We start from the raw sequence: 113,896 nt of genomic DNA, 5'->3' as shown, positions 1-113,896 counted from the left end.
AATATTCAAGAAAAGTTTTGTGAGTAAAAGAATTCTCAACGTAAATAGACCTATTTTGAGCGAATTCTAAAAACTCTGTGGCTGCCTCTTTTGCAGAAAAGTCGTCTTCGATTTCGCATACGTGCTTAATATACCTTGTCATGTGTTGGAGGACGCTGTCATAGGTAATAGCTTTCTTGCTGTCTTTCTCCGTATATTGCCAGTACGCAATAGATGAGAAGGCTGAAAGCTTATTCGCCACTTTTAGTTTAATGTCAAGACTCTTTTCTTTCTCATCCCGTACCTGAACGAGTGTGTTGGTACAGCTCTCATAGATATCCAGTTTTGAGGCCGGTATTTCGAGCGAGTTTCGGTACACAAGCAGTATTAAAGTTAGCAACAATGGGTTGGTCTTTAATTCATCTTCAACTCCTGCCAACTTATCAAGGCATCCCTCAATCTCTTTCTGCTTAACAGTTGGATCTGGTTCTTCTAGATCGTACCAGTTCGAGACATACTCAGAAATTTGACCAGAGTCAAAGTGAAGCAACTCAACTACATCAAAATTATAATCTTTGAAGTTTACTTCCTGGTACGATTCAAAGCGACTAGTGATAACGCCTTGGCATAATGGATACATTTTTAAAAAGTTGGCTATGTCGTTTCTTACCTCTAGCCTATCTTTAACGCTTAGGACCTCATCTAATCCATCAAAAACAAAGATTGTTTCGTATGTCTCAAATAGATGATGTAGAGCGGAACCGCTAACGTAGTTGATTTGGCAACTGCTATCTAGAAAATGAGAGAGGTATGAAAGTATTCCGTATGAATGAGAAGATTTCTGCTTCTGATATTTGCTAAGTTCTATCCTAAAAGGTATACGGTTAAAAATAGAGGCGTTATCAAACGCTTCTTTATCTCGCATTAATAATTTACACAGGAGAAATTTAGAAAATGATGACTTTCCAGCACCTGGTATTCCAAGAACGACGAAGTTATTGGTATTTCTAAATAATCCTCGCAGAGGTATTGAGTCATCTTCTTTAACAGCTGTTGCTACCGGTGAACGAAACGCGAAATATTTGTGAAGCACTTCGTAGAAATACCTTCTGTGCAATGAAGTATCGAATTCCTCTACCAGATAGATGTTTCGCGACGTGGACTTCACTTTGAATCTCGGTCGCACAAATAGTCGATCTAGAGGTACCTCTCTCGGTTTATTGACTATGGACAATCCGAAAAAATTGATCTTGGAGTAATTGTTAATGGTTGCATCTCTGTAGTTTTCCATAAAACCTGAAACATTCAAATTTTTACCTGCAAGTATTGATTCAAAAACCTTTGAGTCAATCACTGCCTTTGTATCAAAGAACAACGAAATTACTTCAGCATTTCCTTGTACAAGCGCAGTAATGTCAATCGGAATCATTTTATCTATTTTTATCGATTTTAAAACACTGTACAAATCATCCTTGAGCGATTTAAAGTCTTTTGTAAAGGATGCATATTCTGCTATCAACTGCTGTGCCACCCCATCGATATCCTCATTGAATACGGCAGTATTGAAGGCGTCCATCAAATCAAGTGTCGGTTTTGTTAGTCCATGAGCGGCGGCTAGCACATAGGTAAAACTTGTGGATGAAATTTCTATACTTTTATGGGCAACATGCAAACAAAATTTAATTATCTCTTTTAAAAAAGTAGTTTTATCTATATTAGTCTTATATTTTTTGCATTGAATGACACCCACTGCTTTTCCATCTTTCGATATGATAATATCTCGTCCTTTGTCACCGCTTCCTCGCATAAGGGTGCATGTGTCATATTCTACACCACATATAGATTTTACTTGTGATCCCCTAAGAGAAAGATAGATCAGGATTTCAAAGTCTTCGTCTGATAACAAAGAATATGGATAATCTCTTTCTAATGTATATGTCTTTACCTTGTTGGATGATGCGATTCTGTTAATATCATTGTCGATTTCATTCTGGGTGATATTTATCATAAATAGATCTCCTGCTGATGTAATAATAAATTAGATTGTTTCGTCAATGACCACTAAGCATTGCACAGGGAGCCGGGAGGATGATGTGACGTCGTTGAGTAATGATGGCTCGGAAGTCAAGCTTCCCTCCATATCCACCCCTGCCTGCCTTTACCGCGTCTGGTGTACTGGAAGCTTTTCTTCATCACGATATGGCGGGGATCATCGGCACTCCAGATTTGGGAACGGCGAGGGAGACGCCCATAATTTGCGTGTTACTGGGAAGGGGCAGATCCGGTATTGGCTGGCAGGTTGAGTCTTTAATTAGACTGGTAACGACTTTATTGCCTATGTAAGGACTTTATTGTTGATGTAGCGACTTTATTGTCTCCGGACAGCTGCAACGCTACAGCGGCATCCCCAATCTGCGCATCTTTTCCACCAGGGTGGTCCTGTTCAGGTTCAGCATTGCAGCGGCGCGGGCTTTTACGCCGTGGGCTAGTTGCAGGGCTTCGGCGATCATTTTTCTTTCGATGTCGTTGATCGTCTTTACCATATCGATGCCGCTCGGGGTCACACTGGTGGGGGAGGCGTCGCGCTCGGTGTAGATCTTTACGATGTTGGAGGGGAGGTCCTTCAAGGTGATGACGTCGCCTTCGGTGAGGGCGACGATGCGCTCGACGATGTTTTCCAGCTCGCGCACGTTGCCGTACCACGGGTAAAATTCCAGCGCCTCCAGCGCCTCCTTTTCGAGATGCATGAGGGGGCGCTGCATCGACTGGCAGTTCTTCTGCAGGAAGTGCCTCGTGAGGGGGAGGATGTCTTCTGTCCGCTCGCGCAGGGGGGGGATCAAAAGCGGTATCACGTTCAGCCGGTAGAAGAGGTCCTCGCGGAAATTCCCCCGCTTTACCTCGTCCTCCAGGTTCACGTTGGTGGCGGAGACGACGCGCACGTCGAGCTTTATCTGGCGGTTCGAGCCTACGCGCTCTACTTCCTGCTCCTGCAGTACCCGCAACAGTTTCGTCTGCAGGTGCATGGGGAGCGTCCCTATCTCGTCCAGAAATATCGTCCCCTGGTTCGCTGCCTCGAATTTCCCGACCTTCTCCCTGATGGCGCCTGTGAAGGACCCCTTGGTGTGGCCAAAGAGCTCGCTCTCCAGGAGGTTTTCCGGAATGGCGGAGCAGTTCACCGCGATAAAGGGGCGGTCCTTGCGCGGGCCGTTGAAGTGGATCGCCTTTGCCACCAGCTCTTTTCCGGTCCCCGACTCGCCGAGGATGAGGACGGTGGAGTCGGTCTTTATGATCTTCTTCATGCGGGAGAAGAGCTGCTGCATCGGCTGGGAGTGCCCGATGATGTTGTCGAACTCGTACCGCTCCCTGAGCTGCTCCTTCAGGTAGACGTTCTCCAGGAACATCACGTTCTTCTCGACCGCCTTGTCGATGATGATGCGCAGCTCGTCTATGTTCAGGGGCTTCGTGATGTAGTCGAAGGCGCCTTCCTTCATCGCCTTCACGGCGGTCTCGGCGGACGCGTGCCCTGTGATGAGGATAACTTCGGTGGCGGGGGAATCGGCCTTCACGGTGGTGAGGATCTCGAGGCCGCTCTTGTCGGGGAGGAAAAGGTCGCTGATCACGATGTCGAAGCGCTCTTCCTTCAGGCACTTCAGCGCTTCTTCGCCGCTGCCGCACCCCTTGATCGAGAACCCGCTCCCTTTCAGGAGGGCGAGGAGCGCCTCACGGCTTCCTTCTTCGTCTTCTATCAGTAGTATCCGTGTCTGCTTCATTGGGACCCTTCCATGTTAGAGATTTCTTGATAGCACGTACAGCCCCGTTTTGCAAGGCGGCAATTGACAGCGAAGCCGCATGGATTATACTTTCGCGTCATCATACGCGGCCGGTTTCTCATTGGAAGGAGGCGCAAATGGACGTTCTCGGAGCTTTCCCCTTTCTGCTGGTTCTCGTCGTCCTCGTCGCCGTGGGGGCGAATGCCATCCGCATCCTCGCTGAATACGAGAGGGGGGTCCTCTTTCGCCTCGGCCGGGTGAAGAAGGTGCGGGGCCCGGGGCTCGTCATCATCATCCCCGGGATCGATCGCCTCGTGCGGGTGTCGCTGAGGGTCGTGGCGATGGATGTCCCACCGCAGGACGTGATCACCCACGACAACGTCACCGTGAAGGTTTCCGCCGTCATCTATTTCCGCGTGGTCGACGCGGTGCGCGCGGTCGTGGAGGTGGAGAACTATCTCTACGCCACGAGCCAGCTCTCCCAGACGACGCTGCGCAGCGTGCTGGGGCAGGTCGACCTGGACGAGCTCCTGGCCAACCGCGAGAAGATCAACCGCGAGCTGCAGGAGATCCTCGACCGTCAGACCGAGCCGTGGGGGGTGAAGGTGACAATCGTGGAGGTGAAAAATATAGACCTGCCGCAGGAGATGCAGCGGGCGATCGCGCGGCAGGCGGAGGCGGAGCGCGAGCGGCGCGCGAAGGTCATCCACGCGGAAGGGGAGTTGCAGGCATCGGAGAAGCTCGCCCAGGCGGCGCAGGTCATGACTGCGGAGCCGATGTCGCTGCAGCTTCGCTACCTGCAGACACTTACGGAGATCGCAGCGGAAAAGAATTCCACCACCATTTTCCCGGTTCCCATCGACCTGATAAAGATGTTTATGGATACGCATGAAAGGAAGCAGACAGAGAAGGATAAAATTGTGTCATAGCTGGCGAGGTAGCAGCAAATAGCGCTCCCTTTTCACTATCAGTTGAATGTATAATCAGTGCAACAGCTCATTTGAGAGCAGGCACCCACCATGTAATGAAGGGGGCATCGTATGATCAGCAACACCATGCAGCAGGCATTGAACAGACAGCTCAACAACGAGCTGTACTCAGCGTATCTCTATCTCTCCATGAGTTCCTATGCAGGCTCTCTCGGCCTGAAAGGCTTCGCCAACTGGTTCATGGTGCAGTACCAGGAAGAGACGGTGCACGCCATGAAGTTTTACAACTACATAAACAGCCGCGGCGAGCACGTGGAGCTCGCCCCGATCGCGGGACCGCCTACGGAGTTCAGTACCGCGCTCGACATGTTCGAGCAGACGCTGAAGCACGAGCAGTTCATCACCTCCTCCATCAACGACCTCATCGACCTGGCGCTCCGGGAGAAGGACCACGCGAGCCACATCTTCCTGCAGTGGTTCGTCACCGAGCAGGTGGAGGAAGAGGAGAATGATCGCGACATCATCGGGAAGCTGAAGCTCATCGGTGACAACGGGCAGGGGCTCCTCATGCTCGACGCAGAGCTCGGCGCGAGGGTCTTTACACCGCCGCCGGCGGGGGGGACGCCGTAAAGGGTGTCCGCCGCAAGGGGTGGTAAGTGAGCGCGCTGACGGATCCCCCCTCTTGCTCTCCGGGATGTGCCAGTAAAGGCAAATCCCCCCTGTCCCCCCTTCGCAAAGGGGGGAACGTAAGGGCGTCGGTTACTCCCTGTAGGGCACATCAATCCCACGTTTCCAGGAATTCCTCTACCGGATGTCTCGTGCGGCAGTTCGTTGAAACATACTACGGCTTCCTTGGCATTCACGGATGAACGTAAAGGCGGCCCTCCCGGGAGGGTCGCCTTCCTCATCCGGACATAAATAATCTCCTCCCGCCTCCGTCATCCTTTTCCTTACACGCTCCGCCAATTCGCCCTTTCTCCGGCCCAGACGCCGGCATCAGCTGCGAAAGTGCCCGAAAATTCGAGGCTCTTTTCGGGTCTGCCTGTTGCAAGCTCCGCCTCCTATGTTAGATTCAAGGAGGTTGGAATGTATTAATGTGTCCGGTCCGGAGGGATTCCGAGGGCGACACACCTTTTCCCGGCAGCTGCACCAGCCCGGCGAGCGAGGTGGGAATGGAACCGTTGCAATACGACATCCGCGGCATGAAACTCCTTTACGTGGAAGATGAAGGGGAAGCCCGGAGGCTGGTTTGTAACATGTTCGCCATGAACTACCCGAACCTGGAGGTCGACAGCGCGGAAAACGGCGCCGAAGGAATGGAGATTTTCCGGCAGAAACGGCCGGAAGTGGTCATGACCGACATCAATATGCCGGTGATGGACGGGATCAAGATGGCGAGGGAGATGAAGGCCATCGCACCCGAGACGATCATCGTCGCAGTCACCGCACACACCGACACACCCTACCTCCTGAACGCCATCGAAATCGGCATCTACCACTATGTTCTAAAACCTATAAATTACGACCAGCTCTTCGCCGTCACCGATAAGATCTTCGAACAGATTCTCCTGAAGAGGCTGGTGCGGGAGCAGGAGGAGCGGATCCGCAGGAGCGAGGAGCAGCTCTCCGAGGCGCAGCGCCTCACGCACCTTGGCAGCTGGGAGGAGGACCTCCAGCGCGGCGAGATAAGCTGGTCCGACGAGCTATACCGCATCTGCGGCCTGGAGCCGCGCCAGCCGCCGGCGGAGCCTGGGACCTTTCTCGAGCGTGTCCTCCCGGAGGACCGGGAGAGCGTGGAGCGGGTCCTCAGCTCTGCGCGGCAGGAGGGACGCTCCGCACTCATCGCCTTCCGCATAGTGCGCCCCGACGGCTCGCTGCGGATCGTGCACGGTCAGGGGGAGACCGTCTACGATCCTTCCGGCACACCGATCTCCCTCATCTTCGTCTGTCACGACGTCACCGAGTTTCGCGGGGCGCAGGACGCCTTGCGCGCTTCCGAGGAGCGCTTCGCGAAGATCTTCCAGGCCACCCCGGCCCTTATCGCCATCAGCACCATGAACGATTCCGCCTACGTGGAGGTGAACGAGACCTTCCTGCGCACGCTCGAATACGACCGCGAGGAGGTCATCGGCCGCTCCGTCCTGGAGCTCGGCATCTGGGCCGCCGCCTCCGACTTTACCCGGCTGCAGCAGCAGGTGAAGGATTCGGGGCAGTTGCGCGACTGCGAGGTGCGGCTGCGCAGCAGCAGCGGGCGGTTCGTGGAGGCCACCCTCTCGGCGGAAGTGATAGAGATCAACGGCAAGGAGTTTCTCCTCACCCTCTTCAACGACATCACGGAGCGCCGCCGGATGGAGGAGGAGCGCAGCCGACTCGCCGCCATCGTGGAGGCATCGGACGATGCGATCTTCGGGATGGACCGGGACGGTATGATCCGGAGCTGGAACGCGGGGGCGCAGAAGACCTTCGGCTACAGCATCGAGGAGGCGGTCGGCCGCGATGCTGCGATGCTCGCGCATCCGGAGCGGCGGGAGGAGCTCATCGCCCTCTTCGGGCAGGTCTTCCAGGGGGAGAGGGTCTCGCAGTTCGATTCCCTGGCGCAGCACAAGGAGGGGAGGTCGCTCAACGTCTCCCTGACGGTGAGCCCGATGGTGGAAGGGGGGGAAATAGTCGGCGCCTCCGCGGTCGTGCGCGACGTGACGAGGCAAAGCGAGCTCGAGCAGACCATAAAGTACCAGGCGTACCACGACGCTCTCACCGAGCTCCCGAACCGCCAGCTCTTCATGGACTTCCTCGCCCTGGAGCTCGCGCAGGCGCGGCGCAATGGCAAGAGCCTCGCGCTCCTCTTCCTCGATCTCGACCGTTTCAAGCACGTGAACGACACCCTCGGGCACGCGGTGGGGGACGAGCTCCTGAGGGAGGTGGCGCGCCGCATCAGGGGGTGCATCCGCGTCTCCGACACGGTGGCCCGCATCGGCGGGGACGAGTTCAACGTCCTCATGCCGGACCTCACCCAGACCGACGACGTGGGGATCGTGGTGCGGAAGATCCTCGGGGTCTTCGAGGCTCCCTTCCTCCTGGCTGACAAGGAGCTGCACGTCACCACGAGCATCGGGGTGAGCATGTACCCGGATGACGGCGGCGAGCTCGACGAGCTCATGAGGAAGGCGGACAGCGCCATGTACCACGCGAAGGAAAAGCCGGGGAACGCCTGCCAGTTCTTCAACGAGGAGCTCAATACCCGCACCATCAAGCGCCAGGCTATGGAGGGGCTGCTGCGCCAGGCGGTGGAGCGCGGCGAGATGCAGCTCGTTTTCCAGCCGCAGGTGAGCGCGCAGACGAGGGCGCTGGTCGGCGCCGAGGTCCTACTGCGCTGGTGCCACCCGCACGAGGGGGTGCTCCTCCCCTCCCAGTTCCTGACGGTCGCGGAGGAGACCGGGATGATCGTCCCGATCGGCGAGTGGGTGATCCGCAGCGCCTGCGAGCAGATGAAGAAGTGGCAGGAGCTGGGGCTCAACATCGTCCTCACCGTGAACCTCTCCAAGAAGCAGTTCTCCCAGCCGAACCTCCTGGAGATGATGGGGCGGGTCCTGAAGGAGACCGGGCTCGATCCGCGCTACTTCGGGGTGGAGGTCTCGGAGGGGACGATAATGGAGGACATCGACTTTTCCATGCAGCACCTGAGGGGGCTCGCCCAGATGGGGGTGAATGTCTCCCTTGACGACTTCGGCAGCGGCTCCTCGTCGCTGCAGTGGATCAAGCAGCTCCCGATCCGCAGCCTGCGCATCGACAAGAGCTTCATCCGGGGGATCCTGAGCGACCCCTTCGACCTCGCGGTGGTAAACGCGTTGATCTCCATGTCCCACGACCTGAAGATGCTCGTCACCGCCGAAGGGGTGGAATCGGAAGAGCAGCTTCTTCTGGTCAGCAAGAACGGCTGCGACGAAGTGCAGGGTTTCCTCATCAGCGAGCCGCTCCCCTCCTCAGAGTTCGAAAAGCTCGCCACCTACCACTGATTCCCCCGAAAGAGATCGACACCCCTCCCGAAACCGCACGGCGCGCCCCTTTATGCAAACTTCGGGGTTTTCTTACCCCACGGAATATGGTAAGAATTACGTCAGCTGTAGACCACCGGTTTATCCTCTAGGGAAGGGAAGGAGTCGAGCATGTCTAAAAAGAAGCAAACCGAGACGGCGGCGCTGGTCGCCTTTTTAGCCGGGGCCGCGGTAGCCGCGGGGGCTGCGCTCCTGTTCACACCGAAAAGCGGGAAGGAAGTGCGGGAAAAACTGGGGGAAGCGACCGATGGGGCGATCGAGAAGCTGAAGCTTTGTGTGGCGGGAGCAAGCTACAAGGTGAAGGGGACCGCCAACGGCGACTCCCTGGACTACGACGGCGGCGACGCCTGGATCTAGCTGATAGCGGGGAGGGGGCTACAGCCCCTTCTCGCGTTGCACCTCCTCAAGGAATTTCCTTATCGCCGGCCCGCTCGGCATCGCCAGCACCCGGTCGGCAATGTCCCGTGCCTCCTCATAACTTATGCGGCGGATCGCCTCCTTCACCTGCGGGATGGAGGGGGCGGAGAGGCTCAAGGCCCTGATGCCGAGCCCGAGAAGGAGGAGTGCGTTCACCGGCTCGCACGCCATCTCCCCGCACACCGTCACCTCTTTTCCCGCGGCCGACGCGGCATCCGAAACTCGCTTTATGGAGTGGAGCACCGCGGGGTGGTACGGGTCGTACCAGCGCTTCATCCGCACGTTGTTCCGGTCGCAGGCGAGCGTGTACTGGATGAGGTCGTTCGTGCCGATGGAGAAGTAGTCGACCTCCTTTGCCAGGAGCTCCACGATCTGCACCGCGGCGGGGAGCTCGATCATGATCCCTATCTGCAACCCCCCGTCAAATGCCTTCCCCTGCGCCGCCAGCTCCTCCTGCACCTCCTTCATTATCCTCTTGATGCTCTGCACCTCGTCCCAGGCGCTCACCAGCGGGAACATGACCCGGCACTTCCCGTAGGGGGAAGCAAGGAGTATCCCGGCGAGCTGCTCGCGGAAGATGTCCTCCCGGTCGAGCGATACCCTGATGGAGCGCCACCCCATGAAGGGGTTTTCCTCCCGCGGCTGCGGAAAGTAGCTGAGCTCCTTGTCCCCGCCGATGTCCAGGGTGCGTATGGAGACCGGCAGCTCCGGGAACCCTTCCAGGATCTTCCGGTAGATGAGGTACTGTTCCTGGCGCCCCGGGAAGGCCTTCCGGGTCATGAAGGGGAACTCGGTGCGGTAGAGCCCCACCCCTTCCGCGCCGTTGGCGCGGGCGACGGGGATGTCGTTCAGAAGGCCGATGTTGGCGTACAGCGCCACCCGGCAGCCGTCGGTCGTCTCTGCAGGCAGGTCGCGCATTCCCTCGAGGGCGCGCTGCTTCTGGCTGAACTCACGCTGCAGACGGTCGTACTCCACCCGGATCCTCTGCTCTGGGTTTATATACACGCACCCGGAGGTGCCGTCCACGATGAGCTCGCTGCGCGCCCCGACCCCCTTCATGATCCCCTCCACTCCGAAGACGGTGGGGATGCCGAGGGAGCGGGCCATGATGGCCGCGTGGGAGTTCAGGTTCCCGCGCTCGGTGACGATGCCGAGGATCTTCCGGTGGTCCATGATGGCGAGGTCGGAGGGGAAAAGCTCCGCTGCCACGAGGACCCGGTTCTCCTTCAGCTTGTCCTGCTTCTTTTCGTGCCCGTTCAGGGCGTCGGTGATGCGCCTGCCGATGTCTTCCATGTCGGCGCTGCGCTCCTTCAGGTACGGGTCCTCCATCCTCGAGAAGGCGGCGACGTACTGGGCGACGACCTCCGAGACCGCGCGCAGGGCGCCGTACTCCTCCTCTATGAGAGAGGTCACCTTCCCGATGAAGCCGCGGTCCTCCAGGATCATGAGGTGGCTGTGGAAGATGGCGGCGTCCTCCTTGGAGAGTATCTCCGCCATGCGCCGCTCCATGTAGATCGTCTGTACCCGCGCCTTCTCGAGGGCGAGCTGGAAGCGCTTCAGCTCCTCCCCTTTCGGGCGCACCCGCTCCAGCACCGGGACCTCGTCCGCGCCGCGGTTTACCACCGTGATCTTCCCGCAGCAAAAGCCGGGGGAGATGGCGTGCCCCTTCAGGACCGTCTGGAAGGTCTTTCCGTCAACGTGCCCCGCGCCTTCGGGGAGCTTCAGGCGGGCGAGTTCGGAGGCGAAGAAGGCGCGCTCCTCCTCCTTCTTGCGCACCGAGTCGAGGAGCTTTGCGTTCACAACGACAGACGAGATCTGCCAAGCGATGGTGCTGGCGGCGCTGATCTCTTCCTTGCTGAAGGTGCGCGCCTCCTTCGTCTGGACGACGAGCACCCCCACCGCCGCCTTTCTGTCGAAGAGGGGGACGCCGAGGAAGGAGAGGACTTTCTCCTCTTTTGCCTCGGGGAAATATTTGTAGCGGGGGTGCAGCGGGGCGTTGTCGATGGCGACGACCCCGCGCTGCTCGATGGCAAGCCCCGTGAGACCCTCGGAGATCTTCATGGTGATGCCGCGGGCGCCGCGGGAGAGGCCGCGGGTGGCGTGGAGCCGGAGGGTCTCGCCGTCCTCGTCGAGGAGGTAGATGGAGCAGACGTCGGAGCGCAGCCGTTTCGCCACCAGGGTGACGATGTTGTCCAGCGTCTCCTGCAGGTCGTGGGAGTGAAGGATGAGGGCGCTTATGTCCTCTATCGTCCGCAGCCCCAGCGTTTCCCCGCCGTCTTGTCCCATTTCCCCACCTCGCTCCCTGAATTTTCCACAGTATAGTGAAGCTCTGCCGAATGTGAAACAATTTATTGGGACCGGCACGCTCTCCTGTTGTCAACGCGGCGCATTCTCTGGTATAGTTGCCGCCGAGATAGCCAGGAACGGCGCTTTTGGAGGGGATATGGGAATGAGTTTCGATGAGGCACTGGCGCAGGGGATCGCGCAACTTGAAGAGGGCGCGTACGCCAAGGCCGCCGAGGCTTTCAGAAAATGCCTGGAGATAGAGCCGGAGAACCCGGAGGGGTACTTCTACCTGGGGGAGGCACTCGCCGAAAACGGCAAGACCGACGAGGCGATCGAGGTCCTGAAGAAGGGGCTGACCCGCGCCCCGGAGGACGTGGAGGGGCTCACGGCGCTTGGGGACATCTATTTCGAGGCTGGGAAACACAAGGACGCCCTTGCCTGCTACCGCAAGGTCACGGAGCTGAAACCGCAGGAGTGCGACGGCTACGTCAGCATGGGGCTCGTGTACAACGCGCTGGAGCGGGTCGACGACGCGCTGAGGTCGTTCGAGCAGGCTCTCTCGCTCGACCCGGGGAACGTCTTCGCCCTGAACGCCCTCGGGGACCTGTACTATGGCCTCGGGGAAAACGAGAAGGCGATTGCCGCGTACCAGAAGGGGATCGAGCTCGACCCGGCGGATGCCACGGCACGCTTCAACCTCGGCGAGCTGTACTACGACATGGACGACCTGGAGGCTGCCGAGCGGGAGACGCTGGAGGCGGTGCGGCTCGATCCGGACTTCACCATGAGCTACCTCACCCTCGGCAACATCTGCATCGACGAGGAGCGGATCGGAGAGGCGATCGCCTACTTCGAGATGTACCTGAAAAAGGAGCGCTCCCCGCAGGCCGCCGAGATGATCTCGGAGGTGAAGGCGGTGGTGGAAGGGTTGAAGGAGGAGATGCGCGGCTAGAGCCGCTCCATCTCTTTATCACAGGTATAGAAGCGCCCCGGCGGCATGTCCCGTCGGGGCGCTTTTGCGTTGAGATGAAGAGGCACCGTGACAAATGGACGTGTTCATTCGTGAGTCAGGCGTCCCCTCCCTTTCAAGGGGAGGGACAGGGTGGGGATGGGGTTGAGGGATGGTGAGCGTCGACCCCATCCCCCTCCTGTCCTCCCCCTTGAAAGGGGAGGGACGCGCTGCCGACGGCTCAGCTTTCATCTGTCTCGTCCCCCGCAACCAGGCATTTGTGCTGAGATGGTGGGACGGAGTCGTTCCTGCCGCGTCATTCTTCATTTCTCCCGATTACCTTTTCATCCGGCGCCTTTGCGGTATGCTTGCTCAGGTAAAAAAACCTTTAATGGGGGGTGCAACCATGTCGGAACAGGAAAAAGAGAACAAAGACAACAAGGTCATGGTGGGAGCGCTCATGCTCCTGGCCGGCGGGATACTCGGGGCGAGTGTGGCTCTTCTGTACGCGCCGCAAAGCGGTGAGAAGACCCGCAGGGGTATCACCCGCGGTGCAAAGAAGGCGCGGCGCCGCACGGAGCAGGCCGTCGACGACTTCTCCCAGAACCTGAGCGAGGTGGTGGAGATGGTGGGGGAACGCGCCTCCGAGATTCTGGAGAAAGGGCGGGACATGGGGTACAAGGCGAAGAAGGAGCTCCTGAAGGCGATGGAAGAAGGGGAGGCACGCCTCCAGAAGGAGAGGGCGCGGCTGTCGAAGATGCTCTAGCCCCCCCGTCAGGGTGCGTGCAGTGCGATGTCGCCGTACCAGGCGGTCGCGTCGCACTGGGTGTCGTCCGTATCGGTCATGATGGCCACCCCCCCGATCTGGGGGGGCTCTTCACCAAAGATCCTCTTGTAGTCCTCGTAGACGTTCCTCTCCTCGCTTACCCAGGTTCCCGCCTTCTCGTCGCCGCTTTCCACCGCCACGATCACCGAGTTCGCGGTGTAGGGACTTTTCGCCTCCGAACCCTTCGGCATCTTCCCCGCCCACACATAGTTGATGGCGCGCATCCTCCAGAAGAAGGTGCGCGGGAAGATGACGTACACCCGGGCGGCGAAGTCGTCACCTTTCTTCAGGCGGATGTCCTCACCCTTCAGCGTCTGCTCGATCTTCCAGCTCCAGGTAAGGCGCGGGTACTTCTTCGGGTCGGCGGCGAGCTTCTTCACGAGGCCGGAGCCTGCTTTTGCTGCGTGCGCGACGAGGGCCGCATTCTCCAGGAGGTAGGTGGTGTGCCCCTTGTGCACCTTCTCGGTCCAGCCGGTAAGGTCGCCGGCGCTGAAGCGGGCGACCGGGATCTCCTGCGGGGGGGCGAGAAGCGCGGCGGAAAGGAGTGCGGCTGCGAGGGTGTGAGTCATGGGGACCTCTGCTGGAAGCGGGATCGGTGTGGCGTTCTTTCGGGAGGGGGCCCCGGCGCGGGCGCGCCGGGGCGTCGTCGTTTACAGGGTGCGGCCGGTCAGTTTTTCCAGCGCCTCCAGGTACTTCTCGGAGGTCTTGCGCACGATCTCCTCCGGGAGGGGGGGGGCCGGCGCGGTCTTGTTCCAGTCCAGCGTCTCCAGGTAGTCGCGCAGGAACTGCTTGTCAAACGACGGCTGCGGCCCGCCCGGCTGGTAGCTCTCCTTCGGCCAGAAGCGGCTGGAGTCGGGGGTGAGGCACTCGTCGATGATGATGAGCTCCCCCTCGAAGATGCCGTACTCGAACTTCGTGTCGGCGATGATGATACCCTTGCCGTCCGCGATCTCACGCGCCCTGCTGTAGATCGCCAGAGTCACGTCCTTCACCTTCTGGGAGATTTCCGCCCCGCACAGCTCGCTCATCTGCTCAAAGGAGATGTTCTCGTCGTGGGAGCCGAGCTCCGCCTTCGTGGAGGGGGTAAAGAGCGGTTCCGGGAGGCGGTCCGACTCCTTCAGCCCCGCAGGCAGCGGGATGCCGCAGATCGAGCCGGTCTTCTGGTAGTCCTTCCACCCGGAGCCGGAGAGGTAGCCGCGCACGATGCACTCCGCCGCCAGCGGCTTTGCCTTCTTCACCAGCATGGAGCGGCCGGCGAGCGTCTCTGCGTACGGCTGGCACTCGGCGGGGAAGTCGGCGACGTCGGTGGAGATGATGTGGTTTTTGATGATCCCTTCCATCTGGCGGAACCACCAGGCGGAGATCTGGGTCAGCACGTACCCCTTGTGCGGGATCCCCTCGTTCATGATGACGTCAAAGGCGGAGATCCTGTCGGTGGTGACGATGAGAAGCGCCTCCCCCAGATCGTAGATGTCGCGCACTTTCCCCCGCGCTGCAAGCTTGAGCCCCGGAAAGTCGGTGGTGAGCACCGGCATGGTCATGGTCTTTTCTCCTTCAGTTGAAAAAGGTGCCTGGAAAATGAAAGGTGAAGGGAATGGTACCCCTTCACCTTTGAAAGTTTACAACGTCTGCCTGTCTCGCGCGAGCCGGAGCTACTCTGCGACGATCGCCGGGTTGATCTGGATCTTCGCCTTCGCCCTCAGCTCCTTCAGCCACTTCTCCACTGCCTCCTGCTGCTTCTTCGGGAGGAGTTCCTTCTTGAGGGCCTCCTTCTTCACCGGGAAGTCGGTGGTGGGGGCCTCGACCCTCCCCTTGAGCTTCACCGCAAACCAGCGATCGCCGATCTTGTACGGCTCCTTCGCTGCCGGGGCGGCGGCGGTCAGGCTGAAGGCCTCTTCCATCAGTGCGGGGGAGGTGCCGATCTGCGGTATGGCGCCGGTCGCGGCGTAGCCGAAGTTTCCGGTTTCCTTGGCGCCTGCTACGTTACCCTTGGCAAAGGCGGCGGCAGCCTCCTGCGCTTTCTTCTGGGCGAGCTCCGCGGCTTTCGCGTCGGTCGCCTTCTTCGCTACAGCGTCCCGGATCTGTGCCAGGGGCGGGACCGCGGGGGGGCGCTTCTCCAGCACCTTTACGAGGTAGATCCCCTTCGGCGTCTCCACCGGACCGCCGAGATCCCCCTGCTTCAGCATGAAGGCGCGCTTCACGACGTCGGCCTCGCCGGCGAGAGCCGGGGGGGGCGCCTGCGCGGTGAAAAGCGCGGTCTTCTCCACGGTGGAGCCGAGCGCTGCCGCGGCAGCGGCAATGTCGGCGTTCCCCTTGAACTTGTTCACCGTGTCAGCTGCCTTCTCGTACGCCTCTTTCGCCGCCTTCTGCTTCTGGGCGTCTGCCTTTACCTGCTCCTTCACCTCGGCGTAGGGGAGGATGCCACCCTTGCCCTGGTAGCGGTCGATGTTCTTCTGGTAGAAGGTCTGCGCCTCCTCCTCGGTGACAGCGGCGCCAGAGGCCACTTTCGCCGGGGAGACGACGGTATAGGAGATGGAGACCTCTTCCGGGGTCTTGAACTCCGCCTCGTGCGACTGGAGGTAGCTGTTCAGCTCCTGGTCGGAAAGCTTCACCTCGCCCCTGACGTCGGCGGGGGAGAAGGAGACGTACTGCAGGTCCACCTTGTCGTTCTGCTTCTTGTACGCCTGCAGGAGCTCCTGGTCGGTGAGCTTCGCGGACTCCTTTATCTTGTCGCGGGTCTTGTTGACGAGGATCTCCTCCTCCGTCGCATCCTCGAAGGCGCGCGGAGTGAGGCGGTTTGCTTTCAGCGTCTGCTTGTACAGCTCGAAGTTGAAGGCGCCGTCCTTCTGGAAGGCCGGGATCCCCTCGATGGCCGCCTGGATCTCCTTCTTGTTGACCTTGATCCCCATGTCGTCCGCGGCCTCGCGGACCAGCTCGTTATCAATGAGGGAGTCGATGGTGAGCTTTTTGATCCCCATCTGCTTTTCCATCTCGGGGGTCAGGGAGCGGCCGTATAGCTGCTCGTAGATCCCCCTGGTGCGGTAGTAGCTCCGCTGGAAGCTCTCGAGGCTGATCTTCGTGCCGTTTACCTTTGCTGCGTAATCGGACGGTCCGGTCCCCTTGTCACCCCTGCCCCAGACGAGAAAGATGGTGCCGATGAAGGAGAGGACGATCACCCCGAAGACGACTTTTATCAGTATGGACTGTTTGTACTTCCTCATTATCCCGAGCATGCAGTTTCGACTCCTTTAACCGGTCAGATTTAATGCAATCCTTCAAAAAGAATAGTGGGCGATACTAATATAAGTGAATTGCAAAAGCAACAATAGAATGAGCGGGAAACCGTCTCCGACGGGGGGTTGCGGGGTTTTCTCGCTTGCAAGGGATAACCCTTTTTGCTATCGTGACATGTTTTGAAGGAACAGATTCTCCAGGTAGCGCGAGCCCACCAGAAGGAGCTACGAATGATAAAGATTTTTGACGCCATTTTCGGCATGTTTTCCAACGATCTCGCCATTGACCTCGGCACAGCCAATACGCTGGTGTACCTGAAGGGGAAGGGGATCGTGGTGCGCGAGCCTTCCGTTGTCGCCGTGCAAAAGACGCAAAACGGCCAGCAGAAGGTTCTCGCCGTGGGGATGGAGGCGAAGAAGATGCTCGGGCGCACCCCCGGCAGCATCACCGCTATCCGCCCCATGAAGGATGGCGTCATCGCCGACTTCGACATCACCGAAGAGATGCTGCGCTATTTCATCCACAAGGTACACAACAGAAAGACGCTGGTGCGCCCCCGCATCGTCATCTGCGTCCCCTCCGGGATCACCCAGGTGGAGAAGAGGGCGGTGAAGGAGTCGGCGGAGAGCGCCGGCGCCCGCGAGGTCTACCTGATCGAGGAGCCGATGGCCGCGGCGATCGGCGCCGGCCTCCCCATCACCGAGGCGAGCGGCAACATGATCGTCGATATCGGCGGCGGCACGACGGAGGTCGCCTGCATTTCGCTTGCCGGGATCGTGTACACAAAGAGCGTGCGCGTCGGCGGCGACAAGATGGACGAGGCGATCGTCCAGTACATAAAGAGAAAGTACAACCTCCTGATCGGCGACCGCATGGCGGAGCTCATCAAGATCGAGATCGGCGAGGCGTACCCCTCCCCCGACGTCCTCACCATGGAGGTGAAGGGGCGCGACCTCGTCTCCGGCATCCCGAAGACGACCGAGATCGACTCCACCGAGATCCGCGACGCCCTCTCCGAGCCGGTCACCGCCATCGTGGACGCCGTGCGCAACTGCCTGGAGCGCACCCCCCCCGAGCTCGCGGCTGACCTCGTCGACAAGGGGATCGTCCTTGCCGGCGGCGGCGCACTCCTGCGCAACCTCGACATCCTCCTGCGCGAGGAGACCGGGCTTCCGGTCGTCACCGCCGAGGACCCCCTTTCCTGCGTCGTTCTCGGCTCCGGAAAGGTGCTCGACGAACTCGCGCTCTTGCGCAACGTGGCGATCAGCTCCTAGTCCCGGATGCGGAGGGGGGCGCCACTCCCCCCTTCCGCGTCCCGCCCCTTGCCCCCCTCCGGCAGCGGCACCTCCGGCTCCATGCCGCAACCATCCGGAAACCGGCGGCGCCCGCTCATTACGAGATCCCGCGTGACATCTGCGACGATTGACATCGTGGTGCCGATCTGGAATCGGCCCAATGAGACACGCAACTGCCTGGTCAACCTGATCAGCTACACCCCCGGTGCCCGCATCGTCATGGTGGACTCCGGGAGCGACCGGGAGACGGAGCGGATCCTGCAGGAGCTCGCCGATTCCCTCGAGGAGAACGCGCTTCTTCTGCACGACGACCACAACATCGGCTTCGTGCGGAGCGCAAACCGCGGGCTCGCCCACTGCGAGGCACCGTACCTCGCGCTCGTTCGCAGCGGGTCGCTCGTCCCTCCGGGGTGGTTCGAGCCGCTTCTCGCCTTTGCGGAGGCGCACCCGGATGCAGGGATACTGGTGCCGAGCCTGTCGAATCAGCGCGCCGAGCTCCCCCGGGAGCCGCTGGAGATGGAATCCGGCTCCTTCTGCGCCATGGTGATCACCCGGGAGGCGTATCTTGCCTGCCAAGGGTTCGACGAAGGGATGGATGACGGCTCCTGGTGTCTGAAGGATTACACCCGGCGCGCCTGCGCTGCGGGCTTTTTCACCTATGCCGTCCCCTCGCCGCAGGTGCTGTGCGAGGAGGAGGTGCGGCTCGGCTCGCAGAAAAGGCGCGACGAGGCGCTGCAGCGCTCCATCTCCCTCTTTACCGAACGGTGGGGGACCGGCCGGAGCTACTGTGTCCACCTCCCGGACGGGACCGACGCGACACTCCTGCGGCACAAGCTGGAGGTGCTCCTGAAGGGGGCACGGCACGGGGACCGCTACTGGGTCCTCCTGCCGAAGGCGCTGTACCACGGTGCGAAAGGGGGAGGGCTCTTCCTGCACGAGAACATCCGGCTGGTGCCGCTCCCCCGCTTCTGCACGATCGCGCGGCAGGGGCGGGTGTACCGGGAGATCGTGGCAGCCTGCCCCGGGATCGTGTCGGTGGCCGCCGTCGACGGGATACCCTTCCCGTGGGGGGATCCGTATCTCCCCTTCACGGAGCTGGCGGAGCGGATACGGGCCGGTTACCCGGAGACATAACTAGATTTTTGCAATGGAGCACTACAAGAGGTGGAGGCGGGAATGACAGAGGAGATCGTAGCGCAGCTAACGGAGCAGAGAAAGCTCGTGGAGCGGGTGGAGCAGGAGCTTGCTCCCGCAGTCGCCGCCGTAGTCGATCTGCTGGTGGAGGCGTTCCGCAGGGGGAAGAAGCTCCTGGTGATGGGAAACGGTGGGTCCGCCGCCGACGCCCAGCACTTCGCCGCCGAGATCGTCGGCCGCTTCAAGCTGGAGCGCCGCGGCCTGCCGGCCATTGCCCTTACCACCGACACCTCCATCCTCACCGCCATCGGCAACGATTACGGCTTTGACCGCATCTTCTCCCGCCAGGTGGAGGCTCTTGCCGAGGAGGGGGACGTCGTCTTCGGGATCTCCACCAGCGGCAACTCCGTCAACGTCGGCCTCGCTTTCGAGGAGGCGAAGGAGCGCGGCTGCCGCACCGTCGCCTTTCTCGGGCGCGACGGCGGGTCGCTGAAAGGGGTCGCCGAACTTCCGGTCGTGGTACCGAGCAACAACACCCCACGCATCCAGGAAACCCACATCACCCTCATTCATATCATCTGCGATCTGGTGGAGCGCACCCTCTTCGCCCCGCCGGCCTGACGTATCGCCACATAAGGCACCTTGCAGCTGAAAAAGCTAAAATTCAAGACCTGACCCCGGGGTCAGGTCTTGAATCTTGGTGTTTTTGCAGTGCTGCCGCCGCAAGAAATAGAGCAGGGGAGATCATGGGGAAGCACAGGGCGGTGTTCCTGGACAGGGACGGCACCATTAACATCGAGCGGGAGTATCTGAGCCGGGTGGAGGACTTCCAGCTGGTGCCGGGTGTCCCTCTCGCGCTGAAACGGCTGCAGGAGGCGGGGTTTCTCCTCGTGGTGGTGACGAATCAGTCGGGGATCGGACGCGGCTTCTACACGGAGGGGGATCTGGAGCGCCTGCACCAGCACATGGTGCATGAACTGGAGAGCTACGGCGCGAAGATCTCGGCGTGCTACTTCTGCCCGCACCACCCGGAGCACGGCACCGGTGCATACCGCACGGAGTGCGACTGCAGGAAGCCCCTGCCCGGGATGCTTCTGCAGGCCTCCCGCGACCTGGACATCGACCTTCCCCGCTCCTACATGGTCGGCGACAAGGTAGCAGACGTCGAGGCGGGGCTGAAGGCCGGCTGCGCTCCGATGCTCGTCCTGACCGGCTATGGGGAGAAGGAGGTGGCGAAGCTTCCTGAGGGGGTCCCGGTCTATCAGGACCTTCTGGCCGCCGCCGACGCGATACTCGCGGCGGAAGGGGTGTAGTAGCGAGACCTTACTCTTCCTCGTCCTCTTCGGTAAAGTCGAGATGGCGGGGGTGCTTGCAGAGGCAGCCGTAGGCGAAGGACATCCCGTACTTGCACTCCTCCTCGCCGTTCAGGCAGTGGGACACCAGCGGCTCTTTCTTGAGCCAGCTCGCCTCTATCTTCCCGGTCCTGCACTTTCTTACGTCGGGCTCTTCCTCATTGGGGGGTATGGCCTCATGCATGTCTCTCTCCCGATCGGTGATTGTGAAAGAGTCAGCTGCCATCTCTGGGCGGGACGTGCCAATGCACCACTCCTCATGCCATTTCAACTATTCATCACCCGAAGTCTCTTCCTCTTCCCTCTTTTCCGTATCCTCTGCCTTCCCGGGCGTCTCAGGAGCGTCGTCTTCCCCGAAGCGGTACTCGTACCCTTCCGCCTTGTGCTGCTCTCCCCTGCAGACCGGAAGCGCCATGGCGCCGGTCGCAAGAGGAACGCACCGGCCTTCGGTCGGGGCTTTTGGCGGCGCGACACTCATGAGGTCGTCGTCGGCGCTGCGGACGGTGTGCGATTTTTTTTGCGCCATGCCTGCCTCCAAAGATTTGGCACTCGCTAATTCTACCGGTCCGCTCAGGCAATGCAAGTTGCTGAATGATGAAAGGAATGGGGTGAGCCTATATCTCCCGCACGGTCCCCGCCTCACCCTCCTGCTGCAGCGCCTCCAGTTCATCCTCAAGTGTCCCGATCAGTTCCCCCAACTGATCCAGGAAGCCGGCAGGGGCCGCCGGGAGTGCGCGCAGAGCAGCCTCCAGACGCTTCGCTGCCGATAGTCCCGCCTTTACCGGGGCTCGCGGATCCGGCTCGTCGCGCAGCGCCGACACTTCCTTGAACTTCTTCAGCACGGTAGGGTGGCTGCGCTCCTCCTCGAGGACGCTCTTTCTGAGCTCCCCGTACTCCTCATCGGAGAACCCCTTTTCCTCCTTTGCCTGGCGCAGGAGATCGACGGAGCGGTAATCCGGGAGAGGCTTCAGCGGCTGCTCCGTGCGAAGGGCGTGCGGCTCCTCCTTCTCCATGAAACGATACGCCATGGTGAGCTTCTCGGCGGTTCCCCTCTTGATGCGTATCTCCTGGACGCAGTATTCCTCGAAGCTCGAGTACCCCCACTCGCGGAAGCGGCCGCCTGCGCTTACCTCGAGGAGCTTCTCCCCCAGTTCCACCCACGAAGACTTGAAGCGCTTCGCCTTGTCCAGCACGTCGTAGCGGTCGCTCCCGGGCTGGAGCTGCGCCATGATATGGTCTATATGCCGCTCACCTGTCGATTTCGGCGTGTCCGTCATAGGTCACCTTTTTCCTTGTGCAGTCTGGCTTCTCCGGCGTCGCGACGCTCCGTGCACTTACTTTTCCTCTTCTTCCCGAAAAGGGTAGAATGGGGGAGTACGAGGCATGGAGCGCGACGCGTAAAGGAGAAGGAAGTTATCAGAACGGGCGGCCGTTTTGAAGTCTTTTTCCTTTGGTTTGGGAATGGTTCGCGATATTATCTCACGCGCTTCGCGTGCCGCCGGCACCGAACTAGTAGCGCACAGGAGGAGAGATGGAACAGCGTCTGACAGATATGGAAATCCTCATAATGCACCATGAGCGCACCATAGAGCAGTTGCATGAAGTCGTGGCACAGCAGCAGGGGCGTATAGATCGCCTGAGCGCCGAGCTCAGGTTCATCAAGGAGCAGCTCAAGGGGCTTGTGTTCTCGCAGAACAGGACACCGGCCGAAGAGGAGCCGCCTCCGCATTATTGACCTCGCCGCGGCTGAGGGCCTCCAAGCGGCAGCTGCAGGGCATGCTGAACAGGAGGAGGCTGCAGCCGCGTGAAGAGGGGATCGATGGTTCCACCCTCCAGCGACGGGGGGCAGGTTCGGCAGGTAGTGAACTTGGAGATGAGGAGCGGACATGGCAGTTGCGCCGGGGCGGTATCGCCACTACAAGGGGAATTACTACGAGGTGATAGGGACGGCGCGGCACAGCGAGACGGAGGAGCCGTTCGTGGTGTACCGCCCTCTGTACGGTGAGGGCGCGCTCTGGATCCGGCCGGAGGCGATGTTTTGCGAGACGGTTCTTTTCGAGGGGAAGGAAATCCCCCGCTTTTCACTCTGCACGGCGGACTGAATGATCAAGGTGTGCCGCAGGCGAGCCGGACCCCTTTCTCTCGTCTCCTCGGCATCTTCTTCGGTCCCTCCTTCATATCCGCGATACCGCAGATCTTCAACACCACACAATCCAGGAACTTGGAGGTGGAGATCAGCCACCAGGGGGCGTCCTGCTCGGAAGGGTGCTGTCCGAGATGGGTCGGAATGCCGGTGACCCCTTTGCCGGTACGGTGCGTGTGGCTGACGCAGCGTTTTATCTCGCAGCCGGCGCATTGCGGCCCCTCGCCGCAGCCGTTATCCTCTTCCTGCTTCTCGCACCCAAAAACCTTTCCGCATTCCACCCCTTCAATCTGTGCGAGTTCCTTTTGCAGCAGTGCGCACGCGAGTCGATTCGCCGTCATGACGACCCCTTCGCCGCTCACCAGTGCCACCGGTGAATCTATCTGGTCGACATACTCCTTCAGTAACCATGGGGAATCCTTCAGTACCCTGCTGGCGCACGGGAGGCAGATGCCGTACGATGTTCCCCCCTTGCAACCAGCCCGCGACGCTTTCAGCTTGTTCCCGCACCAGGCGCAGACCAGTATCATGATGTACCTCGCGTAAGTTCATCCCCCGCCGAAGCCTCGGCGACCGCCGGACCGTTCACAGCTACGAGCCTATAGGAAGCGGAATCCGTATCGGTCCCGCTGACTTACGCACCTCCTTCCCCGGTCATCTCTCCGTCCCAATCCTCCTCCGACTTGCTCCGCCACACTCTCAAGCGAAGCCCTCGAATGTCTCTGAATGATGGATCTCTGTACTTATGTGAGGGCAATTATAGCACTGCCGCAGAAAATGGCTACGTACCTCCTCTTTTTTCTCTCAGTCGCTTATGCCAATGACAGTTGAAGCAGAACTTTTGCCAGTGCGATATGTGAAATAAATCTAATCTGACAAGCTTAATTTTTACTCAGAGTGCTCTTGCACGCTGCTGATTGGATGATACAGTGAGACGGTTCAAAATAGCAGGTGAAATACTTTTTTACCTTTCCTGTGGTGTAAGGCCGCTGGATGTGTGGAAACGATTGATATACCGTTCCAAAACATAACATCTGCTCCACTATGGAACACTTTCGCCGTTCCTTTTCAGAACTTTGGCGCCGGCTGGCACAAAGTACGTTCTTTCAGACTCAGTTGCAACAAACCGAAAATGCGAGACTTTTCTCCCTATGAAGGCAAAAAAATTAGAGGTGCGCCATTTTGGTATGGCGCTTGCGTATGCGTAAAAAACCGTTTTAAGAAAGTGTATGCACAATCCGGTGCTTTCCATGTTATGAGTGCGTGGGGCTGTCCTGTATCACAGAGTGTGTGAATGGACGTGAATTAACCATTTAAAAGGGGGAGAAAAGAAATGACTTTAGCCGTGTTGATTGCAATCAGCTTGATGTGGTGGACGGTAGGTGGGTTTTTCCTGGGCAAGGGTGACGCCAGGTCAACCGGTGCAATTTGCGGCCTGGTAGGTCTCGTGACGGTAGGGGGGGGCTTCGTCGAGTCGATCGGCGGGAACAACTTCGGCGCCGGGCTCCTCTTCGCTCACGGCCTGCTCTATCTTTCCGTCAGCCATGCGCTGCTGGCCGGGGTTGAAGACCTTCGCTCCGTCGGCAACGTAAGCCTCACGGTCATGGTGATCTCCGCCATCTACTGCTTCCTGTGGGCTACCGGCGGTCCGGTTCTTGCCGACGGCAAGCAGCTCGTGGCCAAAACCCCCTACCTCGCCTTCTGCGCTGCCGGTTACACCGTGCTGACCGCTGAGGTGTGGCTGAATGCCTACGGGAAATTCCCGGCAAAGGCGCTCGCGTACTCCCTCATCGTGTGGGCGGTCGTGGGCCTCTGGGTTCCGTCCTTCATGCTCCTCGCCGCAGGGAAGCTCCCCTTCTAGTCGGGGCGCAAATCTGAAACGAAAAAAAGCTTACCCTGCACCGGGGGTAAGCTTTTTTTTTATGCGCACTACTCCGCTTTCTCAGGCAAAGTCCCTGGCGTCTATGACCTTGCCGCTCATCTGCCCCTCCAGGCTTGCCCGGTAGGCAAGCGCTACCCGCTCTGCCGGCATCCCCAGCGAAGAATCCATCCCCAGCGCTTCCAGAGTTTCCTTCACCCATGGCGGGCTGACCGCGTTTATCCGCAGCTTGCGCGGCATTTCCAGCGCCGCGGCACGCACAAATGCCTCGATCCCTGCATTGACCATGCTGATCGAAGCGCTCCCCGGCATCGGCCGCTGGCTTAAGACCCCGCTTGTCAAGGTGAAGGAGCCGCCTTCCCGTACATTGCCTAATCCAAGTCGCACTAGGTTGACCTGCCCCATGAGCTTGTTGGTGAGTCCCAGCTGAAAGTCCTCATCCGAGAGCTCCACGATGCGGTCGAACTTTGCCAGTCCGGCAGCACAGATCAGTCCGTCAAAGGGGCCTATATCCTGAAAGAGCCTCTCGATGGAGCTCTTGTGGGTCAAGTCGACCTGGAAGTCTCCACGCCTGAGCCCTACCCGCGCCAGGTCGTGAAGGGGAGAGAGCAGTCGCACCACCGCCTTTCCGATGGTGCCGGTTGCTCCGATAACTATTACTTTCATAGTGCCACCTCCCGTGATCGATACACCTACTGTAAATTGTATCTCTCCGGCGGCCGGCTCCCCGATCTACACCCCGGTTTTGTTCCGGTGCGGAATCCCCAGCGTCGACAGACCTTCCCGCAGGTCGTCCAGCGCCCCTTCGAGGAGTGTCTTCAGTTCCGCTTCATCCTTCCCGACGGTGGTGAGGGTGATGTCGAGCTCCTGGAACTCTCCCGGCGCGGTGGCAAGGGACTTTATGTACACCCGCGGGTGGGCTTTCGTCACTCGGCTCAGCACCGGTTCCATGAGGGACTCGTCGTTGCAGCGCACGGCGATGGTATGCAGGACGGAGACGCCGCGGCTGAACGCTTTCTGCATGAACGGGTTGAGGGAGGTGTTGAAGATCCCCCGCAGTTCCGGAGGGACGCCGGGAAGGCTTATGATGGCGCACCGGTCGAGTTCGAGAAGAACCCCTGGGGCGGTGCCGACCGGGTTGTGCAGCGGCAGGGCGCCGGCGGGAAGCCACGCCATCTTTTCCCGCGCAGGATTCAGTCCCCCCTGGGCGAGGATCCCCTGCGCCTGGAACTCGTCGTAGCGGTCCTTCACCATCTGCAGTGCGGTGCGGTCGAGCTCGAGGGGAACCCCTGCGCCGGCGGCGACTGCGGCGAGGGTGAGGTCGTCGGCTGTCGGGCCGAGGCCCCCGGAGGTGATGATGATACCCGCCCCGCGCGTCAGCGCCGCGGCGATCTCTTCGGCGATGACCTCGTGGACGTCACGAAGGATCGTCACCCGGGAGACGACCCCGCCGAAGTTGTTGATCTCCTTGCACAGCCAGTTCGTGTTGGTGTCCTGGATCTCTCCGATCAGGATCTCGTTTCCGATGATGAAAAGCTCTACAGCCGGGCCGGACATGACGCCTCCTCTCATTGCAGATTCACTTCACTGGTTCTCTTCTTCCTTTTTTCCAGCCTCTTGCAGCGTGTCCCCTTCCACTACCATCTGCTTTCTCTGGTACATGTCGGAATACTTGAAACCTCCGCCGATGGTGGCGGGAGAGCACACGTTATCCGCGGAGTTCGCGTTCACGAGGCACACGGAGCAGGTGACGGTGGGGTTGTCGGTGAGACTCTCCACCTCCTCGTACTTTCCCTTGTTATGCAGAGCGCATATATGCTGGTCATGCCGGGCAGGATCGCAGCATGTCCTGTTCTCCCCCATGTGCATCATCCTCCTGTGAAGGTACGGTGGTTCTCTTCCCCTCTTACCTTATCCCTTCCGGCATTTATGAACAAGATGCCTCTGAAGCTGCACGTGGTGCGGCTTCACATCTGCTACCGCTCTTTGTCGCTGTCGGTGCAGCTGCAACAGCCGCAGCCGAGTCCGCGGGCCTTTTGCAACGCCTCTTTTCCCTCGCTGTAGGCGAGGTAGCCGATGGCAAGGGCCCCGAGAGAGTCGAGGCTCCCGATGCCGGTGAGTTCATAGCCGAGACTGGCAGCAAGGAGGACGAGCGACAGGTAGAGGCAAGCCTTGGAGCAGGCGGCGTCGGCAAGGAGTGCGGCAGAGCCGAGCGCGTGACCGATCCTCGTCTTGAAGTGAATGAGAAACCACATGAAGGACATGGACAGGCACGATATGATGATGCCCCACACGGTCGTTTGCGGCTTGTGCTGAAGGGAGAAGTTTACCGCGGCGGTGAGGAGAAGGGCGCCGGCAAGGATGTGGAAGCACCACCCCGTGATCCTGAGGGCGGCGCGCTCGAACTCGTCGCGCGTCTCACCCTCGTTCATCCTGATGCGGCGCAGCATGTGCCAGACCCCTATGGCGGAGACGACTTCGATAAAGGAATCGACTCCGAAGCCGAAGAGGGAAAGGGTTTCGTCGGAGGCTCCGAACCAGACGGATGCCACACCTTCGATGATGTTGTAAAAGATGGTGAAGAGGGCGAGGAGGTTGGCCTGCCGGTACAGCTTTTCCACTGGGGCGTCTTGCATGGTACTCCTTTCGGTTATGTGCAGCTGCAAAAAAAAACCGCAGTAACTATACCCGAAGCCGGTCTGCGCTGTCCACCAGCGCCTGTCCGCTTTTCTTTATTCTTTCGCGAGCTTCATATTGTGCGGCGGTTGTGGTACATATAGTGGTTTGCATGGCCATCCGGTTGGTCCGCATCACCCTGCAACGTCGTCTCACGGAGGGAATCATGTCAAACAGCTCCTGCAACTGGAGCCTGAAAAAATGGTGCTGGGGGATCTTGCCGCTCATCCCGCTCCTGTTCCTCTGTGAGCGCTACCTGGACGTGCCGCTGGCCCTCCTGGTGCAGGAGGTGCTGTACGGCGACTCCGGGTGGGCGCGGCACACCTCGCACCTGCCGGACCTGCTGTTGCCTCTGGTCGTTGTCGTCACCGCCGTCACCTTTCCGGTGTACCTGATCCGACGGCGGCACGGGGTGCACGACAGGCTGAACCTCCTGCTGCAGGTCGTGGCCTGGACGACGCCGTGCTCCTACCTCCTGAAGGGGACGCTGAAGCATATCTTCGGGCGGATCAACACCCGTGAGTGGCTGCGGCATCCGGAGATGTACGGTTTTCACTGGCTGCGCGGGGGGGAGGGGTTCGAGGGGTTCCCCTCCGGGCACATGCTGGTCCTCGTGGCGCTCGCGGCGGCGTTGTGGCGTTTCTATCCACGCCACCGCCAGGCGAACGTGATCGTCATGACCCTTCTCGCCGCAGCGCTCATCGCCACAAACTACCATTTCCTCAGCGACGTCATTGCCGGCGCGTACCTTGCGGTGGGGCTGGAAGGGGTGCTTTTCAAGGTGATCGTATCCTCCCAGGAGGAGCCCGGCCTCTGCCGGGAAGGGTGACGCTTCAGGAGGCGGGGAGACTTTTCCCTTGCAAAACGTCCCAAAATCCCATATAGTCCAAAAACCAAAAAACGCTGGAAATTTAAACGCTTAAACCAGAACCTATGTAACGCGCGGGGTCCCTTTTGCTGAGCTTTTTCCTTCCGAAGGGGAGGGGACGGCGGGGGGAGATCAGGAGGGAGTCCCGCAGAAGATAACGGATGGAAAGGGTTTAGCCGCACCCGGTTAAGCCCTTTTTCTTTGAGAAAGGTCAGGGAGGACGTATGTTGAAAAGAGCAGTATCGGCAGGGGACACCGTTGAGTCGCAGTGCACACGATGCAAGTCGCTGTTGAACCACACCGTGGTCGCCATGGTGGATGGGCGGGTGGTCCGTGTCAAGTGCAACACCTGCGGCAGCGAGCATAACCATCGTGAAGTGAAAGAGCCGAAGGCTCCCGTCCAGAAGAGCGTGAAGGCGGCTGCAGCGCCGAAGACTCCCCGTGCGAAGGCGGCGAAGGCTCCGGTAATTTCCGACGAGGAAGTTTGGGAGGAACTGATCCGCCCGCTCGATCCGGATCTGGCGGTCCCCTACAGCATGGACGGGCGTTTCCGCCCCAACACCCTGCTGTCGCACCCGTCCTTCGGGATTGGCGTCGTGTCGTCGAGCCAGTCCGGCAAGATCGAAGTCGTCTTCAAGGCGGGGCGCAAGCTGCTGCGCTGTGCGGCGTAGATTCTCTGTTGATTAAAAATTAAAAAGGGCACCCTCGGAATGGGGTGCCCTTTTCTTGTTTAAGCTCCCAACTCGTTCCCAAGGTCACCTTGGGAACGCACCTTGAGTGCGAAGCTGAAGCTTCGCATCCGCGTCAGCGGAGGAGCGCGGCCTTGGCGAGGCGGAGCCTCGCGGGCAAGAGCGTTCCCAAGCCGGAGCTTGGGAACGAGGTCCCCGAGGCCGCTGACCGTGTGGCTTTGTAAAGGGCGTCCATGTAGGCCGGGATAAGCCGCCAGGCGTTCCCGGCAGTCCACCACAGACGCAGCCCCGCGGCAGCGCATGCCGGAAACGCTATCGCTTATTCCGGCCTACATGTGCCAGCGCGATGCGATAGAAGTTGCTAGCGCCGAACCCCATCCCCCTCCTGTCCTCCCCCTTGAAAGGGGAGGGACGTGCTGCCCTCGGAATTTTACCGCCCCTTCTTGATCCTGAACCCTGCCTTCTCCCAGCGCGTCTGCTCGCTCTCCTTCTCCTGGCGCTTCGGCTGCGGAGGTGCCGACTTCGCCGGTTCCGGCTGCGTCGCCTTCATGGAGAGAGCAATCCTCTTCCGCTCCGGATCAGCGGAAAGGACCTTCACTTGCACGATCTGCCCCACCTTTACCACCTGGTTCGGATCCTTCTGGTAGCGGTGCGAAAGCTCGCTTATGTGCACGAGTCCGTCCTGGTGCACGCCGATGTCCACGAAGGCGCCGAAAGCGGCGACGTTCGTCACCACACCCTGCAGGATCATCCCCGCCTTCAGGTCGGCGATGGTGGTGACGTCTTCGCGGAAGGTCGCGCTCTGGAACTGCTCCCTCGGATCGCGCCCCGGTTTCTTGAGCTCCTGCAGAATGTCGTTCAGCGTCGGAAGCCCGACCGTCTCCGACACATACCGCTCGATCTTTATCTTCGCCACCAGGGAGGGATCGGCGATGATCTCGGCGACACTCTTCCCGAGGTCGGCAGCCATCTGCTCCACCACGGCATAGTTTTCCGGGTGGACCGCACTGTTGTCGAGAGGGTTTGCGCCCCCCCTGATGCGCAGGAAGCCGGCTGCCTGCTCGAACGCCTTGGCGCCGAAGCGCGGCACCTTCAGAAGCGCCTGGCGCGACGGGAAGGCGCCGTTCTCGTCGCGGTAGCGCACGATGGCGCGCCCCTGGCTCTCGCTCACACCCGCCACGTAGGAAAGGAGTGCCCACGACGCGCTGTTCAGATCGACCCCAACGAAGTTGACGCACGACTCGACGACGGCGTCGAGCGACTTCTTCAGGGCCGTCTGGTTCACGTCGTGCTGGTACTGCCCCACGCCGATACTCTTGGGATCGATCTTCACGAGTTCCGCGAGCGGGTCCTGCAGCCGCCGCCCGATGGAGATCGCGCCGCGGACGGTGAGGTCGAGCTCGGGGAACTCCTCGCGGGCGATGTCGGAGGCGGAGTAGATACTTGCGCCGGCCTCGTTCACCATGATGCTTTGCGCCTTCACCCCCGCGTTGCGCAGCGCCTCGCGCACGAAGACCTCCGTCTCCCTCCCGCCGGTGCCGTTGCCGATGGCGATCAGGTGCAGGTCGTTGCGCGTCACCATGGCGAGGAAATCGTCAGCTGCATCCCGCGCTTTCCCGCCGCCTGTGTGCGGATAGATGGTGCAGTGCTCCAAAAAGCGCCCCGTCTCGTCAAGTGCTGCAAGCTTGCACCCTGTCCTTAGCCCCGGGTCGACCCCGAGCACCCGCCTCTGACCCGCGGGGGGCTGCAGGAGAAGGTGCTTCAGGTTCTGGGCGAAGACTGCGATCGCCCCTTCGTCGGCCCGGTTTTTCGCCTCGAGGCGCAGCTCCACTTCGATCGACGGCGCGATGAGCCGCTTGTAGGCATCAGCAGCTGCCTTTTCCAGGACTTCGGAAAAGATGCTTTTACCCTTCACGAGGCGGGCCTTCAGGTGGGCGAGGATCGTCTCCTCCGGCGCCCGCAGCACGAGACGCAGCACCTCTTCCTTCTCGCCGCGCCGCATGGCGAGCATGCGGTGGGAAGGAACGGAGCTTATCGCCTCGCTGTACTCGTAGTACATCTTGAATTTCCCTTCCGGGTCCTTCTCCTGGTTCAGGATGCTCGCCTCGAAGATTCCCTCTTCCCAGGTCTCGCGGCGCACGTATCCCCTGGCATCGGCGTCCTCGCTCAGACGCTCGGCGAGGATGTGTGAGGCCCCTTCCAGTGCGGCAGCAGCGTCCGCCACGCCGAGCTCCGGATTGATGAAGGGGGCTGCAGCCTCCTCGGGGGTCCCGACCGTAATCAGCTGGGCGGCGATGAGGTCCGCCAGCGGCTCCAGCCCGCGTTCCTTCGCGATTGTCGCCTTTGTGCGCCTCTTTGGCTTGTACGGAAGATAAAGGTCCTCGAGCTCGGTCTTTTTGCGGCACGACTCGATCCGCGCCCTGAGCGCATCATCAAGTTTTCCCTGCTCTTCGATACTCTTCAGGACGGTCAGCTTGCGCTCTTCCAGCTCACGGTGGTAGGCGAGGAGCTCCTCGATGGTGCGGATCTGCACCTCGTCGAGCTCCCCGGTCTGCTCCTTGCGGTAGCGGGCGATGAAGGGCACCGTGCCCCCTTCATCCAGAAGCTGCACCGTATTTTCCACCCTGGCGCGGGAAAGGCCTGTCTCCTCCACGATCAGGGAAAGTATCAGTCGGTTGTTCTTCTCTTCCATGTGCTGCTCTCCTTGCTTCAGTAAAAAAGTTTGTTTCGGCTCGGTGACCGGGGGCCCCGGAAGTCGACTCTGCGGTACAGGCAAATCCCCCTCTCCCCCCTTCGCAAAGGTTCATCCGGGAATTCCGGGAAGTGAGCCCGGTCGCTTCCGTTGACGTGAGGGGACACTAGTGGCGCCGCGCTGGAGTACAGGCTTCCCAGCCTGTACCGCGGCGCCAGCCGCGCGGTCTGTGGCGGCTGCGCCGCCATCGCAGGCAAGATGCCTACGCTCCAGCGTAGGGGCACCCGGATTCTTTGTAACGCGTTCCCCAGAATTCCCGGATAAATGTTCGCAAAGGGGGGAACGTGAGGCCTCGTGCAGTGCTTTGTGGCAAAGGGGGCGCGAGGTCTCGTGCAGCGGTTTGCTCTCCCGGACCAGCCGAAAAAAAGACCCTACTGAATACACGCTTTGCCGGCGGTGGGCAAGCTATTTTGGACCGGCGTCGGCAGTTCTTGACCCCTCGGCGCGAATGGGATATTCTGGGCCGATTTCACATGAGAAGCTGGGATTTTGCGCGCTCATGCGGGGGGACGGCAACGGCTTCGAGTCGCTGCTGCCATCCCATCCATTCTCATGGAGGCGTCTGTAGTAGGCCGGGATAAGCCGCAGGTGTTCCCGGCATCGGCGCCCGCCGATGATCCGCAGCAGATACTGCCGGAAACGCTCCGCTTATTCCGGCCTACATTGCATCACACTCAAGCTTTCAGAAAGAGGCAGCCATGTCACGTCCCAGCTGGGATGAGTACTTCATAGAGATTACCCGCTTGGTGGCAAAACGCTCCACCTGCCTGCGGCGCCAGGTCGGTGCCGTGGTGGTAAAGGACAAGAACATCCTCGCCACCGGGTACAACGGTTCCCCCTCCGGCACCGCGCACTGCCTTGATGTCGGCTGCCTGCGGGAACAGCTGCAGATCCCCTCCGGCGAGCGGCACGAGCTTTGCCGCGGCCTGCACGCGGAGCAGAATGCCATCATCCAGGCGGCGAAGCACGGCACCTCCATCGACGGCGCGACGCTCTACTGCACGACGATGCCGTGCATCATCTGCTCGAAGATGATCATCAACGCCGGCATCAAGCGCGTCGTCTATCTCGAGGGGTACCCGGATCAGCTGGCCGAGCAGATGGTCGGGCAGTCCGGCGTGGTCGTCGAGAAGTTCGGGGAGGAGGCGTCATGAAGTGCCCCTTCTGCGGCTTTGCCGACAGCAAGGTCGTCGACTCCCGCCCCGACAAGGGTGGCGCGACGATCCGGCGCAGGCGCGAGTGCGAATCGTGCGGCAAGCGCTTCACCACCCACGAGCGTGTGGAGGAGGTGCTGCCGCTGGTAACGAAAAGAGACGGGCGCCGCGAGCCGTTCGACCGGATGAAGCTCATCGCGGGGATCCAGAAAGCGTGCGAGAAACGCCCGGTCTCGGTCGACACCATCGAGAAGCTGGTGGATCGGCTGGAGACGCGGCTGCAGGAAAGCGGCGAGAAGGAGGTCCCCACCACCACCCTCGGTGAGTGGATCATGTCCGATCTGCACGGCATCGACCAGGTCGCCTACGTCCGCTTCGCCTCCGTGTACCGCTCCTTCAAGGACATCAACGAGTTCATGAGCGAGCTGCAGGACCTTTTGAAGAAGTAACGACAAGAGAAGCTGGGAGAGCGGATGCCCCGCTTCCGCCGCGCCGCGGCCTGTACCCTTTCCCAAACGTCCCCTCCCTTTCAAGGGGAGGGGACGTTTGGGGATGGGGTTACGCTCCATCAGCAAGGAAGCCGATGCACCGATTCCACGAAAAGATGATGCGCAGGGCGCTGGCGCTGGCACGGCGCGGCCTCGGTCGCACCTCCCCCAATCCTGCGGTGGGATGCGTCATCGTCAAAGATGGCGAGATCGTCGGGCGCGGCTACCACAAGAAAGCCGGCACCCCGCATGCGGAAGTGCACGCTCTTGCCGACGCGGGGGCGCTCGCCGAGGGTGCCGACGTCTACGTGACCCTTGAGCCGTGCGCCCACTACGGAAAGACCCCGCCCTGCGCAAAGGCGCTGGTGGAGGCGAGGGTGGCCCGGGTTTTTGTGGCGGTGGTCGACCCAAATCCGCTGGTCGGCGGGAAGGGAATCGCGATCCTGCGCGAGGCGGGGATCGAGGTGGAGACCGGCATCCTCGAGGAGGAGTGCCGGGAGATCAACGAGCCGTTCTTCAAGTGGATCGCGACGGGACTTCCTTTCGTCATCCTGAAGAGCGCCCTCACCCTCGACGGCAAGAGCGCCACGGCCTCCGGCGACTCCAAGTGGGTCACCTCCGCCGCTGCCCGGCAGCGGGTACACCGCCTGCGCGGTCAGGTGGACGGCATCATGGTCGGCGTCGGGACCGCGCTGAAGGACGATCCGCTTCTCACCTGCCGTGCGCCGGGGGGGAAGGATCCGATCAGGATCGTCGTCGATTCGAGCCTTCGCCTGCCGCTGCATGCCGCCGTTTTCAATCCGCACTCCAAAGCCCCCACCGTTGTCGCTACCTGCTGCGGGGATCCCGTGCGGGTAGAGGCACTTCTCGCTCACGGTGCGGAGGTGATCTGCTGCAGCGAGAGGGACGGGCGGGTCGATCTGTTAGACCTCTGGGCGCACCTCGGCAAGCGCGGCATCCAGTCGATACTGCTCGAAGGGGGCGCTTCTCTTGCCGCCGAGGCTCTCCGTCTCGGGCTCATCGACAAGTTCCAGATCTATCTCGCTCCGAAGCTCGTTGGCGGCGAGGGGCTCGGACTCTTTTCCGGCGCAGGGGTGCCGCTCATGGCGGATGCCTATCCCCTGGAGCGGGTGACGGTGGAGCGGGTCGGAGTGGATCTCCTGGTGCAGGGGTATCCGAAGAAGGGGTGAGCCGGGTAAAGGCTGCCGGGAACGCCTCCGGCTTATCCCGGCCTACATGGCTGCAATCGCTGTAACACCCAAAAGCGGCCCCGGGTCCCCTCCCTTTCAAGGGGAGGGACAGGGTGGGGATGGGGTTTAGCCTCCCGCCGCCATGCCGACACAAACGAGGCATTCAATGTTTACTGGTCTTATCGAAGAAGTAGGCACCGTCGTCTCCCTTGAGCGAAAGGGGGCATCCGCGAGCCTTACCGTCAAGAGCTCCCTTCCTCCTGCCGAGGTTTCCATCGGCGCCTCCATCGCCGTGAACGGCGCCTGTCTTACCGTCGTCCGCCTGGGAGGTGGCACCGTCACCTTCGACGTCTCTCCCGAAACTATCGACAGCACGGCCTTCAGGCACCTGAAGTCCGGCTCGCCGGTCAACCTCGAGCGGGCGCTGCGCCTTTCGGACCGGCTGGACGGGCACCTCGTCTCCGGGCATGTCGACTGCGTCGCCACCATCACCGAGCGTCGCGAGGTCTCCGGCAACACGGTCTTCTCCTTCCGGGTCCCCCGCGACTGCGCGCGCTACATCGCACCCAAAGGTTCCGTTGCCATCGATGGCATCAGCCTCACCGTGAACGGCGTCGGTCCGGACAGCTTCAGCATCAACGTCATACCGCACACCGCGTCCATGACTACCCTCTCCACGAAGAGGGTGGGGGACGAGGTCAACATCGAGACCGATCTCATCTGCCGCTACCTGGAGCGGTTGCTCGGGAAGGACAAGTCGGAAGGGCTGTCGCTCGAACTGCTTGCAAAAAGCGGCTTCCTGTGAGATACCTCTAGCTTTGTTAAAAAAGGCGCCGCAGCGCCAGCGTCCTTAACGTAAACGAGGGTATAGAGTATGTCTGTATCGCCGATTGAAGAAGTAATCGAGGACATCAAGGCCGGGAAGATGGTCATCCTCGCCGATGACGAAGACCGGGAGAATGAGGGCGATCTCACCATGGCCGCCTCCAAGGTGACGCCGGAAGCGATCAACTTCATGGCGAAATATGGGCGTGGTCTTATCTGTCTGACCATGACCGGCGAGCGCTGCGACAGGCTGAACCTCCCCCCGATGGTCTCCAGCAACACCTCATCCTTCGGGACCGCCTTCACCATCTCTATCGAGGCGAAGAGGGGGGTCACCACCGGCATCTCCGCCGCGGACCGCGCTCATACCATTCTCACCGCTGTCGCCCCCGAGGCACAGGCATCCGATCTGGCCCGCCCCGGCCACATTTTTCCGCTGCGCGCAAAGAACGGCGGGGTGCTGGCGCGCTCCGGGCAGACCGAAGGCTCGGTGGACCTCGCGCGCCTCGCAGGACTTGAGCCGGCAGGTGTGATCTGCGAGATCATGAACGACGACGGCACCATGAGCCGCATGCCGGAGCTGAAGAAGTTCGCCAAGGAGCACGGCATCAAGGTCTGCACCATCGCCGATCTGGTGGCGTATCGCCTGAAGCACGAGTCGCTGGTGCGCCGGTCGGTAGACGTGGCGCTACCGAGCGCCTACGGTTCCTTCAGGGCGATTGCCTTCGAAAACGACGTGGACAGCCTGGAGCACCTCGCGCTGGTGAAGGGTGACATCCGGGGCGACGAGCCGGTTCTTGTCCGGGTCCACTCCGAGTGCCTCACCGGTGACGTTTTCGGCAGCATGCGCTGCGACTGTGCCGACCAGCTGCACGCCGCCATGGAGCAGATAGAGGAAGCCGGATGCGGCGTAGTCCTGTACATGCGCCAGGAAGGGCGCGGCATCGGCCTCATCAACAAGCTCAAGGCGTACGCACTGCAGGATCAGGGGCATGACACCGTGGAGGCGAACATCGCCCTCGGCTTCAAGCCCGACCTGCGCGACTACGGCATCGGCGCCCAGATTCTGGTGAACCTGGGGATCAAGAAGATCCGCCTCATGACCAACAATCCGCGGAAGCTGGTGGGACTGCAGGGGTACGGCATCGACATCGTCGAGCGCGTCGCCATCGAAATGAAGGCCTCCACCTGCAACGCCAAATACCTGAAGACGAAGCGGGAAAAGCTGGGGCACCTGCTGGAGAATATCTAGAAGGGGAGGGGCAAGACCCCATCCCCACCCTGACCCTCCCCTTGAAAGGGAGGGGACGAGTCGTCTGACATATTGCAAGGGGGGCACATGCCTAAATATCTGGAAGGAAAGCTCACCGCCGAAGGGATGAGCTTCGGGATCATCGTGGGGCGCTTCAACAGTTTCATCGGGGAGAGGCTCCTCGAGGGTGCGCTTGACGCCCTCGTGCGCCACGGAGCAGATGATGCCCGCATCACCGTCGCCCGCGTCCCGGGCGCTTTCGAAATACCGATTGCCGCCAAGAAGATGGCTGCAACCGGCAGCTATGACGCCGTCATCTGCCTCGGTGCCGTGATCCGCGGCTCCACACCGCACTTCGACTACGTCGCCTCCGAGGTGGCCAAAGGGATCGCCCACGTCACACTCGACAGCGGCGTGCCGATCAGTTTCGGGGTCCTCACCACGGACACCATCGAGCAGGCGGTCGAACGTGCCGGCACGAAGGCAGGAAACAAAGGATTTGACGCGGCGGTCACCGCTATCGAGACCGTCAACGTCTTGAGGGAGATAAAGTAATTGAGCATTCGTAGAGAAGGCAGAGAGTTGGCGCTGCAGGCACTTTATTCGAAGGACCTGGACCTGCAGGAAGGGGGAGTCGCCCTCAAGCGCATCGCGGAGAGCTTTGCGGAAGGGGAGGAGCCTACCCTGGAGATTCATTCCAAGGCGTACGAGTTCGCAAGCGAGCTGGTGCACGGGGTGATGGCCAACCTGGCTGCCATTGACGCGGTCATTGCGGAGAAGTCGAAGCACTGGAGCATGTCGCGCATGGCGCGCGTCGACCTGAACATCATGCGCCTGGCGGTTTTCGAGCTCATGTTTCGCCCGGACATCCCGAAGAACGTCACGCTGAACGAGGCGATCGAGGTCGCCAAGAAATTCGGCTCCGAGGACTCCCCTGCCTTTGTGAACGGGATCCTCGATGAAGTAGCATCCGGCATTCAGGACAAGGAGTAACGGAGCGGCCGCTCCCCGTTGCCCCGGATCCCTGAGGCTTTTGCTGTGTTTTATAAAATTCCGTAGGGGGCTATATGAAAGAGATCAAGGTAGGTCTTCTCGGCTTCGGCACCATCGGCGCCGGTGTCGTCAAACTACTCCGCGAAAACCGCTCCATTATCGAAGAAAAAACCGGCGCCACCGTGTCGCTGAAGAGCGTCGCCGATCTGGATATCACGAGAGACCGCGGCGTCTCCACCGAAGGGATCAATCTCACCACCTCCGCTGACGAGGTGCTGAACGACCCCGAGATCTCGGTGGTGATAGAGCTGATGGGTGGCTACGAGCCCGCCCGCACCTTCGTGCTGAAGGCGCTGAAAAACGGCAAGCACGTGGTGACCGCCAACAAGGCGCTTCTGGCGGTGCACGGCCAGGAGATCTTTGCCGCGGCGAAGGAAAGCGGCGTCGAGGTGCTCTTCGAGGCTGCCGTCGGCGGCGGGATCCCGGTCCTCTCCGCCATCAAGGGTAACCTGGCGGCCAATCGCTTTTCCACCGTCCTCGGCATCGTGAACGGCACCTGCAACTATATCCTCACCCGCATGACCCAGGAAGGCGCCGACTTCGCCGACGTGCTGAAGAAGGCCCAGGAGAAGGGGTATGCGGAGGCGAATCCCACCTTCGACATCGAAGGGGTCGACACCGCCCACAAGCTCTGCCTCCTCCTCTCCCTCTGCTTCGGCACGAGGATCGACCTGAAGGACATCCACACCGAGGGGATCACCTCCGTGTCGAGCGTGGATGTGGAGTTCGCGAAATCACTCGGGTACCGCATCAAGCTCCTCGCCATCGGCAAGCGCGACGGCGAGCGGATCGAGGCGCGCGTCCATCCGACCATGATCCCGCAGGACTACCCGCTGGCAGACGTGCACGGCGTATTCAACGCGATCCGTCTCACCGGCGACTTTGTGGGCGCCGTCATGTTCTACGGCAGGGGCGCCGGGATGGATGCCACCGCGAGCGCCGTCGTCGGCGACGTCGTCGATCTCTCCCGGAACATCCTGGCGTGCATCTCCCGCCGCGTAGCACCGCTTAGCTACCTCGACGAGAAGGTCGTCACCCTGCCGATCAAGCCGATGGGGGAGATCGTCAGCAAGTACTACATCCGTTTCAGCGCGGTGGACAGCCCGGGCGTCCTCGCCCGCATCGCCGGCGCCCTTGGCGACGCCGGGATCAGCATCGCCTCCATGGTGCAGACCGCCAAGAACGGCGAGGGTGAGACCGAGACCGTGCCGATCGTCATCGTGACCCACGAGGCGGCGGAGGCCCAGGTGCAGCAGGCGCTCGGCCAGATCGACGCATTCGACGTCATCCGCGAGAAGAGCTGCTTCATCAGGATCGAGGACAACCTGGAATAAGCAGTAAACGAAAAGCGAAAAGCTTTGTCCGCAGATTACGCAGATTTACGCAGATTGAAAAAACGAGGGGAAGACAAGGGCATATTAGCCGTTTTGTCTTCCCCTTCTTTTCTGCTTTTTTTGCTGCTTTTTATTAGTTGTAATCTGCGGACAAAACTAAAGCTTTAATGCCTTTGCTTTTAAATCTGCGTCAATCTGCGTAATCTGCGGACAGAGAGCCTTTAGCCTTTCTCGTACTTCTCCACGATCGCCCGGTAGTGCGCCTCGAGTCCCGCCGCGCTCTTCTCCTCGGCGCTCCGGTACCTCCGGTTTATCTCTTCACGCTTCTCGTCAGGAATCACCCGCTCGGCCAGGGGGTAGAGAATGGTGTCCTCCCTGTCGATATGTCCGCGCAACAGCTCCAGGTACCCGAGCGCGCTCTCCGCGATCTCCGCGTCCTGCCCCGGCTCCCCGTCGAGCGCCCGCTGCGCCGCCTTCTCCATGCGCCGTACGAACTCCCTCCCTGCGTCGTGCTCCATCAGCATCGCCGCTACCGGGCTGTTCTCCCGCGGCATGCCATTTTCCACCAGCGCCTCGAAGAGGACGTCCTCTTCCTTCGCATGATGAAACCTGTCGGCGAAGTTGCGGATGAAGTCGACGCCGTCGAGGTAGAAGCGGTAGTCGGAGAATTTGCCGGCCGCGGTCAGGTTCGCGTTTTTCTCGAGAAGCGCCAGCATCCTCAGGATCAGCTGGTGCTCGTCCTTCAGTCTCTGGGTGATGTCCTCTTTCATGGCTCTAATTTCTCCTTTCGCCATTGACCCCGATGATCACCGTCTCCACCGGGACATTCTTCCCGGAAAGCTCCAGCGCCTGCCGTACCAGCACATCGAGGCCGCGGCAGCACGGAACTTCCATGATGGCGATGGTGAGGCTCTTTACCTCGTTTTCCTTCAGTATAGTCGCAAGCTTCTCCACATAGGGAGCGGTGTTGTCCAGTTTCGGGCAGGCGATCGCCAGAGCCTTCCCCTTCAGCAGGTCGGCGTGGAAGCTCCCGAGTGCGAAAGCGACGCAGTCGGCGGCGACCAGGATGTCGCTGTTCTGGAACCAGGGAGCGGTGGGGGGCACCAGGTGCAGCTGAACCGGCCACTGCCGCAGCTCGGAAGGCGCCTTTCCGGTTGCCTCGGCCGGCGCGGACTCCACTCTCTCGATAACTCTTGCCATGCTGCCGGGGCAGCCACATCCTGTATGTGCCATTGTCTCAGCTCCTTTATCTATTTCTACGCTCTTTTTGGTATATGGTCGCGCCGGCCGTCTCTGCCGGTGTGGGATAACGCCTTTGCCTGCCTCACTTCTGCTCATTGCTGCTGTCCAGGTACTGGTTGACCTCTGCCTCGATCTTCGCCTCGTCCTCTTTGGAGAGGCCGTGAATGGCGACTACATCTTTCAAAAGGCAGATGCCGACCTTGCAGGTGACGCAGCCTATCTCGAATCTGTTCAGGATCTCGCCGATTGCCGGATGCTTCACCATGACGTCCTGTATCGCTTTCTCGCCCAAACCGTCTCTGAATTCCATCGTCGTCTCCTCCGTAATCCGTCGTTGAAGTGACAATAGCGGTTTCCGCGAAAATCTTTTATGACGTTTGTCAAAAGTTGTGTATTGTCTTACCTTGTTGAAAAGAACCCCCTGCTTTGTGCCGGGAACCGTAGCATCTCAGATGCAGAACCCTGCTTTGTGCCGGGAACGCCTGCGGCTTATCCCGGCCTACAGTCACAGGGCGCACCTGGATTCCCATCTCGTTCCCAAGCTCCAGCTTGGGAATGCAGTTGCCCGCGAGGCTCCGCCTCGCCAAGGACAGTGTGTTCCGCTGACGCGGTGCGAAGCCGGAGCATCGCGAGCAGGTACGTTCCCAAGGTGGACCTTGGGAACGAGCATGTTCAGCATGACTCCCCCCTATGGGGCTGAAGAGGTAGCGATATGAACAAGAGAATAGCAATCCTGACCGGAGGGGGCGACTGCCCGGGACTGAACGCGGTCATACGCGGTGTGGTGAAGTCCGCTACCTTGCGGGGGTGGGACGTGGTCGGCATCGAGGACGGCTTCGAGGGGTTCCTCCACGCGGAGAAGTGCCGCCCGCTGACCTGGGACGACGTGCGCGGCATCCTGCCACGGGGGGGCACGATCCTCGGCACCAGCAACCGCGGCAATCCCTTTGCCTTCCCTATCGTGCGCGAGGGGAAGGTCGAGGTGGTGGACGTCACTGAGGAGATACTCTCCCGCATCGCCTGCCTCGACATAGATGGGCTCATCGTTGTCGGCGGCGACGGCTCGCTGAAGATCGCCCTTGAGCTCATGGGCCGCGGCATCCCCATCGTCGGGGTGCCAAAGACGATCGACAACGACCTCATGGAGACGGACGTCACCTTCGGTTACAACACGGCGGTGGAGACCGCGACCGACGCACTGGACAAGCTCCACTCCACAGCCGAGAGCCACCACCGGGTCATGGTGCTGGAGGTCATGGGGCGCTACGCCGGCTGGATTGCCCTTGAATCGGGTATCGCTGGGGGGGCGGACGTCATTCTTATCCCCGAGATTCCGTACGACATCGAGGCGATCTGCGAGTCGCTGCGGGTACGCAAGAGGCGGGGGAGCCGCTTCAGCCTCGTGGTGGCGGCGGAAGGGGCCTTTCCCCGCGGCGGCGGGAGGATCGTGCGCCACGCAGGCACGGCCGGGACGCTGGAGCGCCTCGGCGGGGTGGGGGAGCTCATCGCCCACGAGATAGGGAGCCGTCTCGATGTGGAGACCCGCGTCACCGTCCTCGGGCACCTGCAGCGCGGCGGGTCCCCTTCCACCTTCGACCGCTGCCTCGGCAGCCGCTTCGGCGTGAAGGCGGTGGAGATGGTGGAGCGCGGCGAATTCGGGCACATGGCCTGCCTCAGGGGGACGAAGATCCTTTCGGTCTCCATCGAGGAGGCGGTGCGCGCCCCGCACCTGGTCGACCCGGATGGGGATATGGTGCGGCACGCCGAAAGCCTGGGGATCATGCTGGGGCGCTAGGTAACGTTAGAGTTGACTTTGACCTCCCTTCGCCTTAGACTGCTGCGAGCCTCGCTCCAGAGGCATCACGGCAGGATATGGCGGAGGAATCCCCTGGTGATCAAAACAAGACGTATCAAGGATGCCAGCAGAAGCCAGCTCTACGCGCTTTCCGGCTTCTGTCTCGGCATTCTCGCCCCAATCGGCTGGACCCTCCTGAGACTTCTCTTCTTTTCCGACCCCACGGTACCACTGGTTTCACAGATCTTCACCGACATGCGCCAGAGCACCCAGTCGATGGCTCTGTACGCCTACATGGGGGGCGGGACGGCCTTTGTCCTTGCCACCTTCGGCTACTTCATCGGGAAAGCTGCGGACGAGCTCGAGGCGCGCGGCGCGAAGCTCGATCGACTGGTGCAGGAAGTCGACTCGCAGAAGCGGCTCTTTGAGAACCGCTACAAGGTCCTCGACAACAACATCAAGAGCTTTCACAAGATAAGCAACCGGATCCAGAAGACTCTCAGCGAGGAGGACGTCCTCTCCCTGTGCGTGGAGGGTCTGCACAAGGTGCTGGGGTACGAGCGGGTGAACGTCCTCATGGTGAACGAGGAGCGCCGCTGCCTTACCTTCGCCCACTGCGCAGGAAACGACGCCTCGTCGGTGGCGGAGGTGGAGCTCCCCCTCGACCACCGCTCCGGTGTGATCAACAAGTGCTACCAGGAAAAGCGGGTCTTCTACATCACGGACATCGACAAGTATCCCCCCGACTTCCTGCTGCAGCCCCCCTACGACAGGGTGAGCCCGCTGCGTTCCTCCTGTTTCATCCTCTGCCCCATCATCGTGAAGGGTGAGGTCGTGGGGATCTTCGGGCTGGACAACAAGAAGAGCCACCGGACGCTGAACGATACCGATGTCGATACCTTGAAACTCTTCGCCGACCAGGCGTCCTCCGCCTTCACGAGGATCGACCTTCTGAGCTCCATCGACCGCCTCACTCTCGAGCTCGGGAAGACCTTCTCGGAGCTCCTGAAAAGCCGCGAGGGGTACTCCCGGAATCTCAGCCAGCTGAAGGGGGGGGTCCATTCTCTCGCCGAGGGTGCCGTGAAGATCGACGCCGCGACCCATGCGGTCATGGATTCTGTCGAAGGTGCGAGCGCTTCAGCGGCGGAGATCTCCGTCGCCACCGACCAGATCACCCAGAACCTCGAAACCCTCTCCGATTCGGTGCACAAGTCCATCTCCGCGATGGAGCAGATCACGGCGAGCCTGAGGCAGGTGGAGAGCAACACCGCGGTCTCCAACAGCCTCTCGGCCGAGGTGAAAACCCAGTCCGAGATCAGCCGCAAAGTCGTGCAGGAGACGATTGACTCACTCGCCGAGATACAGCGCTCGGTCGAGCTCTCCTACGAGGGGATCCGCAAGCTCTCCGCCAACAGCGGCCGGATCGAGGGGATCGTCAGCGTCATCAACGACATCACCAAGCGCACGAACCTCCTCGCCTTGAACGCCTCCATCATCGCGGCGCAGGCGGGGGAGTACGGCAAGAGCTTTGGCGTCGTCGCCGACGAGATCAGGAACCTCTCGCTGCAGACCGGCATCTCCACCGGCGAGATCACCAGCATCATCGAAGAGATCATGACCGACTCCCGAAACGCCACCGAGAACGTCACCGCCACGAAGGACCTCGTGAAGAAAGGGGTGGAACTCGGGCACGAGACCGGGAAATCCCTCGGCACGATCCTGCAGAGCGCCCAGAAGGCGATGGTCATGACGGAGCAGGTCATGAACGCTACGAAGGAGCAGAGCGGGGCGGTAACGATGGTGAGCCAGTCTATCGAGGAGGTCGGGAGCCTCACCGCGCAGATCGCGAAGGCTTCGAAGGAGCAGACCCTCGCAACGAAGAGCATTGCCCGCGCGCTGGAGCACGTGAAGGAGCAGGCGCACGAGGTGGCCGGTTCCGCCGCACGTCAGACTTCGGACAGCGCAGAGATCAGGAAGGCGGTGGAGTCCGTCTCCACCATGGGGGACTCCATCTTCGAAGGAATGGAACAGCGTCAGCAGGAGAGCAGTGCCGTGGTGCGGGATCTGGAGCAGCTGCGCGCTACAGCGCTCTAACAAAGGGGTGGACGCGACCCTTTTTCTATGATAACTAGGTAACGGTGTTTGGCCCGCTATACTTAACTGCTAAGTGGAGCCGCTAAAGACACACACCAGATCACAGTCATACCGCCTGGATTCCGCGAGGAACCGGTACGGGAAAGCGATAGCTGAAAGAGAGTAGGGGGTGCCTTTCCACGGCGCTCTTGTAACTTTTGGGCGTCTTCCTTTGCCGGAGGCGCCTTTTTTATTTTGGGGAGTGCTGCCAATGCAGAAGAAAAAGACCATTCTGGACCTGCAACGGATGAAGTCGGAAGGGGAGCGGATAGCGGTCCTTACCTGCTACGACTACCCTACCGCCGTGATCGTGGACCGCTGCGGGATCGACGTCATCCTCGTCGGCGACTCGGTGGGGGTGGTGGTGGCCGGCTACGACAACACGCTCCCCGTCACCATGGAGGAGATGATCTACCACACGAAGGCGGTCATGCGGGCGCGCCCCCAGGCCCTTGTGGTGGCGGATCTTCCTTTCCTCTCCTACCAGACCGATCTCGCGGCGGCGCGGCTGAACGCAGGTCTTCTCCTCAAAGACGGCGGCGCCGCAGCGGTGAAGCTGGAGGGCGGGGTCAACATCGCCCCGGCTATTCGGGCCATCACCGAGATCGATATCCCGGTCATGGCGCACATCGGTCTCACCCCGCAGTCGCTGCACCGGATGGGTGGCTTCCGCGTCCAGGGGAAAGGGGAGGAGCAGGCCGAGAAGCTTCTCGCCGACGCCCTTGCCGTGCAGGAGGCGGGGGCTTTCGCCGTCGTCCTCGAATGCATCCCGGCTCCCCTTGCCGCCCGCATCACCGCCGAGCTCTCCATCCCCACCATCGGGATCGGCGCCGGCGTTTCCTGCGACGGGCAGGTCCTTGTGCTGCACGACATCCTGGGGCTTTGCGAGAAGTACTCGCCGAAGTTCGTGAAGCGCTATGCCGAGGTCGGACCGATCATTTCCGAGGCGGTCTCCAGCTACATCTCCGAGGTGCGGCAGGGCGCCTTTCCGGAGGAAGGACACTCGTTCTCATGATAGAAACGATCGATACCATACAGGAAATGCGGCGCTTCCTCGCCGGGCGGGACGGACTCGTCGCGCTCGTCCCCACCATGGGATACCTGCACGAGGGGCACGCCTCCCTGATGCGCGAGGCGCGGCGCCGCGCCGACACGGTGGTGGCGAGCGTCTTCGTGAACCCGATCCAGTTCGGGGTCGGCGAGGATCTGGAGAGCTACCCGCGCGACCTGGAGAGGGACCGCCTGATTGCCGGGGAGGCGGGAGCCGACGTCATTTTCGCCCCCACGGTCGCCGAGATGTACCCGCAGGGGTACCAGAGCTTTGTAAACGTGGAAGGTATCACCGGCCGCCTGTGCGGCGCGAGCCGCCCCGGCCATTTCCGTGGCGTGACGACGGTGGTGACGAAGCTCCTGAACATCGTGCAGCCGGGCATTGCCCTTTTCGGGATGAAGGACTTCCAGCAGCTCGCCGTGATCCGCACGATGGTGGCGGATCTGAATATGAACGTGGAGATCGTGGGGATGCCGATCGTGCGCGAGCCGGACGGGCTTGCCTTGAGCTCCCGCAACGCGCGGCTCGACGACGCACAGCGAAAGAGCGCTCTTTGCCTGTCGCGTGCGCTTTTTGCCGCGAAGGAGGCCTTCTCACGCGGCGAGAGAAGCGCGGCGACCCTTTCGGCGCTCGCGTTGGCGCCGATCGGCGCGGAGGTAGAGGCGCAGGTCGATTATCTCGAGCTGTGCGACTCCGCGACGCTGGAGCCGGTAACGACGGCCGACGAGAAGACCCTCCTTGCACTGGCGGTGAAAATCGGCACGGTGCGCCTTATCGACAACTGCATTTTAGGAGAAGAGTAGCGATGGAAAGACGGATGCTAAAGAGCAAGATCCACCGTGCCACGGTGACCGGGGCGGACCTGCACTACGAGGGGAGCATCACCATAGACCTCAACCTCATGGAGGCGGCGGACATCCTGCCGTACGAGGCGGTGTGCATCTGGGACGTGAACAACGGCAGCCGCTTCGAGACGTACGCCATCGAAGGGGAGCGCGGCTCCGGGGTGATCTGCATCAATGGCGCCGCTGCGCGCATGGTGGCGCCGAAGGACCTTGTCATCATCGCGAGCTTCGCCAGCATGTCCAACGAGGAGGCGCTGAAGCACGAGCCGAAACTCGTCTTTGTGGACCACCAGAACCGCATGCTCGAGTCGCGCAAGGAAGAGGCAGGGCAGGGGAAAGTGAAGAAGGTCGCCTGGTAGGTTACACGGCCCCCTTTTTGCGTTAAAATTTCAATGGGTTCTGCACTTTCTTCACCCCTATCGGATCACGTCATGCAGATCTTTTCCGCTTCCCAGATCCTTCCGGTCTCCTCACCCCCCATTTCCGGCGGCGCCATTGCGGTGCGCGACGGACGGATTGCGGCTGTCGGAACGGTCGAGGAGCTGAAAGCGAGCTGCGGCGGCCCCGTCACCGACTTCCCCGGCTGCACCATCATGCCGGGGCTGGTGAACGCCCACACCCACCTCGAGCTTACCCACTTCCCCTCCTGGAAGGTCAGGAAGGACCTGGACTACCTCCCGAAGAGCTACGTACAGTGGGTCTCCCAGTTGGTGAAGATCAGGCGCGCCCTTTCCCGGGAGGAACTGGAGCACTCCGTCCACGAGGGGATCAGGCTGTGCATCGAGTCGGGCACCACCACGATCGGGGAGATCCTCACCGACTTCTCCCTCCTCCCGCTCTACGCCTCCTCCCCGCTCGGCGGCCGATATTTCCTGGAGGGGATCGGCCACGACCCACGCGGCTGCGCGGAGGTGCTGAAGCGTATGGAGGAGTCTCTGCAAAAGCCTGCAGGCAAATTCCTCCCCGGTCTCTCGCCGCATGCGCCCCATACCGTCTCCGGAACGCTCTTCACGGGGATGCACGAGCTATCCTGCAGATACGAGGCGAGGAAGGCGATCCACCTTTCGGAGTCGCGGGAGGAAGTCTCCTTCATGCACGACTCCACCGGCGATTTCGCCTCCATTCTGTACCCGGCGGCGCACTGGGAGGAATACCTCCCGAGCCCGCGGCGCACCACCTCCACCGCCTGGCTCGACTCTCTCGGCGTCCTCGACCGCGCGACAGCCGCAATCCACTGCGTGCACCTCACCCCCGCCGACGGCGCGATTCTCCGGGAGAGGGGGTGCTTCGTCGTCCTGTGCCCCCGCAGCAACGACCGGCTCAATGTCGGCTGCGCGCCGCACCACCTGCTGAAGAGGCTCGGCTTACCTCTGGCGATCGGCACCGATTCGCTCGCGAGCAACGACTCCATTTCGCTGTGGGACGAGATGCGCTACCTGAGGGCCCTGGCGCCGGACGACTTCAGCGCCGCAGAGCTCCTGGAGATGGCGACGCTGGGAGGTGCGCGGGCGCTCGGCCTGCAGGATGCGGTCGGCTCGCTGCAGGTCGGGAAGAGGGCGGATTTTCTTGTCCTTTCCCACCGCTCCTGCGAGGGATGCTCACTTCACCAGGCGCTTCTCGAGGCGAGCCGGCTGGAGGAGGTGTACATCTCCGGCGCCGCGTTCTCCCCCCTCTCTTAATTAACCATTTCCCCTCTGTCAATTTGCAGGGCAATCTGATAGGATGGCCGGCCTATGGGCGAAAAGCTGATTTGCAACAACAAGAAGGCGTTCCACGACTACTTCATCGAGGAGCGCTACGAGGCGGGGATAGTCCTTCAGGGGACCGAGGTGAAGTCGTTGCGAAACGGCAAGGCGAACCTCAACGACGCGTTCGCCACCGTGAAGCACGGCGAGGCCTTCCTGCACAACTTCCACATCCTGCCGTACGAGTTCGGCAACCGTGAGAACCACGACCCGGACCGCATGCGCAAGCTCCTCCTGCACAAGACGGAGATCGTGAAGCTTTTCGCGAAGATCCGGGAGCAGGGGTACACCATCGTGCCGCTGCGGATCTACTTCAAGGACGGGAAGGTGAAGGCGGAACTGGGGCTTGCAAAAGGTAAGAAGCTGCACGACAAGCGGGAGACACTGAAGAAGAAGGATATGCAGCGCGACATCGCGGTCGGGCTGAAGGAGCGCGACCGCGGCCGGTGATCCGCTCAGGCGACGGGGTAGCCGCACGCCCTGCATCTGCGGGCCTCGAGCGGGATGGTCTCCAGGCACTCGGCGCAGCTCTTCGTCGGCGCCGCCGGAGCAGGTTTTAGCAGCGCCTTGGTGATGAGAAAGACCACCAGGGCAATGAAGAAGAAATCGACCAGCGTCCCCAGGAGGTGGCCGTAGGCGATGGCGCTTTCGGTGACCTTCCCTTTTCCATCCACCACACTCCGCAGCACCAGCTTCGCCTCCCGCCAGTCCCCCGCCGGCAGAATCAGCCCGATGACCGGCATGAGGAGATCATCCACCACCCCCGACACGACCTTCCCTGTAGCAGCCCCGATGATGACGCCGACCGCCAGCGCCAGTGCATTCGACTTCGTCAGGAAAGACTTGAATTCCTGCAGCATATGCCCCCTCCTTTCTTGCGCATGTAAAAAGGGTGCGCACCTCCCGATGCGCACCCTCCAATTCACCTTCTACTTCTGGACGCAGTCGAAATTCGCGACAATCCTGCGGTTCTGCTGGCGACCTGCCGCTGTGGCATTGTCAGCTACCGGCTTCGCGAAGCCGTACCCCTTGACGCCGAGGCGGGACGGCTCGACGCCGAATTCCTTCACCAGGTAGTTCTTCACGCTCTGTGCACGCCGCTGCGAAAGCTTCTCGTTGAGTGCCTTGGAGCCCACGTTGTCGGTATGCCCCTCGATCACCCCTTTCACCTGCGGATACTCCTTCATGAACTTCGCGATCTTCGCGAGATCCTCCCTGTATTTCGCGGGGATCTCCGCCTTGCCGGTGGCGAAGTTTATGTTCAGCGTCACGCACAGCTGCTCCGGGGTCGGCGCGGGTGCCGGAGCCGGCGCCGCCACCACTACCTTCGTCGAGGCCTTCGCCGTCCCGCCATCCCCTGCGCAGTTGAGGGTATAGGCGGTGTCCGACTGTGGCGTCACTTCGATGGAACCTTGCGGCTGCACTGCGCCTATTCCGGGCTGCATGTCGCAGTTGTTCGCCTCTTGCGAGGACCACTGGAGCTTCGCCTTTTCACCCGGGGCAATCGTTGCCGGAATTGCAGTCAGGCTTGCCTGCGGCGGGGCTATCGGCAGGGCAACGGCAACCTGGGTCGCGCAGGTCGTCGTACCGCCGGGGCCGCTGCAGGAGAGGGTGTAGGAGGTGCTGTCGACGGGGGTGACCGCCATGGAGCCTTGCGGCTGCACCTTTCCGATCGCCGGCTCAAGGGTGCAGTCGGTGGCGTTTTGCGAGCTCCAGGCAAGGGTTGCACTCTCCCCTTTCTTGATCGAGGTCGGCGTGGCGGCAAGGGTGCTCGTCGGGGGCGCGGGTGGCGCAGGAGCGATCGGCTTTGCCTCCGGTGCGGGAGCCGGGGCGGGTGCTGCCTTTGCAACCGGAGCCGGCGTCATTCCGCCGAAGAGGAAGCTCAGCCCTGCGGTGTATTCCCAGTTGTACAGGGTCTTCTTCCCGAAGACGAAGAGCTGACGGGCGTCGGCGCGCAGCGCGACCGAGTCGGACAGGAAGTACTTCAAGCCCCCCCCGACGTTTGCCGTCGGCGCGGTGTTTCTGCTGGTCTGGTTCTGGTACAGGAGGTCGTTGCCATTCCGGGTGTCGAAGTCACCGCCATGCCCGATGGTGGTTCCCCCGCCCCCTGCCGCAAGATAGGGGACGAGCGGCCCGTCCGGCATCAGGTTGTAGAGAAAGTCAAGGCGGTAGGAGACCGCGTTGACGCTCCGGTCACCACCGCTCGATTTCTGGGTGGCGAGGTAGTTGCCGACCGCCTCCACCCCGAAATATTTGGTGAAGTCGTAGCCGAGGCGCAGCCCGTACACCGGCGCGGTTTCCAGATGCTGTTCGCCGTCAAAGGTGTAGCCGCCGACGAAGGGCGACACGGAAACAGCACCCGCTCGCTCCCCGGCGAGTACCGGTTGTGCCAGCATAAGAATGGCGGCAAGAGTGGAGATTGAAGAAACAAATTTTCTCATTGCAAAACCCCCCTTTCCTTCAGAATGTGTCTCGCGTACTCCGAGTACTGCAGCGACAGAGACATGCATAGTTCCAAGCGACTAAGTTTTATCACGTGGGAGGGTGAAGTCAAACTCGAGACGCTTTTTGAGACTCCGCTAATGCCCTCTTTTCTATGTCATGCGCGGACGATCGCTGTGCCGCTGCAAGAGAGAACGTGCTGGTAAAGACAACGAAGGGGCAAGCGTGGCGAAGCGTTTACATTGCAGAGAGAGCCGAAAGAGATGGAAGTCACTCCGGCCCAAACAGGAACGCGCTGGAGTCAATTCCTGGCGGGGGATTCTCCGATGGAAGAGGTCATTGAGGGCTTATTCTTTTCCTTCACATAGAAAAGGGTGCTGCGTCTTATCGTCTTGCCCATGGAATAGATTTCCAGCCTGATGCTGTACCAGCCGCTCGGGGCGTTGCGGGGGACCTTGATGAAGGCGTCGATGGTCCAGGTGCCGGCGCAGAAGGCCTGGTTGCTGACGTCGTGAAACACCTCCCTGCCGCGGTACAGCACCCTCCTGACCAGACGCCCATGCAGGACGTTGGACGGGGTGGCCGGGGAGTAGGCATAGCGTATGCGGTGATTCAGTTCCTCCCCCGGCCCGACCCGCTCCGGCAGCGCTCCGGTATCTTCCAGATAAATCACGTTTTTCTGGTAAGGGGGGCAGCAGAGCCTCTTCATGGTGGTCTCCGGAGATTCCACCATCTGTTGCCCGGGTCTGCGGGCCTTTACCACTTCCTGCTGGTATATCTCCTTCATCGAAACGCAGCCCTGGCACAGGACGGCGCCGCAGATCGCTGCTGCTACAGTCAATACGCGCGCGTTCATTTTCTGATACTCCAGGCGTCAAGTTCGTCAGGCGGCGGTGGCGCAACCGGTAGGGAGGCAGTCTCCGACCTTCTCGAGGAGGAAACCGTTTTCACTCTCTTCTTTTTGTGATGCACCTGAGTGGCTTTCTTTCTCTTCTCGGCCGCCGGCTGGGGTGTCGTTTCAGGGGCGGGTGCCGCCGGTGTCGGCTGGTCGACAACAGGAAGTGCCGTCGCCGGAGGAGGAATTTTCGGTGCTGAAGGAATCTCGGAGGCAACCTTTGGCACCGGGACGACGTGAACTTTTCCCCCCTGGATGAGCGTTTCCCTGTGCCGCCCCACGACTACGAAGAAGAGCAATACCACCATGACGACGAGAAGGACCCCGAATCCCTCGGTGCGCTCCAGGAATGACCGCGCCCTGGAAACCTTCGCGGGGCGCACTCCCCCTGTACCCTCCGCTTTCTGCCTTACTGCACGGGCGAACTCCTGCGCACTTCTGAACCTCTCTGCGGGATCGCGCGCCATCGCCTTTGCCAGGAGGTCTCGCAGTTCGGGAGGGACAGCCGCTTCCGCTTCCGCCTCAATGAGCGGCGCGCTCGGATCGGCGGTGTACGGCGGCTCCTTTCCGACCATCTTGCAGAGGACCGCCCCGATTCCATAAAGGTCGGCAGCCGCGCCCTGCGACACTCCGTCGGGATCTTCCGGCGGGAGATACGATTTGAGCTGAGGGTCATCGATCGCGGTCGCCCCGATGTAGGCGAGCTTTGCTCTCCCCTCGCTGGTGAGGTAGACGTTTCGTGGGGAGATGCGGCCATGTACGATCTGGTAGCGGTGCAGGTACTGCAGCGCGTCGAGAAGGCGCAGGCATAAAGCGAGCGCGGTGGCGGTGGGAAGGAGGCACTCCCTTTCCAGGAGATCTTCCAGCGTCTCGGGGAGATGCTCCGTCACGAGGTACAGGAAACCGTCACTTTCCTCGCAGAGCTCGATCTTCACCATGTGGCTCGGAGCCGCCTTCTTCAGGAAGGAAGCGTCCCGCAGGAACCGCGCTCTCGCCGCCGGGTCGGGAATGACGGAAAAGGGAATTTCCCTTATGACCACCTCCTGGTCCTTCGTCTTGTGGACGCCGGCGTAGACGGCACCCTCCCTACCGTCGGAGATCTTTTTTACAACCCAGTAGGACCCGATCTCTCTGTCAATCATGACATTACCCCAGGAGGTGCTGTCTCCGCGCGACGAAGGAGACTGGATATTTGGAAAAGATCCTGAAGAAGCGCGAGAGTGGATGCCGTCGGAGAAACCTGTTCTGTATTTCGGCACCCACCTGGAACGGAGAAGCTCCCAAAAAAAGAGTATTGTGCGGCCACGCCAAGTCAAGCCGGGAGGCCGCCTCAAAGAGTCTTGCCCGTTTTGGGGAAAGGTGATATGGTGTGGATGTAGTAAAAATCACAACAGTTATGGGGGTGTACTGGTTTCGACGGGGGTAAGAAGCGAAGGTTGCATGCCGAGGTCCGGGTGGCTCGTTAAACAATCCGGGGCGAATTAGACGCCGACAACTACGAATACGCTTTAGCAGCTTAATAACCTGCTAACGATCTGCCGACCCTCTCCCACGGGGAAGGACAGATCGTCATTTTAGTGGGATAGTTTCAGGGAGTGCCTGCGGCCCTGAGGCGAAACTTAGCGGGACCGCTTCTTCGGAATCCCGGCCTGTGGAGTCCGGAGTGGTTAAATCAAAAACAGGTATAAGCATGTAGACGCCTTCCGTGTACGACTTTCGGACGCGGGTTCGACTCCCGCCACCTCCACCATCCTTCGCCAAGGCTTCGGATGGCACGCCAGTGCCACTCCGGAGCCTTTCGCGTTTAAGGGCGAAGGATGCCCGCCGAAGCGGCATTTTCGCGAAGGCGGGCTTCACTTCCTTGCACGATATCTCATAGCTCAAATGACGGAGGTGAGAGGGCATGAAGTACGTCTACCTGCTCCAGAGCATTTCTAATCCTTCCCAGCGCTATGTTGGTCTCACTTCGGACCTCAAGAACAGATTAGCCGCGCACAATGCAGGTCAGTCCCCTCACACTTCAAAGTACCGTCCTTGGAAGATCATCACCTAGCACGCTTTTGTGGATGAGGCGAAGGCAGCCACGTTTGAAAGCTATCTTAAATCCGGCTCCGGGCTCGTGACTTTTGGGCGGAGTAGAGCGCCCTCTTTTTTCGGTCATGGCGGAATTGACACTCAACAACAAGATCTGGATGCTGATGCCGGCGCAACACGTTGGCTTATCCTATTGAAAATGTCCTTAATCAAACGTATAGTCACAGCCGCTTCACCTCAAGGGCTTTTCCCTCGTCAGAAGATCAAAAGTTGGGAGAGTGTAGATGAATAGACTTCTTGAAATAGGTTTTTCGCCCGTCGGTTCTTGGATCCTTTCTGAAGGCGAGCTGCAGTGTGAGTTGCACCGTGACTGCCGCAACACGAATGTCCTTTATGCCTTCGTTTCAGACGGAGAGGTCAAGTACATCGGCAAATCGATACGAACCTTAAGACAGAGAATGCAGGGATATCAGCGGCCTGGTGCAACGCAATCCACAAACATCAAGAACAACCTGCGCATTCGGGATTTGCTTGCTGGGGGCGCAGCAGTCCAGGTCCTCGCCCTTGTCGATAATGGCCATCTCCGTTACGGGCAGTTTCATCTGAATCTTGCTGCCGGCCTCGAGGATGACCTGATCCGCGTTCTGGATCCGGAATGGAATGGCGGCAAGAAGGAAGTTCTCCCTGCGCAAGAGCAGGCCAGAGTTGAAGAGCCTGTCACTGAGGATGAGCCTTTAGCCCAAGCGGAGTTCCGGTTCGTGCTACAGCAAACCTATTACAACCAAGGGTTCTTCAATGTTGGTGTCGATCATCAACACTACTTCGGCGGCGATGGGGAGAGGATAGAAGTTCAAGTAGGTACCTGTTCCACTCCTTTTGCTGGAACCATTAATAGAAGGGCCAATTCCAATGGCACGCCTCGTATCATGGTGGGATCGGCTCTCAAGACATGGTTTCAGGAGTGCTTCAACGTTCTGGACATAGTTGCCGTCGAAACCTTCTCTTCCAACTCCATCCGACTATGGAAAAGTGATGATGGCGCCAATCAGTAGAAACTAGCTACATTTTTGAAGTGTGACACTGCCACTATCAGTAACAGATATATGCAGTAAGCTCGGCATCGTGGTTCACCTCTGTCCGTAATATTTTCGAGGCGTGAGAATACCAGACGCGGCTTGATACCCGCCTCCTCCGCCAGAAGGTCCCAGTGCCTCAGCCTCAGTAGATGTTGCTATCCGAGCGCGGGTGTTGTATGTTTATTTTTCAGGGTGTACCCTGGTTTATCACTATATTTCATGTGCGCAGGGAGTTTTTCATAATCATGAGGGCAAAGTACGTCTTTTCAGGACCGGTGACGTTTTTTCAAGAGCGGGCGCTCCCGGAACGCGCGACCCCCGCCGGCTACGCCGCCCTCATCGATGCGTGTCGGCTGCGGGTGCCGTTGCCGAGAACGCTGACGGCGACTGGAGAACACCACCGGACCAGAACCGTGGCCGGCTGGCGCATCCTCACCCCCCGCCACGCGCCGTCGCCGGACCTGGAGGGGCACCTGACCTTCGCCCTCAAATACGAGGGGGTCGATCTCGCTGTCCTGAAGCGCCTGTTCCAGAAGGTGCAGCCGGGCGAAATCGAGGCCTTGGTACGGGCGAAGCCGACCGGGCGCTACACAAGGCGCATCTGGTTCCTGTATGAGTGGCTCATGGGAGCGCGCCTCGACCTCCCCGACGCTGTGTCGGGCGCGTACGAAGCGGCACTCGATCCGCAGCAGCAGTGGGCGACGCAGGGGGAGAATTCCCCCCGGCACCGCGTACGCAACAACCTACCCGGCACTCCGCAGTTCTGCCCCCTGGTCTACCGCACCGGTGCGTTGGAGGAGTTCGCCGCCCTCGATCTGGCGCGCCGCGCCCGGGAGGTCGTCGCCGCGGTGCCGCGGGACGTGCTCGCGCGGACCGCCGCCTTTCTGCTCCTGAAGGACTCCCGGTCGAGCTTCGCCATAGAGGGGGAACGCCCTCCCCACGACCGCATCCAGCGCTGGGGGCGCACCATCGGAGAGGCGGGGCGGAGGGCGATTGATCTCGATGAGCTTTTGCGCCTGCAAGCCATGGTAATCGGCGACGCGCGTTTCGTGCGTCTGGGGCTGCGCGAGGAGGGCGGGTTCGTCGGGGAGCACGAGCGGGATAGCCGCCTTCCTATCCCGGAGCATATCAGCGCCCGTCCGCAGGATCTCCCCTCCCTCATCGAGGGAATGACTGCGTTCGACCGCGGAGCCGCCCTTGAACTCGACGCGGGCATCGCCGCCGCTGCCCTCGCCTTTGGCTTTGTCTACGCCCACCCCTTTACCGACGGCAATGGTCGCATCCACCGCTATCTCATTCATCACGTGCTCGCCCGGCGCGGCTTCAATCCGGCAGGGGTGGTCTTTCCTGTTTCGGCCGCGGTCCTGGCGGAGATCGATAGCTACCGCCTAGTCCTGGAGGACTATTCCCGACGGCTGCTGCCGGTTATCGACTGGGTCCCGACGGCGGACGGCAACGTGGCGGTCCAGAACGACACCGCGGATTTCTACCGCTACTTCGACGCCACCCCCCACGCCGAATTTCTCTACGCCTGCGTAAAAAAGACCATAGAGGAGGATCTGCCGCGCGAGAGCGATTTCCTCAGACGCTACGACCTCTTTCGCTCCCGCACGGAGGTCGTGATCGACATGCCGGACCGCACCATCGACCTGCTGTTTCGCTTTCTGCACCAGAATGCGGGGAGGCTGTCGCGCCGCGCGAGGGAGAAGGAGTTCGGACAACTTACCGACGCTGAGGTCTCCTCCATCGAAACGGCTTACCTTGCATCGTTTCCGGAGGGATGGGAAGGGTAGCAAAGCCCCCGTCAAATATCCTGTATAACAACCGGTTATCTCTCCTGTTATCGGACGCCACCTCCACAAATCAAAGGTCGCCCCTGTCGGCGGTCCGGACGAAAAAGAAGGCCCCGGGACATTCTCTGGGGCCTTCTTTTATATTCCATCCTGCAATAGTTCAACGGGCGGAGGGATGTCCGCGCACCTTTTGCCTTCCCAACGGAAAGAGAGTTAAAATGGGTGACCAGTCTCTCAAGAGCGGAGTAAGTTCGAACGGTTGGAGGAGGTACGATGCCGAGGGAAAAAGTGAAAAGAGGTGCGGGATGGAATTTCGACAACAGCTATGCGCGGCTGCCGAGCACGCTGTTCTCCCGCGTGAATCCGACGCCGGTACGGTCGCCTGCCCTGGCTGTGCTCAATGACTCTCTGGCGGTGGTGCTGGGCCTGGTTCCCGAGGAACTGCAGGAGGGGGAGGGGCTGGCGGCACTTGCCGGCAATGCCATTCCTCAGGGCGCAATGCCCCTTGCTCAGGCCTACGCGGGACACCAGTTCGGCTACTTCACCATGCTCGGGGACGGCCGAGCCATCCTCCTTGGTGAGCAGATGACCCCTTCGGGGGAGAGAGTGGACATCCAGCTGAAAGGTTCCGGCACCACGCCGTACTCGCGCCGCGGCGACGGGCGCGCGTCACTGGGACCGATGCTGCGTGAGTGCATCATCAGCGAAGCCATGTACGCCTTGGGAATTCCCAGCACCCGCAGCCTCGCAGTAGTCTCTACGGGGGAATCGGTATGGCGCGAAATGGAAATGCCTGGCGCCATTCTGACCCGGGTGGCGGACAGTCATCTGCGCGTCGGGACCTTTCAATACGTCAACGGGTTGGGGAATCTGGAGGACCTCCGCGTGCTGGCGGAGTACACACTGAAGCGCCACTTTCCAGACGTCGAAGAGGACGGGGACCGCTACCTCTCGCTCCTTAAGGAAGTGATCAAGCGTCAGGCCGTGCTGATAGCAAAGTGGCAACTCGTCGGGTTCGTCCACGGAGTCATGAACACCGACAACATGGCGCTCAGCGGGGAAACGATCGATTACGGTCCGTGCGCCTTTATGGATGCCTACAATCCCGCGACGGTTTTCAGCTCTATCGACGCTGAAGGACGCTACGCTTATGGCAACCAGCCGCGCATCGCCACCTGGAATCTGACGCGCTTTGCGGAGACGCTGTTGCCTTTGCTGCACGCTGATCCGCAGACGGCCGTGAAACTAGCCGAGGAGGCCCTGTCGGAATTTCCCGAGCAGAGCCGGTCGCATTGGATGGCGGGAATGAGATCGAAGCTCGGCATTTTCAACGAGGAGGGTGAGGACGAAGCCCTGATCGAGCGGCTCCTGAAGTTGATGCACCGGTATCGTGCCGACTACACCAACACCTTTCGGGAGCTGATGGGAAATGATAGCGCAGGTAGCGCCCTTCACGGCACCTCCGAGTTCCAGCAGTGGCACGAGTCATGGCAGGCAAGGCTGGTGAGGCAGGCGGAGTCGCGCTCCTCGAGCCAGCTTTTGATGCGCAAAAGCAACCCGGCGCTGATCCCCCGCAACCATAGGGTAGAGGAGGTACTGGCCGCCGCAGTGCAGCAAGGTGATTACCGCCTGATGCACGAGTTTCTCAAGGCACTCTCCGATCCCTACGCGCACACTCCCGAACAAGCCCGCTACGCCACCCCGCCTGATGCGTCGGCTCCTCCGTACAGGACCTTTTGCGGGACCTGAGGATGGTGAATCAGAAAGAAACGGCTCCGGCTTGTTTACGGCTGATTAGCTGCGGGTGCTCCTCCCATGGTCAGGCCATGTGGCTTTGAGATGCTGACGGCATGCTTACCAGTCCTGCCCATTCTCCTAAGCTTGAAATACCTTTAGAAAGGACGTAGAATTCACCGCGCTTTTAGGTGGGTTCTTTGCCCTCGAGGCGATTCAATTTTTTAGGAAAGGCAGGAAGAGCATGTCTTCTGCGACCAAAGTCGTTTCTCTCTCTGCTGCGATGGCAGCCATCCTTCTCATTACCTCTTGCGCCACCGTAGACCAGCGCTCCGGCCTCACAGCCCAGCAGCCGAAGGAGGAGGCGTTTCGCTCGCGGCTCACCAGGCAAGCATCCACAGTCAATCTCGCCATCGGCGCTTCGGCTGCTGAGCTTGCCGATATGCTGAACAGGTTGACGCCGAAGGAGCTTTACCGCGGATCCGCCAAGACGAAGGGGCTCACCGCGGATATCCTCCGAAACGGAACGATGTCGGTATCCGCGGCGGATAACTTCCTCTACCTTTCCATCCCTATCTCCCTGAAGCTCAGCTACGGCAGCATCGAGACCCTCCCCTATGCCACCACCTTGAAATTCAAGGTGCATCCGAAGGTCACATCGGACTGGCGGGTGGACGCCGATATCTACTACACCGGCGTCACCAATCCACTCCCGGAGGAGGTGGGGGTAGGGCTCTTCTCCATCAAGCCGCGCAGCATTCTCGACGGCCTCACGCTGCCGGTACAGCAGAGCCTTTCGACGCTCATCTGCAAAAAGCTCAACGAGAAGTTTCCGCTGAAAACGGAGGTGGGGAAGGTCTGGAGCGCGGCGCAAAAGCCGATCCTGCTGGACAAAACGTACAGCGCCTGGCTTGTGATGACCCCGCAGGAGGTGCTCCTCGATCCTCTCTACGCCCAGAACAACCAGTTGAAGCTGGGTGTGGGGCTCAAATCAGTAGCCGAGGTGGTGGTGGGGCCTCAGCCGTCGGAACGGGCGCCTGTGCCGCTGCCGAATCTAAAGCTGGTGAAGGGGATGGACAGGACATTCCGCGTTGCGCTCAACACGGAGCTCTTCTACCGCGACATCGTGAAGATCGCCTCTCCGCTTCTTCTCAACAAGGAGCTGGGCGAGAACGGCAGGAGCGTCATTCTCAAAGATTTGGAGGTGTACGGCAACGGGGAGCGGCTGGTTGTGAAGGTGGTGATGTCCGGCACGATCGACGGCACCTTCTACCTCACCGGGAAGCCGGTCTTCAACTCGCAGACGAACCTCTTTTCCGTGCACGACGTCGACTTCGACCTGCAGTCCCGCAGTCTCCTGGTCACCTCCGCCGAGTGGCTGTTGCATGGGACCATCAGGAGCAAGATCGAGGAGAAGCTCAACGTGGACCTGACGCAGAACATTGCCCAGGCGCGCGAGATGGCGGGAAAGGCGATGCAGCGGGTCAACCTGGCGCAAAACGTCTTTCTTTCGGGGACGCTGAAAACGGTAAGGGTGAATGACGTCATGGTGGAGAGGGACCGCATCGCCATCCAGCTGTACTCCGAGGGGGAGACAGCTATCCTCTTCCACTAATCAGATGAAGGAAGCTATGAAGCATAAGGCTGCTTTCGTCGGGCTGGCGACCTGGGACCTGATCTACGTGGTCGACCGCCTGCCATCGATCGATGAAAAAATCGTGGCGTCTGATGCTGCCATGAATGCCGGTGGCCCGGCAACAAATGCCGCTGTCACCTTTTCCCATCTCGGCGGCGAGGCCGTCCTTCTCTCAGCTGTCGGCTCCGGTGCGATGGCTAGGGCGATTTCCGATGATCTGAGATCCCATCACGTTCGCCTTCATGACATCGCCCCGACGAGCGACTTCCGCCCTCCGGTGTCCTCGGCTTTTCTGACGGCAGGTTCCGCCTCGCGCGCTCTTGTCTCCCTCAATGCTTCCAAAGTGGCGGAGACCGCGCTCTGGAATCGTGAAGAGATCCTGGAGGGGTGTGAGCTTCTCCTTGTGGATGGCCATTATATGGACGCCGCGATCCGCGCTGCCCGGTGGGCATCTGCGGCAGGCATCCCGGTGGTCCTGGATGGTGGAAGCTGGAAAGAGGGTACTGAAGAGTTGCTGGAATTTTGTGACATGGTCATCGCCTCGTCGCGCTTCCATCCACCCGGATGCAGCGGGAAATCGCATAGTGTGGAATACCTGACAGGCGCCGGCATCAGGCGGATCGCGATAACCGACGGTGCAGAGCCTATCGTTGTCAGAGACGAGAACGGGGGGGCACTGGTGGCGACCTATCGAAGCAGAGGTATCGACACAACCGGCGCAGGCGACGTCTTCCATGGCGCCTTCTGTTATTACTTCCTGGAAGGGTGCGATTTCCGACAAGCTCTAAGCGAGGCAGCCAGAGTGGCAGCCGTTAAATGTGATCATCTCGGTGCACGTTCATGGTTTACTGCTGTCTAGCTGGGTCCAGAAGGATGCCTGCCACGTTTCCTGGCCGACTGGCACCTTCAATTGGTCGTCCTGTGGCGCACAAAGTCAAATCCTTAGCAGAGCAGGAGCTCTGGCGTCCCCTCCCTTTCAAGGGGAGGGACAGGGTGGGGATGGGGTAGAGGTTGACGCGTGACCATCCCCCTTCTGTCCTCCCCGGGGGGGAACGCTAGTGACGTCGCGCTGGAGCACAGGCTTCCCAGCCTGTAGCCGCGGCGCCAGCCGCGCGGTCTGTGGCGGCTTGCGCGGCCATCGCAGGCAAGATGCCTACGCTCCAGCGCGGGGGCACCATGATCTTTGTAGCGACCTCCCCTGCAAAAATTTCTTCAAAAAGAGCCTCATCACTATTTCTTCTCACCCATCAGCCTGAACCAAAACCTGAGTTGTGCTGTAACTCGCTGTAACTGCTCAATTTTGTATGGTGCTGAGCAGGCGGCGTGATTTATGCTGTGGATGCTTGTACTGCACGTGGCCCTCGAGCCTCGGTGGCGGGTGGAACATATCTACAGGAGAGGGCCGCGGAGGAGGCGATATGTTACTCGAGCGCATAGCAACAGCAGCTTCCAAAGAGCCTGAGTTTGATTGGGACAGATACTATGGATGGCTGTACGGGGAGTTGGCTGGGAAAGATGATGTAGAGATCGCCTTCTGGGCATGCCGCAACTGCAACACGGTGAACGTAAGCTGCCTTCCTGCGCGCTACGGGAAGTGTAGCGAGTGCAAGCTGATCCACATGGGCCACCCTTTCCGGCGTTAACAACCTGCGGCCGATGTCTCTGAGGCCGCAGATCCGGATTAGCCGTTCGTGCTGAGCTTGCTGACAGTGTGATATCCCACCTCCCTCAAGGATAGATCGCTTCGGCAAGCTCAGCGAGAACGTTCAAGCATCCTCCTCCTGTTACGCTCTTACAGTAAATGTCACAGCTTTCTGCTTGTCTTCTTTAGATCCTCCCTTTTTTGACTCAAAAAAGCCCGCCTCAGGTTGCTGATCGCATTGATCCCGCCAAATATCGTGTTACATCTAATGTCGGTACTCCCACAGTGATATGCCAGCCGGAGGAGCGAAGCTATGAGGCATGTTCTGGTGCTCGGTCTTTTACTCTTAACGACTGCTGCGTGCACCGCCCAAACACCTGTCCGTGGCGCCCCCAGCAAGGAGCTGGACGGAGACCGGCTGACAGTCGGAAAGGTGCAAAGGGAAATTAAGATGGGAATGAGCGCGGCTCAGGTGGTCGAGGCTCTGGGATCACCAAATATCGTGACGACTGACGAACAGCGGCGGGAAGTGTGGGTTTACGACAAGGTGTCCAGCGATCGGATCGACTCATCCCAATCCTCTTACGGGACGCTTGTCGTCGCCGGCGGCGGCACCGAATCCGGCACCAGCTCGACCCGGCAGCGTACCCTCACAATCATCATCAAATTCGATGAGGAGAAGAAGGTTCGCGACTTCGCCTACAATGCCACCCAGTTCTGAACGCGGAGCGCGGCGTCACGCCCGGCGGGATCACGCTGGTCACCTTCTGGCGGTGGCGAGTAACTCCTTGCGCATCCTCTATGCCGCTGCCGCTCTGGCTGCCTCTGCCTCTCTCTCTGGCTGCGCGTCCCATATGCAGCAGACGGCGTTTTTCGAGCTGAGTGAGGAAAGTCCTGCCAGGCGGCGGCTACGTCCGCATGCCTGTGGACTTGCAGCAGAAGATATCCGCTGTCCTCGTCGCCACCCCCGTCAACGCCGGCGGCACCCGCCACGAGGTGCGCGTCACTTTCTACTGCGTGGTATGGAAGGGGGACGGGTGGGTCGAGCGCCAGGCAATCCTCCCCGGCGAACAGAAGATGGAGATGATTTCAGACCCCGAGGTTTACCAGCTCTTTTTTGCCGGACTCTCCAAGGCTCTGTTCCTCGAGGCATTCACACTCTAGGGTGGTGGGCATGAAAAAGAGGTTATCTCCAGCGGCCGCACTCCTGGCGGGCTTTCTGCTGGCGCAGGGGTGCGCGGCTCCGCAGCCAGGCCAGGATCTCCTTGCGCCGACCGACGCGCAGATGAAACTGCGCGCCGTGCAGTCGAAGGCTTTTGAGGTGGCGGACCGCACGGTGGCCATGCGCGGCGTTATCTCCGCTCTGCAGGATCTCGGCTTCATCATAGAGCGCGCAAACGAGCCGCTGGGGCTCATCACCGCCGTCCGGTTCGCCGAATACACGGATGTCGTGGGAGTCACGGTAACGGTGCGGCAGCAGGAGAACCGGAAGATGATCGTGCGGGCCAATGCGATCTACAACAACAAGCCGATCGATGACCCCAAGGTATACCAAAACTTCTTCGCGACCCTTGAGAGATCACTCTTTGTCACCAAGGAATAGCCGGCGATGCCATTGCTACCTCCTGTGCTCATCCGCCCATTTCTCGTCGGGCTTTTCCTCGTGCTCCTGGGGTGCCCCTCCCCGTACGAATGGCGGCATGAAAACCAGTGGGACTCGCGCACCCAGATTTCGGCGGCGCATACGAGCCAGGTGAAACTCCGCTCCGCGCAAAGCCGCATCTTCGATAGTACCGACAGGCGCCGCATCGTCGAAGCGATCATCTCTACTATGCAGGATCTCAACCTGATGGTGGAGGTCGCAGACGAGGATCTGGGCGTCGTCTCGGGGCGGCTCTTTCTGCCGCTGGAGCACCCTCTCGCCGGCGACCGGTACGAGCCGTCTTATCACCTGTATGACGGCGGCTCACTTCTCATCCTCAGCAAGGGATTCCGCACGTGGGGACCGTTCTGGCAGCGCAGCAATATCGTCCGCCTGACGGTCACGGTGCGCAGGCGTAACGAAAAGCAGTCCGTGGTCAGGGCGAGCGCGCAGTTCTACCTGCAGGAGGTGGAGGATCCCTTAATCTACCAGCAGTTCTTTCGCACCCTCGAGCAGGCGGTCTTCCTGCAAGGCCATCTGGTCGAGGAATCGATGCCGGTACAGGAACCTCAAGCTGTGCCGGGCTCCATGTAATAGAAACAGGACGCAGCCATCGGTAGTCTGAAGTGAAGGCAGGATTTGCCGCATCGTAAGCAGGAACGAGAGGGTGTCCCATCGGCGCTGGAAGTTGCATGGAAAAGTGATCTGCAATAGGAGGTGCACCGTGTATGAATTCAGAGAATTGGCGAAAGATGTCTACGCGTTCCTGCAGCCGCCTCTAGTCTGGTACAGCAATGCGGGGGTCATCGTTGGCGACAAGGACGTCATCGTCGTCGACAGCCTCGCAAATGCGGCCATGACGAAAAACCTCCTGTCGGAAATCCGGCGGGTGACGGACAAGCCGATCCGTTTCCTGATCAATACCCACTCCCACGCCGACCACGTCTACACCAATCACCTCTTTCCGGAGGCCACGGTCATCACTACTCACTCGGGGCGGGAGCAGACGAAGGCGAATCTGGAACTCCAGGGGGAGCACTCGGCCTCCTACGCCAAGTTTTTCCCGGAGTTCGATTTCAGCGGCGGCCGGTACACCGTGCAGGATATGTGCTTTCGCGGGACATTCTCCCTGTATCAGGGGGCGCGAGAAGTGCGGGTGATCGAGCTGGGAGCGGGGCACTCGGAATCGGACGTGGTGGTTTATCTACCGTCTGAAAAGATCGCCTTCTGCGGAGACGTATTCCTGAAGGGGATGCCGCCGCTCCCCCTCGAGGGGCATGTCAGCCAGACGATCGCCCACTACAAGCTCCTCGAATCGTTCGAGGCGGAGGTCTACGTCCCCGGACATGGCGAGGCAGGCACGCTGGCGCATGTGCGCGTCCAGAGGGAGCAGCTCGAAAGGCAGTTTGAGCGCGCGCGGGAGTGCTTTCAAAAGGGGATGAGCTATGACGAGGCGCTCCGGGCCTTCGCCGGTGATGTCATTCCCCTGGAGTTCCAGCGGGTGGTGATTCTGGCCAGTTACTGCGAATTCACCGGCAGGCACCCCGAAACGAAGGATCCCGCCAGCCAAAGCCACATGTCGCTCATTCAGTCTGTTGCCGACGAGTTGCGGGTACTTTTGGGGACGAAAGAGGTCGACAAAAAGGTCGCCATGTCGCGGTAAGAAGGAAGGTTCCTGGTAACTTCGCCCACAGCGCCGATTCCTGTCCGCAGGAATCCTCCTCCCCGAAAACAGCTCCCTGAGCCCGACTCCGCCTACCGGTTGTCGGGCTTTGCCATCTCCTGCCTCTCCACTCAACATCCACAGAGTAGCAAATGAAATATTTGGCATATACATAATTTGCCGCCAAATATTTCATTGTATACCGCCAGATATTTCAACCCGCCTTGCGCGCTCATACTCAAGTTGCTGAACCTGAAGAGATCTTCACGCTGGCACAGTAATGGCTTTATAGCACCGGCTGGCAGTACCGGATTGGTGATGTCAGACGGACGAGCATGAAGTTATTCACTTTGCCTCCGAGCCGTGCGTCCTAACAGGGTAAACCTCATGGCGCCCGGCCAACGGGTTTCGTTGGAAACGGCGTGGCCTCCCTTTCGGAAAGGAGCAAATCCGCTCGCGCGGAAAATAAAACGAAAGATAGGGAGATGGAGCATGGACAAAATTTTTCGCCTGAACATGACCGACAAGAGCTTCAAGGTTGAGCCGGTACCCGCCGCCTGGGTTCCCCTCGGTGGCCGCGCCCTTACCTCGACGATCGTCGCGGAAGAGGTTACCCCGACCTGTGACGCACTCGGTCCGAACAACAAGCTGGTCTTCGCACCGGGCCTGCTCTCCGGCACCGCAGCCGCCAACAGCGGCCGCCTCTCCGCTGGCGCCAAGTCCCCGCTGACCGGCGGCATCAAGGAGTCGAACGCCGGCGGCACCGTGGCGCAGAAACTCGTCCGCATGGGGATCAAGGCGATCATCATCGAGGGGATGCCGAAGGACAACAAGTGGTACAACCTTCACGTCACCAAGGACAGCATCGTCATCAACGAGGAGACGGAACTGCTGGGCAAAGGTAACTTTGCCGTCGTCGAAGCCCTCGAGGCGAAGTTCGACAAGAAGATCGGCATCCTCACCATCGGCCAGGCTGGCGAGTTCATGATGACCTCCGCCAACATCTCCGTAAAGGATCCGGACTCCAAGATCCGCAGCCATGGCCGCGGCGGCCTCGGCGCAGTCATGGGCTCCAAGAAGATCAAGTACATCACCGTTGATGAGACCGGCGCAGGCGCGGTACCGGTTGCCGAGCCGGAGAAGTTCAAGGCTGCAGCACGCACCTTCGCCAAGGCCCTTCTCGATCACCCGGTTTCCGGCCAGGGTCTCCCGACCTTCGGCACGAACATCCTGGTGAACATCCTGAACGAGGCGGGGGGGCTGCCGACGCGCAACTTCACCTACGGCCAGTGCGAGGATCACGACAAGTTCTCCGGCGAGACGATGCACGACACGATCGTGGCCCGCGGCGGGAAGCCGAAGCACGGCTGCCATGCAGGGTGCATCATCCAGTGCTCCCAGGTTTATGTCGACAAGGACTCCAAGTACCTCACCTCCGGCTTTGAATACGAGACGATCTGGGGCCTCGGCGCCAACTGCCTCGTTAGCTGCCTCGATGACATCGCGAAGGCCGACAACCTGATGGACGACATCGGGATCGACTCCATCGAGGGCGTCGTCATGTTTGCAGTTGCCATGGAAGCAGGGATCCTTCCGTGGGGCGACGGCAAGGCAGTGCACAGGCTGCTGACCGAAGAAATCGCCAAGGGGACCCCGCTCGGGCGTGTCCTCGGCAACGGCACCGGCTCCGTCGGCCGCACCTACGGCATCACCCGTTGCCCGGTCGTCAAGAACCAGGGGATCCCGGCGTACGACCCGCGTTCCGTCAAGGGTATCGGCATCACCTACGCAACCTCCACCATGGGTGCCGACCACACCTCCGGTTACACCATCGCCACCAACATCCTCAACGTCGGCGGCTTTGTCGACCCGCTGAAGAAAGAAGGGCAGGTCGAGCTCTCCCGTAACCTGCAGATCGCAACCGCAGCCGTTGACTCCACCGGTATGTGCATCTTCGTCGCCTTCCCGGCTCTCGACGTACCGGAGTGCCTCCCGGCCCTGATCGAGATGATCAATGCCCGTTTCGGCATCAACCTGACCGGCGACGACGTCATTGCCCTCGGCAAATCCGTTCTGAAGACCGAGCGCGCCTTCAACCTCGCAGCGGGGATGAACAACGCTCACGACCGTCTGCCGGAGTTCTTCTCCCTCGACCCGGTCGCACCGCACAACGCGATCTGGGACTTCTCCGACGCGGAAATCGACGAGTTCTGGAACTTCTAGAAAGCTCCAAGAGCGTCGGCACAAAAAGAATCCCGGTGTGGCTCCCCCCACACCGGGATTTTTTTTATCTTGTAGGCCGGAATAAGCGGAGCGTTTCCGGCATGTCCATCGGCTGTCGCCGACGCCGGGAACGCCTGCGGCTTATCCCGGCCTACGACCTCGAGGAACCCATGATTGCTCGTTCCCAAGGTCACCTTGGGAACGGCACCTGGGCGCAAAGCTCCGGCTTTGCATCCGCGTCAGCGGAAACGAAGAATCGCGGCCGTTGGCGAGGCGGAGCCTCGCGGGCAGCTGCATTCCCAAGCTGAGCTTGGGAAGTAGGACTGTCTTATCTATTCAAGGCAGGACAATGTAGGCCGGAATAAGCGCAGCGTTTCCGGCATGTCCATCGGCCGGCGCCGACGCCGGGAACGCCTGCGGCTTATCCCGGCCTACGACCTCCACGGAATCAGATCCCGGCTGCACTGCGGAGCTTGTGCTAAAACTACCGAAGCGGGGGAGCGCTAGCGGCTTTCTCCCTGCGCCGGAATTTGATCCCCAGTTTATCCATCCTGGCCCGCAGGGTATTCGGCTCCAGCCCGAGAAGCTCTGCGGCACCCCCGACCCCATGGATCTTTCCGTTCGTCCTTTTCAGCACACTGCTGATGTGCAATGCCATCGCTTCATCGAGCCGCATCGGTGGTGCATCGTCTCCAACCTCCCTCGGAGACAGCACCCCATTCCCTTCCCGCGGCAGCACCGAATCAAAATAGAGCTGCCCCCCGCGGTGCAGAATAAGTTCCCTTTCCACCAGGTTCTCCAACTCGCGCACATTGCCGGGCCATCCGTAGTTCATGAGGCGCTGCAGCGCGCCGGGGGCAATCTGCGGCGGGACGGAGATCCCCAGCCCCCAACACTTCTGCTCCACGAAGTGGCGGGCGAGGGGGGCAATGTCCTCCTTTCGCTGCCGCAACGGCGGGATGATGATGGGAAAGACGTTCAGCCTGAACCACAGGTCCTCGCGGAAGCGGTTTTCGGAGACCATGCTCTCCAGGTTCCTGTGCGTGGCCACGATGACCCGGATATCGACCGGTATCGGCCTCGTCCCGCCGACCCTCTCGATCTGGCGGTCCTGGAGGACACGCAGCAGGCGCACCTGGGCCTGGAGCGGCAATTCGCCGATCTCATCAAGAAAGATCGTCCCGCCGTCGGCGCGCTCAAAGCGTCCGCGTTTTTCGCTGTGAGCGCCGGTGAAGGCGCCCTTCTCGTGGCCGAAGAGTTCGCTGTCCATCAGGCTCTCCGGGATTGCTCCGCAGTTTACCTTGATGAAGGGGCCGTCCCTGCGCGAGGACCCGAAGTGAATGGCATTGGCGATGACTTCCTTACCTGCACCCGTCTCGCCAAGGATGAGCACGGAGTTGTTCAGCGGCGCCACCTGCTGCACCATCTCCATGACGTGGCGCAGGCCCGAGTTGCCGCCGATGATCTCCTCTTTCTTGAAGAGGAGCTCCTTGTTGAGGAAGCGGTTGTCGTCGAGGAGGATGTCGCTGTATTTCTTCAGCTTCTCGTGGGCGAGCGCGTTTGCGAGAGCGATGGCGAACGGCTCGCTCACGGTGGAGAGGAGCTCCACGTGGGAGGAGTCGTAAAGGTCCTCGCCGCGGGCGCGCAGGATCAGCCACCCCAGGCGCTCCTTCTCGACCCACAGGGGGATCTGGATGACGGAGTACCCCTTCAGCTTCATGTGCGGGGCGAGCTCCCTGATGAGCTCGTCGCGGTGCGGGTTCATTATGGTGGGGACGTGGATGTTCCACGACTGGACCTTCACCCAGAGGTCCTCGGGGAGCGGGATGATCTCTTCGGTGAGGCCGAGCCTGCCGTTGGTGACGTGGGCGACCCTTCTGAGGGATGAAACGTTGGTATCGCGCACGGTGAGGCTTATGCCGTCAAGGGGAATATGTTCGCGCAGATACTCAAAGGCGCTGGTAAGCGCCGTCTTTATCTCGAGACTGCTGCAGATCTTGACAGTCATCTCGCGGAAAAATATGTTTTTGTCCACCATCCCCGCCGGTCCCCCCGTTTCCGTCCGATGCCTATGCTTGGCCTTTCCGAACCAAATGAATAAGCCTCAAGGAGGGGCGGGTTGTCAAGAGATGAATTCCCAAATGTGGTAATGCACGATGAGCGGAGATAGTAAAAAGGCCAACTCTCCGTGATGGGGACTGGCCTAAAGAGGTGATGTAACAAAATGTCTGTGAATCACTCCACCAACTGCCGCAGCCGTCCCATGCCCGATATTTCATCGCGGCCCCGTCCATGCCGCCTTGTGGGGAGGCGTGTCGTTGACTGCTGTAGGACACCCCTCTTTCGCCCACGACACCGCCGAAGCGGTTTTTACGCCTGCCAGGAGAGCACGTCCCATTGGTTGGGAGGTGGTCCATCCTTCGTAACGGATGACATCATCCTTTCTCTTGTCTTCAAGATGACAGGGGAATGGGCCGGAATTGTGGACGGAGTGTGAAAAGAAGATGGCTCCTGGGGGAGTCTGAAGTTACCAATTATCGTAACGCTGAGATTCCGGGAGGGATCTCCACGGTGTGCAGGCTTCATATTGACTTCAATGGCGAAAAAAGGTACCTCATTTCTCTCGCGACAGAAGTTTTGAGGAAGGAGTCACCTGTGCCGCAGTTCAGCTATTTTCCCACTCCGTCATTTGCAGCAAAAATGGCTAAGCTCGAAAAACACGATCCGCCTGGATATGCAAGGATACTGAGCGTCATTGACCGGCTTCTCAACGACCCCACGGACGCAGACGGCTGGATGCACGGCGAGTATCATGGGCGGCTCAAGAAGTATGTAGGGCGACGCGATTACCGGCTCATCTATCACTGGTGCGAGTTGTGCCGAAAGGAAGGGAAGAAGTTGGAGGGGCACTGCGGTTTTTGTCACGAGGTTGGCGACAACAGTGTCATCTTCTTTGATGTGTACCACAAGAACGAGGCGAACCGGCTGTAACGCTGACGATATCCGCTCTCGCAAAGAAGGAAGATTACGACCGCCACGGCTCTCTCCAATAAAGCTTTATTTGCACGATCTATTGAAATGTTTTTAAATTTACCGTATGCTGCCCGCCACCAACAAGGAGGTGCCATATTCGGTGAAAAAGCTCCCCATCATCACTCTCTTCATAATTCTGTCCTCTATGTCAGCGTATGGCGGAGTCAACGAGTTCGACTCATGCAGATGTGGTAACGCTATCGCCACCAAAGGGGATTCGAAGCAGGAGGTTCTCCAGAAGTGCGGGCAACCTGCAAAGGTATCGTACCAAGGCACCAGCTGTTACCAGATGTGGTTATACAACTTTGGCCCGAATGAGTTCATGCAGGGGATTTGCTTCGACAGCGGCGACAAGGTCAAGAAGGTCCTCAGCCTCAATCATGGCTATTAACGTTCTATCAAAGACGTTGTAGCGTCACTGCCTCCATCTGCCAACTTATGCCGATAATCTCTCTCTGCCGATCCATCACTTCCTCCCTGTCGCACAATCTCACTTGCGCCGCCTCGGATAAGCAGAGGCAGCAATTCGCCGCTGATGCCTTGCTACGGTCGGAGAAGGTCTTGGCTGATCTCGCCACTCTTCTACTGGAAAAGGGGGAGGGGAATGGCGAGTACCATCGAAGCCGGGAGGCTGCACTTGACTTGCTGACGACAGCAGGGATAGCATTTGTCCGCAACTGTACCACTTTTTCCGAAGGGGTTTTCCTGCTGGAACGGCTGGTGACGAAGACTAACGATGTCGTGTTGAGGAAGAAGCTTCGTATCTATGCCAACCAGCTGAGGCATAGATGGAAGGATGCTGACCCCGCGAACCTTTCCGAACCCTCCTGGCAACGAAGCAGAGCGCTGGGAAAGGTGGACGGCACACTAGTCTCCGCTTTGATTATTTGTTTCTGCTTCATTCTCCTTGCGGGCATGGCAAAGCCTATGGTTGCTTCTCTTGCCGCTCAACGCCCCGCCGAGGCTCCGATTCCTGCTGAACAGCCTGAAGTTGTAGGAGTTGAGCCTCCTGCAAGTCCTGTTGCGACGCCCCCTGATGTGCCACCTGCCGATAACTCGGGAGGTGGATATGGCAGATACACCGACGACAGCGGCGTGATCCATCTTGTAAATGATCCTGCAGATGTGCCGGCTCAGTTTAGATCTCGATTCAGGGTGATCGCTGCCGGCCGGGAACTGAGTGGCGGTGATGGCAAAACCACAACTCCTGTGAACTGCACGAGAAACAGAGTCCTTGTTCCGGTAACGCTGCGCTACCAGGGCCGGGAAGCCCGGGTCGTGCTTCTTCTCGATACTGGCGCCACCGTCACCACGATCAGCACTGGGGTCGCCGACCGCCTTGGGATCAATCGCGATGCGCTGCAACAAGGGACTTCCACCGTTGCCGACGGAAGGGTTGTCCCTTCCTATCAATTCACTGCGGACCTCATTTCAGTCGGACCGAAACATATGCCCGGCGCAATTGTTTCCATACTTCCCGGCTCCGGCAGCGACGGCGCGGAGGGTCTGCTCGGCATGAACTTCCTGAAGGAGTTCCGCTACCACGTCGATTTCAACCGCGGTGTCATTGAGTGGGGCAGCTGAAGCACGGGGAACTCTGATCCGAGCCCGCCCGCGCTTGGAAGAAGAGGCGTGGTTGTAGCCTCAAAATGTACAAAAGCCCCGACACGTAATCGTGCGGGGCTTTTGCTTTTGCAGTCAGTAACGGTGAGGCTGCTCTTTTACGGCTGGGCGAGGAAGGTCTCCACGGGGGTGTACGGCAGCCCAAACGCTTCGGCTACGCCGCGGTACGTTACTTTGCCGTGTGCGATGTTTACTCCCGCCCTGATACCGGCATTCTCCCTTATTACCTCCGGCCACTTCTTGTTGGCGATCTGGACGGCATACGGGAGGGTGGCGTTGGTCAGTGCTACGGTGGAGGTGAGGGGCACGGCACCGGGCATGTTCCCGACGCAGTAGTGCAAGACTCCGTCGACGGTGTAGGTCGGGTCGGTGTGTGTGGTTGCGCGGGAGGTCTCGAAGCAGCCCCCCTGATCGATGGCGACATCGACCATCACGGAGCCCGGCTTCATCGTCTTCAGCATCTCGCGGGTCACGAGTTTCGGAGTCTTCGCTCCGTGTACCAGTACGGCGCCGATGACGGCATCGGCTTCCTGGACGAGTTCACGAATGGTGGCCGGGGACGACATGATGGGGAAGCAATTCTTTGGCATCGTCTCGGAGAGGTGGCGCAGGCGCTCGAGGTTGCTGTCGAGGAGGTACACTTTCGCGCCGAGGCCGCACGCCATCTGTGCTGCGTGTGTGCCGACGACGCCGCCGCCGATGACGAGGACGGTCGCGGGGGGAACGCCGGGGACGCCGCCGAGCAGAATGCCGCGTCCGCCCTGGGCTCTCTCAGCGTACTTCGCTGCCTGCTGGGCTGCCATGCGTCCGGCAACCTCGCTCATCGGGGTGAGGAGCGGCAGGCTGTTTCCCGGACCGGTGATCGTCTCGTAGGCGATGGCGATGGCGTTTGATTTGATGATGGCGCGGGTCAGGACTTCATCGGCAGCAAAGTGGAAGTAGGTGAAGAGCACCTGCCCCTCGCGGATGAGTTCGAATTCGGAGGGTTGCGGCTCCTTCACGTGCATGACGAGCTCTGCACGGTGGAAGATCTCCGCGGGGGTCTCGACGATCGCCGCGCCTGCCTTGATGTAGGCGTCGTCACTGAACCCGCTGCCTACCCCGGCGGAGGTCTCCACCAGCACGGTGTGCCCGTGGCTTACCATCACTTCCACGCCACCAGGGGTCATGGCGACCCTGTTTTCCTCTACCTTTATTTCTTTCAGGATGCCTACGATCATCGATTTGTCCTTTCCTGCGGCTCGGGAGTCGTAATTTGGACGTGCCTCCCGCGCCAGCCCTGCCCCTCCCGCGAAGGGGAGGGGACGTGGGCTATCCGTACAAGGGAGGGTGTACGCAGCGTGTGAGGGAGGTGTCTCACATCCGGAACTATATCAGAGTAAACACGATTTTTTCTTGCAAAGATGCTGAGGTTTCCTTACTATTTCGCAGAAAATTTCAAGAAGGCGGTATCCTTGTGCAGAACATTGATGTCACCACGATCGACAGGATCGACCGTATTATTCTATCTCAGCTGCAACGGGACGGCAGACTCTCCAATGTGCAGCTTGCGGAGTTGGTGGGGCTATCGGAGTCAGCCTGTCTGAGACGGGTCCGTATTCTTGAGCAGAGCGGAATCATCGACCGCTATGTCATGCTGGTGAATCAGAGTGCTATCGGCAAATCGGGCAATGTCTTTGTCACGGTTACTCTTGACGGCCAGCAAAGGGAGAAGCTTTCCACCTTTGAGGATGCCATCCGCACTGTACCGGAGGTCATGGAGTGCTATCTTATGTCCGGGGATGTTGATTACCTGCTGCGGGTCATCATCAAGGACACCAATGACTACGTTCGCCTTCACAATATACTGACCGGCCTTCCGGGCGTGCTGCGGGTGCAGTCTTCTTTTGCGCTGCGTACGGTGTTGAGCAAGACGGAGCTGCCGCTCGAGGCGATACCCTGAAGTTCCCAAGGGAAATGCTCTGATAGTGGTTGACCGGCTTCTTTTGATTAGCTAGAGTGAATCGGAAATTCAGTGTCATGTGCCAAGCTGAATACTAAAGACAGTGTATTGCAGCAACGACGCACCTGCATCAGGGGGCACTATGACAGCGGTATCACATATGCTAGAAGCTGTTCCTTTATAGTTTGGCTATGCCGAGCCATCATTGATGGTGCCCCACACTTCCTTTCAAGGAGCCCCACCATGGCATCCCACGCCTTCATCCACACCAAAGCACGTTTTGAAAAGCCCGCTGAGTACCCGGAGCGGTTTCCGGTGCCCGATCATCTGGTGAGCTGGGGGAGCGAGTACCCCGAGTACGCTCCGCCGTACTACGTCTCTCCGGTGGTCATCAAGAACGACTCCAGCGCTAATCCGGCGGGGTGGGCCGATCCGGAGGATGTATCGCTCCTGTCGGAAATGCCGCAGCAGAGCTTTGCCGGTGTCCTCGTCCACGACGCAGAGGGGCGGGCGTTAAATCCGATCGGCCGTACCGGTATCGCGGGGAGGGGGCTTCTCGGCAAGTGGGGGCCGAACTACGCCGCGGATCCAATCATTACCTGCATCAACCATGGCGATCACACGGTCGAGATGCTCGCGGTGCAGCGGAAGGACAACGGCCAGTGGGCGATCCCCGGCGGGATGGTGGACAAGGGGGAGGAAATTACCAAGACCCTGACGCGGGAGTTGATGGAAGAGACGGGCGTTAGGCTCGACATGGGGAGCGGGAGCCTGATCTATCGCGGCTATGTGGACGATCCGCGCAACACCGACCATGCCTGGATGGAGACGACGGCGAAGCACCTGCACCTTGACCCGGAGACGGCGCGGCGCCTCGATCTTGTGGCCGGAAGCGACGCCCGTGCGGTCCGCTGGTTCAAGCTCACACCGGAGAGCGTGTCCCAACTCTATGCCAGCCACTGTGCGCTGGTAAAGGCGACGCTGGAAGAGCTCTGCCGTGAAGGGAAGGCTTGTGTCACGAAAGAGGAGCGGGAGATCGTCGAGAGGTTACTGCAGAGATTGTAACTGGAATAACCCCATCCCCACCCTGTCCCTCCCCTTGAAAGGGAGGGGGACGTGAGGCTCCTTCTTAGGTCTGGCCAACACGGCGGGATATACAGCATTTGGAGGGGAATAAGCGGTAGCGTTTTCCGGCATGCGCTGGTGCGGGACTGGTGGTGGACTGCCGGGAACGCCTGGCGGCTTATCCCGGCCTACATCACGATATCGCCGCCCCTCAGAGGTCACTAGTGTTCATGCTCGTGATGCTCGTCCGGCGGTGGAGTCGGCGGCGGTTCTTCTACTCTCACTCTCTTCTTCGTCTCTTTCGGTATCCCTGCAAGACTCAATTCCAGTACCAGGTCCTCCAGATGGCCAAAGGTCTCCGCGTTGGACCCTGCCGGCCTCGAGATCTCCACATGCCACACGCCTCCCTGCGTTGATCTGCCGAAGGGGCTTGCGTTGAGGTGAGTCGTGGTGCCGCACAGCTCCGGCGGACGCGGAGACTTCCGGTTCTCGACCCTTCCCAGCATGATCGGCGCGAGATCCGACTGGTCCACATCCACATACTCACCCGAGCGTTCGTAATGCGCTTCGTTCGGCAGCCGGACGGAGACCGACCACTGCACCGCCCCGGCATCCCCTACCAGCGCGGCCCCTATTCCGAGCAGTCTGCAATTTTCGTGGCTCCTGAAAAGGTCGGACGGGATCTGCAGCTTCAGCGGAATGCTGTCCCTCGCGTGCTTTACCTGCGTCCACATCCCCCTGTTCAGCAGGGAGCGAATCGACACGACTCGGGTGAAGCGCTGTTCCTGCCGCTGGTAGCGTGTCAGCCACTCCATCGAGTTGCGGATCCACATGGCGAGGGTGGTGAGCGACTCGTTCAACGTCTCCGCTTCAGGCGGGAGCGGCGAGGTTATCTCTGTATAGCCAAAGATCGTTCTCAGCCCTTCCTCCGCCACGCAGGCCCGGTTCATCGCCTCCTCGTAATCGCGGCAAAGCCGCTTTAAAACGAGGTCGCGCTGCTCGTGCAGAGCGAACGGCTGCCCCGGCGTCGCCAGGTCTTTCTTGCGCTGCACCGCCTCCTCCCGCAGGTCGAGCCGTGACTTCGCGACCGGAGCCGGTGCAGGCTCCGGTTTTGACTCCTCCTCCGGCTGCTCCTCCCTTTCCCCCTCCTCGCCCTCTGCCGGCTCCCCAGCTGTCGCATCTGCCGGCGCCATGGCCGCCGTCGCGCTCTCCTCGTCCGCCGCCTCAGCAGGAGCTTCAGCCTCACGAGCCTCCTCTTCGAAAGGTCCACCATCCCATCGGCGGCGCTGCCTGTCCAGCTCGATCTGTTTTTCCTCCGCCCTTACGTCGTTCACGAACTCGTGCCAGGCGTAGTCGAGCGAGCGGTATTCCTTGAAGTCCTTCAGGCACCGCTCGATGAGGACGGCGGCTTCATCAAGAAGGATTTCCACATGCCGAGGGGCATAATTGGCAGCCAGCATCTTCCGGTCGGGACGGTAACTCACGATGTTGCACAGCAGCTTGCTCATCTCTTACCTCCTGCCCATTTTGGACAGCTTCAGTGCTTCAACTTTCAGCACGAAGGGACAGGGACCATTCTGATCGGTCGAGCCTTTCCTCCACAGTCATTGTTTCCACAACGCATCATCATTTTCTACACCTGCACTCTTTCCACCATCGTCACTCCCCCCACTCCGTCACCATTAAATGGTAACTCATAACAGGCCAATATGCTCTTGTTGATGCGCCACGGCTCCGGAGCGCAGCGTTCCGGGTCGGTTCGGGGAGGAGGTCGCCGGCTCTTTCGGCGATTAGATCGTCGCCTGATATCAAGAAACAGGGGAGGAAACGGTATTCATTGAATCGTTAGTCTTTATAAATTAAAATCTATATTGTATTACCCCGGACGCTTCGTATAATTGACCACGATTTGAGGCCGGAAGAAGGACTATTTCTGAGAGGAGAGGTTCAATGACCAAGAAAATGATGACAATGGACGGCAATACGGCCGCGGCGTACGTCGCTTACGCCATGAGCGAGACGGCGGCCATTTATCCGATCACTCCTTCCTCCACGATGGCGGAGGTCGCGGACGACTGGGCGGCGAAGGGGCGCAAGAACATCTTCGGCCAGACCTTGAGGATAAGGGAACTGCAGTCGGAAGCGGGCGCGGCGGCCTCTGTTCACGGCGCACTGGTAACCGGGGCGCTTACCACAACCTTTACCGCGTCACAGGGGCTTTTGCTGATGATCCCCAACATGTACAAGATCGCCGGCGAGCTCCTCCCGGGCGTCTTCCACGTCTCCGCCCGGGCCCTGGCAACCCATGCGCTCTCCATCTTCGGCGATCATCAGGACGTCATGGCTGCGCGCGCCACCGGCTTTGCCCTCCTGTGCGCCTCCTCGGTGCAGGAGGTTATGGACCTCGCACTGGTCGCCCATGTAGCTGCTCTCGACTCCAGTATCCCGTTCCTCCATTTCTTCGACGGCTTCCGGACCTCCCACGAGGTGCAGAAGATCGAGGCGATCGACTATGAAGACATGGCACCGCTTCTCGATCGGGAAAAACTCGCCGCCTTCCGCGCCAAGGGGATGAATCCGGAGCATCCGGAGCTGCGGGGGACTGCGCAGAATCCCGACATCTACTTCCAGGGGCGCGAGCGCGCGAACCCCTACTACGACGCCGTCCCCGGTTTCGTCACGGCGGCGATGGAAAAGGTCGGCGCCATCACCGGGAGAAAGTACACTCTCTTCGACTATGTGGGGGATCCGCAGGCGGAGCGGGTCATCATCGCCATGGGCTCCTCGTGCGAGACGATCGAAGAGGTGATCCGCTACTCGCAGGGTGAAAAGATAGGGCTGGTGAAGGTGCGGCTGTACCGCCCGTTCGATGCGAAGGCCCTTCTGGCGGTGATTCCTGCATCTGCAAAGAAGGTGACGGTGCTCGATCGCACGAAGGAGCCGGGCTCCCTCGGCGAGCCGCTCTACGTCGACGTCTGTACCGCCTATCTCGAAAGGGGAGGGGAGATTCCGGAACTGTACGCCGGGCGCTACGGCCTCGGCTCGAAGGAATTCCGTCCCGTTCACGTAAAGGCGGTTTACGACAACATGAACGGTGCACCGGGAAGGCGCCACTTCACGGTCGGCATCGAGGACGATGTGAACGGGATTTCGCTGCCGGTCGGCGGCACCCTTTCCACGACTCCGGAAGGGACCGTGCAATGCCGCTTCTGGGGGATGGGCGCGGACGGGACGGTCGGCGCCAACAAGGCCGCCATCAAGATCATCGGCGACAACACCGACCTCTACGTGCAGGCCTACTTCTCCTACGACTCGAAAAAATCAGGGGGGATCACCGTCTCCCATCTGCGCTTCGGGAAGAGCCCCATCCTTTCCACCTACCTCGTCGACTCTGCGGACTTCGTCTCCTGCTCACAGGCGCCGTACGTCGACGTTTATGATGTCCTCGAGGGGATAAAGGACGGCGGCACCTTCCTTCTCAACTCCCACTGGACCAGCGTGGAAGAGCTGGAAAAGCACCTCCCGGCAGGGATGCGGCGCACAATCGCGGAGAAGAAGATCCGCTTCTACAACGTGGACGCCATCAGCATCGCCGCCGAGGCGGGGCTGGGCGGGCGCACCAACATGATCATGCAGACCGCGTTCTTCAAGCTCTCCGGCGTCCTCCCCTTTGAGCAGGCGGTGGCGCTTTTGAAGGACTCGATCCGCAAGGAGTACGGCCGCAAAGGCGAGCAGATCGTGCAGATGAACCTCGATGCGGTCGACATGGCGGTGCAGAAGCTCGTGGAGGTGAGTTACCCCGATTCCTGGAAGGAGGTCCGGGACGAGGGGGCGGTGAACTTCCGTCTCGAGCAGGAGATGCCGGACTACATGAGAAACGTGGTCTTCCCGATCCTGCAGCAGAAGGGGGATCACCTGCCGGTCTCCGCCTTCTCCCCCGACGGCGTCTTCCCGGTGGCCACCACCCGCTACGAGAAGCGCGGCGTCGCTATCAACGTTCCGGAGTGGATCAAGGAGAACTGCATCCAGTGCAACCAGTGCTCCTTCATCTGCCCGCACGCCACCATCCGCCCCTTCCTCGCGACGGAAGAGGAGATGGCCGGGGCTCCGGCGACTTACGAGACGCTCCCGGCGGTGGCAAAGGATATCAAGGGACACGCATTCCGCATCCAGGTTTACCCGCTCGACTGCATGGGGTGCGGCAACTGTGCTGACATCTGTCCGGCGAAGAAGTCCGCTCTCGTCATGAAGCCGATCGAGACGCAACTCCTGCAGGACGAAAACCGCAAGTTCGCGGAGACGCTGAAGCCGAAGGGGCATCTGGTGAAGCGCAACACCCTCATCGGCAGCCAATTCCAGGAACCGCTCCTCGAGTTCTCCGGCGCCTGCTCAGGGTGTGGCGAAACCCCCTACGCGCGCCTCATCACGCAGCTCTTCGGCGAGCGGATGCTGGTGGCAAACGCCACCGGGTGCTCCTCCATCTGGGCGGCCTCCGCACCGGTCAGCGCCTACTCCACAAACAGCCAGGGGCACGGGCCGGCGTGGAACAACTCCCTATTTGAAGATGCTGCCGAGTTTGGCTACGGCTATCTCCTGGCGATCTCCCAGCGCCGGGAAAAGCTCGCTGATCTGGTAACCCAGGCTGTTGGCGCGGGGGCTTCCGGCGAGCTGAAGGATGCGCTATCTGGGTGGCTGGAGGGGATGAACGACGCGGAGGTGTCGCGGCGCCACGGTGACAGGATGAAGGAGCTCCTGCCAAAGAGCGGCGACAACCCGCTTTACAAGGAGATCATGGAGTACGCGGACCTCTTCACCAAGAAGTCGGTGTGGATCTACGGCGGCGACGGGTGGGCGTACGACATCGGCTTCGGCGGGCTTGACCACGTCATCTCCACCGGAGAGGACATAAACATGCTCGTCATGGACACCGAGCTCTACTCCAACACCGGCGGCCAGTGCTCCAAGGCGACCCAGCTCGGCGCCCAGGCCCGCTTCGCAGCCGGCGGGAAGCGCACCTCCAAGAAGGACCTGGGGAGCATGGCTATCACCTACGGCTACGTCTATGTCGCCTCGATATCGATCGGTGCGGACAAGAACCAGACGCTGAGGGCGATCGCCGAGGCGGAGGCATACCCGGGGCCATCGGTAGTCATAGCCTACTCCACCTGCATCAACCAGGGGCTCAGAAAGGGGATGGGGAAATCGATCGAAGAGTCGCAGCTGGCGGTAAGGTCCGGTTACTGGCCGCTGTACCGCTACAACCCACTCCTCAAGAAGGAAGGGAAGAACCCGTTCATCCTCGAATCGAAGGAACCGGACGGGTCGCTGCAGGAGTTCCTCTCCAGCGAGGTCCGCTTCCACGCCCTGGAGAAGATAAATCCGGAGGTGTCGCAGCAGCTGCGCAAGCAGATAGAGGAAGAGGTGGTGGAACGCTTCAAGCTCCTGAAGGGGATGGCGGAGTGGCATCCCTCACAGGGAGATACTCCGCGCGGTGGCGGCAGGAGCCACGAGCACGTGCCGGCGGACGGGGCGAAAGAGCCGGCGGCGCCGGTCTGCATCAGCGCCACCAGCGATGCCCGCTACAGCCGCCCGGGAGCTCCGGAGGAGGTGTGCGACGACGGACGTGCCGGTATCGACAAGAAGCTGGAGGATGATTGAAAGAGAAAGTAGGTAGTAGCGTTTAGAGGTAGGATCGAGGGCCGTGGAGCGGTAACGCTGCACGGCCCTCTGCTTTTGAGAGGGACGAGAAGGGGCGGAGTCACTCCTTGCGCCGCCGGGGGGCGCTGCCGCAGGGGCCTTCACAGATCTCCTTCAATTTCTTCCCCCTTTTCCGGGCAAGGTTCATTATCTCCTCGCAGGTAAGGTCTTCCCTTTTCTGCTTGCGGCGCTCGACGCGGTAGACCACCACCAACTCGTCCTGCCGGGTTTCCTTCTCATCCATAGGTCACCTCTTCTTTGGCGAATCATGCCGTATGAAGTCCCCCCCCTCCTTGACGGGAGGGGGACAGGGGGTGGGTGAAGGTGCCAGCATCTGGGACGGTGGCACCTTCACCCCCACCCTGTCCCTCCCCCTCAAGGGGGGAGGGAACGTTTGAAGAACCTTTTCTGGAGCCACTGAAGGGGTGTATTACAGAAAAGATGCCGAAACGGGAGCGGTCAATCCGGCCGGTATGACTGAGGTTTTAGAGGCAGAGGCTTTCGGAGGGGCGGGCGGAATGAGAGGCTGCTAAACATCTGTGCAGGAAGTGAGCAGCCGGAAGAGAAGAGAGGGAGATGCAGCGCGGAGGAGTACGTGTGTGATACGGGGGAAGGCGCCTGCGCGCCTCCCCCGGAGTTGATTCCATATCAGGGAGAAAAGAACCTGGAGGCGCGGTTCAGGAGGTTTTTGGAGAGGAAGATTTCCACTCCCTTCATCACCGCGTTTCTCACCCCCATCTCCTGCAGCCGCCAGAGCGTATTCAGGGAGAAGATCCGCCCGATGTGATTCACGTTGTTGTGGGCGTCTACCTCCTGCATCATCGCAAGAACCGTCTCACGGAATTTTTCCTGGGGGATGCTGCAGTAGCTCGTTGGGTTTTGGAAGTTCTGCAGCGTCGGATCGAAACCGGGAGGGAGGACCCCCTGCTCGCGGCAGTAGTCATAAAGGTCGGTACCGGGGAAGGGGGAGAAGGCGCTCAGCCAGATGTACCCCTTTATTTTTTTGATGACCTCCCGCGTCCGCGCCAGTGATTCCTCCGTATCCTGAGGGAAACCGGCTATAAGGTAGGCCTGCAGCTCGATGCCGTGCTTCTTCACCAGCCTGCATGCCTCGAGCGCCTGCTCGACGGTGATCTTCTTGTGCACCGCCTGCAGCACCCGGTTGTCCCCCGATTCCACGCCGACCTCGATCATGTGGCACCCGGCGCGCCTCATCATGGAAAGGAGCTCGTCGTTGACGAGGCTTACGTGCACCTCGCACTTCCACTTGAGCCCGGGGCAGCGCGTCGTGATGCCGTGGCACAGCACCTCGGTCCAGTCCCTGTTCCAACCGAAGGTGTCGTCGGCAAAGCGCACGGAGCGCAGCCCCATCTGTTGCAGACTCTCCAACTCCTGGATCACGTTCTCCGGAGACCTGAGCCTTACCTTTCCACCCCATACCCGTGAGGAGCCGCAGAAGGTGCAGCGATAAGGGCACCCCCGGCTGGAGAGGACGCTGTAGAAAGCGCTCTTCGGGTAGAGCGGGTAGTCCCTGAGCGATGCCTGCGCGGCGAGGTGGGGGAAGGGGAGAGAATCGAGGTCGAAAATCAGGTCCCGCGGCGCGGTCGCCGTTTTCTTTCCGTTCAGCCGGTACACGATCCCCTTCACCTCGGAGAGATCGGTCTTCTTTTCCAGCGCGAGGAGGAGATCGACGATCGTCACTTCCCCTTCGCCGATGACGCCGAAATCGATCTCCGCGGCGTCGAGGACGTCCACTCCGATCATCGAGCAGTGAGGTCCTCCGACTATGACCGATATGGCTGGATCGATCGCCTTGGCGATGCGTGCCACCATGCAGGCCGAGCGGAAGTTCTGGGTCGTCGTTGTTATCCCGACGACGTCCGGCTGCATTTCCTCGAGAATCTCCTGCACCTCCTTCCAGATAGGGTGTTCCTGCTCCGTGACGTTGGCGAGGAAGTTCGCATACCCCTCCGTCGCCTTGAAGCTGAAGGAAGCGCTGTGCCCCTGGAAAAAGGTGTTCCTGTTGAAGTCGGCGTTGTAGATCCCCACCTCCCACGAGGTACTCGCGCCGATGGCGCCGGCGAGATAGCCGAGGGAGAGCTGCGCTTCATTGTATGAGTGGGCGTCGTCGAAAAGGCGGTAGAAAGGTGGCTGTACTAGCACGATCTTCTTTTGCGTCATGACAGTTTCTCCTCTTCCTTTTCCGAAGCACTGGCTGAACTAGCGCATCCTCTACCAGAGCCAAGATTATATTGGGGGCAGCTAATGTCAACTCCGCTTCCCGCAACGCCTTTTTACGCTATCACCGAGGCCATACTCTGTGCAGCGCGTGAACAATTTTCTTGCCTTGCCCCTTTATCTCGGTACATTCTCACTTCACACCGTCTCACCGTAGTGCCACTTTTGAGGACCCGCAATGCCCATTGCTTCACTCCTTGCTGTCGATCTTGGTTTGAGAACCGGCCTCGCCCTTTACGGGGGGGACGGGAGACTCCTCTGGTACCGCTCCCAGAACTTCGGGAGCACCGAGCGGCTGCGCCGGGGCGCACACGGCATCCTGAACGGCATCCCGAACCTCACTGCCATGGTGATAGAGGGGGGCGGAAACCTCGCGGTGCTGTGGGAAAAGGAGGCGGAGCAGCGGGGGATCGCGGTGCGGCGCGTAGGAGCGGAAGTGTGGAGACAGGTTTTCCTCCTGCCGCGGGAGCAAAGAAGCGGCGCGGATGCGAAGAGGCACGCAGGGGAGCTGGCGCGAAAGGTGATAGAGTGGTCGGCTGCGCCCCGTCCGACGTCACTGCGGCACGACGCGGCAGAGGCGATCCTCATCGGGCTGTGGGGGGCTCTTCATTTCGGCCTGCTGGAGAGGGTGCCGAAGGAGGCACAGCGGTAGGAGCGACCTTTTCCTGTCGCGGAGGGATCATCTTCCGGCGCCGAGGCCGAAGCTCTCCTGGACCGGTCCTGGGGCTTCCTCGAAGCGGAGGAACTCCATGGTGTAGCTTCCCCTTCCTTTGGTGATGCTGCGCAATTCGGTCATGTAGCCGAACATCTGCGCCAGAGGGACCGTGGCGCGCACGACGTCGGTATCCCCCCGCTTATCGAGCTTTTCCACCTTGCCGTGCTTTTGCTGCAGCGAGCCGAGCACCTTTCCGACGCTCTCTGTCGGGACCTCCAGCTCCAGCGACATGATCGGCTCAAGAAGAAACGGTGCGGCCTCCCGCGCCGCGAGGATGACGCCGCGCTGGGCCGCCACCCTCAGCGCAGGCTCGCTCGGCACCCCCATCTCGACAGGGATCTCCTGCACTTTCACCTCGAGATCGGTGAGGCTGTAACCGGTACGGCAGCCGGCAGCGACCCCCTGCTGCAGGCTGTCCTTGGCGGCGGCAACGAGCTCCGAGGAGATCTGCGGGGGCGCCGGAGGAAGGAGTATCCGGACTCCGCTGCCGCGCGGCAGCGGGGTGAGAGAAAGGGCCACCTCCGCCATCTCCGCGCGCCTTTCCCCTTCGCGGCGGAAGACCTCGCGCCGCACCACCTTTTGCCGGATCGTCTCCCGGTACACCACCCGCGGCCGACCGGTCTGCACCTGGACCCCGTACTCGCGCCGCAGGCGGTCCACGATAACGTCGAGGTGCAGCTCCCCCATCCCCGTGAGGATCGTCTGTCCTGTTTCCAGGTCCTCGTGCACCCTGAAGGTCGGGTCCTCCCACTGGAAGTATTCCAGGACCTGCATGAGGTGCTCCCGGTGGTCGGCACCCTTCGCCTCCACAGCGACTGATACCACCGGCTCCGGAACCGAGAGCCCGTCGAGAAGAAGCGGCTTCGCCGGGTCGCACAGCGTGTCGCCGGTAAGGGTAATCTGACAGCCGGAGGCCGCGACTATCTCTCCGGCGACGGCCTCCGGGATCTCCTCTCGGCGGTGCGAGTGCATGCGGAAGAGGTGCCTGATCCTCTCCGGCGACTGGCGGCTGCTGTTTAGAAGGGGCACCCCGGGGCGCAACGTGCCGCTGTAGATGCGTAGATAGGTGAGTCGGCGCCCCTCCTCGGCCATGACCTTGAAGGCGAGCGCCCTCAGCGGTGCGGCCGGGTCGCACGGCAGGCTTTCGCGTTCGCCGGTGGCGGGATTGTGCCCGGCGAAGGCGGGGATGTCGAGCGGGGACGGCAGGTAATAGCCGACGGCGTCGAGCACCGGCTGTATCCCCTTGTTGCGCAGGGCCGATCCGAGGAAAACGGGGAAGATGTCGCAGGCGAGGGTGGCGCGGCGCAACGCCTCACGCAGCCGGCCACCCTCCACACTCTTGTTATCCAAAAAGTCCGCCATTATCGCGTCGTCGAAGTCTGCGGCTGCCTCCACGATTTTCAGCCGTGCTTCCCGCACCTCTTCCATCATCTCCGCGGGTACCGCACCCTTGTGCACGGTGCGCCCGAGGTCGGCCTCACTGAAGGTGAGGAGCTCCTCGGTGAGGAGATCGATCACGCCGGAAAAATTCCCCTCGGACCCCACGGGGAGCTGCAGCAGCACGGGGCGGGCCTTCAGGCGCTCCGCGATCTGGCGCAGCGCCTGCTGGTAGTCTGCGCCGGCGCGGTCGATCTTGTTGATGAAGCAGATCCTCGGGACCCGGTAGCGGTCCGCCTGCCGCCATACCGATTCGCTCTGCGGCTGCACCCCCTCGACGGCGCTGAAGATGGCCACCGCCCCGTCGAGTACCCGGACGCTGCGCTCCACCTCGATCGTAAAATCGATGTGTCCCGGCGTGTCGATCAGGTTGATGCGGCAGCGGTTCCAGTTGCAGCTCGTCGCTGTGGCGGTAATGGTGATGCCGCGCTCCTGCTCTTGCGGCATCCAGTCCATCACGGCCTGGCCGTCGTGCACCTCTCCCATCTTGTGCGTTTCCCCGCTGTAATAGAGGATGCGTTCCGAGACGGTGGTTTTCCCGGCGTCGATGTGGGAAATGATCCCGATATTGCGGACTGTGCGGATGAGATTAATGGTCCTTCTCCTTTTTGGGTAGAAGACGGAATCAGAGACGATTCTAATTCATGGATGCCGGATTGACAACTCCGCCTCCGACTCTTTTAAACCGGTCCGCTGAGAGAAAAAATTATTTCACTCTGTCTTCAGACGGTTGCTAATTAGGAAAAGGAAAGCTCCCTTTGTCATTCACACAGAACGCTCTTTAAGGGCTCATGAGGGTAGATAGAAGAGTCAACGCCGGCAGTCGGGTGACTTTCCTGCCGGGGGAGGGGAAGCGCGCACCAACTTCTACCGCCGTAACACACCCTCATCCCTCCACTATCCGTCGTGTTATGATGGCCTCAGAGGAGGTGTATTCATCATGAAACGGCTGCTTTTGGCCCTGGGGCTTCTTCTCATCGCGTCAAGCCCTGCAGCGGCCCACGACAGAGGTTTTCAGGGAATCAGTTTCGGATTCCCCTTGTACTACTATCCCACCCCTCCCGTGACCCCTTATGTGATGCCGCAGCCCGAGGCCCTTCCGAGGCCGCAGACGGTGGGGCCCCAGATGGCGTCCGCCCCCAACGGCTTTTACCATGCGCCGCCCAAGGTTTACCGCTACGCGGACGGCGACAGGTGGATCGTGGAGGAGATCTACAAGGACGGGCGGCTGGTGGAAAGAAGGGTGAAATGCTACCCGCCGGACTGGGAAGGTTACCGGTAACGGCGACGGGTTACACATAGATAGAGTGAGTCAGTTGTCTGTCATAAAGTGCCATCGGGATGCAAACCTGATGGCACTTTTGATTTAGTGGGGGAAGCTGCGCCCTGAAGCATTCTTTGCCGTTGACTTGCTAAAACAGAAGGTGTATGGGAAATGCTTGATTTCGTGAAGGTGTTGTCGGTTGTGCGCTTCAGGGATAGAGACTGGAGCTGGCTCGCCGGCATTAGAGACAGTGAGATAAATGGCCGCGTGTGAGCTGACGGGTGGCCTATGACTGTGACAACGTCACCGGGGGCAGCAAAATGTCACAAACGTGGCTGACCGATATGACCCACTTCATCGATGAAGACGGGGAGCTCATTTCGGAGCCGTACCACGCAAAGAGGCTTGGGGAGTACATTGCGTCGATTGTTTTGATGGTGTCGTATCCGACCGCGGAGATACCGCCGGAGTATCGGGTTGTCTGCCGCCGCCGTCCGAAGCAGCAGTCGTGCGGCGAGGAGATTGCCGGGTTCGTCGATCCCGATACGGAGAAGATCGTCTGGGTCTGCCCGCGCTGCGGCGACCGGGGATTTATCAGCAACTGGCGCGGGACGGTGTGGGATCTGAGCGAGGTCGTTGACATTGACCACTGAAACCTCTTGTGCTGCCGTGGTGGGGGCATGACCGGCATGCGGCACATCCACGTCACCTGCGCCATCATCGAAAGGGACGGACTCGTGCTGGCGGCTCAACGAAGCACAGAGATGAGCCTGCCGCTCAAGTGGGAGTTTCCCGGCGGCAAGATCGACGAGGGGGAGACGACCGAGGAATGCCTGCGCCGCGAGCTTATTGAGGAACTGGGGATCGAGGTCGTCCTGAAGGACACGCTGGAGCCGGTCACCTACCACTACCCCACCCTTGCCGTCACGCTTTATCCCTTCATCTGTGCAATAAAATCGGGAGAGGTTGTTCTGCACGAGCACGCCGCTGTGGCCTGGCTTTCAGCCGGAGAGCTGGAGACGCTCGACTGGGCCGCGGCTGATATCCCGGTGTTGCAGGCATATCTCGCGGCCCCGTCGCGGTGCCCTTAAGCGGCAGTGGCGCCGGCGGCGTGCCGGGAACGCCTGCGGCTTATCCCGGCCTACATTTCCTACATTCCCCGGCATGCGGGGGGACTGGCTCCGCAGGTGCCTGTCCCCTTTGCTCCCGGCGCTGGCAGCTACGGTGCCGGTTGGCAGGTCGGGCAGAAGTAGGCGGTACGACCGCCGGACTTCAGGTGCTGCAAGGGGCTCGAGCAGCGTGGGCACTCCCCTTTCTTCATCCGGTGCGGCAGTAGAAAGGAGTGCGGCATCTTCTCGGTGTCCGCCTCGCTGGCCACGGCCTTGTCCAGCACCATGGCACTCGCCCGATACAGCTCCCGCCAATTCCCGTCCGTCAGTGACCCCACCTTTGTCTCCGGATGTATCTTCGACTGAAAAAGGATCTCGTCGGCGTACTCGTTCCCGATCCCAGCGACAAGGTCCTGGTCCATGAGAATCTGCTTGATCCGGCCACTCCTTGTGGCGAGACGACTCCTGAAGGTCTTCTCGTCCACCGTGAGCGCGTCGGGGCCGAGGTCGTGGCGCCGGACATACTCCTCCGGCGACGGGGTGAGCCCTATCCTGCCGATCATGCGCCTGTTGTCGTAGGCGAGGTGCGCGCCGTTTGCGAAGGTGATGAGACACCTATCGTGTGGCGGCTCCTCCGAGAGGTCGCGGAAATAACGGAAGTACCCCGTCATGCCGAAATGGACGGTGAGCCAGAGGTCGCCGTCGGTCTGGGCAAAAAGGACCTTTCCGTGGCGCCGGGTCGAGAGAAAGCTTCTTCCCACCAGTGCCTTTTGCAGCTCTTCCGGCAAAATGCCGTCCAGCACTCCCGCCCTCTTGACCTCCACAGCGCTTATCTTTTGCTTCAACGCCGTACTGTCGAAATAGCGTCTGAAAGTCTCTACATCCGGTAACTCGGGCATAAGCTCCTCCATTCTTCGCTGCTGCTTCGGTGCTGCTCCGCCACTGCGCCGGTCGCGCTCGCGGTAGCTGCTATTCCGTCTCCTCCTTTCTCTCTATCAACGACTGCGTTATTTGATCATCTTCCGGCTCCGTAAAATGTGCCAGCCGGCGCAGCGCCTCCACCTTTTCGGAACGCGGCACGGCGGCTCGCTGCAAGCTTTTGCTGAGTACCTCGATAGTGGTGTCGTAGACCTCCCGGTTCACCGGGTAGGGGATGCGGTCCTTTCCGCCGTGGGCGAAGGAGAAACGGGCCGGGTCGCGGGTGGAGGCCGGGGTGCCGAAGATGACCTCGGCCACCAGTGCAAGCGCCCGCAGCGAGGCTGGGCCGACCCCCTTCATCCCCAGGAGTTCTTCGAAATTCCCCGGCGGCTTTTCGTAGGTCTGCAGGAGTATCTTGTGGAGCTGTCTCGGATTGATGTCTCCCGGAACGATGTCGTGGCGCTGAGGCATAACGAGGGTCGGCAGCCTCTCCGCCACCGCCATCGTCTCCCGGTCCGGCGTGACCGCCAGTTCGACGGCGTGTTCCCTCACCAAGGCGCTCTCGGCGGCGACGAGGTTGAGGGGAGTCACCCTTTCGTCGCAGCAGATGGCGGCGTGCGGTTCCTCCACGAAACTCTCCACCCCGGCGCTTAGCCAGTGATAGCGCCGTGCCGTGCAACTCCCGGGATTCATCCCTTGCTGCACGACGGCCCACTCGCCCTCCCTGGTGAAGAAAAAGGAGTGGTGATAGATCTGGAAGCCGTCCTGTACAGCGGCGCTGTCGACCTTGGCGGACATCCGGCTGGCATAAACCAGGGGGAGCGGATTTTCCCCCTGCGTCTCGCAGCGCGCGACGATCTCTGCCGGGGTGTTGCGGGAAACCTTTCCCTTCCCTCCGGCGACAAAGAGCCCAAGCTCGTTCTCCACCCCCCGGACCCCCTCTTTCAGTGCGCCGCAGGTGGTCGTCGTTACGCCGCTGGAGTGCCAATCAAAGCCAAGGACGCAGCCGAGGGCCTGGAACCAGAAAGGGTCGGAGAGGCGCCTTAGCACCTCCCGCGCGCCGTACTCCGCCACCATGTGCCGCACGATCTCGCGCGAGAGCCGCGTCATCCGCTCGAAAAGCCAGCGCGGCGCTTTCCCGCCGTGCAGCGGGAGCTCAGCATAACCTGTCCGTCTGTTCCCGTTCATCTCCTTATCATGATATAGGAAAGGCGCCGTCGATGGCGAGGTGCATTGGCGGACGGATCAAAAGGGAAGATTGGTGAAAAATGGAATAGAGGAGGGCGCGAGTACTTTCGCTGCCGTTCAGGAGGTAATACTGTCACTGTGATAATGCATGCAACACAGTGACCCTTCCGCACTGGCAGAAGTAGGTCACTGTGGATGTATTAAATCAGGTTAATGTCGATGCGGTGCCTCACCAGGAAGATGCCTTGATCTTTGCTGTGGCAATCTTTTGACACAGAGACTGCCGCAATGAGATAAAATTTTGGTGAGATCCTTGTGGATGCTGCAGAAAGTAGTATATGACAAGAATATGAGTGTGGGGGGCAGGTCTTTTTGGGGATGTGAGAAGCGTTGCCTGGCCGTGAGCCGCTTCTGTCACAGTATGTGACGGGCGGCTCTTTTTTGTGAGCAGGAGCGCAGGCGTCCCCTCCCTTCAAGGTACATCCGGGAATTCTGGGGAACGCGCTACAAAGAATCCGGGTGCCCCCACGCTGGAGCGTAGGCATCTTGCCTGTGATGGCGGCGCAGCCGCCACAGACCGCGCGGCTGGCGCCGCGGTACAGGCTGGGAAGCCTGTGCTCCAGCGCGGCGCCACTAGTGTCCCCTCACGTCAACGGAAGCGACCGGGCTGAATTCCCGGAATTCCCGGATGAACCTTTGCGAAGGGGGGACAGGGCAGCGTTGTCCGGTTAGGTTTTTGCTTTGCGTCGTTTCTGCTTTTTTCGGTTTTTTTTGGCCTCATTTTTTCGCAGTCTAGAGGCTTCAGCTGCCATTCCAGCAGCTTCACTAGCGATTTTGTTTCTTAGCTCTCTGACACGATTGATGCTCACCCGCTCGTTATGCTGTTCTTGGCAGTAAATGGCCAGGAGAAGGTAAGTGATAAGTCCACTAAGGACCTGCACCATCACGCCATACTGGCTTCTGGCGATTAAGTGGTAGACGTTGAGGTATCGTTTCCACCAGCCAAAGAAGGTCTCTATGTTCCAACGTAGTTTGTAGGCTTCGGCCACCTGTTCAGCGGTAAGGTCATAGCGGTTTGTCGCAACCCAGTATTCCTTTCGGTCAACGCGATAGCCAACTACTCGGAGCTCTTTCTGCCCTTCAGTGAGCCCCTTCTTGCCCAGAATAACGATGGCGTCATAAAAGACGATGTCACTGTGCGGAAGAGGATTTTGACGGACGACCTTCTTTCTGGCTCTCTGCTGGATGCGGCAGATAAAGAGTTTGCCGTCTTCTTGCCACTGATCGAAGTCGGCGTTGCATTGGTACCCTCGATCAAGGACAGCAGTTTCGCCAGGCTGGAGGATACGGTCTACATACTGCCGCTCCACCTGGTTAGCGTCAGTCACGACCACACTCGTCGGCACACCACGGTTCAGATCAAGGCCTACGTGGGCTTTGGCTTTATTGTGAGTGCTTGAGTACTGCGCCCAATCCATGGACATCAAAGCGTCGATGACAGATCCATCGATGCCAACAAGGTTGCCAAGTTCTGCGTGTTGGGCGGGAATGACTTTGCGAGCCTCTTTCGCCAGTGCTCCAAAGATTTCAGTGAGTTGTTCGAGTCCACGTGTGTTGATAGCCTCAAAAAAGGCGGATTTTTTAACGCCTTTAGGTGGCGCAACACATTCCTTGGCGAAATTGTCCTGTTCCAGGGCCTGGATCAGTTCTCTTCCAGAAGAGAATTCCTGGAGATGGTAGTAGACAAGGGCCTTTAGCTGATCGTCGAATGACAGTTGCAACGGTCGGTAACCTCTCGATGTAAGTGGAGAAACAGGGGTGCATGCTCTCTTTACTGGGTCGAGAAGTCTATTAAATTCATAAGGATTCTGCGGCTTTTGTCTGCTGAAGGGACGCATGTCGTAACCACTCCCGAATTACGTAGTTACGAACGCGGCGCGCGCCACCCTTCAACAGATGTCAAGCAAAAAGTACAGCAATATCAAAGATTTCAGAGAGCAAGAACCTAACCGGACAACGCTGGGGACAGGGGGGATTTGACTTGGTCAGCACCGTCCTGCAAAGTCGCAACTGCTGGGATGGGGGAGAACCTGGTTCCCGCCGATCAACCCGCTAAATGTCCGGCTCCACCTCTGCGTAAGACGCCGCTCGCACGACCGGCGTTATCTTTCCCTGCCATGTCGGCATCGGCCGTGTCGGCTCCTTGAGAAGGACCTGCGCTTCTTCCTCCGTGATCGCTTCCAGCTTCAGAAGCTTCTCTATATCGACCGGGCGGGCGTACTCCATTGTGAAGGCGAAGTCTTCGGTGTCGTAGTCGGCGGGATTTCTGTACACGGAACGCACCATCGTCTGCACCGGTGACGGATTTGTGTTCAGGTGCTCCTGCCACGCGGCTTTCTGCTTTTGGGAGAAGGTGGTGAACCAGCAGTGGTGGGAAACCTCGTGCACCAGAAGGTCGCGGAGTTCCTGGTCTGTGGGGGTGAACTGCATATTGCGGTAAATGAGGCCGGTGTCGGTCCGGTAGGCGCCGAGATGGTGCTTTACCTCGCTTGGCATCATAACTTCGCTGAAAGACTCACCGGCAAAACGGAGCGTGCTGAGCTTCGGGTCGCAGTGGTTGAAGAGTATTTCGAGTTTGGGGTCGCTCTGGGCGAGGCGGCGTGCCTTGTCCCTGTAGCTCCATGACACCGGGACGTACGTGGTGGCGCAGCCGGCGGTGATGAAGGCCAGGAGAGCAATGGCCGCAGCAGCCATCGTGGATTTTCGCAGTTGTATCTTCACAGGTGCTCGGTCGTCGGGGATGCTGCCGAAAGATTTTCGGCATGGGGAAGCGCTAAGGACGCCGGATTGTATACGTCTTATTGGAATTTGACAAGAAAAAAGGGGGAGCCCCCCTCTGTGCTCTCAATGGCACTTGAAGAAATTGGCGCATTCCCCCCTGTTTTTGCAGCACTGCGTGAGGGGTGTTTCGGGGAGGTTCTCTGGCTCGTACTCCGGGCTTTCCTTCCTCGCCTGCGCCGATAGCGACAGTGCGCTCCCCCGGAACGTGCGTCTTTCCACCTCCCCCTCCGGCAGCTCGCGTTGTCGCAGATCGTGCAGCACGCCGTGCGGATCGGGCGCCAGGCAGAGCTTTCCCGGAGCAAAGCCGAGCCCGCAGCCGCGCGCCTTGCACACCATCCACGCCAGCGCGCAATCCGATAGCCCCGCCTCGTGGTATCCCCCACCCACATCGGAATGCACCCCCGGAAAGAGGACCTGCTCCCCCTTCGTGGCCGGCCCGCTCTCCCAAAGGCACGGAGCGTAGTCCGGGCGCCGCTCGTCGATAGCCACGGCATGGTAGGCATTCTCCACGATGGAGCTCAGGTTGAGGGAGTGGAAACACCAGCTGTTGCTGGGGTGACCTGCAAGGATTGAACGGGGGATACCGCCGTGCCCGACCGTATCCCATACCCCCAGAAATTTCACTGCGGCGGGGACGCTGAAAGTGTCGCGGAAACCTGCCGAGTAGCCGGAGTCGGGGTGGGTTTCGGGATAGCGGTTTCTGTACAGCTCATATGCCAGGGAAAGCTTGTCCAGCTCCTCGGGACGGAGAAGTCCGCTGTTGTGGATCATACCGATGATGCTGCGGGCGATGTAGGCCCCGCGGCTGAAGCCGAAGAGCCAGATCTCGTCCCCCTCCGAGAAGCGGGATGCGATGAAGCGGTACCCTGTCTGGATGCAGTGGGTAATCACGGTGCCGAGGGAAGCTTCCTCCGTCTCGTCCGGCAAGTCCGCCGTCCCATCCTGGTAGAGGCAGAACTGGCCGACCCCGCGTTCATCCCCAGGTGCGATCAGTTCGGCGATCTTGGCGACATTGGTGGGAGCCGATAACTCCTCTTCGCGACGGTACGGCAATTCCCACGTTCCGTCACAGCACACGATGATCCTTTTCATACCCCCTCCTTGAGTACACGCAGTGCAGTGCTGCGGATGAGATAGGGGAGGTGTCCTTTCGACACGGTAGCTGACAGATCACACTTCCGGTAAAAGCGATTTAATAATTAGAATAGAGAGGCGCCAAGGAGAGGCAAGGGGTGATGGAGAAAAATTCAACGCTGCGCACCTGGCGGCACGGCTTCCCCTGTCAAAGAAGGTGAGGAGCCTCTTCGGCACCCCCACGCCACAGAAAAAGGCCCCTCGCGCTACCGCTCCAGGTTGGCGCGGAAAGTTTCCTGCGCAACAGCGTTGGACTGGGCAACGAGCTTCCCGCCGCGGTAGTATCGAACGTACGGGATCTGGTCGTTGCCGAAGGTCTCTTCCTTGAAGGTCCGGAAGTCCTCGAAAAGCTCAGTCTTGTCATATTCGATATAGAAAACCGCCGCGTCCTGGAAGCCCGCGGCGTAACTGCGCATCTCGTGCCATTGTAGACACCAGCTCTGCGTAAGGATGACAGCCACTTTCTCTGCCGCTTCGGTGATGTCGCTGCCGATTTCCCCTCTTTGAATGGCCTCGCGCGCCTGTTGTTCGCTCATCTTTTCCATCGTCTTTCCTCGATCGTCTTCTTTGGCGGCCGCTTTGCCGCTCCACCTCTTCCCTAAGTATAAGTCAGGCGGGTAAGGTGCGCATATCATTATCAAAGACTGGAGCTTTGGCTGGGAAATAAGAAGCGCGGGGCATTGCCGGAGTGCTGCGGGCCGCTGTTGCGCCGACCCCGCGTGGAAAGGGAGATCAGGGGGAGTGACAATCTTTTTTACCGAAAGTTTACACGCCTCCCCCTTGCATCACGGTTGAGGAGGCTAAAATTGGAACAGGCAAATAATCGGGTTAGCGGGGAAAATACATGAAAATTTTAATGGTTTATCCGCATTATCCGGACACATTTTGGAGCTTCCGGCACGCCCTCAAATTCATTGGAAAGAAAGCAAGCTTCCCGCCGCTGGGCCTTTTGACGGTCGCCGCCATGCTCCCCTCTTCCTGGCAAAAACGGGTCGTGGACATGAACATCCGCCCGGTCTCCGACGATGACCTCCTCTGGGCGGACTACGTCTTTATCAGCGCCATGGACATCCAGCGCGAGTCGGCGCTGGAGGTCATCGCACGCTGTCGCAGGTTGGGAGTAAAGACCGTCGCAGGTGGCCCCCTTTTCACCTCGTCGCACGACGATTTTCCCGATGTCGACCACCTGGTCCTCGGGGAGGCGGAGGTGACGCTCCCCGTTTTCCTGGATGATCTGGCCCGGGGGGACGCGAAGCATCTCTATCAGCCGGACCGGCGGGCGCTCCTTGATGAGACTCCGGTCCCCCTCTGGGACCTCGCCGAGATCGGGAAGTATGCCGCCATGAACCTGCAATATTCCCGCGGCTGCCCCTTCGACTGCGAGTTTTGCGACATAACAGCCCTTTTGGGTCGGATCCCGCGGACGAAGCCGCTCCCCCACCTCATCGCCGAGCTCGACAGCCTGTATATGCGCGGCTGGCGCGGCGCCGTCTTCATCGTGGATGACAATTTCATAGGGGACCGGAAGAAGCTCAAGAAGGAAGTTCTCCCCGCCATCATCGAGTGGATGCAGGAGAAGCGCTATCCCTTCTACTTCTACACGGAAGCGTCGGTCGATCTTGCCGATGACCCCGAGCTCATGTCCCTGATGGTGCGTGCCGGGTTCGAGGAGGTCTTCGTCGGGATAGAGACGCCGGAGGAGGAGGGTCTCGCCGAAACCGGGAAGTCCCAGAATCGCAACCGCGATCTCCTGGAGTCCGTGCGGCGCATCCAGCAGGCGGGGCTGCAGGTCCATGCGGGCTTCATCGTCGGCTTCGACAGCGATTCCCCCGGCATTTTCCAGAGCCAGATCCGCTTCATCCAGGAGAGCGGGATCGCCACCGCCATGGTGGGGATACTGACCGTGCTGCGCGGGACGAGGCTGTACCAGCGCCTCGACAAGGAGGGTCGCCTGCTCGGGAAGGCAACCGGGAACAACATGGCGGTCTCGCTGAACTATATCCCGAAGATGGATGCCAACACCCTGATCGCCGGGTACCAGGACATCCTCGACACGATCTACTCGCCGCGCAACTACTACCGTCGTGTGCTGCAGCTTCTGCGGGAGTACCGTCCGCTCTATCTCGCCAGCTTCCGCTTCCAGCCCGGCTATTGGGGGGCGCTGGTGAAGTCGATGCTCTTCCTCGGGATCATCGGGCAGGAACGTATCCACTATTGGAAGCTTTTCTTCTGGTCGCTGCTGAGAAAACCGCGTCTCTTCCCCCTTGCCATAACCTACGCGATCTATGGCTTCCATTTTCGGAAGGTGGCGGAGAAGATCGGCAATAGCGGCATGTTCCACCGGGATGGATGGGCAGCAGAGGCGGAAGCCGACGGCGCTGAAGGGTGAGGTCGCTAGATCACGTAGGATAACGAGAGGGAAGGGCGCGCCTTTCCCTCTTTTTGTATGCAATAATCAAGATGATATGGCACCCCTTGCCGGAACCCGCATCGCCGCGAAAGCCTCAGTTGTAACAGGCCGGGCAATTCCACAAAATGAGCGCTGCCGAAAAAGGAAACCTCGAGGAATACCGCAGAAAGCGCGACTTCAACCGCACCCCTGAGCCTTCCGGAGAAGGGGGGGCGGAAGAAGGGAACATCTTCGTGGTACAGAAGCACGCCGCAAGCCATCTCCACTACGACTTCCGCCTGCGCCTGCACGGCGCGCTGAAGAGCTGGGCACTCCCGAAGGGGCCCTCTCTCGATCCCACCCAGCACCGCCTCGCCAGCGAGACCGAAGACCATCCCCTTGAATACGCCCGCTTTGAAGGAGTCATCCCTGCCGGTGAGTATGGAGGCGGCACCGTCATGGTCTGGGATATCGGTGAATGGGAGCCGCTGGAGGGGGGGAAACAGGGGTATTACCAAGGGCGGCTCCACTTTGTCCTGCACGGCCAGAAGCTGCGCGGCCGATGGACGCTGACCCGCGAAGACAGGGAGACCCGCAGCTGGCGGCTGGTGAAGGATGCGGACGACTTCGCCTCCCCGAACGACATCCTCGCCCGCGACAGGAGCGTGATGAGCGGCCGTACCATGGAGGACATCGCCGAGGACCGCGACCGCCTCTGGAGCAGCACCGTCGGGGAGGTCACCCCCCCTGTCTTTGGCCACGCGCTCGGAGGCGCTCTCCCCTCCTGCACGACGCCTCAGCCGGCGACGCTGGTGGACCAGGTCCCCCAGGGAGACGAGTGGCTGCACGAGATAAAGTACGACGGTTACCGGATGGTGTGCCGCATCGACAAGGAAGGGACCGGCGTGCGCTTCTTCACGAGAAGAGGGATCGACTTCACCGACCGGATCCCCACTCTGCAGCGCGCAGTGGCGCGCCTCCCGGTGCGGCAGGCCTGGCTCGACGGGGAGATCGTCGTCTTCACCTCCCAGGGGCGCTCCGACTTCCACGCGCTTCAGGAAGCGCTACGCAGCGGCAGGGAAGGGGAGATCACCTACGTCGTCTTCGACCTCATGAACTACGAGGGGTACGATATCCGCGGCGCACCTCTTTCGGAGCGGAAAGCGATACTCGCCGACCTCGTTCCCCCTCAGATGGAGCAGGTGCGCTACGTCGATCACGTGGTTGGGCACGGGGAGGAATTCTATCGCGAGGTGTGCAGCAGGACGCTGGAAGGGATCGTGTCGAAGCAGGCAGATTCCGGCTATGTCTCGGAACCGAGCCGCCGCTGGCTGAAGGTGAAGTGCTCCCAGCGCCAGGAGTTCGTGGTCGGCGGCTATACCGAGTCCGGGGCAGGCCGCCCCTTCGGTTCACTCCTTGCCGGGTATTACGACCAGGAGGGGCACCTCGTCTTCGCCGGGAAGATCAAGAGCGGATACAGCATTTCATCGAGTGAAACCCTTCTCGAGGTTCTGAGCCGCTACGAGCAACCGGAGCCCCCTTTTGTGAACCCGCCGTCCGGCCAGGAGTACCGCAACCCGCACTGGGTGCGCCCCGAGCTGGTGGCGGAGGTCGCGCACGGCGGGATCTCCGGGCGGGGGATGCTCAGGAACGCCTCCTTCAAGGGGCTGCGGGAGGACAAGCCCTCCCGCGAGGTGCGCCTGGAAATCCCCGAAAGGGCGCGGGAGACGGCCATGCAGACGGCGCCCCCCCGGTCGGCGAAGAAGGATCTCCCGGTCTTCCCCCACGAACGGCTGCGCAGGGAAGACCTGGTGAGCTACTACACGCTCGTCGCCGACCTGATGCTCCCCCACATCGTGGACCGGCCTCTTACGCTCATCGCGTGCCCCACCAACATCTACCGGTGCCAGTTCAAAAAGCACGCTACCAACTTTCCCCCTCCGGTGCGCCCGATAGATATCGCCGGGCATGCGGAGCGCTACCTCGCGGTGGATGATGCGGAAGGGGTGCTGACGCTCGTGCGCCAGGGGAGCGTCGAGTTCCACGCCTGGCAGTCGCGCTACGCCGACCTGGAGCACCCGGACCGCCTCCTCTTCGACCTCGATCCCCCTGAGGAGGGGTACCCCTGGGAGGATCTCGCCGAGGCGGCCCTCCTCCTGAAGATCCATCTGCAGGAGCGGGGGCTCGAGTCCTTTCTGCAGACGACCGGCGGCAAGGGGTACTATCTCGTCGCTCCCCTTGACCGGAGCAAAGGGTGGAAGGAAGTCACCGCCTTTGCCAGGCGGATCTCGGAGGAGATGGAGGAGTCGCGCGGCGACCGCTTTACCGCGAAGCTCTCCAAAAGCGAGCGGCAGGGGCGCATCTACGTGGACTGGATGAGAAACGGGAGGGGAGCGCACGGAGCGGAGCCGTACTCGGTTCGGGCCCGCCCGGGGGCGCCGGTCGCCACGCCGATCGGGTGGGAGGAACTGGTGAAGGGGGTGAAGCCGGACAGCTTCAGCGTCCTCAACATGAAGGAGCGCCTGGAGCGGCTGGAACGGGACCCGTGGGAAGGATTCTTCGCAATCCGGCAAACCTTTCGGCGGTAATCAAGGGTTTACTGTATTCCATGTAGGCCGGCATAAGCGCAGCGTTGCCGGCAGGCAGCTGCGCCGCTCCGGACGAATATGCCGGGAACGCCTGCGGCTTATCCCGGCCTACCTGGACTGCATTCACCTCGTGAAGTTGTCTCTGTAGGGCCGGCATAAGCGGTAGCGTTGCCCGGCAGACAGCTGCGCCGCTCCGGACGGAGATGCCGGGGAACGCCTGCGGCTTATCCCGGCCTACATGGACTGCATCGACCGTCGCCGCATATTACGTATACGCATTTTCACCAGTGATATCTTTTCTCTTGGTTTCCTGCCGGAGTTTGTGAGAGACTGCCCATTGCCCTTTTGGCCCATGTTGTCGAACGCTTGCACACGGAGGTGGCGGGACTTTGAAAGGCTCCTTTTTCAACATTTACAATCACAACTATGTCCGCATAGCGGTTGCCATCCCCGAGGTGCGGGTGGCGGACCCCGCCTTCAACGCGCGGCAGACGGTTGACATGATGCGGCAGGCCCACCAGAGGCGGGCACTCGTCGCGGTCTTTCCCGAGCTCGGGCTTTCCGCCTACTCCTGCGACGATCTCTTTCACCAGCAGGCCCTGCTGGACGCATCTCTGAAGGCCCTGCAGGAGGTCCTCGACGCCTCGAAGGAGATACCGCTCATCACCATCGTGGGGCTGCCGCTGCAGGTGCACAGCATGCTCTTCAACTGCGGTGCCGTCGTCTACGGCGGGCGGATCCTCGGGGTCATCCCTAAGAGCTTCATCCCGAACTACCGCGAGTTCTACGAACTGCGCCAGTTCTCCCCCGCGGACTTCGCGCCGGTGGAGAACATCGATCTCCTGGGGCAGAAGGGGGTCCCCTTCGGCACGCGCCTCCTCTTCCAGGTGGAGGAGCAGCCGCTCCTGACCTTCTTCACGGAGATCTGCGAGGATATCTGGGTCCCCATCCCCCCTTCGTCCCTCGCGGCCATGGCCGGAGCGAAGGTCCTCATCAACCTCTCCGCCTCCAACATCACCGTTGCCAAGGCCGACTACCGTAGGCAGCTCGTTGCGAGCCAGGCCAGCCGCTGCCTTGCCGCCTACATCTACAGCGCTGCAGGCTCCGGGGAATCGACGACCGATCTCGCCTGGGACGGCCACGGCATGATCTGCGACAACGGCGTTTTCCTCGCCGAGTCGAACCGCTTCGACTACGGCCAGCAGCTCATCACGGGGGACATCGACCTGGATCGGCTGACCCAGGAGCGGATGCGCCAGACGACCTTCAACCAGTCGGTGCGCCGCCACCACCCGGAGATCGCCACCTTCCGCACGATCTCTTTCAGCGCCGAGCTTCCCCTCGAGGAGAAGCTGCCGCTCGAGCGCTGCTACGAGCGTTTCCCCTTCGTGCCGAGCGATCCTGCCCGCAGGAACGAGCGGTGCCACGAGGTGTACGAGATCCAGGTGCAGGGGCTCGTAAAACGGTACCGCAGCTGCGGGGCGTCGAAGATGATCATCGGTGTCTCCGGCGGGCTCGATTCCACCCAGGCGCTCCTCGTCTGCGCGAGGGCCATGGACGTCATGGGGCTGCCGCGCAAGGACATCCTCGCCTACACCATGCCCGGTTACGCCACGAGCGAGAGGACGCTGGACCAGGCGCATCGCCTCATGCGTTCGGTCGGGTGCACCTTTGCAGAAATCGACATCCGCCCCAGCTGCGAGCAGATGATGAAGGACATCGGCCACCCCTTCTTCGACGGCCATGCGGTGTACGACATCGCCTTCGAAAACGTGCAGGCAGGGGAGCGCACCAGCCACCTCTTCCGGCTCGCGAACCAGAACTGCGGCATGGTGGTCGGAACCGGCGACCTGAGCGAGCTCGCGCTCGGGTGGTGTACCTACGGGGTCGGGGACCACATGTCCCATTACAACGTGAACGCCAGCGTCCCGAAGACGCTGATCCAGTACCTGGTGCGGTGGGCCGCGAAAACAGACCTGCTCGGCCCGGAGGTAAGCGGCGTGCTGGAGGAGATCGTCGATACGGAGATCAGCCCGGAGCTCGTGCCGGGCTCAGCCGGGGACAATCAGCCGATCCAGCGCACGGAGGATAAGGTCGGGCCGTACGAGCTGCAGGATTTCAACCTCTACTACATCCTGCGCGTCGGCTATCTCCCCCCGAAGGTCGCCTTCATCGCCTGGAGCGTATGGCACGACCGGACCCGCTACAACTGGCCCGACATCCCGGAGGAGAAGCGCAACGAGTACACGATCGAGGTGATAAAGAAGTGGCTCGGGGTCTTCATCTGGAGGTTCTTCAAGATAAGCCAGTTCAAGAGGAGCTGCCTCCCGAACGGGCCGAAGGTCGGCTCCGGCGGCTCCCTCTCCCCCCGAGGCGACTGGCGCGCCCCGAGCGACGGCGAAGCGACGCCTTGGCTCGCGCAGCTCGATCTCATTCCGGAGAGTGAGGAGCCGTGATACAGGGAGAGTGAAGGACGAAAAAAAAACGCCACCCGGCCCGGTGGCGTTTTTTCTTTAAGGCAGAGGTTATTTACGCTGTGAAAGCTACTTCCCGCCTGCTCCCACCTTCTTTGCTACCTCCTGCGCCTGCTGCAGGTGCTGTTCCAGGATCGGCAGAGTCTTCGCCGCGAAAGCCTGGATGTCAGGGTCTTTCACGTCCTTGGATGCCTTGCGGAAGTCCGCGACGTCCTTCTGGTGGTCCTTCACCATCGCCTTCATGTACTCCTTGTCGAACTCCTGCGGCTTGACCTTCTGGAACTTGTCCACCATCTTCTTGTCCTTGCGGTCCATGCTCTCGGCAAGGGAGATCCCTTTCGTTTGCGCCAGCTGTTTCAGCTCGTCGTTTGCTTTCGTGTGGTCGGCGACCATGCGGGACCCGAAATCCTTCACTTCCTGGGACTGGCCGTTTTGCTGCGCCATCTGCCCCAGTTGTACCTCCATCATGCCGGCACTAGCTGCCTTGGTGACAAAGGCCTTGTCTTTGCGGCCGAGTTTTTCCGCCGCGAACGCAGACATGGCGCCACCGATTGCAAACACTGCGACAAACAACATAATAAACGTCGACCTTTTCATAGTACCTCCTTCTCTGGTTTCCGGTTTTTTGTTAAGGAAGCGTTAATGTATTCCATCAAAAAAGGTATCGTCAGGGGGAGTAAAGTCAACAGCAATGCCCCTTTTTGAAGTACCCTTTACCGTATAAGGATGATCTACTAAACGGGCACGAGGAGATAACGATGGAGAAGGACCTGGTCCTGGAAGTCTTTTCAGACTATGTCTGACCGTTCTGCTGGCTGGCGGAGCCAGCCCTGGTGCAGTTGAAACGGGAATTGCCCGAACTTTCGGTGGTGTGGCGCGCCTTCGAGCTGCGGCCGGAGCCGGTCCCGACGCTCGATCCGGGGAGCGAGTACCTGGTGCGGGTGTGGAACCAGATGGTCTACCCCATGGCGCGGCAGATGGGGATCCAGATAGAGTTGCCGACCCTGCAGCCCCGCTCCCGCCTTGCCCATGAGGGGGCGGCGTTCGCACGGGAACACGGCCGCTTCGAGGAGTACCACAACGGCCTCTTCCGGATCTTTTTTCAGCGCAGCGAAGATATCGGTCACCCCACTCTCCTTGCATCTCTCGGGGGAGAGGTCGGGCTCGATGCCGACGCCTTGAGAGATGCGCTCGATGCGCACGTCTATCAGGACGCGGTCCTGGCAGACGAGGAACTGGCGGAGCAGCTCGGCATCAACGCGGTTCCTGCCTTCGTGGTGGGGAGGAGCAGGGGTGCATCCGGGGTCCTCAGTGTCGATGCGCTGCGGGATCTGGTTCTCGGGAGATAGACCGTTCGCGCTCGACGGATGCCCCTCTTTCCGTTCCTGCTGGAGATGCGTCGGAGGTTGTGGCACTATGCGCGGTGTCGGTATGAAAGGAGGGTGCCATGCACAGTTGCAGCAGGGGGGAATTTATGACGGCACAGGGGCTCATCGAGCACTACGGACTGCAGCCGCATCCGGAAGGGGGATGGTACCGCGAGGTGCACCGCTCCAGCCACTCCCTCGGGGGTATTCCCGGCTACTCCGGAGAGCGCTCTGCCCTTACCGTCATCTACTTCCTTCTGAGTGCGGGGAACTTCTCGGTCTGGCATCGTGTAAAGAGCGAGGAGGTGTGGCTGCACCTCGCCGGGGCGCCGCTGGAGCTCGTGGTGCTGCAAAAAGACCCGGCGGTGTACCTCCTCGACCATGCCGGAGCGCCGGGGCAGCCTCTTGCCGTGGTGCCGTGTGACGCACTGCAGGCCGCCCGCACCCTCGGCGACTTCACCTTCGTCAGCTGCCTCGTCGCCCCCGGATTCGATTTCGCCGACTTCGAAATCCCCACCTGCGACGAAATCGTTGCCTCCCATCCGCTCCATGAGCAACTGGTGCGGCAGTTCTGCCGTTCCTAGCAGATGGGGAATCACCGAATGCGCAGCATCATCTGCTCCCTTATGCTTCTGATCTCCTTGTGGCGATCATCTGCCGCCGCCGCTGGTGGGGAGAGGCTCGTCGAAGTGCCCAAGGTAGCACCGGGGGTGAAGGTGGAGATGCCCTATGCCACGGCGGATAACTTCACCGGCAGGATCATCTACGACTGCGGCCGGTGCTTTCTCGACAGCCGGACCGCGGCAAAGCTGGCGCTCGCCCAGCGCTACCTGGAAACGGAAGGGTTTTCCCTGAAGATGTGGGATTGCTACCGCCCTCTTTCGGTGCAGAAGATTTTGTGGTCCATCGTTCCCGACAGCCGCTACGTTGCCGACCCGCAGAAGGGATCGCGGCACAACCGCGGCACCGCCGTCGATGTGACCCTCGTCGACCTCTCCGGGGGAGAGGTGCAGATGCCCACCAGCTTTGACGACTTCTCCCCTAGGGCGGCGAGTTCCGCAAAAGACGTCGGGCCCGCAGCCGCGAAAAATAGGGAGATCCTCGCCATAGCGATGCGCAACGCCGGATTTCGCCCCCTCGCGACGGAGTGGTGGCACTTCGACGATGCTGAGGTGTCGGGGGATCTTCTCGATGTCCCTTTCACGGAGCTTTGCAAGTAGCAAAGGGGATGGCAGCCAGAACCGCTGCAAGAGAACTTCCGTCCCCCCCTTTGCGAAGGCTCATCCGAGAATTCTGGGGAAGCCGTAGTATGTTGCAATGAAGGGCGGCACGAGGCCTCGCGTCCCCCCCTTTGCGAAGGGGGGACAGGGCAGCGTTGTCCGGTTAGGTTCTTGCTCTCTGAAATCTTTGATATTGCTGTACTTTTTGCTTGACATCTGTTGAAGGGTGGCGCGCGCCGCGTTCGTAACTACGTAATTCGGGAGTGGTTACGACATGCGTCCCTTCAGCAGACAAAAGCCGCAGAATCCTTATGAATTTAATAGACTTCTCGACCCAGTAAAGAGATCATGCACCCCTGTTTCTCCACTTACATCGAGAGGTTACCGACCGTTGCAACTGTCATTCGACGATCAGCTAAAGGCCCTTGTCTACTACCATCTCCAGGAATTCTCTTCTGGAAGAGAACTGATCCAGGCCCTGGAACAGGACAATTTCGCCAAGGAATGTGTTGCGCCACCTAAAGGCGTTAAAAAATCCGCCTTTTTTGAGGCTATCAACACACGTGGACTCGAACAACTCACTGAAATCTTTGGAGCACTGGCGAAAGAGGCTCGCAAAGTCATTCCCGCCCAACACGCAGAACTTGGCAACCTTGTTGGCATCGATGGATCTGTCATCGACGCTTTGATGTCCATGGATTGGGCGCAGTACTCAAGCACTCACAATAAAGCCAAAGCCCACGTAGGCCTTGATCTGAACCGTGGTGTGCCGACGAGTGTGGTCGTGACTGACGCTAACCAGGTGGAGCGGCAGTATGTAGACCGTATCCTCCAGCCTGGCGAAACTGCTGTCCTTGATCGAGGGTACCAATGCAACGCCGACTTCGATCAGTGGCAAGAAGACGGCAAACTCTTTATCTGCCGCATCCAGCAGAGAGCCAGAAAGAAGGTCGTCCGTCAAAATCCTCTTCCGCACAGTGACATCGTCTTTTATGACGCCATCGTTATTCTGGGCAAGAAGGGGCTCACTGAAGGGCAGAAAGAGCTCCGAGTAGTTGGCTATCGCGTTGACCGAAAGGAATACTGGGTTGCGACAAACCGCTATGACCTTACCGCTGAACAGGTGGCCGAAGCCTACAAACTACGTTGGAACATAGAGACCTTCTTTGGCTGGTGGAAACGATACCTCAACGTCTACCACTTAATCGCCAGAAGCCAGTATGGCGTGATGGTGCAGGTCCTTAGTGGACTTATCACTTACCTTCTCCTGGCCATTTACTGCCAAGAACAGCATAACGAGCGGGTGAGCATCAATCGTGTCAGAGAGCTAAGAAACAAAATCGCTAGTGAAGCTGCTGGAATGGCAGCTGAAGCCTCTAGACTGCGAAAAAATGAGGCCAAAAAAAACCGAAAAAAGCAGAAACGACGCAAAGCAAAAACCTAACCGGACAACGCTGGGGACAGGGGGGATTTGCCTTGAGCCGTAACTCCGCAACATGCGCAAGCATGCAGCTGCTGTTCTCTGGAGAGCGATGCAATCTGACCGAATTGAAAAGGTGATCTCCGGAGGGCAGACCGGGGTGGACAGAAGCGGGCTCGACGCGGCTATGGAGGCGGGAATCCCCGTCGGTGGCTGCTGCCCGAAGGGGCGCCGCGCGGAAGACGGCGCCATCCCCGACTGCTACCCCTTGGTGGAGCTACCGTCGGCGGACTACCGCAGGAGGACGAGACGCAATGTGGTCGATTCGGACGGGACGCTGATCCTCAATGTGGGCTGGCTGAAGGGGGGAACGGCGCTCACGGCCCGCTACTGCCAGGAGTATCGCAAGCCGTGCCTCGTGCTGCAACTCGATGCCGATCCCGATCCCGATGCCGCCGCGGGGTGGATCGCGCAGAACAAGGTGCGCATCCTCAACATCGCGGGACCTCGGGAGTCGGAGCACCCCGGGCTGCACGCGCTGGCTCTGGAATTTCTCCGCGCCTTCCTTTCCGCCGTCAAGGGCGCACGGTGAGCTAGGTAGCCAGGACGAACCCCCCCATCTCGTTGTCCGCGGGGCGCACGAGCTGATCCAGTTCATCGTCCTTGAACGCCGCCATCTGAGCGAGGGTCGGAGTCTTCAGGGTGTCGATCTCCCACTCGCCGGTGTTGAAGGTCGTGTTGTAAAAGGCGAGCCGCTTCTCCTTGTCGAGCCCCATCTGCAGCAACTGCTCCGCTCCCCGCTGGATCAGCTTCAGCTTTTGCTGGAGATCCTCCCTGTTTTTCACCGACCACACGCCGAGATAGATCGGGCTGTCGTCATGCTTCACATCCCCCATGAATTCCCCCCGCAAAAGCTCATCCTTGTCGCGCGAGAGGTACGGTACGAAGTCCAGGTGCTCCGCGAGCTTCCTGTCGGAGACGAGGAACTCGCCGCTGTACGGGTCGAGGGTGAAGATCATGGTGCGGTCGATCGCCTGGCTGTAGCTCTCGAAGAGAATCCCCTTGTACTCGTGGAAGGAGATATTCTCCTGGAGATAGCTTTCATTGCGGCTGATCCGTTTGGTAACCCCGAGAAGCCACGATCGGATCACGTCGTGCTCTATGCGGTACTTCTTCAGCTCTGCCTTCAGATCCTCGAACGACTTCCCGTCAAACCTGTACAGCATGACGTTCTGGAAGATGTCCCGCACGTTGTTGTACCTGCTGAAGTGGTACACGAGGTCGTAGCTAAAGATCTCCATCTGCCGCAACTGCCAGATGAAGATGGAGATGTCCCTCCTGCTGCTTTCTTTGGTGAGGGGGATCCTGTGGGTGGACTTGATGAACCTGAAGTACTTGGAGCCGAGGTCGGCGAGGAGCGCTGTATCCCTGTCGGTGATGACGGGGAGGGAGATCGTCCACCGGGTCCACTCGTTCACCTTGCTTTTCACGGCGATGTGGGGCGGGCCGAAGGCGGCGTAGATCTGCTTTGTCCCTATCCCCTCGCCGGTCTGTTCCCCCTTGGTGGTGTGCCCCACAAAGAGCGGCACCTCGTCGGGGCCCTTCTTGAGCTTCTCCTCGGGGATCCCGATCCCGTTGTCCTCCACCGACAGAACGACCCGATCTTCCTCCTGCCCGAGGGTGAACCGGATGACTCCCGGGCGACCCGCGGCCTTTATGGCGTCGAGCGCATTGGAGACGATGTTGATGAGGGCCCGGCTGTAGCTGAGATAACTCCCGCTGACCGGGGGGGCCTTCGACTTCAGGACCAGCCGGATCTCGCAGCTGCTGTCCGCCGCCTCGAGGTAGGGGATCACCCTCTCGGTGATCAGTTCCTTCAGCGAAACCTTCCGCGAGGTGCTGATCCTGTCCGAGTACATGTTGAGGGTGTTGAAGAGGGCGGTGGTCTCCCTGTTGATGTCCTCGGTCACCTTGTTGAAGTTGTCGAGGCTCAGCATGGAGACCATGTCGAAAAGAACCTTCACCGACTTTTTCGCGTCGTGACGGACCTTGCTCAGTTCCTCGACCGCCGGCACATCCTTCTTCCTCGGGGCGAGTCCCCGCTCCCTGATCGTCTGCGCCGTGACCGACATGAGGTGGAACTTCATCTTGCGGTAGACGATGAGGTCCTCGATCCGGAACCCCCTGCTGGTGAAGAAGTCGACGGAGCTTATCAGCTTGTCCCAGACGTAGAGATAGATGTGCGAGTCGGGATCGACCGTGTTGGCGAGATAGAGAACGAAGGCGGAACCGATCCCTTTTCCCCTCCCGAAGGGGCTGGTGACCTGGCGGTAGATCTGGAACTTCTTCTGGTCGGGGGTGGCGTAGACCAGGAGGTAGCCGAGGATCTCCCCTTTCTCCTCCCACACGTAGCTGTGGTCGTAGTCCACGTCGATCGCCTTGTCGAGTATGTAGGGGGAGGGGATGAGGAGTGAATCGATGTTGAGGAAAGGGATCTGCCGGATCGTCTTTTCGTACTCCGGCGTGAGCTTCTTGATAAAGGGGAAATCGTCGGGGTGCCACTCCATCGTTCCACCTCCGGCAGGCAGCGTGCAGGAGCGCCGCATGGCGCTCCCGCCGTACCTTGTTGCTTACTTCAGGAGCAGGGTGACCGAGTGCAGGAGAAGTCCGATCATGCCGCCGACCAGGGTGCCGTTCATCCTGATGAACTGCAGATCGGAGCCGATGCTGAGCTCGATCTCGTTCACAAAGTCCCTGTCGTCCCACTGCTTCACGGTCCCGGCGATGTGCTTCGTGATCCCCTTCTGCATCGTCTCCGCGTAGTTTCGCACCATCATTTCCAGGTGCTCGTTTATGGAGTCCTTCAGGTCGCTGTTCTTGGAGAGGGTGTTCCCGATGGCGACCGCGAGGTCCTCCATCTTCTGCTGGATTCTCGAGTCGGGGCGGTCGAGGTCGTCCGCGAGCCACACCTTCAGGTCGTTGATCAGTCCCTTAACGTAGTCGGTGAGCTGCGCGTTGTTGATCGCCTCCCGCTTCAGCCCCGCGATCTTCTCCCTGAGCGCTTCGTCCGACTTGAGCTTCGTGCTGAACCCTGCCACGGCGTTGTCGAACTTCTGCCTCACGTCGTGGGTCGGATCCGCGTTCACCGCCTGGATGAACTCGTTCACTTTCCCGGCGACCTTCTCTCCGGCTCCCTTGGCGAAGTTGTCGCGGTTCGGGATGAAGCGGCTGAGGAGCGGGTAGTCGGTGTTTAGCCAGTTGTCGATGAAGGTGGCGATCTTTCCCTGTGCCTCCTCCGTGGCGAGCCACCCCCCGAGACGCTGCAGCAGGTCGTCGAGCACCGCCTGGTGCCGGTTGTCCTTTCTGAGGGTGTCGATGAGCGCGCCGGCGGAAGTGGAGAGGTCGAATTTCTCCACCCGGTCGTTCAGGGCGCTCCTCAGCACCTGGCGCACGCGCTCGTCGTCAAGGAAATTGAGGGAATCGGAAATGATGCTGGTGATCCCCTGCGCCAGCCACTGCGCGTTCCCCCTGGACATGAGGTACGTCGCCAGGTGCTGCGCGGGATTGAGCTCTCTCAGCTTCGCGACGACGGACTCGGTCGCCAGGAACTTGTCACGGATGAAGATCGCGAGGTTCTCGGCGATCGTCTCCTTCTTGTTCGGGATGATCGCCGTGTGGGGAATCGGGACCCCCAGCGGGTGCCTGAAGAGGGCGACGACGGCGAACCAGTCGGCCAGTGCGCCGACCATGGCGGCCTCGGAAAAGGCCGCGACCCACTCCCAGCCACTCCCCTTGTGATAGCGTGCAATGACGAAGAGTACGGCGGCGCCGATCATGAGGCTGAGCGCTATCGCCTTGTTCTTCCTCAGGGCATTTCTTTTCTGTTGCATGTTCACTCCTTCACTGTCGGCATTGCATGGGAACCGTTAATGCGCATGCGCTCTCTTTCTCACCCAAAGCTAGGTTTTAACAGTTTGTCGCAGCCAAGGCAATAACGCTTTTCGCACCGGAAGTTCCAGTTTTCCCGGGGGGATGCGGAAGCTTTGACATGCCCCGCTGTAAGGTCAGAATAATTAAAGAGGTGTACCGCCCGGCGCAAGGGGAAGATGTGACGCCGCCCCTCGCCGGCGCCGCAGTATACATGCCTGGAGGCGCATCATGAGATACATCGTCCCGCTCGGGAGGATACTTTTTGCCGCGATCTTCCTGATTTCCGGTCCCGGTCATTTCAGCAGCGAGACCATAGGGTATGCCGCAGGACGGGGGGTGCCCCTTGCAGCGATCGCTGTCCCCCTTTCAGGCATCATCGCGATCGCCGGGGCGCTGAGCGTCATGCTCGGATGGAAGACGCGCATAGGGGCGTGGCTCCTGGTGCTCTTTCTCGTGCCGGTGACCTTCGCCATGCACAACTTCTGGGCCGTGGCGGATCCGATGGCGGCCTCCATGCAAAGGATCATGTTCCTGAAAAACATCTCCATGCTCGGCGGAGCCCTCCTCATCGCCTACTTCGGCGCGGGACCGTGCAGCCTCGACGAGAGAGGACGGCCTCATCGCTGATGGACGGGTGTAAAGATGGGCTCTGCACACGGTGATCCCCTCTTTTAACTTTTACATCTTTACACCCTTTACACCGGGGGCTTCGTGATTTCGTGACCTTAGCTGCGGCAGTGTAAAGAGGACACGTCGCAACTCCCCTCTAGTTCGTGGTATGTTGCCGTATCTGCAGCAGTTTCGGGTGTGGCCTCATGCGTGCTGATACCCGGGCAGTCCAGCCCGAGGCACGATATGAAACGGTCCACCAAAACATTCGGCATCATCTACCTCCTCCTTCTGATGGCTGCAGCGCCACGCGCAGCCGAAGCGGCGCAGGGGCGGGCAACCGCATCCGCGCAGGTCATCTCCCCCACAGAATCAGCCCTCCTGGACACGGCCAGCATGACGGCTGCTGGAAGCGCCGCCACGCAGAAAAGTACAGCAGGCCCGGAAGCTTCCCGACAGACGCAGGTAACGGAATCGAACGGGACCTTCACCGTCTCCATCGATTTCAACTAGCTCCACCTCCTCCCTTCGCTGCAGCGCAACGACCCCCTCCTCTCCACCCGAAAAAGATCGTTAAAGTTTGTGACGGACGTCACAAAATTCATCAATGGATAGGGAATTTTCCCTAGTCCTTTGTATGGCGTTGGATATATTTAATCTTGTCCAGAAAGGGCTAGTCACCGGGATCCCGCCACAGTTTCTTTTTGTTTCAGAATCCAGATCACGCAAATCAGACCAACAGAAACACAACCAGTTCGACTGTGCAAAGCGCAAGGGGGCTCGTATGAAGAAAGATGCTCCGTACGGAAAGAACCGCGCCCGCATAAGCCGAAAGAGTGGAGGCGAGGAGCCGAGCCAGTACCGGACCCTCTGTAGAGCACCTCCGACACGGTGAGTTGGCGCAGCTCTCCCCTGGACAGTGATCTTCCAGGCGGCCGTCGTGGCCGCCGACAACTGTGTGACTGAACCCCATGGAGAGTAAAAAGTACTCTCCCTCCTGGATCAGTGATCTTCGTAGGCAAGGCAGCAAGGCTGCCCGCCGAAAACCGTGTGACTGAACACAAAGGAGAGAGGAATGAAAACTCAAAACATATTCAGGAAGCTCTTTTTCATCGCTGGGTGTGCAGCAATTGCTTGCATCGTGAACGTCAACGACAGCCATGCTGCCTCGGCAACTGCCGCGGCAAACGGCAAAGTGATCGTACCGATCCAGATCCTCAAGACTGGTGACTTGAACTTCGGCAGCTTCCTTGCCGGAGCAGGTACGGTGGTGGTCGACAATGCCGGCGCAAGGACGAAGACCGGAGCGGTGGCTCTCGCCTCCAGCGGGACCGCGCCATCGGCAGCGGCATTCGATATCTCCGGTGAGCCGAGCGCCACCTACTCCATCAGCGTACCGGCTACCCTCGACCTGATGAACGGTGCAAACAAGATGGTGGCCACTCTGACAAACAACATCGGCACCACCGGTACACTTTCTGCCGGCGGCACCCAGACCCTGAATATCGGCGGCTCCCTCGCAGTTGCGGATGGGCAGGCCTCCGGAGCGTACACCGCAAGTCTCATAGTTTCAGTCGATTACAACTAATACCTCCAGGGGGGGCGGCCATCTGCCCCCCCGCTTTTTCGACCGCAGTCGCCCCCTGCCAGAGCCCAACCGGAGCGCGCGATGCCCGCCCATGATCCCACACTGCACAGAAAGACGGTGCTGACCCTCGTGGCGGGGCTTCTCCTTCTGGTGCTGGCGCCGTCAGTCCTGTGGGGCGCTCCTCTTGCCGTCACCAGGAACAGGGATCTCACCTTCGGGAGATTTGTCGGTGGAGGAGGACGCTCCGGTACCGTCAGAGTCGACGTCTCCGGAGCCAGATCGGCCACCAGTTCCGTCATCCTCCTCACCGGAGATTCGTATGCCCCGGCTCAGTTTACCATCACTGCGAACTCGGGGACGCGTTACACAATCGTCCTCCCGGCGAGCCTCTCCGTCACGTCGGGAGCATCCCAGATGACACTGTCGCAACTGACCGCATCGATAGCCACAAGTGGAGTCGTTCCGGCTTCCGGAAGCGTCACCTTCCTGGTCGGCGGCACTCTCACGGTCGGTTCGACCCAAGGAGCCGGCAGCTACAGCGGCACCTTCGACGTGACAGTGCTAAGAAACTAGGAGGAAACGATGAAGAAGGTCTTCGCGGTCATGGCGATCCCGGCGCTCGTCGGTTTCCTTATCCTCTTCAACGCACCGATATCGGCGGCGGCACCGGACCTTATGATCTACCCGACGCGCGTGGTCATGAGCGACAAGGTAAAGTCGGCGCAGGTGGACATCATCAACACGAGCCAGACGCAGGCCTCATACAAGATAGGGCTGGCCCGGAAGCGGATGACGGAATCGGGGGAGTTCAAGGACGTATCGGACGCCGAGCCGGATGAGAGATTTGCAGACGATGTGGTGAAGTACTCCCCCCGCCAGGTGACCCTTCTCCCCGGCGCCGGACAGACGATCCGCATCATGTTCAAGCCGTCGGCGGAGATGGCCGACGGAGAGTACCGCTCGCATCTCGTCTTTGCGAAGGTCGCCTCCGGCATCTCCCAGCTCCCCGAGCCAAAGGAGCAGGATCCGAAGACGCTCACCATGAAGATCACCACCAACGTGAATATTTCCATCCCGGTGATAGTGCGCCACGGCCAGCTCGAGGCGGAGGCGTCCATCGATCCCTCCTCCATCACCCTCACCGCACTACAGCCGAGCCAGCAGCAGGTGAACTTCACCCTGGCGCGCAAAGGAACCCGCTCCATCTACGGCGAGGTCGCGCTCTACCGGGGGAAGGAAAAGATCGCGGTCATGGACAACTTCGCCGTCTACGTCCCAAACAGCCACCGCAAGGTCAGCATGCACATCCTCGAGCCGCATCAGCTAAAGCCCGGAGACGCAGTGCAGGTCGTCTTCACCGAGAAGGGCGAGTCGAGGCCGCTGGCCGAGGCGAGTGCGGTCCTTCGGTAGCGTATGCCCCCCGTGGACGGTGCCGACAGTCGCCGCCCCCCGGCCATCCAGCTGGCCGCACTGCTCTTTTTGCTATTCCTCCTTTTTCCCCGTACCTCGCAGTCGGCCCCTCCTCCCCCCCTCCCGGCATCGGACGATTCCGAGATCATACTCACTGTCGACCTCGACGGTGAGCCCCTCGCCGACGGCCTTTTGGCACTGGAGCGGGGGGGGCGGGTATACCTCCCCCTCTGCCCCCTGGCCGAGGCCCTCTCCCTGGCGATCAGGTGCACGGGGACGCGCGCCTACGGCTTCATCATCGAGGAGTCACGTCCCATCGTCATCGACCTGGAGGAGGGGTACCTCGTCTCGGTGCGCAGCGTCTACGCGCTCGGCGATGCCGCTTTTGCAGCGAGCGGCGAGGTCATGGCGGAGAGCGGGGCACTCTCCAGGTGGCTGCCGGTGGACCTCGTCGTCGAGAAGGAAAGCTCGGCTCTCCATGTGCATCCGAGGGAAACGCTACCGATGCAGGGGTTCAAAAAGAGGGGGCAGGGGGGACAGGTGCGCCCTCCTGCGCCGGCAAAGGCGCAGTACCAGGAGGTCACGGCGCAAAGGGGAGCCGTCTCCCTGCCGACGGTCGATCTGACCTCGCAGCTTCAGCTTCTCGGCGAGGGGGGAAGATCAGAAGGGGTGGCCAGAAACGCACTGCAGATGGCGGGGGACCTCTTCTACCTCTCCGGCGTGGCCCATGTCGCCTTCGAAAACGACAGCGCCCAGCGTCTCGACGTGACCCTCTCAAAGCGGCGCGACCACCCCTTCCTCATCGGGCCGCTGCCGGTGACGACTTTCGCCATCGGCGCGTTGCAGCCCCCCACCGTCGACGGGATCGGCGGCAGCACCACCACCATGTACGGCATGGCCTTTTCCAACCGCCCCCTCTCCGGTTCCTCCCACTTCCTCTCCCACGACATCGACGGCTACCTTCCTGAGGGGTGGGACGCGGAACTGCTGCACAACGGCGTACCGGTGGGGTACCAACCCCCCTCCGCCGACGGCATGTACCACTTCAGGAATCTGCGGATACACTACGGCGTCAACGACTTCAAGGTTATCCTGCACGGCCCCTTCGGGGAAACGAGACTCTCCGAGCAGACCTTCGTCACCGACTCCACCACGCCGAAAGGGAATTTTCTGTACACCCTCTCCACCGCCTGGCAAACCGGGTTGACAGACAGGGAACCGGGGACCGGCGACGAGTCAAACGTCACCTTCACCTCCGATTTCGGGATCACGGACGGCGTCACCGGCTCCGCTCTCCTCGTGCGCCGGACCGACTCGCACGACAACGAAGAGGAGTACCTGGGGCTCGGGGCACGAAGCGCCCTCGGCTACACCCTCCTTTCCCTGGAAGTGCTGCAGCGCATCTCTGGCGCCGAAGATCGGGGGCAGCTCTTCACGGTGAAATCGAGCGGGCGCTATCTTGGAGATCTTTCTGTCGAGTCCTCCGTCCGGCTCTTTCATGATTTCTCCAGTCCCCAGTTCGAGAAGGATCCCGATCCTCTCCTGGCGCAGGGACTTCTCAGGGGGAGCACCTCGCTCGACGTGTGGGACGGGGTGCGCTGTCCCCTCTCTGTCCAGCTGAACCTGGAGGAGCGGCGCTCCGGAAGGACGAACTTCGGCTCCGCCTGGAGGGTGTCCGGCGGGTGGAACGGCTGGAACGCGGCGCTGGAGGGAGCCGTCGCCTACCTGCAGAGGGAGGTGAACGCAGGGGGAATGCTGCAGATCAGCACCCTGGTGCAGGGGGTGAGCGTGCGCGGGCAGGTCGGCTTCACCATCGCGCCGACCGTCTCGCCCTCCGTCATCAACCTGAGCGCGGACCGCGATCTCGGCGACGGTGTCTTACTCAATTCCGCCTTCAGTCACGATACCCTCGGCGGCGTCTCCGCATTGCGTGTCGGTCTCTCCAAGAAGCTCGGGCTTCTCGGCTACTCCATCTCCGCCACCGGGGACAGCAACGGGGCCTACGGATTCAACGTCGCGGTCAGTACCTCCCTTGCGCCGGACCGGGTGAACAGCCAGGTGGTGGTGGCCTCGGAGCCCCTCTCGAGCTACGGGATGATCGCGGCGACGGCCTGGCTGCGCGGGGTGCCCGGCTCCCCCGGGAAGCCGTTGCCGCAGGTCGGCTTCCTGGTGAACGGCGGCCGCCCCGTCACTGTCACCGGAAGCGCCGGCGTCCCGGTCATCGCCTACCTGCAGCCTGACATTCCGGTCGACATCACCGTCGACCTCTCGACGCTCGAGGATCCCTTCATGGTCGCGCTGGAGGACGGCTGTCACATCACCCCGCGCGCCGGCTCCCTTGCCGCCTGCCGCTTCACGATTGTGACCGGCGGCGAGATCGACGGGATGGTCCTCATAAAGCTCCCCTCCGGCGAGGTGCCGCTGAAGGGGGTACGGGTAGAGCTCCTGAGGGAGGGGACGGCCGGCACGGAGCTCGCCGCCAGCACCCTCACCGAGGAGAGCGGCTACTATCTCTTCAAAACGGTACGCCCCGGCAGGTACCGCGTGGCGATCCCCGAGGAGGAGGGCGCCCGCCTGAAG

The 113,896-nt window shown here is 60.4% G+C and carries 103 protein-coding genes, 1 other RNA gene and 1 riboswitch (2 of these 105 cut by a window edge); of the genes, 67 read left to right on the top strand and 37 right to left on the bottom strand.

What is annotated here, in order from left to right:
• A protein-coding gene (locus tag LPW11_RS03360; RefSeq protein ID WP_230996719.1) for a restriction endonuclease crosses the window boundary here: on the bottom strand, positions 1-1,987 show its 5' portion. It extends 1,022 nt beyond the left edge of the window; 1,987 of the gene's 3,009 nt are visible here — the first part of the coding sequence; its start codon is at positions 1,985-1,987; its stop codon lies off the left edge, out of view.
• A gap of 385 nt (positions 1,988-2,372) precedes the next feature.
• A complete protein-coding gene (locus tag LPW11_RS03355; RefSeq protein WP_230996718.1) occupies positions 2,373-3,749 on the bottom strand; it encodes a sigma-54-dependent transcriptional regulator in 1,377 nt (458 codons plus the stop codon).
• Positions 3,750-3,886: 137 nt separating this feature from the next.
• Here LPW11_RS03355 and LPW11_RS03350 point away from each other — a divergent pair, with 137 nt between their 5' ends.
• The 4 genes from LPW11_RS03350 to LPW11_RS03335 all read left to right on the top strand — a co-directional run bounded on the left by LPW11_RS03350 (position 3,887) and on the right by LPW11_RS03335 (position 9,087).
• On the top strand, positions 3,887-4,678 hold the full coding sequence (locus LPW11_RS03350) for a slipin family protein (RefSeq protein ID WP_230996717.1): 792 nt from the start codon (positions 3,887-3,889) through the stop codon (positions 4,676-4,678).
• A 111-nt stretch (positions 4,679-4,789) separates the two neighbouring features.
• Positions 4,790-5,308, top strand: a complete 519-nt coding sequence (locus LPW11_RS03345) for a ferritin (protein WP_230996716.1) — start codon at positions 4,790-4,792, stop codon at positions 5,306-5,308.
• A 542-nt stretch (positions 5,309-5,850) separates the two neighbouring features.
• On the top strand, positions 5,851-8,691 hold the full coding sequence (locus LPW11_RS03340) for an EAL domain-containing protein (protein WP_230996715.1): 2,841 nt from the start codon (positions 5,851-5,853) through the stop codon (positions 8,689-8,691).
• A 150-nt stretch (positions 8,692-8,841) separates the two neighbouring features.
• Positions 8,842-9,087 (top strand): YtxH domain-containing protein, encoded by a 246-nt coding sequence (locus tag LPW11_RS03335; protein ID WP_230996714.1) that lies wholly within the window; start codon positions 8,842-8,844, stop codon positions 9,085-9,087.
• An 18-nt stretch (positions 9,088-9,105) separates the two neighbouring features.
• Here LPW11_RS03335 and ptsP read toward each other — a convergent pair whose 3' ends face one another.
• Complete coding sequence (gene ptsP / locus LPW11_RS03330; RefSeq protein ID WP_230996713.1) at positions 9,106-11,433, bottom strand: phosphoenolpyruvate--protein phosphotransferase; 2,328 nt, start codon at positions 11,431-11,433, stop codon at positions 9,106-9,108.
• A gap of 157 nt (positions 11,434-11,590) precedes the next feature.
• Here ptsP and LPW11_RS03325 point away from each other — a divergent pair, with 157 nt between their 5' ends.
• Positions 11,591-12,385: a tetratricopeptide repeat protein gene (locus tag LPW11_RS03325; RefSeq protein WP_230996712.1), complete on the top strand. Its 795-nt coding sequence runs from the start codon at positions 11,591-11,593 to the stop codon at positions 12,383-12,385.
• A gap of 403 nt (positions 12,386-12,788) precedes the next feature.
• Positions 12,789-13,148 carry a YtxH domain-containing protein gene (locus LPW11_RS03320; protein WP_230996711.1) on the top strand — a complete coding sequence of 120 codons (360 nt, stop codon included), beginning with the start codon at positions 12,789-12,791 and terminating at the stop codon, positions 13,146-13,148.
• A gap of 8 nt (positions 13,149-13,156) precedes the next feature.
• Here LPW11_RS03320 and LPW11_RS03315 read toward each other — a convergent pair whose 3' ends face one another.
• The 3 genes from LPW11_RS03315 to LPW11_RS03305 form a co-directional block, all read right to left on the bottom strand.
• Positions 13,157-13,777, bottom strand: a complete 621-nt coding sequence (locus tag LPW11_RS03315; RefSeq protein ID WP_230996710.1) for a DUF3047 domain-containing protein — start codon at positions 13,775-13,777, stop codon at positions 13,157-13,159.
• An 81-nt stretch (positions 13,778-13,858) separates the two neighbouring features.
• Positions 13,859-14,749 carry a phosphoribosylaminoimidazolesuccinocarboxamide synthase gene (locus LPW11_RS03310; protein ID WP_230996709.1) on the bottom strand — a complete coding sequence of 297 codons (891 nt, stop codon included), beginning with the start codon at positions 14,747-14,749 and terminating at the stop codon, positions 13,859-13,861.
• 111 nt (positions 14,750-14,860) lie between these two features.
• The gene (locus tag LPW11_RS03305) at positions 14,861-16,441 is read right to left on the bottom strand and encodes a peptidylprolyl isomerase (protein WP_230996708.1); all 1,581 of its coding nucleotides are present in this window, start codon (positions 16,439-16,441) and stop codon (positions 14,861-14,863) included.
• 231 nt (positions 16,442-16,672) lie between these two features.
• Between LPW11_RS03305 and LPW11_RS03300 the strand changes: the two genes are divergently transcribed.
• The 4 genes from LPW11_RS03300 (at position 16,673) to gmhB (ending at position 20,184) form a co-directional block, all read left to right on the top strand.
• Entirely contained in the window at positions 16,673-17,716 is a 1,044-nt protein-coding gene (locus LPW11_RS03300; RefSeq protein ID WP_230996707.1) for a rod shape-determining protein, read from the top strand.
• 132 nt (positions 17,717-17,848) lie between these two features.
• Positions 17,849-18,871, top strand: a complete 1,023-nt coding sequence (locus LPW11_RS03295) for a glycosyltransferase family 2 protein (RefSeq protein WP_230996706.1) — start codon at positions 17,849-17,851, stop codon at positions 18,869-18,871.
• 42 nt (positions 18,872-18,913) lie between these two features.
• On the top strand, positions 18,914-19,492 hold the full coding sequence (gene gmhA / locus LPW11_RS03290) for a D-sedoheptulose 7-phosphate isomerase (RefSeq protein ID WP_230996705.1): 579 nt from the start codon (positions 18,914-18,916) through the stop codon (positions 19,490-19,492).
• A 125-nt stretch (positions 19,493-19,617) separates the two neighbouring features.
• Complete coding sequence (gene gmhB / locus LPW11_RS03285) at positions 19,618-20,184, top strand: D-glycero-beta-D-manno-heptose 1,7-bisphosphate 7-phosphatase (protein ID WP_230996704.1); 567 nt, start codon at positions 19,618-19,620, stop codon at positions 20,182-20,184.
• A gap of 10 nt (positions 20,185-20,194) precedes the next feature.
• On the opposite strand, the gene LPW11_RS03280 is transcribed toward gmhB, so the two are convergent.
• From LPW11_RS03280 to LPW11_RS03270, 3 genes are all read right to left on the bottom strand, one after another.
• Entirely contained in the window at positions 20,195-20,407 is a 213-nt protein-coding gene (locus tag LPW11_RS03280) for a hypothetical protein (protein ID WP_230996703.1), read from the bottom strand.
• Positions 20,408-20,494: 87 nt separating this feature from the next.
• Positions 20,495-20,749, bottom strand: a complete 255-nt coding sequence (locus tag LPW11_RS03275) for a hypothetical protein (RefSeq protein ID WP_230996702.1) — start codon at positions 20,747-20,749, stop codon at positions 20,495-20,497.
• 88 nt (positions 20,750-20,837) lie between these two features.
• Entirely contained in the window at positions 20,838-21,500 is a 663-nt protein-coding gene (locus tag LPW11_RS03270) for a hypothetical protein (protein WP_230996701.1), read from the bottom strand.
• Between the two features lie 254 nt (positions 21,501-21,754).
• On the opposite strand from LPW11_RS03270, the gene LPW11_RS03265 reads away from it, so the two are divergent.
• Positions 21,755-21,958, top strand: a complete 204-nt coding sequence (locus LPW11_RS03265; RefSeq protein WP_230996700.1) for a SlyX family protein — start codon at positions 21,755-21,757, stop codon at positions 21,956-21,958.
• A gap of 151 nt (positions 21,959-22,109) precedes the next feature.
• On the top strand, positions 22,110-22,325 hold the full coding sequence (locus LPW11_RS03260; RefSeq protein ID WP_230996699.1) for a DUF1653 domain-containing protein: 216 nt from the start codon (positions 22,110-22,112) through the stop codon (positions 22,323-22,325).
• Between the two features lie 4 nt (positions 22,326-22,329).
• Here the strand turns inward: LPW11_RS03260 and LPW11_RS03255 are convergent, their stop codons facing one another.
• Positions 22,330-22,896, bottom strand: a complete 567-nt coding sequence (locus LPW11_RS03255) for a hypothetical protein (protein WP_230996698.1) — start codon at positions 22,894-22,896, stop codon at positions 22,330-22,332.
• A gap of 803 nt (positions 22,897-23,699) precedes the next feature.
• On the opposite strand from LPW11_RS03255, the gene LPW11_RS03250 reads away from it, so the two are divergent.
• Positions 23,700-24,227, top strand: a complete 528-nt coding sequence (locus LPW11_RS03250; RefSeq protein WP_230996697.1) for an AmiS/UreI family transporter — start codon at positions 23,700-23,702, stop codon at positions 24,225-24,227.
• An 81-nt stretch (positions 24,228-24,308) separates the two neighbouring features.
• Here LPW11_RS03250 and LPW11_RS03245 read toward each other — a convergent pair whose 3' ends face one another.
• The 4 genes from LPW11_RS03245 to LPW11_RS03230 form a co-directional block, all read right to left on the bottom strand.
• Positions 24,309-24,911, bottom strand: a complete 603-nt coding sequence (locus tag LPW11_RS03245; protein WP_230996696.1) for a short chain dehydrogenase — start codon at positions 24,909-24,911, stop codon at positions 24,309-24,311.
• Between the two features lie 66 nt (positions 24,912-24,977).
• Positions 24,978-25,802, bottom strand: coding sequence for a competence/damage-inducible protein A (locus LPW11_RS03240; protein WP_230996695.1), 825 nt, complete (start codon positions 25,800-25,802; stop codon positions 24,978-24,980).
• Positions 25,803-25,829: 27 nt separating this feature from the next.
• Positions 25,830-26,108, bottom strand: coding sequence for a hypothetical protein (locus tag LPW11_RS03235; RefSeq protein ID WP_230996694.1), 279 nt, complete (start codon positions 26,106-26,108; stop codon positions 25,830-25,832).
• Between the two features lie 113 nt (positions 26,109-26,221).
• Complete coding sequence (locus LPW11_RS03230) at positions 26,222-26,881, bottom strand: cation transporter (protein WP_230996693.1); 660 nt, start codon at positions 26,879-26,881, stop codon at positions 26,222-26,224.
• A 206-nt stretch (positions 26,882-27,087) separates the two neighbouring features.
• On the opposite strand from LPW11_RS03230, the gene LPW11_RS03225 reads away from it, so the two are divergent.
• Entirely contained in the window at positions 27,088-27,750 is a 663-nt protein-coding gene (locus LPW11_RS03225; protein WP_230996692.1) for a phosphatase PAP2 family protein, read from the top strand.
• A 263-nt stretch (positions 27,751-28,013) separates the two neighbouring features.
• A complete protein-coding gene (locus tag LPW11_RS03220; protein ID WP_230996691.1) occupies positions 28,014-28,460 on the top strand; it encodes a hypothetical protein in 447 nt (148 codons plus the stop codon).
• A gap of 448 nt (positions 28,461-28,908) precedes the next feature.
• On the opposite strand, the gene LPW11_RS03215 is transcribed toward LPW11_RS03220, so the two are convergent.
• Positions 28,909-31,170: a Tex family protein gene (locus tag LPW11_RS03215; protein ID WP_230996690.1), complete on the bottom strand. Its 2,262-nt coding sequence runs from the start codon at positions 31,168-31,170 to the stop codon at positions 28,909-28,911.
• 758 nt (positions 31,171-31,928) lie between these two features.
• Here LPW11_RS03215 and LPW11_RS03210 point away from each other — a divergent pair.
• The 8 genes from LPW11_RS03210 to LPW11_RS03175 all read left to right on the top strand — a co-directional run bounded on the left by LPW11_RS03210 (position 31,929) and on the right by LPW11_RS03175 (position 38,526).
• Positions 31,929-32,384: a deoxycytidylate deaminase gene (locus tag LPW11_RS03210; RefSeq protein WP_230996689.1), complete on the top strand. Its 456-nt coding sequence runs from the start codon at positions 31,929-31,931 to the stop codon at positions 32,382-32,384.
• Positions 32,381-32,833 (top strand): transcriptional regulator NrdR, encoded by a 453-nt coding sequence (gene nrdR, locus LPW11_RS03205; protein WP_230996688.1) that lies wholly within the window; start codon positions 32,381-32,383, stop codon positions 32,831-32,833. Before LPW11_RS03210 ends, nrdR begins: the two co-directional genes overlap by 4 nt.
• Before the next feature lie 134 nt (positions 32,834-32,967).
• Positions 32,968-34,062 carry a bifunctional diaminohydroxyphosphoribosylaminopyrimidine deaminase/5-amino-6-(5-phosphoribosylamino)uracil reductase RibD gene (gene ribD, locus LPW11_RS03200; protein WP_230996687.1) on the top strand — a complete coding sequence of 365 codons (1,095 nt, stop codon included), beginning with the start codon at positions 32,968-32,970 and terminating at the stop codon, positions 34,060-34,062.
• Between the two features lie 166 nt (positions 34,063-34,228).
• The gene (locus LPW11_RS03195; protein WP_230996686.1) at positions 34,229-34,867 is read left to right on the top strand and encodes a riboflavin synthase; all 639 of its coding nucleotides are present in this window, start codon (positions 34,229-34,231) and stop codon (positions 34,865-34,867) included.
• Positions 34,868-34,936: 69 nt separating this feature from the next.
• Positions 34,937-36,139: a bifunctional 3,4-dihydroxy-2-butanone-4-phosphate synthase/GTP cyclohydrolase II gene (locus tag LPW11_RS03190; RefSeq protein WP_230996685.1), complete on the top strand. Its 1,203-nt coding sequence runs from the start codon at positions 34,937-34,939 to the stop codon at positions 36,137-36,139.
• A gap of 87 nt (positions 36,140-36,226) precedes the next feature.
• Positions 36,227-36,694 (top strand): 6,7-dimethyl-8-ribityllumazine synthase, encoded by a 468-nt coding sequence (gene ribH, locus LPW11_RS03185; RefSeq protein WP_230996684.1) that lies wholly within the window; start codon positions 36,227-36,229, stop codon positions 36,692-36,694.
• A complete protein-coding gene (gene nusB / locus LPW11_RS03180) occupies positions 36,695-37,132 on the top strand; it encodes a transcription antitermination factor NusB (RefSeq protein ID WP_230996683.1) in 438 nt (145 codons plus the stop codon).
• A gap of 74 nt (positions 37,133-37,206) precedes the next feature.
• Positions 37,207-38,526 carry a homoserine dehydrogenase gene (locus tag LPW11_RS03175; protein ID WP_230996682.1) on the top strand — a complete coding sequence of 440 codons (1,320 nt, stop codon included), beginning with the start codon at positions 37,207-37,209 and terminating at the stop codon, positions 38,524-38,526.
• A gap of 221 nt (positions 38,527-38,747) precedes the next feature.
• Here LPW11_RS03175 and LPW11_RS03170 read toward each other — a convergent pair whose 3' ends face one another.
• The 3 genes from LPW11_RS03170 to LPW11_RS03160 all read right to left on the bottom strand — a co-directional run bounded on the left by LPW11_RS03170 (position 38,748) and on the right by LPW11_RS03160 (position 40,078).
• On the bottom strand, positions 38,748-39,296 hold the full coding sequence (locus LPW11_RS03170) for a hemerythrin domain-containing protein (protein WP_230996681.1): 549 nt from the start codon (positions 39,294-39,296) through the stop codon (positions 38,748-38,750).
• Positions 39,297-39,300: 4 nt separating this feature from the next.
• Positions 39,301-39,759: an iron-sulfur cluster-binding oxidoreductase gene (locus LPW11_RS03165; RefSeq protein WP_230996680.1), complete on the bottom strand. Its 459-nt coding sequence runs from the start codon at positions 39,757-39,759 to the stop codon at positions 39,301-39,303.
• Positions 39,760-39,850: 91 nt separating this feature from the next.
• A complete protein-coding gene (locus LPW11_RS03160; protein WP_230996679.1) occupies positions 39,851-40,078 on the bottom strand; it encodes a hypothetical protein in 228 nt (75 codons plus the stop codon).
• A gap of 402 nt (positions 40,079-40,480) precedes the next feature.
• On the opposite strand from LPW11_RS03160, the gene LPW11_RS03155 reads away from it, so the two are divergent.
• The 7 genes from LPW11_RS03155 to smpB all read left to right on the top strand — a co-directional run bounded on the left by LPW11_RS03155 (position 40,481) and on the right by smpB (position 47,787).
• Positions 40,481-41,563, top strand: coding sequence for a 6-phosphofructokinase (locus LPW11_RS03155; RefSeq protein WP_230996678.1), 1,083 nt, complete (start codon positions 40,481-40,483; stop codon positions 41,561-41,563).
• Positions 41,564-41,659: 96 nt separating this feature from the next.
• A complete protein-coding gene (locus tag LPW11_RS03150; RefSeq protein ID WP_230996677.1) occupies positions 41,660-43,657 on the top strand; it encodes a methyl-accepting chemotaxis protein in 1,998 nt (665 codons plus the stop codon).
• Positions 43,658-43,907: 250 nt separating this feature from the next.
• Positions 43,908-44,711, top strand: coding sequence for a 3-methyl-2-oxobutanoate hydroxymethyltransferase (gene panB / locus LPW11_RS03145; RefSeq protein ID WP_230996676.1), 804 nt, complete (start codon positions 43,908-43,910; stop codon positions 44,709-44,711).
• Positions 44,711-45,550 (top strand): pantoate--beta-alanine ligase, encoded by an 840-nt coding sequence (panC, locus tag LPW11_RS03140; protein WP_230998236.1) that lies wholly within the window; start codon positions 44,711-44,713, stop codon positions 45,548-45,550. The genes panB and panC overlap by 1 nt, the downstream gene beginning before the upstream one ends.
• Before the next feature lie 2 nt (positions 45,551-45,552).
• Positions 45,553-45,951, top strand: coding sequence for an aspartate 1-decarboxylase (gene panD / locus LPW11_RS03135; RefSeq protein ID WP_230996675.1), 399 nt, complete (start codon positions 45,553-45,555; stop codon positions 45,949-45,951).
• A 72-nt stretch (positions 45,952-46,023) separates the two neighbouring features.
• Positions 46,024-47,271 carry an amidohydrolase family protein gene (locus LPW11_RS03130; RefSeq protein ID WP_230996674.1) on the top strand — a complete coding sequence of 416 codons (1,248 nt, stop codon included), beginning with the start codon at positions 46,024-46,026 and terminating at the stop codon, positions 47,269-47,271.
• Positions 47,272-47,325: 54 nt separating this feature from the next.
• The gene (gene smpB, locus LPW11_RS03125) at positions 47,326-47,787 is read left to right on the top strand and encodes an SsrA-binding protein SmpB (protein ID WP_230996673.1); all 462 of its coding nucleotides are present in this window, start codon (positions 47,326-47,328) and stop codon (positions 47,785-47,787) included.
• Positions 47,788-47,792: 5 nt separating this feature from the next.
• Here the strand turns inward: smpB and mscL are convergent, their stop codons facing one another.
• The 4 genes from mscL to LPW11_RS03105 all read right to left on the bottom strand — a co-directional run bounded on the left by mscL (position 47,793) and on the right by LPW11_RS03105 (position 51,816).
• Positions 47,793-48,197 (bottom strand): large conductance mechanosensitive channel protein MscL, encoded by a 405-nt coding sequence (gene mscL / locus LPW11_RS03120; protein WP_230996672.1) that lies wholly within the window; start codon positions 48,195-48,197, stop codon positions 47,793-47,795.
• Positions 48,198-48,266: 69 nt separating this feature from the next.
• Positions 48,267-49,778 carry an OmpA family protein gene (locus LPW11_RS03115; RefSeq protein ID WP_230996671.1) on the bottom strand — a complete coding sequence of 504 codons (1,512 nt, stop codon included), beginning with the start codon at positions 49,776-49,778 and terminating at the stop codon, positions 48,267-48,269.
• A gap of 302 nt (positions 49,779-50,080) precedes the next feature.
• Complete coding sequence (locus LPW11_RS03110; protein WP_230996670.1) at positions 50,081-50,635, bottom strand: hypothetical protein; 555 nt, start codon at positions 50,633-50,635, stop codon at positions 50,081-50,083.
• Entirely contained in the window at positions 50,632-51,816 is a 1,185-nt protein-coding gene (locus LPW11_RS03105; protein ID WP_230996669.1) for a serine/threonine protein kinase, read from the bottom strand. The genes LPW11_RS03110 and LPW11_RS03105 overlap by 4 nt, the downstream gene beginning before the upstream one ends.
• Before the next feature lie 256 nt (positions 51,817-52,072).
• Between LPW11_RS03105 and ssrA the strand changes: the two genes are divergently transcribed.
• The 13 genes from ssrA (at position 52,073) to LPW11_RS03045 (ending at position 66,117) form a co-directional block, all read left to right on the top strand.
• Positions 52,073-52,424: a transfer-messenger RNA gene (ssrA, locus tag LPW11_RS03100) on the top strand.
• Positions 52,425-52,577: 153 nt separating this feature from the next.
• Positions 52,578-52,727, top strand: a complete 150-nt coding sequence (locus LPW11_RS22460) for a GIY-YIG nuclease family protein (protein WP_442899801.1) — start codon at positions 52,578-52,580, stop codon at positions 52,725-52,727.
• Between the two features lie 265 nt (positions 52,728-52,992).
• The gene (locus LPW11_RS03095; RefSeq protein ID WP_230996668.1) at positions 52,993-53,760 is read left to right on the top strand and encodes a hypothetical protein; all 768 of its coding nucleotides are present in this window, start codon (positions 52,993-52,995) and stop codon (positions 53,758-53,760) included.
• A 299-nt stretch (positions 53,761-54,059) separates the two neighbouring features.
• Complete coding sequence (locus LPW11_RS03090) at positions 54,060-55,577, top strand: Fic family protein (RefSeq protein WP_230996667.1); 1,518 nt, start codon at positions 54,060-54,062, stop codon at positions 55,575-55,577.
• Between the two features lie 273 nt (positions 55,578-55,850).
• Positions 55,851-57,326 carry a protein adenylyltransferase SelO gene (locus tag LPW11_RS03085; protein WP_230996666.1) on the top strand — a complete coding sequence of 492 codons (1,476 nt, stop codon included), beginning with the start codon at positions 55,851-55,853 and terminating at the stop codon, positions 57,324-57,326.
• Between the two features lie 229 nt (positions 57,327-57,555).
• Complete coding sequence (locus tag LPW11_RS03080) at positions 57,556-58,926, top strand: DUF4403 family protein (RefSeq protein WP_230996665.1); 1,371 nt, start codon at positions 57,556-57,558, stop codon at positions 58,924-58,926.
• Positions 58,927-58,942: 16 nt separating this feature from the next.
• Positions 58,943-59,806, top strand: a complete 864-nt coding sequence (locus LPW11_RS03075) for a PfkB family carbohydrate kinase (RefSeq protein ID WP_230996664.1) — start codon at positions 58,943-58,945, stop codon at positions 59,804-59,806.
• Between the two features lie 1,096 nt (positions 59,807-60,902).
• Positions 60,903-61,310, top strand: a complete 408-nt coding sequence (locus tag LPW11_RS03070) for a hypothetical protein (RefSeq protein ID WP_230996663.1) — start codon at positions 60,903-60,905, stop codon at positions 61,308-61,310.
• A 197-nt stretch (positions 61,311-61,507) separates the two neighbouring features.
• Positions 61,508-61,753 carry a hypothetical protein gene (locus tag LPW11_RS03065; protein WP_230996662.1) on the top strand — a complete coding sequence of 82 codons (246 nt, stop codon included), beginning with the start codon at positions 61,508-61,510 and terminating at the stop codon, positions 61,751-61,753.
• Between the two features lie 10 nt (positions 61,754-61,763).
• The gene (locus LPW11_RS03060) at positions 61,764-62,192 is read left to right on the top strand and encodes a hypothetical protein (protein WP_230996661.1); all 429 of its coding nucleotides are present in this window, start codon (positions 61,764-61,766) and stop codon (positions 62,190-62,192) included.
• A gap of 6 nt (positions 62,193-62,198) precedes the next feature.
• Positions 62,199-62,825, top strand: coding sequence for a hypothetical protein (locus LPW11_RS03055; RefSeq protein ID WP_230996660.1), 627 nt, complete (start codon positions 62,199-62,201; stop codon positions 62,823-62,825).
• Positions 62,826-62,955: 130 nt separating this feature from the next.
• Entirely contained in the window at positions 62,956-63,894 is a 939-nt protein-coding gene (locus LPW11_RS03050) for an MBL fold metallo-hydrolase (RefSeq protein WP_230996659.1), read from the top strand.
• Positions 63,895-64,235: 341 nt separating this feature from the next.
• A riboswitch (molybdenum cofactor riboswitch) is annotated at positions 64,236-64,355 on the top strand.
• Positions 64,356-64,386: 31 nt separating this feature from the next.
• Complete coding sequence (locus LPW11_RS03045; protein ID WP_230996658.1) at positions 64,387-66,117, top strand: aldehyde ferredoxin oxidoreductase family protein; 1,731 nt, start codon at positions 64,387-64,389, stop codon at positions 66,115-66,117.
• A 484-nt stretch (positions 66,118-66,601) separates the two neighbouring features.
• Here the strand turns inward: LPW11_RS03045 and LPW11_RS03040 are convergent, their stop codons facing one another.
• Entirely contained in the window at positions 66,602-68,155 is a 1,554-nt protein-coding gene (locus LPW11_RS03040) for a sigma-54-dependent Fis family transcriptional regulator (RefSeq protein ID WP_230996657.1), read from the bottom strand.
• Between the two features lie 662 nt (positions 68,156-68,817).
• Here LPW11_RS03040 and LPW11_RS03035 point away from each other — a divergent pair.
• The 3 genes from LPW11_RS03035 (at position 68,818) to LPW11_RS03025 (ending at position 70,734) form a co-directional block, all read left to right on the top strand.
• Positions 68,818-69,108 carry a type II toxin-antitoxin system RelE family toxin gene (locus LPW11_RS03035; RefSeq protein WP_230996656.1) on the top strand — a complete coding sequence of 97 codons (291 nt, stop codon included), beginning with the start codon at positions 68,818-68,820 and terminating at the stop codon, positions 69,106-69,108.
• A gap of 142 nt (positions 69,109-69,250) precedes the next feature.
• Positions 69,251-69,541, top strand: a complete 291-nt coding sequence (locus LPW11_RS03030) for a DUF2845 domain-containing protein (protein WP_230996655.1) — start codon at positions 69,251-69,253, stop codon at positions 69,539-69,541.
• Between the two features lie 170 nt (positions 69,542-69,711).
• Positions 69,712-70,734: a retropepsin-like aspartic protease family protein gene (locus LPW11_RS03025; protein ID WP_230996654.1), complete on the top strand. Its 1,023-nt coding sequence runs from the start codon at positions 69,712-69,714 to the stop codon at positions 70,732-70,734.
• 137 nt (positions 70,735-70,871) lie between these two features.
• Here the strand turns inward: LPW11_RS03025 and ald are convergent, their stop codons facing one another.
• The gene (ald, locus tag LPW11_RS03020) at positions 70,872-71,993 is read right to left on the bottom strand and encodes an alanine dehydrogenase (RefSeq protein WP_230996653.1); all 1,122 of its coding nucleotides are present in this window, start codon (positions 71,991-71,993) and stop codon (positions 70,872-70,874) included.
• 236 nt (positions 71,994-72,229) lie between these two features.
• Here ald and LPW11_RS03015 point away from each other — a divergent pair, with 236 nt between their 5' ends.
• Both LPW11_RS03015 and LPW11_RS03010 read left to right on the top strand, forming a co-directional pair.
• Positions 72,230-72,715, top strand: coding sequence for an Lrp/AsnC family transcriptional regulator (locus tag LPW11_RS03015; RefSeq protein WP_230996652.1), 486 nt, complete (start codon positions 72,230-72,232; stop codon positions 72,713-72,715).
• 243 nt (positions 72,716-72,958) lie between these two features.
• Positions 72,959-73,780, top strand: coding sequence for an ADP-ribose pyrophosphatase (locus tag LPW11_RS03010; protein ID WP_230996651.1), 822 nt, complete (start codon positions 72,959-72,961; stop codon positions 73,778-73,780).
• Positions 73,781-74,001: 221 nt separating this feature from the next.
• Here LPW11_RS03010 and LPW11_RS03005 read toward each other — a convergent pair whose 3' ends face one another.
• Complete coding sequence (locus LPW11_RS03005; protein WP_230996650.1) at positions 74,002-75,288, bottom strand: hypothetical protein; 1,287 nt, start codon at positions 75,286-75,288, stop codon at positions 74,002-74,004.
• A gap of 442 nt (positions 75,289-75,730) precedes the next feature.
• Between LPW11_RS03005 and nifJ the strand changes: the two genes are divergently transcribed.
• Positions 75,731-79,438, top strand: a complete 3,708-nt coding sequence (nifJ, locus tag LPW11_RS03000; protein ID WP_230996649.1) for a pyruvate:ferredoxin (flavodoxin) oxidoreductase — start codon at positions 75,731-75,733, stop codon at positions 79,436-79,438.
• Between the two features lie 100 nt (positions 79,439-79,538).
• On the opposite strand, the gene LPW11_RS02995 is transcribed toward nifJ, so the two are convergent.
• Together LPW11_RS02995 and LPW11_RS02990 are read right to left on the bottom strand one after the other, a co-directional pair.
• The gene (locus LPW11_RS02995) at positions 79,539-79,721 is read right to left on the bottom strand and encodes a hypothetical protein (protein WP_230996648.1); all 183 of its coding nucleotides are present in this window, start codon (positions 79,719-79,721) and stop codon (positions 79,539-79,541) included.
• A 404-nt stretch (positions 79,722-80,125) separates the two neighbouring features.
• Positions 80,126-81,658 (bottom strand): B12-binding domain-containing radical SAM protein, encoded by a 1,533-nt coding sequence (locus LPW11_RS02990; protein ID WP_230996647.1) that lies wholly within the window; start codon positions 81,656-81,658, stop codon positions 80,126-80,128.
• Positions 81,659-81,893: 235 nt separating this feature from the next.
• Between LPW11_RS02990 and LPW11_RS02985 the strand changes: the two genes are divergently transcribed.
• Positions 81,894-82,367 (top strand): hypothetical protein, encoded by a 474-nt coding sequence (locus LPW11_RS02985; RefSeq protein WP_230996646.1) that lies wholly within the window; start codon positions 81,894-81,896, stop codon positions 82,365-82,367.
• A gap of 27 nt (positions 82,368-82,394) precedes the next feature.
• On the opposite strand, the gene fusA is transcribed toward LPW11_RS02985, so the two are convergent.
• Complete coding sequence (fusA, locus tag LPW11_RS02980; protein ID WP_230998235.1) at positions 82,395-84,461, bottom strand: elongation factor G; 2,067 nt, start codon at positions 84,459-84,461, stop codon at positions 82,395-82,397.
• A 346-nt stretch (positions 84,462-84,807) separates the two neighbouring features.
• Here fusA and LPW11_RS02975 point away from each other — a divergent pair, with 346 nt between their 5' ends.
• From LPW11_RS02975 to LPW11_RS02965, 3 genes are all read left to right on the top strand, one after another.
• Entirely contained in the window at positions 84,808-85,149 is a 342-nt protein-coding gene (locus tag LPW11_RS02975) for a hypothetical protein (protein WP_230996645.1), read from the top strand.
• Between the two features lie 302 nt (positions 85,150-85,451).
• A complete protein-coding gene (locus LPW11_RS02970; RefSeq protein WP_230996644.1) occupies positions 85,452-85,784 on the top strand; it encodes a hypothetical protein in 333 nt (110 codons plus the stop codon).
• Between the two features lie 27 nt (positions 85,785-85,811).
• Entirely contained in the window at positions 85,812-86,222 is a 411-nt protein-coding gene (locus LPW11_RS02965) for a (deoxy)nucleoside triphosphate pyrophosphohydrolase (RefSeq protein ID WP_230996643.1), read from the top strand.
• A gap of 128 nt (positions 86,223-86,350) precedes the next feature.
• On the opposite strand, the gene LPW11_RS02960 is transcribed toward LPW11_RS02965, so the two are convergent.
• From LPW11_RS02960 to LPW11_RS02935, 6 genes are all read right to left on the bottom strand, one after another.
• Positions 86,351-87,139, bottom strand: coding sequence for an Fpg/Nei family DNA glycosylase (locus LPW11_RS02960; protein WP_230996642.1), 789 nt, complete (start codon positions 87,137-87,139; stop codon positions 86,351-86,353).
• Positions 87,140-87,209: 70 nt separating this feature from the next.
• A complete protein-coding gene (locus tag LPW11_RS02955; protein ID WP_230996641.1) occupies positions 87,210-88,346 on the bottom strand; it encodes a DUF763 domain-containing protein in 1,137 nt (378 codons plus the stop codon).
• Positions 88,347-89,074: 728 nt separating this feature from the next.
• Positions 89,075-90,244, bottom strand: coding sequence for an IS4 family transposase (locus tag LPW11_RS02950; RefSeq protein WP_230996640.1), 1,170 nt, complete (start codon positions 90,242-90,244; stop codon positions 89,075-89,077).
• A 214-nt stretch (positions 90,245-90,458) separates the two neighbouring features.
• Positions 90,459-91,127 (bottom strand): hypothetical protein, encoded by a 669-nt coding sequence (locus LPW11_RS02945; RefSeq protein WP_230996639.1) that lies wholly within the window; start codon positions 91,125-91,127, stop codon positions 90,459-90,461.
• A 123-nt stretch (positions 91,128-91,250) separates the two neighbouring features.
• Positions 91,251-92,279, bottom strand: a complete 1,029-nt coding sequence (locus tag LPW11_RS02940; RefSeq protein WP_230996638.1) for a DUF2235 domain-containing protein — start codon at positions 92,277-92,279, stop codon at positions 91,251-91,253.
• 248 nt (positions 92,280-92,527) lie between these two features.
• Positions 92,528-92,866, bottom strand: a complete 339-nt coding sequence (locus LPW11_RS02935) for a hypothetical protein (RefSeq protein ID WP_230996637.1) — start codon at positions 92,864-92,866, stop codon at positions 92,528-92,530.
• 299 nt (positions 92,867-93,165) lie between these two features.
• Between LPW11_RS02935 and LPW11_RS02930 the strand changes: the two genes are divergently transcribed.
• The 3 genes from LPW11_RS02930 (at position 93,166) to LPW11_RS02920 (ending at position 99,754) form a co-directional block, all read left to right on the top strand.
• A complete protein-coding gene (locus LPW11_RS02930) occupies positions 93,166-94,710 on the top strand; it encodes a B12-binding domain-containing radical SAM protein (protein ID WP_230996636.1) in 1,545 nt (514 codons plus the stop codon).
• Between the two features lie 146 nt (positions 94,711-94,856).
• Complete coding sequence (gene ligD, locus LPW11_RS02925) at positions 94,857-97,298, top strand: DNA ligase D (protein WP_230996635.1); 2,442 nt, start codon at positions 94,857-94,859, stop codon at positions 97,296-97,298.
• Between the two features lie 389 nt (positions 97,299-97,687).
• Positions 97,688-99,754, top strand: a complete 2,067-nt coding sequence (locus LPW11_RS02920; RefSeq protein WP_230996634.1) for an NAD(+) synthase — start codon at positions 97,688-97,690, stop codon at positions 99,752-99,754.
• An 87-nt stretch (positions 99,755-99,841) separates the two neighbouring features.
• Here the strand turns inward: LPW11_RS02920 and LPW11_RS02915 are convergent, their stop codons facing one another.
• Positions 99,842-100,369 carry a DUF4142 domain-containing protein gene (locus LPW11_RS02915; RefSeq protein WP_230996633.1) on the bottom strand — a complete coding sequence of 176 codons (528 nt, stop codon included), beginning with the start codon at positions 100,367-100,369 and terminating at the stop codon, positions 99,842-99,844.
• A gap of 218 nt (positions 100,370-100,587) precedes the next feature.
• Between LPW11_RS02915 and LPW11_RS02910 the strand changes: the two genes are divergently transcribed.
• The 5 genes from LPW11_RS02910 to LPW11_RS02890 all read left to right on the top strand — a co-directional run bounded on the left by LPW11_RS02910 (position 100,588) and on the right by LPW11_RS02890 (position 104,371).
• Positions 100,588-101,121, top strand: coding sequence for a DsbA family oxidoreductase (locus LPW11_RS02910; RefSeq protein ID WP_269145411.1), 534 nt, complete (start codon positions 100,588-100,590; stop codon positions 101,119-101,121).
• A 98-nt stretch (positions 101,122-101,219) separates the two neighbouring features.
• Positions 101,220-101,723, top strand: a complete 504-nt coding sequence (locus LPW11_RS02905; RefSeq protein WP_230996631.1) for a cupin domain-containing protein — start codon at positions 101,220-101,222, stop codon at positions 101,721-101,723.
• Positions 101,724-101,741: 18 nt separating this feature from the next.
• Positions 101,742-102,359 (top strand): M15 family metallopeptidase, encoded by a 618-nt coding sequence (locus LPW11_RS02900; RefSeq protein WP_230996630.1) that lies wholly within the window; start codon positions 101,742-101,744, stop codon positions 102,357-102,359.
• A gap of 274 nt (positions 102,360-102,633) precedes the next feature.
• Positions 102,634-103,803 (top strand): IS4 family transposase, encoded by a 1,170-nt coding sequence (locus LPW11_RS02895; RefSeq protein ID WP_230996629.1) that lies wholly within the window; start codon positions 102,634-102,636, stop codon positions 103,801-103,803.
• Between the two features lie 88 nt (positions 103,804-103,891).
• A complete protein-coding gene (locus tag LPW11_RS02890; RefSeq protein ID WP_230996628.1) occupies positions 103,892-104,371 on the top strand; it encodes a putative molybdenum carrier protein in 480 nt (159 codons plus the stop codon).
• A gap of 1 nt (position 104,372) precedes the next feature.
• Here LPW11_RS02890 and LPW11_RS02885 read toward each other — a convergent pair whose 3' ends face one another.
• Both LPW11_RS02885 and LPW11_RS02880 read right to left on the bottom strand, forming a co-directional pair.
• Positions 104,373-106,346, bottom strand: coding sequence for a GNAT family N-acetyltransferase (locus tag LPW11_RS02885; RefSeq protein WP_230996627.1), 1,974 nt, complete (start codon positions 106,344-106,346; stop codon positions 104,373-104,375).
• Positions 106,347-106,409: 63 nt separating this feature from the next.
• Positions 106,410-107,669, bottom strand: a complete 1,260-nt coding sequence (locus LPW11_RS02880) for a DUF445 domain-containing protein (protein ID WP_230996626.1) — start codon at positions 107,667-107,669, stop codon at positions 106,410-106,412.
• Between the two features lie 268 nt (positions 107,670-107,937).
• Between LPW11_RS02880 and LPW11_RS02875 the strand changes: the two genes are divergently transcribed.
• The 6 genes from LPW11_RS02875 to LPW11_RS02850 all read left to right on the top strand — a co-directional run.
• Positions 107,938-108,336 (top strand): DoxX family protein, encoded by a 399-nt coding sequence (locus LPW11_RS02875; RefSeq protein WP_230996625.1) that lies wholly within the window; start codon positions 107,938-107,940, stop codon positions 108,334-108,336.
• Positions 108,337-108,564: 228 nt separating this feature from the next.
• Positions 108,565-108,831, top strand: coding sequence for a hypothetical protein (locus tag LPW11_RS02870; protein ID WP_230996624.1), 267 nt, complete (start codon positions 108,565-108,567; stop codon positions 108,829-108,831).
• A gap of 562 nt (positions 108,832-109,393) precedes the next feature.
• Positions 109,394-109,906, top strand: a complete 513-nt coding sequence (locus tag LPW11_RS02865; protein WP_230996623.1) for a DUF4402 domain-containing protein — start codon at positions 109,394-109,396, stop codon at positions 109,904-109,906.
• An 81-nt stretch (positions 109,907-109,987) separates the two neighbouring features.
• Positions 109,988-110,479: a DUF4402 domain-containing protein gene (locus LPW11_RS02860; protein WP_230996622.1), complete on the top strand. Its 492-nt coding sequence runs from the start codon at positions 109,988-109,990 to the stop codon at positions 110,477-110,479.
• Between the two features lie 9 nt (positions 110,480-110,488).
• On the top strand, positions 110,489-111,316 hold the full coding sequence (locus LPW11_RS02855) for a fimbrial biogenesis chaperone (protein ID WP_230996621.1): 828 nt from the start codon (positions 110,489-110,491) through the stop codon (positions 111,314-111,316).
• 3 nt (positions 111,317-111,319) lie between these two features.
• Positions 111,320-113,896, top strand: partial view of a hypothetical protein gene (locus LPW11_RS02850; RefSeq protein ID WP_230996620.1) — the 5' portion only. Its footprint extends 99 nt past the window's final position; the window shows 2,577 of its 2,676 coding nt (coding positions 1-2,577); its start codon is at positions 111,320-111,322; its stop codon lies off the right edge, out of view.

It is taken from the genome of Geomonas sp. RF6, from assembly GCF_021044625.1.
In the GTDB taxonomy this organism is placed as follows: Bacteria; Desulfobacterota; Desulfuromonadia; order Geobacterales; family Geobacteraceae; genus RF6.
This window is presented reverse-complemented; position numbering and strand designations above follow the sequence as displayed.

Bases quoted from the DNA above. Each gene is read 5' to 3' on its own strand.
- LPW11_RS03345 (WP_230996716.1), top strand. From the start codon at position 4,790: ATGATCAGCAACACCATGCAGCAGGCATTGAACAGACAGCTCAACAAC.
- LPW11_RS03110 (WP_230996670.1), bottom strand. From the start codon at position 50,635: ATGAACGCGCGCGTATTGACTGTAGCAGCAGCGATCTGCGGCGCCGTC.
- LPW11_RS03115 (WP_230996671.1), bottom strand. From the start codon at position 49,778: ATGAGAAAATTTGTTTCTTCAATCTCCACTCTTGCCGCCATTCTTATG.
- LPW11_RS03335 (WP_230996714.1), top strand. From the start codon at position 8,842: ATGTCTAAAAAGAAGCAAACCGAGACGGCGGCGCTGGTCGCCTTTTTA.
- LPW11_RS03230 (WP_230996693.1), bottom strand. From the start codon at position 26,881: ATGCAAGACGCCCCAGTGGAAAAGCTGTACCGGCAGGCCAACCTCCTC.
- LPW11_RS03060 (WP_230996661.1), top strand. From the start codon at position 61,764: ATGAAAAAGAGGTTATCTCCAGCGGCCGCACTCCTGGCGGGCTTTCTG.
- panD (WP_230996675.1), top strand. From the start codon at position 45,553: ATGGAAAGACGGATGCTAAAGAGCAAGATCCACCGTGCCACGGTGACC.
- ald (WP_230996653.1), bottom strand. From the start codon at position 71,993: ATGATCGTAGGCATCCTGAAAGAAATAAAGGTAGAGGAAAACAGGGTC.
- LPW11_RS03240 (WP_230996695.1), bottom strand. From the start codon at position 25,802: ATGTCCGGCCCGGCTGTAGAGCTTTTCATCATCGGAAACGAGATCCTG.
- gmhB (WP_230996704.1), top strand. From the start codon at position 19,618: ATGGGGAAGCACAGGGCGGTGTTCCTGGACAGGGACGGCACCATTAAC.
- LPW11_RS02950 (WP_230996640.1), bottom strand. From the start codon at position 90,244: ATGCGTCCCTTCAGCAGACAAAAGCCGCAGAATCCTTATGAATTTAAT.
- LPW11_RS03165 (WP_230996680.1), bottom strand. From the start codon at position 39,759: ATGGCACATACAGGATGTGGCTGCCCCGGCAGCATGGCAAGAGTTATC.
- LPW11_RS02995 (WP_230996648.1), bottom strand. From the start codon at position 79,721: ATGGATGAGAAGGAAACCCGGCAGGACGAGTTGGTGGTGGTCTACCGC.
- LPW11_RS03070 (WP_230996663.1), top strand. From the start codon at position 60,903: ATGAGGCATGTTCTGGTGCTCGGTCTTTTACTCTTAACGACTGCTGCG.
- LPW11_RS03160 (WP_230996679.1), bottom strand. From the start codon at position 40,078: ATGGAATTCAGAGACGGTTTGGGCGAGAAAGCGATACAGGACGTCATG.
- LPW11_RS03095 (WP_230996668.1), top strand. From the start codon at position 52,993: ATGAATAGACTTCTTGAAATAGGTTTTTCGCCCGTCGGTTCTTGGATC.
- LPW11_RS02970 (WP_230996644.1), top strand. From the start codon at position 85,452: ATGTCACAAACGTGGCTGACCGATATGACCCACTTCATCGATGAAGAC.
- LPW11_RS03005 (WP_230996650.1), bottom strand. From the start codon at position 75,288: ATGAGCAAGCTGCTGTGCAACATCGTGAGTTACCGTCCCGACCGGAAG.
- LPW11_RS03045 (WP_230996658.1), top strand. From the start codon at position 64,387: ATGGACAAAATTTTTCGCCTGAACATGACCGACAAGAGCTTCAAGGTT.
- LPW11_RS03055 (WP_230996660.1), top strand. From the start codon at position 62,199: ATGCCATTGCTACCTCCTGTGCTCATCCGCCCATTTCTCGTCGGGCTT.
- LPW11_RS03320 (WP_230996711.1), top strand. From the start codon at position 12,789: ATGTCGGAACAGGAAAAAGAGAACAAAGACAACAAGGTCATGGTGGGA.
- LPW11_RS02865 (WP_230996623.1), top strand. From the start codon at position 109,394: ATGAAAACTCAAAACATATTCAGGAAGCTCTTTTTCATCGCTGGGTGT.
- LPW11_RS02960 (WP_230996642.1), bottom strand. From the start codon at position 87,139: ATGCCCGAGTTACCGGATGTAGAGACTTTCAGACGCTATTTCGACAGT.
- LPW11_RS03170 (WP_230996681.1), bottom strand. From the start codon at position 39,296: ATGAAAGAGGACATCACCCAGAGACTGAAGGACGAGCACCAGCTGATC.
- LPW11_RS03270 (WP_230996701.1), bottom strand. From the start codon at position 21,500: ATGACGGACACGCCGAAATCGACAGGTGAGCGGCATATAGACCATATC.
- LPW11_RS02930 (WP_230996636.1), top strand. From the start codon at position 93,166: ATGAAAATTTTAATGGTTTATCCGCATTATCCGGACACATTTTGGAGC.
- LPW11_RS03275 (WP_230996702.1), bottom strand. From the start codon at position 20,749: ATGGCGCAAAAAAAATCGCACACCGTCCGCAGCGCCGACGACGACCTC.
- LPW11_RS03075 (WP_230996664.1), top strand. From the start codon at position 58,943: ATGAAGCATAAGGCTGCTTTCGTCGGGCTGGCGACCTGGGACCTGATC.
- LPW11_RS03085 (WP_230996666.1), top strand. From the start codon at position 55,851: ATGCCGAGGGAAAAAGTGAAAAGAGGTGCGGGATGGAATTTCGACAAC.
- LPW11_RS02955 (WP_230996641.1), bottom strand. From the start codon at position 88,346: ATGAACGGGAACAGACGGACAGGTTATGCTGAGCTCCCGCTGCACGGC.
- LPW11_RS02905 (WP_230996631.1), top strand. From the start codon at position 101,220: ATGCACAGTTGCAGCAGGGGGGAATTTATGACGGCACAGGGGCTCATC.
- LPW11_RS03155 (WP_230996678.1), top strand. From the start codon at position 40,481: ATGAACAAGAGAATAGCAATCCTGACCGGAGGGGGCGACTGCCCGGGA.
- LPW11_RS03010 (WP_230996651.1), top strand. From the start codon at position 72,959: ATGGCATCCCACGCCTTCATCCACACCAAAGCACGTTTTGAAAAGCCC.
- gmhA (WP_230996705.1), top strand. From the start codon at position 18,914: ATGACAGAGGAGATCGTAGCGCAGCTAACGGAGCAGAGAAAGCTCGTG.
- LPW11_RS03035 (WP_230996656.1), top strand. From the start codon at position 68,818: ATGGCTAAGCTCGAAAAACACGATCCGCCTGGATATGCAAGGATACTG.
- LPW11_RS03235 (WP_230996694.1), bottom strand. From the start codon at position 26,108: ATGGGGGAGAACAGGACATGCTGCGATCCTGCCCGGCATGACCAGCAT.
- LPW11_RS03250 (WP_230996697.1), top strand. From the start codon at position 23,700: ATGACTTTAGCCGTGTTGATTGCAATCAGCTTGATGTGGTGGACGGTA.
- smpB (WP_230996673.1), top strand. From the start codon at position 47,326: ATGGGCGAAAAGCTGATTTGCAACAACAAGAAGGCGTTCCACGACTAC.
- LPW11_RS03080 (WP_230996665.1), top strand. From the start codon at position 57,556: ATGTCTTCTGCGACCAAAGTCGTTTCTCTCTCTGCTGCGATGGCAGCC.
- LPW11_RS02895 (WP_230996629.1), top strand. From the start codon at position 102,634: ATGCGTCCCTTCAGCAGACAAAAGCCGCAGAATCCTTATGAATTTAAT.
- LPW11_RS02900 (WP_230996630.1), top strand. From the start codon at position 101,742: ATGCGCAGCATCATCTGCTCCCTTATGCTTCTGATCTCCTTGTGGCGA.
- LPW11_RS03195 (WP_230996686.1), top strand. From the start codon at position 34,229: ATGTTTACTGGTCTTATCGAAGAAGTAGGCACCGTCGTCTCCCTTGAG.
- LPW11_RS02890 (WP_230996628.1), top strand. From the start codon at position 103,892: ATGCAATCTGACCGAATTGAAAAGGTGATCTCCGGAGGGCAGACCGGG.
- LPW11_RS02985 (WP_230996646.1), top strand. From the start codon at position 81,894: ATGCCCATTGCTTCACTCCTTGCTGTCGATCTTGGTTTGAGAACCGGC.
- LPW11_RS03190 (WP_230996685.1), top strand. From the start codon at position 34,937: ATGTCTGTATCGCCGATTGAAGAAGTAATCGAGGACATCAAGGCCGGG.
- LPW11_RS03265 (WP_230996700.1), top strand. From the start codon at position 21,755: ATGGAACAGCGTCTGACAGATATGGAAATCCTCATAATGCACCATGAG.
- LPW11_RS02915 (WP_230996633.1), bottom strand. From the start codon at position 100,369: ATGAAAAGGTCGACGTTTATTATGTTGTTTGTCGCAGTGTTTGCAATC.
- nrdR (WP_230996688.1), top strand. From the start codon at position 32,381: ATGAAGTGCCCCTTCTGCGGCTTTGCCGACAGCAAGGTCGTCGACTCC.
- LPW11_RS03300 (WP_230996707.1), top strand. From the start codon at position 16,673: ATGATAAAGATTTTTGACGCCATTTTCGGCATGTTTTCCAACGATCTC.
- LPW11_RS02870 (WP_230996624.1), top strand. From the start codon at position 108,565: ATGAAACGGTCCACCAAAACATTCGGCATCATCTACCTCCTCCTTCTG.
- LPW11_RS02975 (WP_230996645.1), top strand. From the start codon at position 84,808: ATGAAACGGCTGCTTTTGGCCCTGGGGCTTCTTCTCATCGCGTCAAGC.
- LPW11_RS03355 (WP_230996718.1), bottom strand. From the start codon at position 3,749: ATGAAGCAGACACGGATACTACTGATAGAAGACGAAGAAGGAAGCCGT.
- LPW11_RS02875 (WP_230996625.1), top strand. From the start codon at position 107,938: ATGAGATACATCGTCCCGCTCGGGAGGATACTTTTTGCCGCGATCTTC.
- LPW11_RS03340 (WP_230996715.1), top strand. From the start codon at position 5,851: ATGGAACCGTTGCAATACGACATCCGCGGCATGAAACTCCTTTACGTG.
- LPW11_RS03040 (WP_230996657.1), bottom strand. From the start codon at position 68,155: ATGGTGGACAAAAACATATTTTTCCGCGAGATGACTGTCAAGATCTGC.
- LPW11_RS02860 (WP_230996622.1), top strand. From the start codon at position 109,988: ATGCCCGCCCATGATCCCACACTGCACAGAAAGACGGTGCTGACCCTC.
- LPW11_RS03260 (WP_230996699.1), top strand. From the start codon at position 22,110: ATGGCAGTTGCGCCGGGGCGGTATCGCCACTACAAGGGGAATTACTAC.
- LPW11_RS03130 (WP_230996674.1), top strand. From the start codon at position 46,024: ATGCAGATCTTTTCCGCTTCCCAGATCCTTCCGGTCTCCTCACCCCCC.
- LPW11_RS03225 (WP_230996692.1), top strand. From the start codon at position 27,088: ATGTCAAACAGCTCCTGCAACTGGAGCCTGAAAAAATGGTGCTGGGGG.
- LPW11_RS22460 (WP_442899801.1), top strand. From the start codon at position 52,578: ATGAAGTACGTCTACCTGCTCCAGAGCATTTCTAATCCTTCCCAGCGC.
- LPW11_RS02935 (WP_230996637.1), bottom strand. From the start codon at position 92,866: ATGGAAAAGATGAGCGAACAACAGGCGCGCGAGGCCATTCAAAGAGGG.
- LPW11_RS03175 (WP_230996682.1), top strand. From the start codon at position 37,207: ATGAAAGAGATCAAGGTAGGTCTTCTCGGCTTCGGCACCATCGGCGCC.
- nifJ (WP_230996649.1), top strand. From the start codon at position 75,731: ATGACCAAGAAAATGATGACAATGGACGGCAATACGGCCGCGGCGTAC.
- ribH (WP_230996684.1), top strand. From the start codon at position 36,227: ATGCCTAAATATCTGGAAGGAAAGCTCACCGCCGAAGGGATGAGCTTC.
- LPW11_RS03315 (WP_230996710.1), bottom strand. From the start codon at position 13,777: ATGACTCACACCCTCGCAGCCGCACTCCTTTCCGCCGCGCTTCTCGCC.
- LPW11_RS03280 (WP_230996703.1), bottom strand. From the start codon at position 20,407: ATGCATGAGGCCATACCCCCCAATGAGGAAGAGCCCGACGTAAGAAAG.
- LPW11_RS03305 (WP_230996708.1), bottom strand. From the start codon at position 16,441: ATGCTCGGGATAATGAGGAAGTACAAACAGTCCATACTGATAAAAGTC.
- LPW11_RS03350 (WP_230996717.1), top strand. From the start codon at position 3,887: ATGGACGTTCTCGGAGCTTTCCCCTTTCTGCTGGTTCTCGTCGTCCTC.
- LPW11_RS02940 (WP_230996638.1), bottom strand. From the start codon at position 92,279: ATGAAAAGGATCATCGTGTGCTGTGACGGAACGTGGGAATTGCCGTAC.
- LPW11_RS03255 (WP_230996698.1), bottom strand. From the start codon at position 22,896: ATGATACTGGTCTGCGCCTGGTGCGGGAACAAGCTGAAAGCGTCGCGG.
- LPW11_RS03215 (WP_230996690.1), bottom strand. From the start codon at position 31,170: ATGGAAGAGAAGAACAACCGACTGATACTTTCCCTGATCGTGGAGGAG.
- LPW11_RS03245 (WP_230996696.1), bottom strand. From the start codon at position 24,911: ATGAAAGTAATAGTTATCGGAGCAACCGGCACCATCGGAAAGGCGGTG.
- LPW11_RS02965 (WP_230996643.1), top strand. From the start codon at position 85,812: ATGACCGGCATGCGGCACATCCACGTCACCTGCGCCATCATCGAAAGG.
- LPW11_RS03310 (WP_230996709.1), bottom strand. From the start codon at position 14,749: ATGACCATGCCGGTGCTCACCACCGACTTTCCGGGGCTCAAGCTTGCA.
- LPW11_RS03105 (WP_230996669.1), bottom strand. From the start codon at position 51,816: ATGATTGACAGAGAGATCGGGTCCTACTGGGTTGTAAAAAAGATCTCC.
- LPW11_RS03325 (WP_230996712.1), top strand. From the start codon at position 11,591: ATGGGAATGAGTTTCGATGAGGCACTGGCGCAGGGGATCGCGCAACTT.
- LPW11_RS02880 (WP_230996626.1), bottom strand. From the start codon at position 107,669: ATGCAACAGAAAAGAAATGCCCTGAGGAAGAACAAGGCGATAGCGCTC.
- LPW11_RS03210 (WP_230996689.1), top strand. From the start codon at position 31,929: ATGTCACGTCCCAGCTGGGATGAGTACTTCATAGAGATTACCCGCTTG.
- LPW11_RS03220 (WP_230996691.1), top strand. From the start codon at position 28,014: ATGTTGAAAAGAGCAGTATCGGCAGGGGACACCGTTGAGTCGCAGTGC.
- ptsP (WP_230996713.1), bottom strand. From the start codon at position 11,433: ATGGGACAAGACGGCGGGGAAACGCTGGGGCTGCGGACGATAGAGGAC.
- ribD (WP_230996687.1), top strand. From the start codon at position 32,968: ATGCACCGATTCCACGAAAAGATGATGCGCAGGGCGCTGGCGCTGGCA.
- LPW11_RS02885 (WP_230996627.1), bottom strand. From the start codon at position 106,346: ATGGAGTGGCACCCCGACGATTTCCCCTTTATCAAGAAGCTCACGCCG.
- LPW11_RS02990 (WP_230996647.1), bottom strand. From the start codon at position 81,658: ATGACGCAAAAGAAGATCGTGCTAGTACAGCCACCTTTCTACCGCCTT.
- mscL (WP_230996672.1), bottom strand. From the start codon at position 48,197: ATGCTGCAGGAATTCAAGTCTTTCCTGACGAAGTCGAATGCACTGGCG.
- LPW11_RS02855 (WP_230996621.1), top strand. From the start codon at position 110,489: ATGAAGAAGGTCTTCGCGGTCATGGCGATCCCGGCGCTCGTCGGTTTC.
- LPW11_RS03065 (WP_230996662.1), top strand. From the start codon at position 61,508: ATGCCTGTGGACTTGCAGCAGAAGATATCCGCTGTCCTCGTCGCCACC.
- panB (WP_230996676.1), top strand. From the start codon at position 43,908: ATGCAGAAGAAAAAGACCATTCTGGACCTGCAACGGATGAAGTCGGAA.
- ligD (WP_230996635.1), top strand. From the start codon at position 94,857: ATGAGCGCTGCCGAAAAAGGAAACCTCGAGGAATACCGCAGAAAGCGC.